The following is a 115343-nucleotide window of genomic DNA, read 5'->3' on the forward strand; positions in this document are numbered from 1 at the left end:
GCTGCGCCATCTCGAAGATGGCGTCGATCGACTCCTTCTTCGCGTCGCCGATGAAGCCGCATGTGTTGACGACGATCACCTCGGCCTCGGCGGCGTCATCGACGTGCGCGTAGCCGGCCGCGCGGGCGACGCCGAGCATCACCTCGGAGTCGACGCGGTTCTTGGGGCACCCGAGGCTGACGAAATGGACCTTGCGCGAGCTCATGTCGCCGCTCCTTCACCGTCGACGAAGACGACCCGCCCCGAGGCGAGCGTCATCTTGACGCGGCCCGTGAGCTGCCGGCCGAGGAACGGCGTGTTCTTGCTCTTCGAGCGGAGGCGCGCCGGGTCGAGCACGAAGCTCAGGTTCGGATCGACGAGGCAGAGCTCGGCGCGGGCGCCGGCCTTGATCGTGGGCGCCTCGAGCCGCGCGATGCGGGCGGGGGCGCGGGTGAGGGCGTCGACGAGCCGCCCGAGGGGGAGGGCACCCTGCCGGACGAGGTCGAGCAGGACCGGGACGACGAGCTCGAGGCCGATGAGGCCGGGCGACGCTTCGGCGAACTCGCAGTCCTTCTCGAGCGTGGAGTGGGGCGCGTGGTCGGTCGCGACGGCGTCGATGGTGCCGTCCGCGAGCGCCTCGCGGAGCGCGTCGACGTCCGCCTGCTCGCGCAGGGGCGGGTTGACCTTGCACGCCGTGTCGTAGCCGAGCACGGCGGCGTCGGTGAGCGTCAGGTGGTGCGGCGTCACCTCGGCGGTCACGGCGATGCCCCGGGCCTTCGCCTCGCGGAGGATGCGGACCGCCCCGAGCGACGAGATGTGCGCGACGTGGTAGCGCGCGCCGGTGGCCTCGGCGAGCAGCACGTCGCGCGCGACGATGATGTCCTCCGCCACGCGCGGCCAGCCCCGGAGGCCGAGCCGCGTCGAGATCGCCCCCTCGTGCATCTGCGCCCCGTCGGTGAGCGCGTGGTCCTCGGCGTGCTGGATGATCGTGAGATCGAAGGTCTTCGCGTACTCGAGCGCGCGGCGCATGACGGAGCTCGACGTCACGCAGCGGCCGTCGTCGGAGACCGCCACGGCGCCGGCGTCCTTGAGATCAGCCATCTCGGTGAGGTCCGTGCCCTTCTGGCCCATCGTGATCGCGCCGATGGGGTGGAGCGCGGGCCCCCCGATCGCGCGGGCTCGCGCGATCATGGCCTCGGTGATGGAGCGGGTGTCGTTGACCGGCCGCGTGTTCGGCATCGCGCACACGTGGGCGAAGCCGCCGGCCGCCGCGGCGGCCAGCCCGGACGCGATGTCTTCCTTGTACTCCTGCCCGGGCTCGCGGAGGTGGGCGTGGAGATCGACGAACGCGGGGAGGAGCAGGAGCCCGTCGCCCTGGATGATCTCGGCCCGGTCGGCGCGGCGCAGCTCGTCGGTCGCTGCGCCGCGTCCCGCCCGGGTGATGACGCCGTCTTCCACGACGACGTCGATCACGTCGTCGAGCTGTTGGGTCGGGTCGACGGCGCGCACGCCGACGAAGAGAAGGAGGGGAGGAGGTGAGCCGATGGCCGCCATGGGAGCGCGCTCCCCTAGCACAGGCGCTCCTCGCTGTGCACCGGTGCGGCGTCGGCGGGGGAACCAACGCGGCGGTCCTGGGGTGCTTTGGCCGAAGGTGGAGCCTTTTGAACCGCCAAGGGCGCCAAGGACGCCAAGAAAAAATACAAAATCTTGGCGTCTTATGGCGCCTTGGCGGCTCCATCGTTCCGGCAGGGGGGGAAGTACCCACCACAACGCGGCAAGGAGACCGCGCCAGGGTCAGCTGGGAAGAGCCGGGCATAGCGAACACAACAGACGCAACAGACGCAACAGACGCAACAGACACAACGGACGGAACCGCAGGCGGAAGAAAAACGCTCGGGGCGTGACAGAGCGCTTGACGGAACGCGAGGGGGTGAGGTAGTGATGCCGTCCCGCTCGCGAAGCTGGCGGAATTGGCAGACGCGCTGGATTCAGGTTCCAGTGGGGTAACTCCCGTGGAGGTTCAAGTCCTCTGCTTCGCACCAAGCGCTCTTCTTATCCTGCTTCTTTAGTCACGACTCTTGCCAACGTCGTGGCTCTGTCCCTGCTCGCCGCCTCCAGCAGCTCCTGTGATCGCCGCTCCTCCCCCTCGGCGGGAGGAGCCGCGAGCGCTGCCCCTGCTCCCAGCGCCTCGGAGGCGCTCCTCGCAGCCGCGGCTGCGTCGAGCGCCCCGACCGAGCCCGCCGTGGCCACTGCGCCGGCCGAGCCCGAGCAGCCGCGCGGGGCCGGCGTCCAGGAGTTCGTGCCCATCGGCTCCCTGGAAGGGTGCAAGGCGAAGTCGGGTGATATCGCGACCTACATCCTGCGCGAGGGGATGGGGATCGCCGGGCGCGCCGACGGCTCGTTCGGGGCCGTATGGCTCGTGGACCTCAAGGGAGGGGACGCGCAGATCGCGTTCGCCGGCTTCGATAGCGAGGCCCGGCAGGTCGCTCGCGCGAGGGCGATCTCGAGCACGCGAGACGCAGGGCTCCGGATCTTCTCCTCGGGCGACGAATGGGCGGTCGCGTGGTTCGACGCGGAGGGGCTCGCGTACGCGCGGCCCCGCTGGGAGACGAACCCGCCGGTGCAGATCCAGCGCGTCGGCGCGATCGGGAGGGAGGTCAGCGACCATGTGGCCCTCGCGCCCGCTCCAGGTGGCGCCCTGGTCGCAGCGGCGCCCTTCGGGCCGGACCGCCAGCGCCTGGGGGTGTTCCAGTTCGCGCCGGTGGATCCTGCGCAGCCGCAGCTCAAGGCGGTCGGGGTCACGCGAAGCGCCAAGAAGCCGCGCTGGCCGACGGTCGCCGCCGACGCGTCCGGTGGCTACCTCGTCGCCTGGCAGGACGAGGAGGACGGGAGCATCCGGGCCTCGCGGTTCGACGCCGCGGGCAGGGAAGGGAATGCCCACGTCGTCGCGACGCGACAGGGCGGCGACCGACCGGCAGGCGCCGCTCAGGAGACGCCGGACAGGGATCAGCGGCTCGGCCTTGTGGCCACGGGCAACGCCGGCGCGCTGCTGGTCTGGAGCGAGGGAGCCACCTTGATCGCCCGCGCGCTGGACGCCGAGGCGCGGCCGCGCGGGGCGCCCTGGGTCGTTGGCAAGGGCAAGTGGCGCGCGCTCGCGCCGAGCGGCGACGGGGCCCTCGTGGCCTGGGTCGGCCACGATGGCAAGGTGGAGGGGCAAGCCCTCCTCGTGAAGCTGGCCGCCGACGGCGCGCCCTCTGCTCGAGGGATCCGGGTGTCGGATGGGGTGTTTCCCGTAAAGGATTCTCCCAGCGTCGCGCTCGCCGGTGAGCGGGTGGGCGTCGCATGGACGGAGCCCATGAGCACCGGTGTGAGCACGAAGCGCGCAGTCTTGCGTGTGCTCGAGCGCACCTGCATCCCCTGAGCGCTCACGCGACGAGAGGGCCCGTGCGGCGGGCGTAGCGCGGCCTCCGGCGCTAGGATGAAGAGCGTGAGCCACGCATTCGGCCCGACTCAGCCACCGCCGAACCGCGATGCGAACGAGCCGCCTGCTGCGCTCAGGGACGTGCAGACAGGCGCCCTGCCCTGCGAAAGCGAGCCGCCTGGAGCGCCGCCCTGCGACCCGGTCGCGGCCCGCGGGCGCGTCGCGCTCGCGCCGGCTGCAGCGCAGCTGAGCCGCGCGCAGACGACGCGGCTGATCATCGAGGATCCCTACCTCACGCCGCCGCCCCCGCCGGAGCGACGGCAGCTCTCCACGCTGGCCGTGAGCTCGCTCGTCGCGGCGCTGTTCGGGCCCCTCGGGGCGATCGCCGCGATCGCCTTCGGCTGGGCGGCTCGTCGCGAGATCGAGCAGGCCCCGGCCGTGCGCAGGGGGTATGCGCTCGCCAGCGTCGGGCTCGCGCTCGGCGTCCTGCTCACCCTCTGCTGGAGCTCTGCGATCGGCTTCGGCGTGTGGATGTGGAGCACCCATCGCGGCGCAGAGACGGCCTCTGCCCTCCCGGAGGGGGAGGCCTCGCCGGAGCCGGCGAGCACGGCGTCGCCGTCGATGCCGCTGCCGGAGGCGCCTCCTCCGGCGGTGCAGCCGAGCGGCAGCGTCCCTCAGCACACGACCCACCGGCGCATCGGCGGGGTCTCCATCGTCGATATCGGCGTCGACGTGTCCGTGCTCAGCGAGGAGCTCGCCAAGCAGCGCGCGGAGGCATACGCCCAGGGCGAGAAGGTCCTCGTGATGACGACGAGCGATCCCTGCGAGCCGTGCCGCGGGGTCGACCGCGCGCTCGGCGATCCGCTGATGCAGACGGCCCTCCGGAGCGTGCGGCTCGTGCGCGTGGACATCGATCTCTTCAAGGAAGATCTCGATCAGATCAAGGTGCCGCGGCGGCTCTATCCGGGCTTCTTCCTGCTCTCGCCGGATCTTTCCCCGCAGGACGGGATCAACGGCGGCGAGTGGGACGACGACATCGCGCGCAACATCGCGCCCGTGCTGGGGGCGTTCGTGCGGGGCCAGTACACCACCCGCCGGCAGCCGTGGAACCCGCTGCCCGGCTCGGGCATGCGGCTCTGAGCCGGGTCGCGCGCGGCGACGAGCCCCTCGCGCGCCGGACGGGGTAAGCTCCGGCTGTGAAGCGCTTCGGCCAGCTCGTCCTCTTCGCCCTCTGCGTCGCTTTCAGCGTCTCGGCTGTCTACAACGTCGTCTCCGACAACGCCGACGTCGAACGGAGGGCGGCGCTCGTCGCGTGCGGCGAGGACGGCGCCGCGAGCGCGCCGGGGCCGCGCCGCGCGAGCGAGGGGTGCAGAGCGCAGATGACGCGGCTGGAACGGACGCCGTTCGGCCAGACCTTCGAGTTCACCACGGCGAAGCGCGTCGTGGACGTCAGGTGCGAGCGGGCGCTCGTGTTCGCCGGCGAGTACAGCTGCAAGCTCAGGTGATCGCCGCGGCGGCGGCTTTCACCCCGCCCGCCTCAAGACGCCGTTATCCGCGCGGAAGTTACGCTATGGTGGGCGGCCGTGACGAGCCCCACAGCGCGCTTGCCTCGCTGGATCGGCCCCGAGGCCGGGCGCATCGTCGTGTGCTTCGCGTCCGCGGTCGCGGCCGCCGCGGCGGTCGCCCACGGCGCGCCGCCGGCGCTGGCGGCACAGGCGCTCCCGCCGGAGCCGCTCCGCGCGCCTGTTGTCGCGCCCGCCTCCCCGCCGACGCAGCCGCCGCAGGGCGGCGGGCCGAGCCCTCCCGCCCCGCCGCCGCTCTCGCGGGACGAGGAGGAGAAGCGGCTCCGCATCGAGCGAGCGACCGCGCTGCACGACGAGGCGCAGCGGCGCTACCAGCACGGCGAGTACCGCGCGGCCATCGCGAAGCTGGAGGCCGCCGTGGCGCTGGATCCCGAGGGCAAAGAGCTCATCTACAACCTGGCGATGATCCACGAGCGGCTGGGCGAGATCGACGAGGCCGAGCGCTACTACCGCCGCTACCTCGACATGGAGGCGCTCCCGAAGGCGCGTGAGGAGGTGCACGCGGTCCTCAAGCGGCTCGAGGGCGCGAAGCGAGAGCTCTCCGGCGCGAAGCCGCCGCCGTCCGCGCCCGCGAAGGCCGCCTCGGTCTCCACGGCGCTGCCGTATTTGCCGCGCTTGCCGCGCCATCCCGTGGCCGTCGGCAGCGCGATGCCGCGCGCGACCTGGCTCGGCGTCAGCGGGGGCATCGCCGCGGGGTCGCTCGTGGTCGGCGGCGTCTTCGCCGCGCTCGCCGTGGCGCGGGATCCCGGCGCCGGCGAGCGCACCGGGGCCGGCGTCTCCATCGCCGACCTGCAGGCCGACGCGAGCGCCGCCCACCGGTGCGCCGTCGCCGCGGATATCGCCTTCCTGGTCGCCGGGCTCTCCGGGGCAGCGGCGCTCTACCTGTACCTGTCTCCCGGGGCCCCCGCGGCGAGCCCAGCCGCTCGCGCGGCCTCGGCCGCCGGCTCGCGCGCGCTGACGCCGGGGCAGGCTCGCCGTCTCCCGCGCGGCGCCGGTGCGGGGGCGCAGGGGATCCGCCTGTCGCTGGGCGCCGAGGGAGCCCGGCTCCGGGTGCAGTTCTGATGCGCCCCAGCGCCGCGCGGCGCAGGCTGCTCCGCGGGCTCGCCGCGCTCGTGTCGCTCGGCGCCGGGTGCGAGGTCCTCGTCGACGGCACGCTGGGCCCGGTGCGCTGCACGGACGAGGGCGCGCTCGGGCCGCCGGCGTGCCCCGAGGGCGCCGTCTGCAGGGACGGCGCCTGCGCCGAACAGCAGCTGGGGCGCGCGCTGGGCGCGCGCTGCGCGCGGCACGAGGACTGCGGAGCGCTCGATTTCTGCCTCGATCCCGCGCTGTTCGACGTCGAGGGGCCGCGCGTCTGCGCGCGCGCCTGCTGCAGCTCGAGCGACTGCGATCCTGTCCGGGATGCGGTCTGCTGGATCCCCGACGGCGGAGGGAGCGGCCTCTGTCGCATCGGCCGGGAGGTCGGCCGGCCCGACGTGGGCACGGGGCTCTCCGGCGCGCGATGCGCCGCGCCCGGCGACTGCCGATCGGGCATCTGCAACGACGGCGCCTGCGTCGACGCTTGCTGCTCCGACACCAGCTGCGCCGCGAACGGCGCGGCGTGCCGGCTCACGACGGGCCTCGTCTCGTCCGGTCCGGCCTGGGCGTGCCAGGCCGCCGCCTTGGGTGATGGAGGCTACTTCGACCCGTGCGATCGGGACGAGGACTGCGCGTCCGGGCTCTGCGCCAAGCCGGAAGGGAGCGGCCGGAGCGGCCGCTGCACCATCCCGTGCTGTGGCTCGGAGATGTGCCCGGACGCGCCCGGCGAGGTGAGGCAGCGCGTCGGCTGTGCTGAGCTCGCGATCAACGAACGCTCGACCGTCCGTGCGTGCATCACGCTGCTGTCCGGGGACAGCCTCGCGGCCATCGGCGTTCCGTGCTCCACGTCCGAGGACTGTCGGAGTGGTATGTGCATCAAGGATCCTGAACAAACGCAGCCATTCTGTAGCGACGTCTGCTGCAGCGATGCGTCCTGCGGCGACGCCGCGTTCTTCGGCTGCCACCCGCGAGCGACAGGCGAGTCGTGGGCCTTGCGATGCGAGCCCAAGTAACGGACGATCCCCCCATCGCGGTGGTAGTTCGTGCAAGCTGACGGCCAGTTCCCAGCCAGCGCCCCCGGGTCGCCCGGCGAGCCCAGCGGGGCCATGGCGCTGATTTGCCCGCGCTGTCACCACCTCGGGGCCGTCGCGCTGGAGGGGAGGAGCTCGTCCAGCCAGCTTCCGTCTCCCGCCGGCGAGCGCGGTTCCCAGGGCGGCCAGAGCGCGAGGCTACCTCGTTGCCCCCGCGACGGGCTGGCCCTCGTGAGCCGCGAGGTGCTCGGGGAGGCCGACGGAGATCCGTTCCTGGGGATCACGATCGCGGATCGGTTCGTGATCGTGGGCAAGCTCGGCGCCGGCTCGATGGGCACGGTGTACCGCGCGCGCCAGGAGGCGATGGGCCGCGACGTGGCCATCAAGATATTGCGGTCGGACAGGGCCTTCGACGCGCAGGCGAAGGCGCGCTTCACCCGCGAAGCGCGCGCGATGAGCCTCCTCCGGTCGCCGCACACGGTCACCGTGTTCGATTTCGGCGAGATCGTGGACGACGCGACGGACGCGGCCTTCGGCCGCGGTCGCTCCGCAGAGCAGAGCGCACCCGTGGAGGGGACGACGGCGAGCAGCGGCTCCCTCTACCTCGCGATGGAGCTGCTCGAGGGCGAGTCGCTCGGTCAGCGGCTCAAGCGCCTGCGGCGGCTGCGCGTGGGCGACGCCGCCCGCTTCGCGCGGCACGCGCTCCTGTCGCTGGCCGAGGCGCACGACAAGGGGATCATCCACAGGGACCTCAAGCCGGACAACCTGTTCCTGGCGAGGCCCCCCGCGGGCGAGCACGAGGAGATCTGCAAGGTGCTCGATTTCGGCATCGCGAAGGTGATGACCGGGACGGAGCGGCCGGTCGACGCCCTCGAGACGCAGGCAGGCACCGTCTTCGGGACGCCGCGGTACATGTCGCCGGAACAGGCGCAGGGCAGGCCGCTCGACGCGCGGAGCGACCTCTACTCGCTCGGCGTCCTGCTCTATCAGATGCTGGTCGGGAGGCCGCCGTTCATCGACGACGATGCGGTCGTCGTGATGGCGAGGCACATCAAGTCGTCGCCCGTGCCGGCGAGCGAGGCCGCGCCGGACGCCAGGATCCCGCCGTCGCTCTCGCAGCTCCTGCAGCGCGCCCTGGCCAAGCGGCCCGAGGCTCGGCCGCGGAGCGCCCAGGAGTTCATCGCCGAGCTCGATCGCGCGATGGGCGAGGCCAGGCCGAGCCTCGACCGCGAGCGCCTCGGCCCGGCTCAGCCCGCCGAGGCCGGCGCCACGAGCGAGCTGCTCGCGGTCGTGGGCGACGGCGAAGGCGCCGCGCAGGCGCCGAGCTCGCTGCGTCCCGCGCCGCGGAGGCGCACCTCGCGCGTGGCCGTCGGCGCCGGCGCCCTGTCCCTGATCGTGATGGCGCTCGCCGTGCGCGAGCTCCGCCGGCCTGCGGACGGCAGCGCGCACAGCCTTCAGAAAGGGGTAGCGCTGGAAGCGAGGGCACTCGCGAGCGCGATCTCGCGCGCCGACCCGCCGCCCGCCGCCGCGCCGACCGCGCCGCCGACCGCGCCGGCGCCCGCCACGCCGAGCGCGCCGGTGGCGCCGCCGCCGTCCGGTGCGCCGACCGCGCCGCCGCCGCCGTCCGGCGCGCCGACCGCGGGGGTCGCCAGCGCGGCGCCCGCGCCCGCGGGCGTACCCTCGGCGTCGACACCGAGGCGAAAGCCAGCGCAGCCGCGCAAGCCATATGTGAAATTCGACTGATGACGGCACGCGCGCGGCACCGCTGCGCAAGGCCGACGTGGGCCCCCGAAGGCCCGCGCTTCCATGGAGTCCCGTCGCGCGAGAGACAGCGGCGTCCGATCGCGAATGGCGCCGAGAGTCGCTGTACGAGCCGGAGGCTAACGTGTAACTTCGCCGCGCACCGATGGATCCCCGGGAGATGGAAACGCTCGTTCAGCGGCTCGTCACGAATCCGCATGACGGGGAAGCCCTGGCGTATGCTCACCGAGCCGGGGAGCAGGACCCACGCTCGTACGCCATGCTGCTCGAGCGCGTCGGCAGCTCCACCGCAGATCCGTCGTACGCGGCGCACTGGCTGAGCGAGGCCGCGAACGTGTGGTCGACCACCATCGGCGACGCGCACCACGCCGCGCGGACGCTCATGATCGCCATCGACAAGGATCCGACGCAGCGGACCGCGGCGGAGCGGCTGGCGCAGCTCTACCGCGACAAGGGCGATCAGAAGGCGCTCGTCGCGCTCCTGGAGCGGCTGGTCAAGGCGCTCACGCCGCTGCTCTTCGAGCGGCCCGAGGTGCGCGCGCAGGTCTCGACCCTGCACGAGGAGCTCGGCCGGCTGTGGAGCGAGCCGCCGCTCTCGCGGCCGGAGCGCGCCCTCGAGAACTGGCGCCGCCTGGCGGAGCTCGATCCGCACAACGTCTACGCCATCTACGCCGCCCGCGAGATGCTGAAGGCTCAGCAGCAGTACGCCGAGGCGATCCCGTATTTCGCGATGGAGCAGGCGCTCGTCGACGACCCGGATCGGCGGCTCGCCCTGCTGCGCGACGAGGCCGACATCCGGCGCCGCGCCGGCGATCTCGCGGGCTCCACCGTGGCGCTGCGGAACGCGCGCGCGTTCGTGCCGCACGACATGGGGCTCATCCAGGCGCTCGGCGTCGCCATCGTCGACCGCATCGAGGCGGGCGAGCCGGTGCCGCAGCCAGAGCGCGACGAGGCCGCGGAGCTCTTCGTGGCGCTCGCGGAGACGTACGACGGGGAGTACGGCTACTCGTACTCGGTCTACGCCCTCCGCGCGGCGCCGGGGCACGATCGCGCGATGCAGCTCGCCGACCATTACGGGAAGCAGCTGGGCCGCATCGGGGAGCTCCGCCCGCGCTACCTCGCCTATCTCCAGGTCAACCCGAACGGGTTCATGGCCCCCGAGGCGCGCAAGCGGGCGTCCGTGCCGCCCCCCCCGCGGCTGCCGTCGGTGCCGCCGCCGCCCCTGGGCGTGGCTGCCGCGCCTGCGCACCGGTCGTCGGTGCCGCCCAGCGCGGGAGCCGTCCATGCGCACGCGTCCGTGCCCCCCTCGGGCGTCCTCTCGTCGCCGGCCGCCGCTGGCCTGGTCGAGCCGGGGGTGGCCGCGTTCGCGCCGGCGTCTTCGTTCGCTCCCGCGCCGGGGTTGCCGGCGCCGGAAACGCTGGCTTCGCCTGCGGACGCCGAGGCGCCGGCCTCGGCGGGGGCGTACGGCCTGGCCGGCGCCGCGCCGGCGCCTCTCGCCTTCGGCGGCTCGGCCCCCTCGGAGGCGCCGCAGCCGCCGAGGGAGGAGCCGGAGGAGCTTCGCAAGCCGCTGACGCTCGCCAAGCTCCGCGAGGTGCTCAAGGGCGAGCCGGCCAACCCGGACGTGCTCGCGCAGGTCGAGGAGCAGCTGCGCCAGAAGCGGATGTTCGTCGAGCTGCGGGACGTCCTGCTCGCGGCGGCGCGCGTCCCCGAGGCGCCCATCGAGCGCAGGAAGGCGCAGCTGCGCGACGTCGCCGAGCTGTGCGAAGCGCAGCTGCGCGACGTCGACTCGGCGGTCCAGGCCTGGAAGCTGCTCTCCGAGCTCGATCCCGGCGACGCGCAGGCGCAGGCCGAGCTGAGGCGGCTGCTCGAGCGGAGCTCGCGGTGGGACGATCTCGCCGCGCTGCTCGAGCACGACGCCGCGGCGACGCCCGACGTCGCGCAGCGGGTCGAGATCGAGATGGCGCTCGTCGCGCTCCATGAGCAAAAGCGCCGCGACCCCATCGCGGCCGCGGAGGCGTGGGTGCGGATCGCGGGACTCGCGCCGGACGACGGCGCGGCGCTCCTGTCCGCCGTCAAGCTCTTCGAGCGCGGCGAGCGCTTCGATCTCGCGGCGCGGGTCCTCGCCGACGCGACCTCCTGGTTCCAGGGGAAGCTGAACCACGGGCCGCTCCTTCAGAAGCTCGGCGAGCTCCGGATGCGGCTCGATGAGCCGGGCGCCGCGGGCGACGCCTACGGCCAGGCCGCCGAGCTGCTGCGCCAACCGAGGCTGTGGGAGCTCGCGCAGAAGGCCTACATCGCGGCGGGGCGGCTCGCCGAGGCGGCGAGGGCGCTCTGCGAGCGCGCGCTGCTCGCGGACCGCAAGGCGCGCCCTGCGCTCCTCGTCCAGGCCGCCGAGCTGCTCTTCAGCGCCGGGGACGTCGATGGCGCGCTCGACCGCGTCGAGCGCGCCGTCGAGATCGATCCGGCGACCGACGCCGCCCCCGCGATCGAGGATCTCTACCGGCGCGCCCATCGGTGGCCCGAGCTCGTGCGGTTCCTCCTGAGCCGGGCCGAGGTGCTCGGCGACAGGGCGGAGCGCGTCGCGGCGCGGCGGGCCGCGGCGGCCCTGCAGCGCGAGCTCGGCGATCGCGACGGGGAGCGCGCGACGCTCACGCTCCTGCTCGCCGACGGCGATGACGCCGAGGCCATCGAGCGGCTGGCCCAGGACGCGGGCGAGCGCGGCGATCACCAGCAGGGCGCGGAGCTCCTCCGCAAGCTCGGCGATCTGACGGACAGCGAGCCCGGCAAGATCTCGCTCGCCCTGCGCGAGGCGCGCATGCTCGCGGAGGGCCCCGGCGACCTCGAGGCCGCGATCGCGCGCTACGAGGCGGTCGTGGCGACGCTCGATCCGCAGAACCGGATCGCGCTGCAGGGGATCGCCGATCTGGAGGAGCGGCGCGGCAACCCGAGGGGGGTCGCGGGCGCGCTCGAGCGTGAGCTCGTGCTCGTGTACGGCCACGACCAGGTCGACATCGCGCAGCGCCTCGCGGCGCTGTACGAGGGCCCGCTCGACGATCCGCGCGGCGCCGTCAGGGCGCTCGAGATCGTCCACGCCGTCGAGCCGGACGACCTCGACGCGGTCGCCCGGCTCCTGCGGCTCGCCGAGCGGCTGAACGACTGGCCGAAGGTCGCGCGCCTGATGGCGATCCTGATCGAGGTGGAGGGCGACGACGACGAGGCGTCGCAGATGACCCGGCGCCTCGCCGAGATCCTCGACCAGCAGCTGGGCAAGAGCGACGAGGCGCTGGCGCTCCTGGAGCGGCTCGCCGATCAGGGCGACGAGCCGTGCCGAGATGCGTACGTCGCGCTCGGCGATCGGAACGGGTGGAAGGGGATCGTCGCGACCAAGCTGGTCGCCTGGAACGAGTCGATCGCGCGCGCGGGGCGCGAGGTCGCCCTGCGCGGGGCCTTCGAGCGCTTCGTGGAGGTCGGTCGCCAGAAGGACGCCGCGCGCGTGGCGATGGAGCTCGCGCGCTCCCGCACCGCCGACGCCGGCCTCGCGGAGAAGCTCGAGGCGATCGCGGTGGAGCTCCAGGATCGCGAGGCCCTCACCGCCGCGCACGAGCTCCTCGCGAGGGATCTCGCGGGCACGGCCCGGGCGGCCGAGCTCGTGCGGCAGGCCGAGGTCCGGGTCTCCGTGGGCGCCGATCCGCTGGAGTCGATCCACCACGGCGAGGGCGCGCTCGCGAGCGTGCCGACCGCCGAGGTCGAGCCGCTGCTCCAGCGGCTCGCGGCGCTGGCCGAGGCCCCGGGCCTCATCATCGATCTCTTCGAGCGCCAGGTCGGCCGGTGCCGCACGCCGGCCGATCGCCTCGCGGCGCTCGTCCGCGCCGCCCAGATCGCCTGCGAGCGCGGCGCCATCGACCGGGCGAGGAGCTTCTTCGAGCTGGCCCTCGGCGGCGGCGTCCAGGAGGAGACGATCGCCACGCTCGAGCAGGTGGCGCGGGACGACGACGAGCGGTCGCGGTCGACGGCGCTGCGCACGGTCCTCGCCGAGGCGCTCGCGGCCGGCGGCCAGGGCTCGCGCGACGGCGGCCGCACCCGGACGGCGCTCCTGCGGCGCGCGGCAACGATCGCCTACCAGGATCTCGGCGACGTCGACCGCGCCTTCGGCTGGCTGGGCGGCGCCGTGCTCACGCAGGTCGACGACGCTTCGCTCGACGCGCTCGAGGCCCTCGGGCGCGAGGTGGGCGACCTGCCCCGCGTCGGCGCGACGCTGGACCGCGCGCTGGACGAGGTCTTTGACGGCCCGCTCGTGCGCAAGCTCCTGCAGCGTCGCGCCAGGCTGCGGCGCGACGTGCTCGGCGACCGGCAGGGCGCCGCGGCGGACCTGAAGAAGCTTCACGACCTGTCGCCCTCGGATCAGGACGTGATGAACGACCTGTCGGGTCTCCTGCTGGAGCTCGGCGATCACCGCGGCATGATCCAGCTGTACGAGGACCAGATCCTCCGCGGCCGCGATCCGGCGCAGCGGGCGGAGCTCGCGCGCAAGGTGGCGCGCCTCTGGGAGGAGGAGCTCGGCGAAGCGCGCGAGGCGGCGGACGCCTGGCGCCGCGTCCTCCGCATGAAGGCGGGCGATCCGGACGCGACCGCGGGCCTCGAGCGGGCCAAGACCGGCAAGCTCAAGCGCACCCCGCCGCCTCCTTCGCTGCCGACGCGCGCGCCGGGCCCGCCGCTGACCGAGCCGCCGCTCGCGCCCCGGGCTCCGGCGCTAGAGACGCTCGGCCTCGAGGCCGGCGCGGTGGCGGCGGTGAGCAACGGCTACGCGGGCTCCGAGACGCACGAGGGCGTCGAGGCGCAGCCGGTTGCGGAGGCGCAGCCGGTTGCGGAGGCGTACCCCGCGGCGGAGGCGTATCCGGCGGCGGAGGCGTATCCGGCGGCGGAGGCGTATCCGGCGGCGGAGGCGTATCCGGCGGCGGAGGCGTATCCGGCGGCGGAGGCGTACCCCGCGGCGGAGGCGTATCCGGCGGCGGAGGCGTATCCGGCGGCGGAGGCGTATCCGGCGGCGGAGGCGCTCTCGGCTCCCGAGGCGCAGCCTGCGGACGCCGCCGCCTCGCAAGCGCTGCCGGTCGAGCCGGAGCAGCAGGTCTGGGCCTACGGCGTCGCCGCGCACGCCGACGCGGCGGACGCGGGCAGCGGCGCTGCTCATGTCGATGTGGTTCTGCGCGAGGGGCAGAGGCTCCCTCTGGATAGCGCCACCCAGGTCCTCCACGTTGCTCCGGCTGCGTATTCCGATGCGCCAGCCGCTCCCGCGCAGTGGTCGGAGTTCGACGCTCACGCAGGGCCGCAGACGCTCGGCGACGTCGACAGCGGCGAGGCCCATCGAGCGCACGATGAGGCGCCCCTCTCGGCCCCTGCGCTGCCCGTCGCGCCCGCTGCCCCCGTGGCGCCTGTCGTGCCGCACTTGCTCGGCTCCGACGCGATCGACGTCGACACGGACGCGGAAGACGTGGAGTTGATCGACGACGAACCTGGTGCTCGCTAGCTCTCCCCCACCGATCCTGCCCCCGGCGCTCCGGCCGGGCGATACCGTCGCGGTGATCGCCCCTTCCAGCCCGTTCGAGCACGTCCTCGCGCGGGTCGGCATCGGCTGGCTCGCCCAGCGCTACCGCGTCCTCTTCGACGCGGGCGAGGGGCCTCCGCTCGACGGCGACGGCCGGCGGGGCGGGCCGCCATCGCTGTCGGCGCCCTCCCATCACGGGCTGTTCGCGCGAGCCGGGTACCTGGCCGGCAGCGACGCCCGGCGCAGCGACGAGCTCGCCCGCGCGCTCTCGCACCCCGACGTCAGGGCCATCTTCGCGGCCCGCGGCGGCTATGGCGCGAACCGGTTCGTCCACCGGCTCGACTGGAGCGCCCTCGCAGCGCACCCCCGCTGGATCGTCGGCTTCTCCGACGTCACGGCCCTCCACGTCGAGGCAGCGCGCGCGGGCGTGGCGTCGCTCCATGGCGTCCATGTCACCGCGCTCGGGCGCGGCGACGCCCGCGCCCGCGCCGCGCTGATCCGCGCCCTCGAAGATCCGCTGGGTGAGCGCCGCTTCGACGGCCTCACCACGCTGCGCGCCGGGGTGGCCGAGGGGCCGCTCTTCGGCGGCAACCTGGCCCTGCTCCACGCCTGCGCCGCCGCGGGGCGGCTCCGGGTGCCGGAGGGGGCCATCCTCCTGCTCGAGGACGTCACCGAGCGGCCCTACCGCATCGATCGCATGCTCGCGACGCTCGAGGTCGGCGGCCACCTCGCCCCGGCCGCGGCGGTGGTCCTCGGCGACTTCGATCAGTGCGCGCCAGGCCCCGACGGCATCACGGTGGACGAGGTCCTCCGCGACAGGCTGCTCCCGCTGGGAATCCCCGTCGTCGCCGGGCTGCCGATTGGCCACGGCCACCGCAACGAGCCCGCCATCCTCGGCGGCCACGCGCGCGTCCTCGCTCACGGCCCCGACGCCGCGGTCACGCTGGCGGGCGCCTGAGCGCCCGCGCGGTCACGCGATCACGCGGTCACGCAGTCACGTGATTACGCGATCACCAGAAGATGCTCTTCCGCTCCTTCAGGCCGCGGTTCAGCATCGACTGGATCCGACCCTTCACGAGCGCCACCTTCTCCTGGATCACCGCGTCGTCGTCGTCGGGGTCGCCGTTGAACGTCATCGGCTCGCCGAAGTAGATGCGGTACCGGGTCGGCAGCGGCATCTGGCCGCCGGGGAGCAGGAGCTGCGGGATGATCGGGAACGTCGGCATGCCGAGCGCCTTCGAGACCGACTCGAGGTTGCCGAGCGAGATGTACTGTTCCTCGCCCCCGATGACCGCGATGGGCACGATCGGCGTGTCGGTCTCGAGCGCGAGCCGCATGAACCCGAGCCCGAAGTCGAGCAGCTGATAGCGGCTGGAGAACCCCTTCGAGATCCCCTTCGTCCCCTCCGGGAACACCAGGATCGCCGCGCCCATGTCGAGCAGCCGGCGCGCGTTCTCGGGGACGCCGACCACCTGGCCCACGCGCGAGAAGAAGGTCGCCACGAACGGCAGCGTCTGCGTCCACTTCTCGACCATGCTCCGCATCACGCGCGGCGGCTCCGCGTCCAGGAACATCGAGGCCGCGATGAGCATGCCGTCGAACGGGAGCTGGCCCGAGTGGTTCGCGATGAGGAGCACACGGCCGGCCGGGACGCGCTCGATGCCGAACACCTCGGTCCGGAAATAGAAGCGATGAAAGAACGCGGCGACCCCGACCGCGTACTTCGCCCACTCCCGGTCGAGCCCGAACGGGTCCACCCCGTCCGCCGCGTGCGGCAGCGCGACCCGGCGCAGACGGTCCTCGAAGTCCTGACCGAGCAGCCGGATGGTCGCGTCGTCGATCGTGCCGCGCAAGCTGTCGACCCCGACGCGCGCCAGCGGCAGCGCGCTGTGGGTGACGAAGTGGCTCAGCCTGGCGAGCGTCGTTCTGCTGGCCATGGGCGGCGGACGATAGCAAAACTCGCGTGGGCCTGCACCGGCACGAAGGGCTTGACCATCGGCCTCCTCGAAGCGACCGTCGCTCCGATGAGCGAACGAATGCTCGGTCGAGGCCGCCGTCCCGCCGCGGACACCGATCCGTCCCTCCGGTCCGTCCTCATCACCGGCATCTGTGGTCGCCTCGGGCGGCGCCTGGCGCGGCGCCTCCACCGCGAGCGGCGCGTGATCGGCGTCGACCGGCGCAGCTTCGAGGGGCGCCCCAAGGACATCGAGCATCACCAGATCGACATCCGCCGCAAGAAGACCCAGGACATCTTCCGCCAGGAGCAGCTCGCCGCGGTGGTCCACCTCGGGGTCATGCACGATCCGCGGGTGAGCCAGATGGAGCACCACAGCTGGAACCTCGCCGGGTTCCAGCGGCTGCTCGAGTTCGTCGCGCAGTACGACGTGCCCAAGCTCATCGTGCTGTCGAGCGCGAACGCCTACGGGCCGCGCCCCGACAACCCGCAGTTCATCACCGAGGACGCCCCGCTGCTCGGCGGCGCGTCGTTCAGCGAGATCCGCGACCTCATCGAGGTCGACATGCTGGCGCAGTCGTTCTTCTGGAAGCACCCCCAGACCGAGACGGTCATCCTCAGGCCGGTCCACATCCTCGGCTCCGTGCGGAACGCGCCGTCGAACTACCTCCGGCTCAACGTGATCCCGACCCTCCTCGGCTTCGACCCGATGGTGCAGGTCATTCACCAGGACGACGTGGTCTCCGCGATCCTCGCGGCGCTCCGCCCCGGCGTGCGCGGGATCTTCAACCTCGCCGGGCCCGCCCCGCTGCCGCTCTCGCGCGTCATCGAGATGACCGGCCGGGCCCGCGCGGCGATTCCCCACTTCGTCATGCAGACGATCATCCCGCGGCTCTGGCGGTTCAGGGCGACCTCGTTCCCGGCCCCCGAGCTCGATCACATCCGCTACGTGTGCATGGTCGACGATCGGCGGGCGCGCGACATCCTCGGCTACACGCACGAGCACGACATCCAGGACACCGTCCAGGCGGTCGACGACATCACCTGAAAGGCGTCATGAAGCGAGCGACCCGGATCGAGCGGCTCGTCGACTACTACGAGGACTTCGCGCCCGACTACGTCTCCACCTGGAAAGACATCCAGCACTACGAGAAGCCCGTGCGCGCGTTCCTGCGCGAGGCGGTCGCCGACGGCGCCCGCGTGCTCGACGCGGGCTGCGGTCCGGGCCACCTCACGCGCGATCTCCCGCCGTCCGTCGAGGTCGTGGGCTTCGACATCGCCGAGGGGATGCTCGAGATCGCGCGCAAGAAGCGGCCCCACGGCGCCTATCACCGGCACGACTACCACCTCCCGATCCCACGCTCCTGGGGGCGGTTCGACGTCGCCCTCGCGCTCGGCACCCTCGAGTTCTGCGACGATCTCTCGCTCGTGCTCAAGAACCTGGCCGGCGCGATGCGCCCCGGCGGCCGCCTGCTGGTGAGCATCGTCGAGCGGAGGCCGAACGTCCGGCTCCACGAGCGCCACGCGCGCCCGCTCTCCGACGCCGAGCTGAGCGGCGTGAAGATGTATCTTTACACCTTCGCCGAGCAGACGGACGCCATCCTGGGTTCTGGCCTGCTCCCGCGCAGCTACCGGCTCCACCCCGGCTGGCGACACACCGAGTACGAGGTCGACGTGCTCTACGCGCTCTGGGACCTCGAGGTCTCACGCGGCAGCCGGTGATCACCCTGGACAGCGCGGCGAGCCTTTCCGCGCCGCGCTGTCCGGGGTATCTCGTGGAGAGGAGAGCCACGGTTCGATGGAAGTGAAGCTCGGCGGCACCTTCCTGACCTGCGCGATGGGGCCGCTGCACCACGCCGGCGCGTGCATGCAGGCGAGGCGGGTTCCGGAGGGGCTCCGCGAGCTGGCGCCGGCGGGGCTCCTCGGAGGCTTCCAGCGCGGCGTCGATCAGGCCGCGAAGCTCGCGGGCGTGCGCCGGGAGGACGTCGAGCGCCTGCTCCCGATGGCCGACGTGCGCGAGGCCATGGAGCGGCTCGGCGACAGCCAGTCCGAGGCGCTCCTCGCCTGGGACGTCTACGCCGGGCGCATCGGCGGGCTGCTCGAGGGCGTCGCCGAGGTGACCGACCACGGTCGGGCCCCCGACGCCGGTATGTGGCTCGAGCGGCTGGCGAACAAGGTCCGGCGTGATCGCCCGTTCGCGGAGCCGCTCCAGGTGCTCGCCGAGGACATCGCGCAATGGCAGGCGATGATCGGCCGCTGCCGCAAGCTGCTCGACGAGAGCGGCGGCGGCGCGCTCGCCAAGGCGTATCGCCGGCGGAGGCTCCGCAGGATCGCGTCGATCGTGGTGTCGGCGCTCGTGATCGTCGCGGCGCTGTCGGTGATCGTGCGGCTCCGCGCCGCCCGCGCGCGCGTCGATGCGGTCCTGGAGCGCCCGGAGGTGTGCGCGGTCCGCGACATCGCGGAGGACGATCTCGGCCGCGCGGCGAGCGAGCAGCAGCGGCGCGTGGCCGCGCGGCTCGAGCAGTGCGCCGCGGTGGAGGCCCGCGAGGCGCGCGAGCGCGAGGAGCGGCTGCGCGCCGAGGAGCGGGCCCGCGAGGAGCAGCGGCTGCGCGCGGAGCGCGACGAGAAGTGCGCCGCGCTCGCCGTGCGGTTCAAGGCGGGGGCGTTCTCGGACGACGACGGCAAGATCGCCGGCGTGGAGAAGGATCTGCTCCGGCGGATCGCGGGGCGGAGGCTCCTCGCCACCGACGTCGGACCGGCCGGCCCCGCGCTGCCGTGCGAGGGCGCGCGCGGCGGCGACGAGCTGCGCGCGGCCTTCGCGGACGCCCTTGTCGCGTCGGTCTGGACGTGGGCGCCGGCCGCCGATCCGGGTCCGAAGCTCGGCGATCTGCTCGTGGCGCGGCGCGCGGAGCTGCCCCCCCGCGCGCAGACGATGCTCGCGGTCCGGACCGGATACGAGTCCAAGCGGGCCATCGTATCGGGCGATCCGGGGGCGCTCGAGCGGGCGTCGCGCCTGTGCGCGCTCACGGCGAAGCTCGAGATCGCGAGCGGGGCCGGCTGCGCGGCGCTGGCGAGGCTGGCCGTCAAACCCGCGCCGTGAGCCGGCGACGGCGATCCTCGCCCGCCGTCTGCGCACGACCAGGGATGCGCCTGGGCGATGATGCTCTGGGGAATTTGAGGGGAGAGGGGCCGGAGCAGCGCAGGCGGGGCGATGGCGCCCCGCCCGCCGGGCTGCCTATCTGAAGGCGGGAATGCTGTCCGCGTCGAGCACGCACAGGCCCACGGTGGTGTCGCACTTCACCTTGAGATCCGGGGAGATACCAGAGTTAGGATTCGTGCACTTGTCATTGTCGAACTTGCCTGTGGGGATCGGATCGCCCTCGGGGTCGGGGTTCGGGGTGTAGATCTGGCAGTCCCTCATCGGCCAGAGCCCGACGACCTTGTACGTCGTCGAGCAGCTCTCTTCCGAGTACGTGACTTCAGCCTCGAATTGATTCGCGAGGTTGGCGGGCGTCACGTACACGCGCAGGTTGCGCCACTCGAGCTTGTGCGACCCCAGCGCCGGCGCCGGTGCGCCACCTTCGCCAGCCCCACCCTCGCCAGCGCCACCGGCACCACCCTCGCCGCCAGCACCTCCAGCGCCGCCGGCACCGCCCTCGCCAGCGCCGCCGGCACCGCCCTCGCCAGCGCCGCCGGCACCGCCCTCGCCGGCGCCGCCGGCACCGCCCTCGCCGGCGCCGCCGGCACCGCCCTCGCCGGCGCCGCCGGCACCGCCCTCGCCAGCGCCGCCGGCACCGCCCTCGCCGGCGCCGCCCTCGCCAGCGCCGCCGGGCATCAACACCACCTCGGCCGGATCGAGCGTTGGAACCGTGCAGATATCGTTGGCATCCGGTCCGATCGACGCGAAGGCACCGATCGCGAACGCGTTCAGGTCAGGGTTCGGGTCGATCGTTGCCCCGCCGCGATACCAGTCGCCGAACTCCGCCGTCTGGATCGCGACGAGCTTCGTCTCCACGTCGGGGAGCTGGTCGCCGTTCTCGTCCGGATTGTACATCTGCATCCCGACCAGCTCGACAGTCCCCTCCTTTCGAGCACAGGGGCCCTCGGCATCCCCGCCGACCCGGGTGAACTTCGTCACGTACGGGGATACGATTGCGGTGCCGACCGTGCACTCGGGCTTGGGCTGCGAGCAGCCCGGAGACATCGCCGCGAGCGGTGAGAGCGCCGCGAGCCCTGCCATCCAAACAAGCCATCGCCTCTTCATCGCTTGCATCCTTTCCCGCGCGCGCCGCGCCTAGAACGTCACCCGCGCGCCGAACCGGAACTGCCGCGGCGTCTGGAACTGCGTCGGCTCGCCGTAGTTCGGGTTCACGGCCTTGGGATCGAGCGGCTCGCCGGTGTTGTGGTCCTTCACGCACGTCGGGCCGCTGCTCGGATTCAGATCTTCCTTCGTTCCACCGACGCAGGGGTCGACGAACGCGGTCGTGTAACGCTGGTCCACCTGGACGGTCTCCTGGAAGTTGAAGATGTTGAAGACATCCATGGTGACGGTGAGCTCGCTGTCCTTCGCGAGCTTGACCGAATAGCCGATGTGGCCGTCGATGTTGTGGACCCAGGGGAGGCGGCCGCCGGCGCCCCGGGGCAGGATGAACGTCTCGTCGGAGCCGTACAGGTAGTGCGCTCCCCAGTAGTCGATGGGGGCGCCGGAGCGGGACCTGTACGTGAGGCCGAGGTCGAGGACCATGCCCTTCGGGAGCTCGATCGCCTTCGCGCCGTAGACCTTGATCTCGTGCGTGTTGTCGCCGGGCAGCGCCCCGTCGCGGTTGACGAGGAGCGACTCGAGATCGAACTCCGTATTGATGTTCGGATCGAGCTGGTCGGTCTCGGGCTTGAAGAGGCCCGGATAGTTGCCTCGCAGGTACGACAGCGTATAGCTCACCTGGGCGAGCCACAGGTCGGAGAAGGCCTTCTGGAAATAGAGGGTCAGCGCATCGTAATCGCGCGTCGCCTCGGGGAAGTCCTTGGCGATCCCCTTCCCGGGGTTGCCGATGAAGTAGGTGTTCGCCTCGTCCCGGCTCATGTCCTCGATGACGTTGTTCATCCAGCGCTTCGTGTACGTCGCGCCGACCCGCGCGTTCGGGAGCACCTCGTACTCGCCGCCGATCACGATCTCGTCCGACGACTGCGGCTCGAGATCCGGATCCACCGGGGACTTGCCGCCGCCGAGCGTGAACCAGTTCTTGTTCGGATCGTACGGCCCGGTGACCGGGACGCGGCTGTCGTCGTTCCGGCACTGCCCTTCGCCATAACCCGTCGCGTCCACGGGATCCCCAGGGTTACAGCCGTCGGCGCCCCCCAGGTGGTAGGAGCGGATGTTCCGCTCGTCGCCGAACGCGCGATCCAGCATGTCGAGGGGGACGCTCTCGTAATACCGCGCGTAGTTCGCGAACACCTTCGACCGGCCCTCCTGCGTGACGTCGTAGACGACGCCCACGCGCGGAGACCACTGGTTCGCGAGCGCCAGCCCGAGCTTGCCGTCGCTCGCGTAGAGGTACTGCGCGTCGTAGCGCACGCCGATGTTCAACGTCACACGGTCGAGGATGCTCCAGCTGTCCTGCGCGAAGGCGCCGATCGTCGCTCCGAGCGACGACACCGTGAGCTTGTCCTGGATGACGTAGTCCCTGGCGCCCGGGCCGGTCGCCAGGCCGTCCGGGCCGGTCAGGAAGCCGAGCTGTCGCTCGTCATGGGAGGCATCCCAGTCTCCCTCCTCCGAGTAGGTGGTGCCGCCCGCGTACGCCTTGATGTGCTTGTACGTCGTGATCTCGCCGTCGATGCCGGCCTTGACCACGTGGTGCCCGAGCCCCTGGAAGATGCTCGTCACCTTCGCGTTCAGCTGGAAGCGGTTGAGCGAGGCGTCGTCGATGTAGTCGGGCCCGCCTTGCCAGTACTGGCGCACCGCGCAGGGTAGCGCGGCGATCTCGCCGTTCTCCGCCCGCAGCGGCTTGCACATGGCCCGGGCCTCGGGCGAGAGCTTCTCGAAATCGTCGATCGAATACCGGTTCGGGGAGTACCGCTGCCAGACCATGAGGGGCACACCCGCCAGGCCCTCGCGCGTCCCGAGCTCCGAGCCGTCCGGGGGCAGCCGCGCGCTCCGCTGGTTGTGCCAGCCGAGGGTCGCGTCGAGGAGCAGGGTCTTGTTCTTGAACGCCGACGACCACTTCAGCGCGACGTCGTTCGACGACGCCACGTACTCGTGCGCCAGCGCGCCGTACTCGCCGACGATGTTCGAGAGCTCGGTCAGGCCCTGCTGCGGGTCGAACCCGAACGTGCCGTTGCCGCCCGAGGTGGAGGGCGAGCCGTAGACGGAGAGCGCGACGCTGTGGTCCGGATCGATCTGGTAGGTCAGCTTCCCGAGGTACTGCAGCGTCTGCTCCTCGGCGCGGTAGAAGCGCTGCGTCCCCGGCAGCCGGTCGACGACGTTGAGCCCGGTCGCGCGATCCGTCACCGGCTCGAACGTGGTGGGGTCGTAGCGCGTGGCGAACAGGTTGCGCTCCATCGAGCTGCTCTTGAACGCGAGATCCGCGCCCGCGAAGAACCAGAGCTTGTCCTTCAGGATGGGGCCGCCGACCTCGAACCCGTAGTCGCGGATCGACGACAGGGTCTCGTCGGTCTGGATGGTCTCGCCCTGGCGACGGACCGCCTTGGGCGCGCCCTCGAGGACGCCGGGCGTGATGTTGAAGAAGACCGAGCCCTGGAACGCGTTGCCGCCGCTCTTCGTGACGACATCGAGGACACCCCCGGTCGCGCGGCCGTACTCGGGCATGTACCCGCCGGCCACCACGTTGACCTCCTTGATGAACTCCATCGTGAGCGGCGTGCCGACGATCCCGTAGGCCGGGTCGTTCACCGACAGGCCGTCGATCACGTACTGGTTCTCGGGGGAGGAGGTGCCGGCGATGGACGTGCCGAACTCGTCGGCCTGCGCCCCGGGCGTGGTCGCGGCGACCGACTCGAAGGAGCGCGTCGTCGCGCCCTTCCCCGTGGGGGGCGAGATCGCGATGCGCCGTGTGAAGTCCTGGGTGATGCTCTGGCTCACGCTGCTCGAGCCGACGTCGACCGTCGGCGCGCGGCCGACGACGACGATCTCCGCCGCCTTGAGCGCCTCCGGCAGCAGCTCGACGTTGACGCGGATGGTCGTCGCGGCGCGGACCGCGATCCCGCCGCGCGCGTACGGCTTGAACGCGTCCTTTTCGAAGCGCAGTGTGTAGTCGCCCGGCGGCAGGTTCGGGATACGGTACTGGCCAGTGCCGTCCGTGACGACCAGCTGCTCCCCTTGCAGCGCCGGCGATGTCGCCGTCACGACCACATCGGCCGCCGGCGCGCTGTTCGACGCGTCGACGACCCGCCCGAGGAGCACGCCGCTGCCCGTCTGCGCGAACGCAGGGTACGCGGTCAACAAAGTCATCGCGAGCAGCAGCAACGCCGCCCACGGCCCCAACGGCGCACGTGAGCGCCCTCCGTGTTCCAGCCTCTTTTCGAGAAACTTCACGGAATTCCCTCCAGAAGTGTATGCCCTCGAGTCCCTCCTTACCCTAGACAGGAATCGCGCCAGACAATAGACTTTTTTGTAGGACTCGCTCGCTTATACACTCCGGGTAGGCGCCGCACGCTTCCATACGTCGCGGCTTCTCTACCTCGATCGGCTCGAGTCCTAGGAGTTACGACCCCTCATGTTTGACTCGGTACTCGGTCGCGCTACCGCCACCCAGGGGCGGCTAGGGACGGGGACAGCGCTCTCCATCGTCGCCCACGTGGCGATCGCGGGCGCCATCCTCTGGCAGGCCACGCGCCCTCGAACCGAGAAGCCGAAGGACGTCGAGGTCACATTTTTCGCTCCGGCGCCGCCGCCGCCTCCTCCTCCTCCGCCGCCGCCTCCGGGCGGCGGCGCGAAGCGCCCGCCCAAGGTGGAGCGCGTTGAGCAGCCGAAGCCCGTCAAGACGCCTGACACCATCTACGACATGCCGGAGAAGCCCAAGGCCAAGGCGCCAGTGCCAGAGCCAAAGCCGGAGCCGGAGCCGGTCAGGGAGGATGCGCCGGAGCAGCCGGGCGGCGTCGAGGGGGGAGTCCAGGGCGGCGTTCAGGGGGGCACCGTCGGCGGCGAGCTCGGCGGGCAGATGGGCGGTCAGCTGGGCGGCAAAGTCGGCGGCCAGGTGGGCAGCACGCCGCCGCCGCAGAGCGTGGTGCTGGCGTTCGGCGCCGGAATGACCCGGCCTTCGAAGATCGCCGGGCGCGACCCGCAGTACACGCGCGAGGCGCTCGCCGCGCGCGTCGAGGGGCTCGCGATTGTCAAGTGCGTCATCAAGCTGGACGGCTCGCTGACCGGCTGCCGGATGGCCAAGTCGCTTCCTCACATGGATCGAGCGATCCTCGATGCGCTCGCGACGCATCGCTACACCCCCGTCATGTATCAGGGGCGCCCGGTCTCGGTGGACTACGTGTTCCCCATCCGGCTCAAGCTCCCTTGACGTCCGGGCGCGCAGGGGTGTTATTGAACCGCTGGAGCACGTAGTAGAGAAGGGTACTGGCAGGTCCGCGCTGCGGTGCTGCCGAGTCCGCTCGGTATCCACGGAGGTGCTGCTCCAGCAGCACCAGCGGTGTTGCTCCAGCAGCACCAAGACCATCACGCGACATGGGGCGCCAGGAGGCGCGAGACGATGCAATTCACGTTGATCGAGCTGTGGGGCCACATGGGGCTCTTCGCGAAGCTGATCGTCTTCGCGCTGGCCATCATGTCCGTTGCGTCGCTGATCGTCCTGGGCGAGCGCCTCGTCGTGTCGTTCCTGTCGCGCGCCGCCTCCCGCGCGTTCGCGGCGCGGGTCGGGCCGATGCTCGCCCGGGGCGAGCTCGAGGGGGCCTGGACCGCCGCCAGGCCGGGCGGCGAGAGCGGCTATCTCGGGCGCGTCATCGGCGCCGGGCTCGCCGCTTATGCCTCGAGCGCGCCCTCGCGGCTGCCGGCGCAGGGGCACGAGCGCGACGGCGTGTTCGAGTCGGTCTCGCGGGCGCTCGAGCGGCAGGCGCAGCGCGAGGTGCTCAGCCTGAAGCGAGGTTATGGCCTGCTCGCCACGGTCGGTTCCACCGCGCCGTTCGTCGGGCTGCTCGGGACGGTCATGGGCATCGTGACGGCGTTCCAGCAGATGGCGGCGGCCGGCTCCGGCGGCCTCGGCACCGTCTCGGCGGGTATCGCGGAGGCGCTCATCACGACCGCCTTCGGGCTGATCGTCGCGATCCCGGCCGTCATGGGCTACAATTATCTCCAGGGCTGGGTCGAAGCCCGGGCGATCGACATCTCGGAGTCGTCGAACGAGCTCCTCGACGTCGTGGCGAAGCGGCTCGACGGGCGCCTCGCGCCGGCCGCCGAAGAGGCTGCTTGACACCGGACCCGCGCGACACCCCGCGCGCCTCTCCGCGGAGCGCGGCGCCCGGCGCCTCGCGCCCGCGGCGCGGCGCGGGGTGACGCGCCCAGCAGGGAAGCGAGCGTTCCAATGGGGATGGGTGTCGGCCCGCAGAGGGGCCCCAAGAGCGAGATCAACGTCACGCCGCTCGTCGACGTGGTCCTCGTCCTGCTCATCATCTTCATGGTCGTCACGCCGATGCTCCAGCGCGGCAAGGACGTGAAGCTGCCGCAGGCCGCGGAGGTGGACGAGGAGAGGAAGGAGGTGGACCCGCTGATCCTCTCCGTGACGCTGGAGAAGACGGTGTGGGTCGAGAACGACAGATACGATGACGCCGGGCTCGCAGAGCGGCTCTCGCGCGAGTTCGCGGCGCAGCCGGGGCGCAAGGTGCTGGTCAAGGGGGACCAGCGCCTCTCGTTCGGCGACGTCCGCAGGGTGATGGAGACGGCGCGCAAGTCGGGCGCGAAGAGCGTCTCGCTGGCGGTCGAGGAGCTGAAGGGGAGATAGCGGCGATGAGCGCGAAGAAGAAGTTCGTCATCAAGCCGGCGGTGCCCCTGAACTCCGACATCAACGTGACGCCGCTCGTCGACGTCGTGCTGGTGCTGCTCATCATCTTCATGGTCGTGACGCCGCTGCTCGAGAAGGACATCGGCGTGCGCGTGCCGGACACCGAGCAGGTCAAGCAGGACACCCCGCCGCCGCCCGACCAGCTCGTCGTCCGGGTGAGCGCGCAAGGCGAGCTGCGGGTGAACGACGAGCCGGTCGAGCGCGCCGAGCTCGTGGGCACGCTCAGGCCGCTGCTCGAGCGCTACAGCAGGCCTCAGGACAGGATCGTCTTCGTCGTCGCCGACGACGGCGCCGTCTACGGCACCGTCGTGGCGGTGCTCGACGGCGCGAAGGCCGCCGGCGCCCAGACGCTCGGCATGATGACCGAGCTCCCCGAGGCGCCGCCTCCCTGACAGCGGCGCGCTCGCGGCGCGCGCCGGTGAAGGCGCGCTTTCTCGCCGGCTCGAGGTCGGGCGGCCAGGCGCGACGCGGCGCTTGCGTCGCGCGCGGTCGCGACCTAAACCGCCCACCTCGAAAGCGAGGTCGTCGATGTTGCGGTCCGAATGGGTGAGCAAGCGCGCCGGGAGCCCGAACCAGAGCCAGATGCACTTCGCGAGGAAGGGCGTCGTCACGGAGGAGATGGAGTACGTCGCCCGCCGTGAGAAGCTCGCGCCCGAGCTCATCCGCAGCGAGGTCGCGCGCGGCCGGATGATCATCCCCGCGAACAAGAACCACCTGAACCTCGAGCCGATGTGCATCGGCATCGCGTCGCTCTGCAAGGTGAACGCGAACATCGGCAACAGCCAGACCACGAGCGACGTGAGCGGCGAGCTCGAGAAGCTGCGCTACTCCATCAAGTACGGCGCGGACACCGTGATGGACCTGTCGACCGGGGGCGACATCGACGGCATCCGCCGCGCGATCATCGCGGACTCCCCTGTGCCGATCGGGACGGTGCCGATCTACCAGGCGCTCGAGGCGTGCAAGGGCACCGCCAAGATGACGGCCGCGGACCTCATCGACATGCTCGAGCACCAGGCGAAGCAGGGGGTCGATTACTTCACGATCCACGCGGGCGTGCTGCTCGAGCACCTGCCGCTCGTGAAGGGCCGGATCACCGGCATCGTCTCGCGCGGCGGCTCGATCATGGCGCAGTGGATGATCGAGCACCACAAGCAGAACCCGTTCTACACCCACTGGGACAAGGTGCTCGAGGTCTGCGCCAAGTACGACGTCACGATCTCGGCGGGCGACGGCCTCCGCCCCGGCTGCCTCCACGACGCCAGCGACGCGGCCCAGTTCGCCGAGCTGAAGACGCTCGGCGAGCTCACGAAGCGCGCCTGGGAGAAGGACGTGCAGGTGATGATCGAGGGCCCCGGGCACGTGCCGTTCGATCAGATCGCGATGAACGTGCAGAAGGAGATGGAGCTCTGTCACGAGGCGCCGTTCTACGTGCTCGGCCCGCTCGTCACCGACTTCGCGCCTGGCTACGACCACATCACGAGCTGCATCGGCGCCACGATGGCCGGCTTCGCGGGCGCCGCGATGCTCTGCTACGTGACGCCGAAGGAGCACCTCGGCCTGCCGAACCCCGAGGACGTCAAGCAGGGCCTCATCGCCTACAAGATCGCGGCCCACGCCGCGGACGTGGCGCGGAAGCGCCCGGGCGCGCGGGATCGCGACGACGCGCTGAGCCGCGCCCGCTACGCCTTCGACTGGAAGCAGCAGTTCGCGCTCTCGCTCGATCCGGAGACGGCCCAGGCGATGCACGACGAGACGCTCCCCCAGGAGTACTTCAAGACCTCGGAGTTCTGCTCGATGTGCGGGCCGAAGTTCTGCTCGATGCACATCAACCGGGTGGTCGACGAGTACAACGCGCGGCAAGAGCCCGAGAACGCGCCCGCGAAGCGGTCGCTCTCGATCCTCGAGCAGCCGTGAAGCAGGGGAGGGGCCGCGAGGGCGTCCGCCGCGCGCGGCGGAGGAGGCCTGTCGCGGCGCGCCTCGCCCTCGTCGCGCTCGTCCTGCTCGCGCCCCTCGGCTGTCGCCGCGAGCAGGGGAGCGCCCCCCGCGACGCTGCGTCGCCCGCCTCGGCCGCCGCCTCGCCCTCCGTGGCGCCGCGCCCGCCGAGCCCTCGCCTCACCGATCCCCGCTGGCGCCTCGCCGCGGAGGACGACCCGCTGGAGCGCGCCCGGCTGGCCGAGGCCGAGGGCGCGTCCGGCCTCCTCGCCGCGCTCGACGACGGCGGCGACATCGCGCTCACGGCCCTGCGCGCGCTGCCGTACGCCGATGACGCCGATCTGGCGCTCGGGCCGCTCGCCGAGCGCGCCCGCGCGGTGTCCGGGCCGTCGCTTCCGCCCCTGCTCGAGGCGCTCCTCGGGATCGCCGGTCGGCCACCGCGCCCGCGCGAGCCGCTCGACCCGGACGGGGCGCGCGGCGCTGCCGCGGCCCTGGTCGATCTGGCGGGCCGGCGCGACCTCCCCTCGGATCAGCGCGCGCTCGCCATCTCGGCGGCGCGCGCGCTCGCGGAGCGGGGGCTCGTCGATCCTCTCCGTATTCCGGCAGATCTGGATCCCGAGGGCTCCGTCGCGGGCGCCGCGGGAGGCCCGGCGGCGCCGCGTCCCTGACGTCCCGCGCGGCGGCGCGGGCGCGCGGCCGTCCCGCGCGGCGGCGCGGCGCCCTGTGGGCTTTCGGTTCGTGCAGCCGCGCTTTGGGCCGGTCGGGTTCCAATTTGGTACCTTGCCCCCCGTGACGACGCCGTACACCTCCGAGGCCTTCCTCCATCAGCTCCTCGGCAAGGCGCTTGCCGCCCACGCCAGCGACATCCACCTCAAGGTCGGTCAGCCGCCGGGCGCGCGGGTGCGCGGCGACATGGTCTACTTCCGCGTCGACAGGATCCGGCCCGAGGACAGCGAGGCCGCCGCGCGGGTGCTGCTCGCCGGGCGCCCTTCGCGCGAGCTCCTCGCCTCGCTCCAGGAGCTCGACGCCGCGTACGTCGTCCCGGGCCTCGGCCGGTTTCGCGTGAACATCTATCGCCAGCGCGGCTCGCTCGCGATCATCCTGCGGAGCATCCCGCTCAAGATCCCGACGTTCGAGGAGCTGGGCGTGCCCTCGGCGGTCCGGGCCATGGTGGAGCACGATCACGGCCTCGTCCTCGTCGCGGGCACGGCCGGCAGCGGCAAGAGCACGACCCTCGCCGCGTTCGTCGGGCACATCAACGCGACCGTGCCGCGCCACATCGTCACCCTGGAGGATCCGATCGAGCACGTGCACGAGGACAACCGCTCCAGCGTGAGCCAGCGCGAGATCGGCGTCGACACCGCGGATTTCCCGACCGCGCTGCGCGCCGCGCTGCGGCAGGACCCGGACGTCGTGCTCATCAGCGCGCTCCGCGACGGCGAGTCGCTCGATCTCGCGCTCCACGCCGCGGAGACCGGGCACCTCGTGCTCGCGGCGGTCAGCTCGGCGGACGTCACGCGCGCGCTCGGGCGGCTGATCGCGCTCGGCAAGAGCCCGAGCGAGGCGCGCGACCGGCTGGCCGACTGTCTCCACGGCGTCGTCGCGCAGCGCCTGCTCCCTCGCCGCGACGGCGCGGGGGAGGTCCTCGCCGCCGAGGTGCTCGTCGGGACGGCCGCGGTGCGCGAGGCGATCCGCCGGCCGGAGGGGAGCCCTTCGCTGCGCGAGCTGATGGAGAAGGGGGTCACGCCGTACGGTATGCAGACCTTCGACGCGCACCTCAGGCAGCTCGTCGCCCAGGGGACGATCGCCAAGGAGACGGCGAAGGCGGTGACGGCGCTCTAGAGGCGGCAATCGGGGCAAAACCGCCGGAAAAGAGCAGAATTTCGAACCGCCAAGCACGCCAAGACGCCAAGACGCCAAGATATTTTCTGTTCTTGGCGCCCTTGGCGCCTTGGCGGCTCATTTCATGCTCGATCGCGCCTCGCTTGCGGCGGCGCCTCAAGCCCGGCTATGAGCGAGCCCATGCTCGAAGGGATCGAACGAGAGGCGGCGGAGCACAGGAATGGATGCAGCGGCCCGGCCGGGCACGCCCCGTCGGCGGGCGCGCCCCGCCACGACTGGACCGTCGCGCAGGCGGTCGCCCTTCACGATCTCCCGCTCTTCGAGCTGATCGACCGCGCCCGCGCGGTCCACCGCGCGTTCCACGGCGAGCACGAGGTCCAGCTCTGCACCCTGCTCAGCGTCAAGACGGGCGGCTGCCCCGAGGACTGCGCCTACTGCCCGCAGTCGAGCCACTACGAGACCGAGGTCGGGCCGGAGCGCATGCTCGACGTCGGCGCGGTCCTCGCCGCCGCGGAGCGCGCCCGCGACGGGGGCTCGACGCGGTTCTGCATGGGCGCCGCGTGGCGCGAGGTGAAGGACGGACCCGCCTTCGAGCGCGTCCTCGACATGGTGCGCGGCGTGAAAGCCCTCGGCCTCGAGGCGTGCTGCACGCTCGGCATGCTCACCGATGACCAGGCGCGCCGCCTGAAGGAGGCCGGCCTCGACGCCTACAACCACAACCTCGACACCTCGCGCAAGGCCTACAAATCCATCATCTCGACGCGCACGTACGACGAGCGGCTCGTCACCCTGCGCAACGTGCGGCGGGCGGGCATCACCGTCTGCTCGGGCGGCATCATCGGCATGGGCGAGTCGATCGCCGACCGCTGCGAGATGCTCGTCGAGCTCGCGCGCCTCGACCCCCACCCGGAGAGCGTGCCCATCAACGCCCTCGTGCGCTCGCCCGGGACGCCCCTCGAGAGCCTCCCCCCGGTCGATCCGATCGAGTTCGTCCGGATGATCGCGGTCGCGCGGGTCATGATGCCGCGCGCGATGGTGCGCCTGTCCGCGGGGCGGACGGAGCTCTCGCGCGAGACGCAGCTGCTCTGCATGTACGCGGGGGCGAACTCGATCTTCTACGGAGACAGGCTGCTCACCACGCCGAACCCCGGCCAGGACGAGGACCGCGCGCTCATCGAGAAGGCGGGGCTTCAGCCGATGGCGCCCGCCGCGGCGCGCGCTTCCCGTTAGCCGAGCCGCCCGCCGCGGCCGCCTCCGGCTGCGGGTGATCCTCTCCGCGCGGCGCGACGTGCAGCGTCTGCGTCGGGTACGCGAGCCGCGATCCGGCCATGTCGATGATCTGCAGGAACGTGATCAACATCGCCTGCCGGAGCGCCCGGAACTCCCCGAAGTCGGTCGTCTGGAACCAGGCCATCACCTCGACGTCGAGCGACGAGGGCCCGACGCCGATGAAGCGCACGACGATGTCGTCGGGCCAGATCTTCGGGTGCTCCCGCAGCGCCCGCTCGCACTCTTCCACGATGGCGTGGAGCTGCTCGGGCGACGTGTCGCGCTCGAGCCCCAGCACGCAGGAGAGGCGAATCCTGTCGCGCGCCGTGTACGACTCGATCTGGAGATCGGCCAGCTTGCCGTTCGGGATCGTGACGATGGTCCGATCGAGCGTCCGGATCCGGGTCGAGCGGAGCCCGATGCTCTCGACCGTCCCGAGGAGCGCGTCGACCTTCACGAAGTCGCCGACCCGGAACGGCCGGTCGATGCCGATCGCGACCGAGCCGAAGAGGTTCTCCACCGTCTTCTGGGCGGCGAGGGCCAGCGCGACGCCGCCGATGCCGAGGCCGGCGATGAGGCTCGCCACCGGGTAGCCGAGCTCCGAGAGCACGGCGATCACGCCGATGATCACGATCGAGACCTTCGCGATCCGCCCCATGAGCGGCACGAGCGAGCGCGCCGCGGGGTTGTCGCGCGTCGCGGGGTCGGCGAGCAGGCGGCCGCCGACGGCGTCGATCGTGCGCAGGGCGAACCAGAACACGGCGACGAAGACGCCGGCGCGCAGCACCTTGTCGAGGAACTCGTCGGCCGGCAGGTAGAGCCCGAGCCACGGGAGCGCGGTCGTGATCACGAGGAGCGCCGCCGCGAACGTGAACGGACCGCGCGCCCCCCCGATGAGCACGTCGTCGAGCGTGGAATCCGTCCGCGCGACGACGCGGCGGAGCAGGGCGCGGACGAGGTAGCTCAGCACCGCGCCGACGAGCCAGCCGGCCAGCGCGAGGACCGGCAGCGCGAGCCACTGCCACCAGAGCAGCTCGCGCGGGCCGGGGCGCAGGAGCGCAGGCGGCAGGTGATCGCGGAGCCAGCGATCTTCGAGCTGCGCGTACCACTCGTCGACGCGCTCCACCGTGGCGCGCGAGAAGATCCAGCGCACGCCGTCGGCCGTCGTGCGCCGAACGAGGCGCACCGGCTGGGCCCCCGTCCGCGTCGGGATCTTGCCGAGCTGCTCCACCCCGGCCCCGAGGTTGTCCTGCGTGTCCCCCTGCGGGCTCGGCGAGAGCGTCTCCACCTCCAGCCAGAGGTGCCGATCGAGCACCGCCTTGAGCTTCTGCGCGAGCTCCGCGCCGTTCGCCCTCGGCGGCACGTCCAGGTAGCGCGCGGCCTCGGCGTAGTTGCCCGCGCGGCACAGCTCGACGAAGCTGCGCATGGCGGCCCGAGGCGAGTCGGGCGCGACCGGGGTCGCCTCCGGCTCCGGGCCGACCTCGGCGTTCGCCGGGGGCGGCGGCGGGGGCGGCGGAGCGGCCAGCTCTCCGGCGCTCGCTCCCAGAAGGGCGCACCCGAACACGAGCGCGAAGGCGAACGCAGCGCGGAGCCACGCCGCCGGCGGCCAGAGGCGGAGCCGCCTCGGCGCCTTGGGATGATCGGTCGAGGGCATGGGCCCTGCTATTCCATCGCCCGGCGGCTCTGTCGACCGGGCGGCGCGCGCGCCACGTGCGCTCGCTCGCAGCGGGCTCCACGTGTCGGAGATCCCGCAGGGGATCGCGGACGCGCGGAACCGACATGCGGAACCGACATGCGGAACCGACATGCGGAACCGGCGCGCGGCGCTACCTCTCGGCGGCAGGCGGCTCGCCCGGCTGCGCCGCGGCCACGAGCGCCGCGAGCGCGCGGCCGTAACGCGCGAACCGTCCCGCGCCGAGCCCCGGGATGCGCGCGATCGCGGCGGCGATCGCCTCGTCCCCGGCGTGGCCCTCCGCCAGCGCGATCTCCGCGAGATCCTGCGCGCAGTGGCCGGGCAGCACGACCTGCTCGTCCACCTTCCGCGCCTTCGCCTCGGCCCTGCGCCACGCCGCGATCCGGGTCTCCACCGCGCGCCGCGCGGCGAGCTCCTTCCTGGGCGGGCGGGCTTGCTGGAAGAGGACGCGCTCGTGCTCGGGCACGTCGCCGTCGCTGCGCCCCTGCTCGACCGCGCGGAGCCACGCCGCGACGCACCCGGCCGCGCGGCCCGCCGCGGCCCCGCGGATCGCGCGCACGTCGTCTGCGCTGGCAGGCCTCCGCTGCGCGAGCTCGAGCAGCACGTCGCTGGCGACGACCTTGAAAGAGGGCACGTCGGCCCCCTCGGCGGCCGCCTCGCGCGCCGCCACGAGCCGCCGCAGGATCGCCCGGCCCTGCGGATCGAGCGCCTGGGCCCCCTTGATGCGCGCGTAGGCGGGCCGCGGATCGCGCGGCGGCCCGAGGGCGGTCGCGAGCTTGTAGCCGCACTCCTCCTCGATCTCCTCGTCGATCCCGAGGGCGCGGCTGCGCTCCGCGAGCCGCGCGCGGAGCGGGAGCAGGTGGCGCACGTCGTCGGCCAGGTAGCGCAGCTCGGCGTCCTCGATCGGCCTGCGCCCCCAGTCGTGCTGCTGGAGCTGCTTGTCGACCTTCACGTCGAGCTCCGACAGGAGCAGCGCGGCGAGCCCCGTCGCCGCGCACCCCAGCATGCGCGCGGCGACCGAGGTGTCGTGCGCGCCAGCGAGCGGCGCGCCCGCCTCGGCGAGCATGCGCGCGTCGAAGGTGAGGTCGTGCAGCACCTTGGGCGGGCCCGCGGCCCCGAGGAGCCGCGCGAGCGGCGCGACAGGCACGCGGAGCGCGTCGACGACCCCGATCGCGATGTCGTCCCCCTCGCGAAAGGCGAGCTGGACGGTGCAGAGCCGCGGCCTGTACGCGAACAGCCCGTTGGCCTCCACGTCGACCGCGAGCGCGTCGGCGCGGGCGGCGCGCTCGACCAGCCGGGCGAGCTCGCCTTCGCGCTCGACCAGGACGGGAGGGCGCTGGCTCAGCAGGCTGCCTCCCGGCCCGCCCGCGCGGCCGCGCCGCGCCGCGCCCGCGCGGCCGCGCCGCGCCGCGCCCGCGCGGCCGCGCCGACCAGCGCGAGCGCGGCGAGGACGAGCCCTCCGCCGCGCCCGCCTTGGCCAGCGTTGCCGCGCGGGGCCGCGGCGCAGCCGTCCGACTCCTTCACATCGGGCTGATCCGCGGCGCACAAGGCAGAGAAGCCGTGGCGCGGCGTGGGGTCGCAGCCCCTGATGGGCTCCCCGGGCGGGTACACCGCGCAGATCCCGTCGAGGTCGTCCTGGGAGAGGTCGCGGAGCGAAGAGCGGTAGTTGGCGAACATGGTCGCGTCGTGCTCGATCGAGTGCGAGAGCCCGAGGAAATGGCCGGCCTCGTGGGTGGCGATGCTCAGGAGGTCGAACGAGACGCCGCCGGTTCCCTGGGAGAGCGTCAGCGAGTTGATCTCCATGTCCGCGTCGTAGATCTCGCCGGTCTTGAGGTGGTAGGTGACGGTCGTGAGCGCGAGGGTGTTGCCGCTGTCGACGTACGGCCACCCGTCGTCCCGGAACATGATGATGTTCGCGTTCGCCTTGCGCTTGTTGTACTCGTGCGCGTCGCACGCGACCGGGCCCAGGTAGGTGACCTCCATGCGCGGGGTCTGCCCGTCGCCGCAGTCGGCCTCCGTCCACGCGGCGAACGCCTGCTCGAAGATCTCCTCCGCCTCCTGGAGCGACACCTGGACGGAGGCGTCCTCCTGGAGGGAGTAGCTCACGCACGGCGAAGGCCAGGCGAGCGGGGTGCCGCAGTCGTTGCCCTGCGGCGGCGTGCAGACCGCCGCGGTCTCTGCCTCCCCCGACGCCGTCTTCTCCGGCGGACAGACGCTCGTGCGGCAGAACGCCAGGGCGTCCCCGGGGTAGGCGAGCGCCGCGGCGACGAGCGCGCTGCAGGCTGCGGCGATGGCGCCGGCGCGCGCGGGGTGGCGCGCGCCGGCGGGGCGCGGCGCGAGGTCACTTCTGCGCATGCTTCGCCTTCCACGCCTGGTTCACCGCGTCGATCGCCGCGTCGAGCGCCGCGCCGACGAGCTGCTCGCGGGCCGAGATCGCGGGGCCCGGCCGCGGCAGGACGGTCCCGCTGTCGGGGCTCGCGGCCAGCCGCCGCACGGCGATGCGCCGCGCGCCGGCCCCGCCGGCGAGGCTCGGCTTCTCCTCGCCGTCGACGACGGGGTAGTGGCCCTGGGCCATCCCGGAGACGACCAGGGCCGACCCCACCTTGGAGACGAAGACCATCGCCTGCGCGCCGATCGCGATCTGCGCGTCGCCCGACACGTGCTGTCCGACGTCCCCGACCACGCCCCCGAGCGTCCTGACCCAGACCTCGCCGTCGGGCTGTCCGGCCACGGTCCGGTCGATCGCCAGGCGGGTATAGGTGACGATCCTCCTGGCCCCGCCGAGCTCTTCCCACTGGCTGCGCTGCTCGATTGCGGTCGCGACCACGACGTACGAGGCCGCGGCGACGAGCTCGTCCAGCGAGAGCTGAAGGGCCACGGCCGCCTGCGCCGCGCGCGGACCGGACAGGAGCGCGCCGCCGCTCGCCCCGGCGCGCTCCTGGCCGGCCGGCGCGCGGCTGTCGGCTGTCGGGAGGGGCGTGAGCGTGAGCGCCGGGGGCAACGCGACGAGGAGGGCTATGCCAAGAGCTCTGGGAGACATAGGCGCAAAGATACCATGCTGCCGAGCGGGGCGCGCCGGAAGCGCCGGGTTTCGTCGACGCGCTGGACCCTGTGTCCCGGTCCGACTAGCAGATCGTCTGGGTCGAGACCCGAGGAGCCTGCGATGACGAGCGACGCGTTGACGATCGGCAGATACACGTTCACTTCCCGCCTCTTCGTGGGGACGGGCAAGTACAAGGACCTGGATGAGACCCGTCGCGCGCTCGAAGCGTCCGGCGCGGAGGTCGTCACGGTGGCCCTCCGCCGCGTCAATCTGAAGGAGCGGGGCGAGGGGTCGATGATGTCGCTGCTCCAGCAGGGGCGCGTCACCATCCTGCCGAACACGGCCGGCTGCGCCACCGTCGAGGACGCGGTCCGCACCTGCCGGCTCGCGCGCGAGCTCGGCCTATCCGATCTCGTGAAGCTCGAGGTCATCGGCGACGAACGGACGCTGTTCCCGGACAACGAGGCGACGCTGGAGGCGGCGCGGATCCTGGTGAAGGAGGGCTTTACGGTGCTGCCCTACTGCATGGACGACCCGATCGTCTGTCGTAAGCTGGAAGACATCGGGTGCGCGGCCGTGATGCCCCTGGCGGCGCCGATCGGCAGCGGGCTCGGCATCCGCAACCCGTACAACCTGATGATCATCCGAGAGACAGCGAAGGTACCGGTGATCGTGGACGCGGGAGTCGGGACAGCGAGCGACGCCGCGGTGGCGATGGAGCTCGGGTGTGATGGGGTATTGATGAACACGGCCATCGCGGGCGCGCGGGACCCGATCTTGATGGCGCAGGCGATGAAGGACGCGGTGAGGGCCGGTCGGATGGCGTATCTCGCGGGGCGGATGCCGAAGAAGCTCTATGCGACGGCGTCATCGCCGGAGCAGGGCAAGATCGCCGCGCTGTAGCGCGGCGCCGCGGGTGTGGCCCCGCACATCGATCCCCGCGCGCTCGCGTTCCCGGCGTATTCCACCGATGCAGAGGCGCTCGCGCTCGCGGGCGCGATGAGGGATGATGGACGAGCAACTCCGACGTCCGGCTCGGCGCCGCTGCGACGCCGCCAAGTCAAGCGAACAGCATCCGCATGTCATGATACGCTCACCTACCTGAGCCCAAATGACACGGAACGCTCATCGCACGGTCGACACGCTGCCGTGGCGCGTCACGGCGCTCTGACGACGACCGCGGCGACCTGACGGTCCGCTCAGGAGAATATGAGCAAGCCCAACGTCTGCATGGTCGTGAACAACCTCGAGGTCGGCGGGCTCGAGAAGGTCGTGCTGAGCCTCCTCGATCGCCTCGGCGATCACGGCTTCGACCTCTCGCTGATCTGCCTCGACGGCGAGGGACGGCTGTTCTCGGAGGTCAAGCTCCCCCGCTCGAAGTGCCTCGTGATCACGAAGGACCTCCGGCCGGTGCTGCCGGGCCTGAAGAGCGATCCAGAAGCGCTGCTCTGGATCCGGCGCTTCTTTCACCAGCGCTCGGTCGATATCGTCCACGTCCACAACCGTGCTCCGCTCATCTTCGCTGGCTTCGCGGCGCGCCTGCTCCGGAATCGGCCGCAGATCGTCTACTCGGAGCACAACCAGATCAACCGGGCGAAGGGCTTCGATCGGCGCAAGTTCGGCTACTACGCCTACCTCGCCGACGAGATGGTCGCCGTGTCGCACGACCTCAGGCGCATCCTTGTCGACGACGTGAAGGTCCGCGCGCCGGTCCGCGTCATCCACAACGGCATCGACGGGACGCGCTTCGCCCGCGCCCGCGAGAGCGGCGCGGGCGCGCGCGTCCGCGCGGAGCTCGGCATCGGCGAGCGGGAGTTCGTGTTCGGGTGCGCCGTGGTGCACATCGAGCAGAAGGGGCTCCGTTACCTCCTCGAGGCGGCGCCCGAGGTGCTGCGGCGCGCGCCCGAGGCGCGCTTCGTCATCGCCGGCGACGGCCCGCTCCGGCCGGGGCTGGAGCAGCAAGCCAGGGACGCGGGGCTCGGCGACCGGGTGATCTTCCCCGGGTATCGCTCGGACGTGCCGGAGCTCATCTCCGCGTTCGACGCCTACGTGCTCCCGTCGCTCTGGGAGGGGCTGCCGCTCGCGCTGCTCGAGGCGCTCGCGCTCGGCAAGCCGATCGTGGCGAGCCGCGTCGGCGGCGTCCCCGAGATCGTCGAGCACGGCGTCGACGGGTTCCTCGTCCCGTCGAAGGACCCTGGCGCGCTGGTCGAGCACCTCTCGCGGGTCGCCCGCGACGGGGAGCTCCGCGAGCGAGCGCGCGCGCGTGGCCCCGCGAAGTTCACCGAGCAGTTCAGCCTGGAAGCGATGGTCGACGCGCACGTGCGCCTGTTCGACGAGCTCATCGCCAGGCGGCGCGGGGGCGACGTCCCGTCTCGGGCGCGCGCGTGGTCGACCCCCGCGGGGGCCTCCGGGCCGGCCGCTGGACGGGCCGACGGCAACGAGCGGGTCGGTCTGGACATGTAACGACATACGATACCAGGTGAGACCGAATCGAACCTGACCAGGGCGAATACGATGTTGAGCGAGGCAAAATGGGACATCGAACGATGCTGAGCGAGGCAAAATGGGACGCTGAGCGAGACCGAGCGTAGATTGACGAGACGGAGCGAGACTGGCGAGACTGGCTAGACCGAATACGAGACCGAGCGCGAACGACGTCCTCTTTCGAGGCGCTCGCCGACTCGGTTCGCTCGGAGAGGAGGAGCTCTTGCGGCGGATGCGCGTTTTGCTGATCACGAAGATCTTTCCGAACGCGGTTCACCCGGACGAGGCGCCGTACAATCGGCGGCAGTTCGCCGCGCTGTCGCGCTACTGCGACGTCCAGGTGCTCGCGACGATCCCGTGGTTCCCGGGCGTGAAGCGCCTCTCGAAGTGGCCTATCGGCGCCACCGCGCCGCGCGAGGAGGTCATCGACGGGCTGCCGGTCAGGCACCCGCGGTACCTGTACGTGCCGAGGATCGCGCCCGCCCTGAACGGCCCGCTCTACGCGGCGTCGATGCTCCCGGAGCTCATCGGGCGCGGTCCGTTGCCCGACGTCATCGTCGGGGCCTTCGCCTACCCGGACGGCTTTGCCGCGGTCTGTCTGGGGCGGTTGCTCGGGGTGCCGGCCGTGATCAAGACGCACGGCTCGGACATCGACGTGATCCCGCGCGACCGGCGGATGCGGCGGCCGCTCGGCTGGGGGCTCACGCGCGCCGCCCGGGTGGTCACGGTCAGCCGCAAGCTCGCGGACGGGGTCGCGGCGCTCGGCGTGCCGCGCGATCGCATCGACATCGTCATGAACGGCGTCGACGTGAAGACGTTCCAGCCTCGCGACCGCGCCGAGGCGCGCGCCGCGCTCGGCAAGTCGCCGAGCTCGCGGCTGATCGTCTTCGTCGGCCACCTGAGCCGCGACAAGGGCGTGCTCGATCTGATCGAGGCGTTCGAGCGGCTCGCGCCGGTCCACCCGGACATCGAGCTGGCGCTCGTGGGCAGCGGCGCCGAGGAGCAGGCGTGCAGGGAAGCCGCCGCCCGTCTGGGCGGCCGGCTGACGGTGACCGGCTACTTGCCGCACGATCAGGTGTCGCTGTGGCTCGGCGCGTGCGACGCCCTCGCCCTCCCGAGCAAGCACGAGGGGACGCCAAACGTCCTGCTCGAGGCGCTCGCCTCGGGGCGCCGCGTGGTCGCCACGAGCGTGGGGGGCATCCCCGACGTCCTGCGCAGCGCCGAGCTCGGCGAGCTCATCCCGCCGGGGAACCAGGGCGTGCTGATGGAGGCGCTGCTCCGGGCCGCCCGGGCCGATTACGACCCGGCGCGGATCGCGGAGCTCGCCGGCAGGCGCGACTGGGATGACAGCGCGCGCGCCCTCCACGAGTCGCTCCTGCGCGCCCGCGGCGAGCCCCTGTCGAGCTCCGGCGGTCAGGACGCGGGCGACGCGCCCTTCGGCGCCCCGGCCTCGAAGGGCGGGTTCGAGAACGGCGCCGCCCGGACGGGCGCCTCCCTGAACTAGCCCCGTCGCCGGCCGTCCGGCCGAGCGGGCCCGCGCGGCTCGGCCGGAGGAGCGCCGTCGCCGCGGCGTCCTCTTGACGCTCGCGCTCGTTCATCGGCGAATGCCGCCCGTGTTCACCGGCTTCCGCGCGGCCTTCGGCTCCATCGCGATCTTCGCCGCCGTCGCGCAGGCGCCTTACCAGTGCGCGAGCGAGGTCGACCCGGATCGCCGCGTGTACGAGGACCCGAGCGAGGCCCTGTACGCGCTGGCCGAGCGCTTCAAGGCGAGCGGCGATCGCCGCGCCCAGGCCGACTCCTTGCGTTTCCTGGTCGAGCGGTATCCTTCCAGCCGGTTCGCCCGGATGGCCCGGCAGGATCTCGAGGCGCTCGGCGAGGCGGGCGCCCCGGCGGAGCGCCCCCCGGGCGACGGAGCGCGATGACGCGCCGCCGCCGGCGCGCTGGAGGACGGCCATGCTCACCCCGAGGTTGACCCTCATCACCCAGGCGGCGGGCGTCCCGGAGCCGGTCTTGCTCGCGCGGCTCTCTGCGTTCGGCGCCCTGCCCCCCGAGGCCCGCGCCCGCGTGGCGGTGCAGCTCCGCGATCCCGAGCTCTCCGGCGCGGCGCTCCACGCGCTCGGCAGGCGCCTGCGCGACGCCACCGCCGCGCTCGGCGCCTCGTTCCTCGTCAACGATCGCCTGGATCTCGCGCTCCTCCTCGGTGCGGACGGCGTCCACCTCGGCCGCCGCTCGGTCGCGGTGGCCGACGCGCGCGCCCTGCTCGGGGCGGGCGCCTTCGTCTCCGTCGCGTGCCACGGCGTCGATGACGTGCTCCGGGCGGCCGAGGCCGGCGCGGACGCCGCCGTGCTCTCGCCGATCTTCGCGACGCCCGGCAAGGGCCCGCCGCTCGGCCTCGAGGCCCTGCGCGAGGCGCGGGCCCGCCTGGCCGCGGCCGCGCGCGGCGTCGCGCTCCTCGCCCTCGGCGGCATCGACGCGGCCTCGGCGCCGGCCTGCCTCGCGGCGGGCGCGGACGGGGTGGCCGCCATCCGCGCCGACTTCTGCGGCGTGCTGCCGGCGCCGCGCGCTGGGTGAGCTGCGGCTCCGCGCCGCCCGGCCCGGCCGGCGGCCGGTAGATCCGCATCTTCTTGCCGCGGTCGACGCGCTCGGTGCGCGGGGAGATCACCTCGCAGACCCAGTCGGGCGCGATGTCGTAGTGCGCAGGCGCGTCCTCCGGGCCGAGCGGGTCGGGCATGCGCTCCCGACGCCAGCCGGCGAGATCGGGGACGACCTTGTCGGGCCGCGGTCCGAGGTGGAGCTCGGGCTCGTCGAGGATGACCCGGCCGCCAGGTCCGCCTCTACCGCGATCGAAGGGGCCCGTGAGACTTGAGCCCAGGAGCGACGCCGTCCGCGTGTGTGGCCGCGCCGGCCGCGGGAACGTGTACAGCTCCCCGTCGAGGATCTCGGCGACCATCTCGTCCGGCACGGCCTGGAACGCGGCCTCGACCTCGGGCGCGTTGCCTGGAAATGGCGGGCGCCGCGCGCTCATCGGCAGATCCTAGCACCCCTGCCGTTCGTCGCGCGCGCTCCGCGCCGGCCAGCGCTTCCCTCGACGCTGGCAATGGGCCTTGCTACTAGGCCGGGCCATGTCCGAAGCGTCCTCGAAGAAACCGACCGACGGCCCGCACGAGCCCCTGTTCGACAGGGTGGCGACCGAGCTGAACTTCCCCGCCGACGAGGCGAAGATCCTCGCCTTCTGGAAGCAGCGCCGCATCTTCGAGAAGACGCTCCGCGCCGAGACCCGCGCCACCGGCCCCTCGCGGGGCACGTTCGTCTTCTACGAGGGCCCGCCGACCGCCAACGGCATGCCGCACAACGGCCACGTGCTCACGCGCGCCGTGAAGGACGTCTTCCCCCGGTACAAGACCATGCGCGGCTACGACGTGCCGCGGAAGGCCGGCTGGGACACGCACGGGCTGCCGGTCGAGGTCGAGGTCGAGAAGGAGCTGCGCATCCACGGCAAGGCCGACATCGAGCGGTACGGCGTCGAGCCGTTCATCTCGCGCTGCGTCGACTCCGTCTTCCGGTACACCGAGGCGTGGGAGAACCTGACCGACAAGATCGGCTTCTGGGTCGACCTCGACAGCGCCTACGTGACCTACCACCGGAGCTACGTCGAGAGCGTCTGGTGGGCGCTCTCCCAGCTGCACAGGAAGGGGCTGCTCTACCGCGGCCACCGCGTCTGCTGGTGGTGGCCCCAGGGCGGGACAGCGCTCAGCGCGGCCGAGGTCGGCTCGAACTACAAGACGGTGGACGACCCCAGCGTGTTCGTCGCGTTCCCGCTCGTCGACGAGCCGGACACCGCGCTCTGCGCCTGGACGACGACCCCGTGGACCTTGCCCTCGAACGGCTACGCCGCGGTCCGGCCCGAGTTCGATTACGTCGTCGTCGACGCGGGCGCGGCGCCCGTGGCCGGCAAGCTCATCGTGGCCGCGGCGCTGCGCGAGGAGCTCGCCAAGAAGTTCAAGCGGGACCTGCCCGTCCTCCGCGAGCTCAAGGGGAGCGAGCTCGTCGGCAAGCGCTACCGCCCGCCGTTCGACGCCTTCGCGAGGTCGCTCGAGGGCGCCTCCCTGCGCAGGAAGGACGGCAAGGCGGAGCCGCTCTACTGGGTCGTCCTCGGCGCGGATTTCGTCACGCTCGACTCCGGCACCGGCATCGTCCACGTCGCGCCCGCGTTCGGCGAGGACGACTTCAACGCGCACCGGCGGCGGATCGCGGAGCTCGCCGAGCCGGGCGCCGACGTCCCGATGCTCTGCGCGGTGCGGCCGGACGGCACGTTCGAGCCGGGGCTCACGGCGTTCTCGGGCCTCTGGGTGAAGGACGCCGACCCGCTGATCATCAAGGATCTCGCGGCCCGCGGGCTGCTCGTCCACGAGGAGAAGTACCGCCACGACTACCCGTTCTGCTGGCGCGCGGACGACGATCCGCTGATCCAGCTCGCGCGGCCGGCCTGGTACATCAGGACCCGGGACAACATCGACAAGGCGATCGCCAACAACCGCGCGGTCCACTGGCACCCGTCGCACATCCAGGAGGGCCGCTTCGGCGACTTCCTCGCCAACAACGTGGACTGGGCGCTCTCGCGCGAGCGGTACTGGGGGACGCCGCTCAACGTCTGGGTCTGCGCGAACGACGAGGAGCACCAGCTCGCCCCGGCCTCGGTCGCCGAGATCGAGGCGCTGAACCCGCGCGCCTTCGACCACTTCCGCGCGGCCAAGAAGGCCGACCCCGGCCTGAACGATCACCTCATCGTCCACAAGCCGTGGATCGACAAGGTGACGTTCCCGTGTCCGACCTGCGGCGGCGAGATGCGCCGCGTGACCGAGGTCATCGACGCCTGGTTCGACAGCGGGAGCATGCCGTTCGCGCAGTGGGGCTACCCGCACGCCGAGGGCTCGAAGGAGCTGTTCGACCGCGCGTTCCCGGCGGACTTCATCAGCGAGGCGATCGATCAGACGCGAGGCTGGTTCTACTCGCTGCTGATGGTCTCGACGCTGGTCTTCGACGAGGCGACGCAGGAGAAGCTCGGGCTGTCGCGGGTCCGGAGCTACCCGCACCCGTACGAGACGTGCGTCGTGCTCGGGCACGTCTGCGACCGCGAGGGCAAGAAGGAGAGCAAGTCGAAGGGCAACTACACGCCGCCGGAGGTCATCCTCGAGCGCGTCCGGATGGAGTTCGCGGCGGCCGACGGCGCCGATGCCGGGCTCGGCGCGGCGAAGGACGGCGTCGCGATCATCGCGCGCGAGGACTACGAGGGGCTCGATCTCACGGGCGACTCGGCGAAGGTGCGGGTCTACCGCGCCGACCGCGAGGGCGCGGCGGTGACGCTGGAGCTCAGGCCGGCGACGGGCAACAAGCGGCTCCCACGCCGCATCGTCGCGCTCTCCCGCGGGGACCTCGATCGGCTGGGCCTCTCGCCGGCCGACAAGGCGCTCTCGGTGATGCCCAACGACGTGCCCAGGCTGCCGCAGGACCAGCGCGTCGTCATCGAGGACCCGGCGACGCCCGCGCCCGGGGCCGACGCGTTCCGCTGGTTCTTCTACGCGTCCTCCCCGCCGTGGACGAACACGCGCCACTCGCTCACGAACGTGCGCGCGTACCAGAAGGAGTTCGCGGTCAAGCTCCGGAACGTCTACTCGTTCTTCACCATCTACGCGAACATCGACGGCTTCTCGCCCGCGGAGGGGAACCCGGGCGCGACGGACACGTCGCCCGCGGCGCTCGCGGCGAGCGCCGGTTACCGGCCGGCGCGGGAGCGATCGCTCCTCGACCGGTGGATCCTGTCGGAGCTCGCGCTCTCGACGCGGGAGGTGACGGCGCACCTCGACGAGTACCGGCTGTACGAGGCGGCGCAGCGGCTCGTCGATCTCGTGGACGCGCTCTCGAACTGGTACGTCCGCCGGAGCCGCGCGCGCTTCTGGGCGCCTTCTCCGACGTGGGTCGAGGATCGGCGTTCGCCGTCCTTTCCCGGAGACGCCCTGGAGATCGCCCCGGGCGCGGTGCGGGCGGCCCAGGACAAGCGCGACGCGTACTTCACGCTGTACGAGGTGCTCGTCGCGCTCGCCAAGCTGAGCGCGCCGTTCACGCCGTTCTTCGCGGAGGCCATGTACCAGAACCTGGTGCGGCGGCCGTGGCCCGCGTCGCAGCCGGAGAGCGTCCACCTCGTGGCGTTCCCCGAGGCGGACGCCGCCGCGGTCGACGAGCCGCTCGCGATCGAGATGCGCGCGGTGCGCGAGCTCGTCTCGCTCGGCCTGCAGGTGCGCACGGCGAACAAGCTCAAGGTGCGGCAGCCGCTCTCGCGGGCCGACGTCGTCCTGTCGCAGCAGGGGCTCGCGGCGGCGCTCGCCGAGCATGTGCCGCTCATCGCCGAGGAGCTCAACGTCCACGAGGTGCGCTTCCTGAAGCCCGGCGAGGAGGGGAGCGCGGTCCGCTACGTGCTCAAGCCGAACTTCCGCGCGCTCGGGCCGAAGCTCGGCAAGAAGGTGCAGCTCGCGAAGCAGGTCCTGGCGAAGGCCGACGCGGCGGCGCTCCGCGCGGCGCTCGCGACCGAGGGCAAGATCGCGATCGCGCTCGACGGCGAGCAGGTCGAGCTCGGCCCCGAGGAAATCGACGTCGCGGTCGAGGCGGGCGAGGGGTTCGCAGCGGCCGGCGGCCGCGCGGGGGTCGTCGTGCTGCACACGGCGCTCACGGACGCGCTCCGCGACGAGGGGCTCGGCCGGGAGATCCTCTCGCGGGTGCAAGGGCTGCGCAAGGAGCTCGACCTCGGCTTCACCGAGCGGATCCGGCTCGCGGTCGACGGCGGCGAGCGGGCCCGCAGGGTCGCCGAGGCGGCGCGCGAGATGCTCATGCAGGAGGCGCTCGCCGCCGAGCTCGTGCTGGGCTCGGCGCCCGCGGCGTGGGGGCAGGCCGAGCGGCGCGAGGTCAACGTCGACGGCGAGGCGCTCGCGATCGCGCTCGCGCGCACGGCGTGAGGGCGCCGGGGGGGATGGTGAGCTGCGATGATCACAAAGATCTGTGCCCGTAACTTTCGCAGCATTGGGGAGCGGATCGAGCTCGAGCTCGGGGCGATGACGGTCCTCGTGGGGCCGAACGCCTCGGGCAAGAGCAACGTCGCGGACGTCCTGCGGTTCCTGGCCGAGTGCGCGAGCGGAGGGATCGACAGACCGGTTGCTGTTCGGCACGGACTCGATGCGCTGCGCCACGGAAATGCCCGTGAGTCCACCGATGTGCTCCTTGAAGTGCACATCGAGCGCGAGCAGGGGGCCGGCATCTGGGGCTTCACGCTCACGTCGGCCGATGAGTACGGCGCGCTGTGCGTGAAGCGCGAGCGCGCGGTGTGGTTTCCGGGGAACGCGCCCGATCCCAGGACCCGGACCCGCTTCTTTGAGCTCCTCGAGAGGCCCGAGGACATGTGGACCGAGGAGGAGCGGAGAACGCTCCTCGGCGGCCACACGCGCGGCACCACGCCGAACGGCGACGCCGAGTTGTCGGCGCCGCAGCACTTCGTCACGCACAAGGGACATCACTACCTGCAAGTTCCATCGTCCTTTCGCCGCGACGCCGCGCAATTCCCTCTGCTCGCGCCGCTGGGCCACCCTGATTTCGCTCCGCTCATGGAGGAGTTGCGCAGCGTCGCGATCTACTCGTTGTTCCCGGACGTACTGCGCGCTCCACAGCACCCGGATCCATCCAAACCGATGAGTACGAAGGGCAGCAACTGGGCCTCGACGTTGAGGGCGATCGAGCGATCCACCTGGGGGTCAGAGCTCGTCGCTGCCCTGGGGCGCATCGCCTCGGACATCGACGATTACCGCGTCACGGAGGCGGGCGGGTTCCTGATACCGGAGTTCCGTCACGGTCTCGACGCGCAGGGGCGAGAGCGCTGGCACGGCGCCGCACAGGAGTCGGACGGCACGCTGCGCGCCGCGGCCCTTCTCACCGCGCTGTTCCAGGAGCCCGCGCCGACGCTCCTGGGCTTCGAGGAGCCGGAGCTCGGCGTCCATCCCGGGGCGATCCCGGTACTCGTCGACTTTCTGCAAGAAGCGTCGACGCGCAGCCAGGTCCTGCTGACGACGCACAGCCCCGATCTCCTGGACATGGTGCCCATCGACGCCATTCGCGTCGTGGAGCGGCACAATGGCGCGACGACGCTGGCGCGCGTCGAGGAGCGGCAACGAGAGCTCGTTCGCAAGCGCCTGATGTCGACGAGCGACCTCCTCCACGCCGAAGGCCTCCGCCCCGAAGGCTCCACGAGCGATGGCTAAGGCCTACCTGGTCGTCGAGGGCCACGGCGAGGTCGAGGCGGCGAGGAACCTGGTCATCCGGTTGTGGGCCGACCTCGGGCGTGCCACACGCGGTGTGGGGAGCTCCCAAGCGCGGCAAGGCGCTCAACACCCGCGCCGGCGTGCTGCAGGCCTGCGAGCTCCTGCGCAGCGAGCGCGACTGCGCGTTCGCGCTGCTGCTCCGTGACGAGGACGACGGATGCCCAGCCTCGGCCGGCCCCGAGACCGCGGCATGGATGGCGGCAGCGAGCCTTCCGTTCCCGGTCGCCGTGGTGCTGGCGCACCGGGAGTTCGCGGCGTGGTTCCTGCCGTGCATCCACCTCATGGCGGGGCGGGAGATCCGGCCTGGCGTGCGCATCGCTGAGGGCACGACGTGCCCGGAAGATCCCGAGGGCATCCGCGACGTGAAGGGGTGGCTCTCGAAGCATTTCCCGAGAGGCAAGGCGTACAAGCCCACGCTCGATCAGCTCAAGCTCACCCAGTGGATCGATTTCGGCGTGCTCCGCACCTCCGGGGCAAGGTCGTTTCGCACGCTCGAGAACGCGCTGCGGTTCCTCGCCGCGCCCGCCGCGCTCAATGTCTACCCGCCTCCGCGGTCCTAGCACCCAAGCACGAGCGCCCCCACGCGGGCGCTCGGCGCGTGCTCAGTACCGCTCGCCGTCGTTCTTCGGCGCCATCGGCCACGCCGGCGCGCTCTCGCCGTTGATCGTCGTGCCGCCGTTCGTGAACGCGCCGGCCATGCGCAGGAAGCCGGCGGGGAAGTCGAGCGTCGGCGCCGAGACCGCGTCGAGCGCGTCCACCTGATCGGGCGCGAGCTCGACCTCCAGGGAGGCGAGGTTGTCGTCGAGCTGCGCCAGCGTGCGCGCGCCGATGATGGTGGAGGTGACGCCCGGCCGGGCCACCACCCAGGCGAGCGCCACGCGCGCCGGCGTGGTGTCGAGAGCCCCGGCGATCTCGACGAGCTTGTCGACGACGGCGTACGCCTTGTCGGTGAGCGCGGAGAGCACGAACGGGCCGCGATCGGCCTTGTGCTTGCCGGCGTTCTCCCGCGTGTACTTTCCGGTGAGCACGCCGCTCTTGAGGGGCGACCAGGGCGTGACGCCGAGGCCCAGCTCGCGCGCCATGGGGATGAGCTCCCCCTCCACCGTGCGCTCGAGGAGCGAGTGCTCGATCTGCAGCGCGATGAACTGCGCCCACCCGCGGAACCCTGCAAGGCCGTGCGCCTGCGCCACCTTCCACGCCGGCGTGTCGGAGACGCCGACGTAGCGGACCTTGCCGGCCGCCACCAGATCGTCGAGGGCTCGCACGGTCTCCTCGATGGGCGTGTGCTTGTCCCAGACGTGCATCCAGTAGAGGTCGATGTAGTCGGTCTGCAAGCGGCGCAGCGACTGCTCGCACTGCGCGAAGATGGCCTTCCTCCCGGCGCCGCCGCCGTTGGGGTCGCCGAGGTAGAGGTTCGCGGTGAACTTGGTTGCGATCACCGCCCGGTCGCGCTTGCTCGGGTGGCGGCCGAGGTGGTCGCCGATGATCTTCTCGGAGTGGCCCCTGGTGTAGGCGTTGGCGGTGTCGATGAAGTTGCCGCCGCGCTCGATGAAGCGATCGAGGATCGCCTCGGACTCCTTGACGCTGGATCCGAAGCCGTGGTCTTCGCCGAAGGTCATGGCGCCGAGGCACAGGGGGCTGACGCGCAGCCCAGAGCGGCCGAGGGTGACGTAGTGGTCGAGGTTCATCGTGGTCCTCCTGGGGGTTCGGGCTGAAGAGCCCTCGCTGGACCGCACCGTGCGCCCGTGCCGGCGTGCAATCTTGGAGGAAACGGCCGGGACGGGGCCGGGTGGGTTGATGGCGGCCCGAGGCGAGCGCACGATCGCGCCGTGCTGGGATCGATCGAACAGGCCGTCGCGCCCCGCGCCCCGCGCCCGGAGGCCGGCGCGCCGGCATCGCGCGCGCTTCGCAATTTCGTCGCCGCCGTCCGCGCCAGCGCGCCGCCGATCACGAACCTCGACCTGCTGCCCGACGGCACGACATCGCTGGTCTTTCGCCTGCTCGACGCGGACCGCGCCGACCTCGTCGTCCTCGGGCCCAAGACGCGCGCCGTGTACAAGCGCGTGCCGCGCTTCCTGCTCGCGGTGCAGGTGGTCTTTCGACCCGGCGGCGCGTACCCCTTCTTCGGCGTGCCGATGGACGAGCTCGCCGATCGCATCGTCCCGGCGCGCGATCTCTGGGGCCGGCGCGCCGACGCCCTGCTCGAGCAGCTGGTGGCGGTCGGGGCCGGCGTCACGCGGGACCCAGCGCGAGCTCGCCTGGAGGCGATCGAACGCGCCCTCGAGGGACGCATGCTCGGTCCCGACGTGTTCGAGCCCGCGTCGGCGGCCGTCGCGCGCGCCGCGCTCCGGAAGCTCTCGCTCGGAGGGATCACCGTGGAAGAGACGGCGAGCGCGCTCCACGTCAGCCCGCGGAACCTGCGACGCGCCTTCGTTGCGACCGTCGGCGTCTCGCCGAAGCAGTACGCGCGCATCGCCCGCTTCCAGCGCGTCGTCTCGAACGCGCAGGTCGCCCGCGGGTCGTGGTCGGAGATCGCCCTCGCGAGCGGGTACTGCGATCAGCCGCACCTGGTCAGGGAGTTCCGTGAGCTCGCGGGGCTCTCGCCGGTGGCGTTCATGAAGCGACGCTCGACCGGCGAGATCAGCGGCTCGGGTGGAGGCCGTGGGTGAACGCTCCAAGGGGGCTCCAGGGCGTTCGATGCGACCGCGCGGATCGTGGAGCTCCGGCGCGATTACGTGCCGGGCCTTACGATCCTGCGGGTGTGATCGCCTCGCATCGCGGGGCGGCGCGGCTTCCGCAAGGATCTTGTTGCGGACATCGCTGGCGAGGCGTTCGATGATCTTCGTCGGGTGGGGCGCATCGGAGATTTTCAGGACGGTACCGGGACCGAGGGCCGCGCATCGCCGGCTCGTGACGGGCGACAGCCTTCCCGGTGGACGTCCTCGAAGCGAGGCTCCGCGCGGCGATGATCACCCACGTCTACGTCAGCAACTACGGCAGCGTCGGGGCTGGGCTCGAGCTCACGCTCGGGTCGCTGACCGCGCTCGTCGGTCCGCCGGGCTCGGGCAAGGGTTGCCTGCTCGACGCGGTGCGGTTCCTCGCCGAGTGCGCCAACGGGGCGTTCGATCTGGCGGCGGCGAACCGGCGCGGCGGCGGCGCGCTGGGGGGCGCGCGCGGCGACGGCGCGCTCACCACGCTCGGGGTCGCGGTCTCCAGGACCGAGGGCCACGGGTTCTGGCTCGTGCAGCTCGCGCCGGGAGAGCGGGAGGGCGAGGCGCGCGTCAAGAGCGAGACGGCCGCGTGGTGGCAGCGCAGCGCGCTCACGCGGCTCGTCAAGCCTGGCCTGCGCGAGGTCTTCGACGCCGGCAGCGACGCGCCCGAGGTCTCCTTCGACCGGCTGAAGGGCAGCCCGAAGGGGTTCTCGCGCAAGGACAAGGGGCGCAGCGGCACGCTCGCGTACCGCGGCGTCGCCCCCATCGCCGTGAGCGGCACGAAGCTCGTCCTGCCGCTGCTCTCCGATGGACCGCTCACGCCGATGCTCGACGAGCTGCGCCGGGCGGTCCTCTACTCCCTCGCGCCGCGCACGCTGCGCTCGCCCCAGAAGATCAGCGCTTCCCGGCGCCTCAAGGCGAGCGGCGACAACTGGGGCTCGGTCCTCCGCGCGCTCGCGAAGGAGCGATGGCAGGACCAGTTCCTCGCGGCGCTGTCCCAGGTGATCGGCGACGTCGACGGCGCCCGCGCGTCGTCGTCCGGCGGGTTCCTCGTCCCGGAGCTGCGCCACGGCGTCGACGGCGACGGGCGCGAGCGCTGGCGGGCCGCCGCGGACGAGCCGGACGCCACGCTGCGGCTCGCCGCCATGGTCACGGCGCTCTCGCAGGAGCCCCCGCTCGTGCTCGCCGGCTTCGAGCACCCCGACGCGGGCGTCGATCGCGCCGCGCTGCCTCCGCTGCTCGAGTACCTGCGCGGCGCGTCCGCCCAGCGCCAGCTCCTGCTCACGACCGAGAGCCCCGCGCTGCTCGACCTCCTGCCGCCCGACGCCGTCTACTCGGTGGAGCGCCGCGACGGCGCGACCGCCGCGTCGTCAATCGACGAGGCGCAGCGGAGGGCGCTCCGGGAGCGGCTCGGCGCCGCCTCAGGGTGAGCCCGCTCCGCCGTGCGGCGGGCGACGACGAGCCGGAGGGAGGCTGGCTCCCGCACCGGCGCTAGCGTGCTCATGTCGGAGTACTCCCCGCAGCCGCCACCCCTGGCGCGGCAGGCGATCGCCGTCGCGATTGTGGGTGCGCCGCCCGTCGCACGCGTTCAGGATCGGCCCGTCATGGCCGACCTGCGCGTTGCCTTCTGGAACGTCCAGAACCTCTACGAGCCGGGCACCCGGAAGAATGGCCCCACGGACGAACCAGAGCTGATTGCCAAGCTCGACGCCATCGCGCGGATCCTCGACGGTCTCTTCGCGGGCGCTGGGCCGGACCTCGTCGGGCTGGCCGAGGTCCACACCGAGCGGATCCTCGAGCTCCTGGAGCAACGGCTGCGTGACCGATAATGTTGCCGCAGAGGAGCGCCGCGAGACGGCTCGAGCGCTCGGAGACTGGCTCGCCCGAGCCAGCAACACGTGCGCGATCGTCCTTGGCGACTTCAACGCCGAGCCGTTCGAGGAGCCGTTCGGCGAAGGTGGCCTCCGCAGCGTACGGTATTTCCACCCGCGTCTGTGGAAAGCAGAAGCCCCTGCTTGTCTCTACAATACAGCGTGGCGCTTCCTCGCTGAGCCTGACTGGTGGGAGACCGTCGAGGCATGCGGCGAAGCGTACGAGGCACCGCGACCGAGGACGACGTTCAACGTATGGCCTCCCGTCCTCTTCGATCAGCTCCTCGTCTCCGGACGAGCCCTTCGCGGCGGCCCGATTACGCTCCGAGAGCGCAGCGTCGCGTACGCCGCCGATGACGAGACCACGAGCTTGACGCCGAGCGGCTACAGGAGACCGTTACCCTGGACATACAGTGCGGGAAGCGGCTCGGGCGCGTCGGATCACTTCCCTCTCGTCGCGATATTTCGAATGAATGGAGGAACAGGCGATGACTGACGACGAGTTGAAGACGAAGGTCGCGAGCGTCCTCAGCGACGAACGCGCGGCACCTTCGAAGGCATACTCCGACGTGTTGCACAAGCTCCGGGCCCTCGCGGCGGCGATCGAAGCTTCCTTGGCGCCGGAGATCATCGAGGTGCGGATAGAGCCTGGCTACCGGGTGAACGCCGGACAGCAATATACGTTCGTCGTCCGTGTTCCGAAAGCCGGCCTCCGTGACGTGTTGCTCCGGGCTTACGTTCCGGTCGACGGGTTCCCCGTCAGCCTCGACCTGTTCGATGGCGAGCAGCGCCGATGTACGAGCCTGGACGCGATCGAGACGGAGATCATCGGCTTCCTCCGTCATCCAGATGTGAAGCATCGCCTGCTCGCGCTGAAGGACATCGCAGCCTGAGACGCCGCGAACGCGCCGCCTCCCGCCGCTACGACGCGAGCCGCTCCCCCGGCGGCGCGAGCGGCGACGCGCCGTAGCGCGCGAGGAGATCCTCCGGATCGAGGTAGATCGCCGCGCACCCGGCCTCGAGGAGCTCCATTTCAGGGAAGCCTCCGCAGAGGAGCCCCACCGAGAGGAGGCCGAGCTTCGCCGCGGCCTCGGCGTCGGAGGGCGCGGCGCCGACGAGCACGACCTCGCGAGGATCGACGCTGCCGAGCCGGTCGAGCGCCGCCTCGAGGACGTCGGGGCGCGGCTTCGACCTGTCCGCGTCGTCGGCCGATACCGTCCACGAGACCAGATCGCCCACCTGGGCGAGCTCGACGCTGGCGTCGAGCTCGCCGCGCGGCGTCGGCGAGGCGAGCACGATCCGGCGCCCGTCGCGCGCGACACGCTGGAGCAGCTCGCGCACGCGGGGGAACGCCCGGGCGCCCGGGAGGAGCTCGCGCCCGTAGATCTGGTCGCGCAGCGAGGAGATCGCGGCGCCGATCCAGCCGAGCTCCTCGGGCGAGAGGAACGTCTGCAGCAGCTGGTCCGCGCCCTTGCCGACCTGGCTGCGCAGCTTCTCCCGCGGGACCTCGCGGCCGAACCGCCGGAAGGCCTGCTGCCAGGCGGCCGCGTGCAGATCGACGGTGTCGAGGATCGTGCCGTCGACACCGAAAATGACGGCGCTGACGCTGACCATGGCGCGACACGTGGCGCAGGGCGGGACGCACCGCCATCGGAGGGCTCCCGACGGCCCCTCCCGCGCCGCGCCGGCTGCGCTCGGCCGGAGTCGCGGTAGACTGGCCGGGGAGGGCGAGCGGGCAGGGCGATGACGACATGAACAGGCGGCTGTCTGCACTCGCGGTCCTCCTCGGCGGGCTGCTCGGCCCGGCCGGCGCCGCGGCGGCCGAGCCGGCGCTGCTCGCGGTCGATCTGGACGACGACGACGCCGACGGCGTGCCGGACGGCGAGCAGCCCCGCGCGCCGCCCGCCCCGGAGCTCCTGGCGCTGCGCGCGCCGCGCGGCGCGAGCCAGGCGCCCGCGGCGATCCCCGCCGGCCTGCGGCTCCTCGTCGACGGCAGCCCGGTCAAGCCCGGCGCGGCCATCCCCGCGGGCGCCCGCCGCGTCGAGATCCAGGCGATCCGCGCCGGGCGCAGCGAGATCGCGCTCTTCGGCGAGGCGCGGACGATCAGCGCGTTCGAGGTGCGCGCGATCGACGGCGCCGGGCGGCGCATCGACATGGCGCGCTCCCACGCCTCGCTGCAGCGCACGCCCCCGGACCGGCTCGGCGACGATCCGTTCGCGAACCTCGAGGATCCCGACGCGATCCGGCTGCTCGTCATCGGCGCGCCGGAGGATCTGCCGCTCACGCTCGACGTCCACTCCGCGGCGCCGTCCGGCGGGGCGATCGATCGCCTCCCCGACGTGCCGCTCGGCCACGTGCGGTGCCCGGAGGACGTGCCGCCGGGCCTCGTGTGCGGCTCGACGCGCCCCCTCCGGGTGGTCGCGGACGACATCGATCGCAACCACCCGATGATCGTCGATCGCTCCGTGAAGGGCGAGGTCGGCGGGGCGCTCGTCGTCGCCCTGCCCGGCGGGCCGAAGGTCCAGATGATCCGCGTCGCCGGCCCGCGCGCCTCGCCGCTCGGGCCGCTCGGGCGCACGCGCGCGCGCCTCCGGCTCGTCATGGTGCGCCCCCGCGCAGGCGGCCCGCCGCCGATGGGCGGCGACGACGCGGGCGCGCTCGCCATCGCGCGCGCGGAGGTCGAGCGGGCGAACGCCCTCTGGGGCGCGTGCGGCGTGAGCTTCGGCCCGCCCGAGGCGCTCGACGTCACCTTCGTCGATCCGCCGCGCCCGCACCTGCTCGCGATCGGCTGCGACCACGGCCTGCCGGCCAGCGGCGGCGCGATCCGGGTGCGCGTCGACGGCCACGAGGTCACGGCGGCGATCGCGCCCCGCGCGCGCCCCGACGCGGCGGCCCGGGCCGTCGCCGCGGCGATCGGCGCGGCGGGGTTCTCGGTGCGCCTCTCCGACAACCCGGCCATCGGCGCGGGCGCCTACGGGACCACCGACGTGCTCGTGCGGCGGCCGGGCGGCGCGCTCGCGACCCTCGAGCCGCCGGCGGCGGGCGCGCTGAGCACCGACGCGACACTCACGGCGTGCATCGGCGCCGTGGACCTCGACGACGGCCTCCAGCACTTCAGCGACACGGACGCGATCGCCGGCACGGTCGAGGAGCGGGCGCTGCTCAAGGCGTTCGACGACGGCGACCCCTCGACCGTCGACGTGGTGATGGTCCCGAGCTTCGCGGGCGGCGGGCGGATCGGCGAGTCGTTCATCTTCGCCGACGGCGGGGCGATCCGGAACACGATCATCGAGGATCGCGCCGGCCTACGCGCGGATCGCGCGTCGTTCGCGCTGTCGCACGAGCTCGGCCACGTGCTGCTCGACGAGCCGGGGCACCCGGACGATTTCGGGATCGACACGCCGACCCGGCTGATGGACGCCGACGCGGCCAACGCCTCCGCGTACGGGCCGCGCCGCCTGACCGTCGACGAGTGCGCGCGCGCGATCCGACAAAGCGGCGCGGCGGAGCCGCGTTTGGGCCGACAGAGCGCCCCGGTGCCGCTGCTCGCGCCGTGGCCGCTCGCCCCGCTCGGTCGAGAGAGGTGAAACGCCGCTTCGCGCTGTGGTAGGAGCGGGCCCATGCGGGTCCCCCAGCGGAGCGGCCTCTTCAGCGGCGTCGCAGCCCTCGCGTGCGCCTCGGTCCTGCTCGAGATCTCGCTCGCGCGGATCTACGCGGCGCTGTTCGGCGAGATCCACGCGTTCCTCGCGGTCTCGCTGTCGCTCGTCGGCGCGGGCGTGGGCGGCGCGCTGCTCTACGTCGTGCCGTCGCTCGCCCGCCCGCCGGCGCTCTTCGCCCGCATGGCGACCCTCGCCGCGCTCGCGTCGGGCGCGACCCTCGCCGCGGTCATCCTGCTCGCGCACCGCGAGCCCCTGTCCGTCCCCGCGCCTGGGTCGCTCCCGTGGCTCGCGCTGTGCTACGCGGCCTCCACGGTCCCGTTCGCGCTCGCGGGCCTCGCGCTCGCGGCCGCGATCCGGCACGCGGCGCCGGAGATGCCCCGGCTCTACCTGCTCGATCTCGTCGGCGGCGCGCTCGGCGGGCTCGCCGCGGCCGGCGCGCTCCGCGCGGGGGCGCCCCGCGCCGCGCTCGCGGCGGCGATCTTCTTCGCGGTGGCGGGCATCTTCTTCTACCTCGGGTCGCGCTGCTGCGAGGGCGAGGAGCGGGCGCCCGGCGGCCTCGTCGCCACGTTCGTGCTCGGCTCCTTCGTGCTGCTCGCCGGCGACGTCGGCGCCCCGTGGCTCCGGCTCGCCGGCATCCGCCGGGCGTCGCCCGACCGGACCGAGCACGAGGCCTGGACCGAGCGCTCTCTGATCTCCGTCGATCGACCGAAGGCCGGCGCGGCGCTGATGCGGCTCGGCGGCGCCGCGGCGAGCCCGATCCTCGACGCGAAGGCGACGCCCCCGCCGCAGCCCGAGGACATGGCGTACGCGCTGCACAAGGACCAGGGCCCCGCGCTCGTCGTCGGCGTCGGGGGCGGGCGCGACGTGCGCGCCGCGCTCAAGGCCGGGCAGAAGGACGTGGTCGCCGTCGAGGGCGACCGCGGCGTCCTCGAGGTGATGCGCGGGAGGTACGCCGCGTTCAGCGGCAACCTGTTCGACAAGCCCGAGGTCCACCTCGTGGTGGGCGACGGGCGGAGCTTCGCCAGGCGCACGCCGCTGCTCTTCAGGAACATCGTGATCCCGTCGGCCGACACGGTCGAAGCATCGACGACCGGCGCGCTCGCGCTCTCGGAGAGCCGGCTCCACACGCTGGAGGGCGTCGGGGACTTCCTTTCGCGCCTCCTGCCCGAAGGCACGCTCGTCCTTGCCCGCGCGGACGCGGACTTCGATCGGCTGCTCTCGCTCGTGACCGCGGCGCTGCGCCGCGCGGGCGTGGCCGCGCCGAAGGACCACCTCTTCGCGTGCAGCGCCGCGCAGAAGACCGCGCTGCTCGCCCGGCGCACGCCGCTCGCGCGCGAGGACGTCGACGCGCTCCGCCGCCACTGCCGCAAGCACAGGTTCTCGGAGGTCCTCGCCCCCGACCGCCCCGCGACCCCGGTCCGCAGCCTGCTCGTCGCGGCGGCCGCGCCCGCGGCGGCCGCGCGCGTCGCCGACGGCGCGGCCACGGAGGCCGATCTGACGCCGCCCACCGACGACAGGCCGTTCTTCGCGTACACCGTCCCGGCGCGCCGCCTGCCCGCGGTGCTCGGCGACGTCGGGGCCCTCCGCGCCGGGCACACCGCCCTCTTCGCGCTCGCGCTGCTGCTCGCCGTCGGCGCGGTCCTCTCCGCGCTCGGCGTGCTGCTCCCGGCGCTCGCCGCGCGCCGTCGGCGCGGGCACCTCGCGCCGCAGGACGCGCCCGCGTCGACCGCGTCGTCGGCGCCGCCCGCCCGAGCGCTCGCGTTCTTCGCCGCGATCGGCGCGGGGTTCGCGCTCGTCGAGCTCGCCGTGTTCCGGCACGGTCTCCTCCTGCTCGACCTGCCCGCGCACGAGCTCCCGGCCGTGCTCGTGATCCTCCTTGTCTCGGCCGGCGTGGGCGGCTACCTGACGGCCCGGGTGGCCCCGGGCGACGCGACGGCGGTCTCCGCGAGGGTGGCGGAGGCGCTCGCCGTGGCCGCGGCGCTCTCGGCGGTGGGCCTCGTGCCGCTCGCGCGGTGGGGCCTCGGGCTCGGGGCCTTCCCGCGCGCGATCCTCGCCATCGCGATCCTCGTGCCGTTCGGCGTGCTCGCGGGCTCGCTGGCGCCGCTCGGGGTCAAGATCGTGGACTCGGTCTCGTCGGCGCTGCTGCCGTGGTGCTGGGCGCTCTGCGCGTTCGCGGGCGCGACCGCGATGGCCCTCGGCGCCCTGTGCGCGCTGAACCTCGGCTACAGCGCCCTGCTGCTCGGCGCGGGCCTCGCTTACCTCCTCGCCGCGGCGACCGTGCCGCCCGCCGCGGCCGGGGCGACCGCCGCGGGAGACGACGCGCGAACGACGTCGTCCGGAGGCGCCGCCGCCGGCGAGCCACCGTCCCGGGACGCCGCAGGGGCGCAGCCCGTGGCCATCGAGGCGGCGCCGATCGCCTGAGCGCCCGGCGTCGCCGGCGCCGCCGGCGTCACCGCCGCGCGGCCAGCAGGAGGTGCGCGAGCAGGCCCGCGATGTTGTGGGCGTCGTCGATGCCCCGGTGGTGCGTGCCCGCGAGCGGCAGGCCGGCGCGCTCCAGGGCCTCGGCCATCCCCACCTCCCGCGACAGCGCGTGCGTCACCGCGAAGAGGCTCTTCACGTTGAGGTGGCTCGGCCCGAACGGGAGCGGCACGCCGCGCGACTGGCACTGCCGCTCGAACATGCGCCGGTCGTAGTCGCCGTAGCTCGCCCAGAGGCGATCCTGCGCCTTGAGCTCGCTCCGGAGCGTCGCGCACGCCTCCCTGAACGACACGCCCGCGTCGACATCCGCCTGCGTCAGCGTCGTGAGCGCCGTACAGAACGGGCTCACGCGCGAGCGCTCCGGGCGCACCAGGATCGAGCGCCGCTCCCGGCGCCGGCACGAGGCGACCTCCAGCGGGCACACGCCGATCTCGATGATCTCGTTCTCCTCGCCCGGCGGCGGGTCGCCGTCCCAGCAGGTCGCTTCCACGTCGATCACGAGAATGAGATCAAGACGCTTCGCCACGTCGTCGCCCCCGGCATGTAGTGAGGAGTGCGCCGCGAAGGTAACGGGGATCGGGACGCAATTTCTTTCAGGATTTTCCCGACCGTCCGGAAACGCCTTGGGCGGTTCGCTTCGTCCGGGCAAAAACTGAGTAGAAACGGGACATAAGCCGGAGGTGCACCCACACGTCGTTGGTCGTTTCGGCACCCAATCCGCTTGCTTGGCGGGCCTGGTCCATGGACACTCGTCAGGTAATTTCTGACGAGGTTCTCTACGTGGATCCTGGCTCCCAACTGCGTTGCTCCTCCGGTTTGGCCAGGGAGAGGTCCGTGATCGCTGAGGCGCTGCCTGACCCTGCCGACCCGGGCCGCGCTCCAGCCGAGGAGCGACGGCTGCCGCCTCGTTCCGGGATCGTCCGCCACGCGGGCCGCGAGCGGGGGGCGCCGAAGGGGCTCCCGCCGGGGCGTGGCGCCGGGGCGGTAGGCGGGATCACCACGGGGGCCCCGGCGTGTGGGCGGCTGGCCGTCGACCCGCTCGTCGGTCGTACAGAGCACGGACTGCACATCGAGCGGCTCATCGCCGAGGGGGGGATGGGCGCTGTGTACGCGGCCCGCCGCGCCGCGACGGGGGAGCCGGTCGCCCTCAAGGCGCTCCGGCGCGTGCACGCGGGGGACGCCGGGATCGAGAGCCGGTTCGCCCGCGAGGTGCGGCTCGCCCGCCGCATCGACCACCCGAACGTCTGCCCCGTGCTCGGCGAGGGGCGCCTCGAGGACGGGCGGCCGTTCTTCGTGATGCCGCTCTTCGACGGCGTGACGCTGAGCGAGGAGGTCCGGCAGCGCGGCCCCTTGCCGATCGGCCGCGCGCTCGCCCTCGCGGACCAGATCCTCGCCGGCCTCGCGGCGATGCACGCGGCGAAGGTCGTCCACCGCGACCTCCAGCCCGGCAACATCCTGCTCGTCCCCGGGGCGCGGGGCGCCGGGGCAGGGGAGGGCGCGACGACGGTCAAGCTCATCGATCTCGGCTTCGCGCACGAGCCCGGCGTCGACACGGGCGACGGCGTGACGCCGGACAGCCCCGGGTCGCTCGTCGGCACGCTGCTCTTCATGTCGCCGGAGCAGGCGATGCGGAGCCGCGCGATCACCGAGCGGAGCGACCTGTTCGCGGCCGCGCTGCTCATCTACTACGCCCTCTCGGGCAAGCTCCCCTTCCGGGGCCGGGGCGATCTCGACGTGCTCGTCGCGATCGTGCGGTCCGCGCCCGTGCCCCTCCGGCGGGAGCGCCGTGATGTCCCGCGCGTGCTCGACGAGGTGCTCTCGCGGGCCCTGTCCAAGCACCCCGACCGCCGCTTCCCCAGCGCCTCGGCGATGCGCGACGCCCTCTCCGGCGTGCCGGTGTAGCCAAGGCAGCGCTCCGCGCGCCCCGGCGCCGGCCCGCTCCTTGCCACGACGGTGCCGCCTGCACCGCGCCGCCCGGCACCGCGATCCGGGGCTGTGCACGCGCTGCTCAAGCGCGGCGGCGCGGGGCGGTGAGCTTCACGCGAGGGGAACCCCATGGACGCACTCGATCTCTTGGAGCAGCAGCATCTCGAAGTCAGCGCCCTGATGGCGCGCATCGCCGCCGAGCCCAGCCCGGGCCTCCGGACGGCGATGGTCGCGCAGCTCTCCCGGATGATCGACGCGCACGTACGCATCGAGGAGACGTACCTCTACCCGGTGTGTGCCGAGCGGATGGCCGGCGACAGGAAGCCGCTCCACGACGCGTACGAGAAGCACGGCCTCGCGCGCTTCGCGGCGGACAACCTGCTGCGCACGCGCGTGACCGATGTGCGCTTCGAGGCGCGCCTGCGGCTGCTGCGGGACATTTTCGCCCACCACGCCGACGAGGAGGAGGACATCCTGTTCCCCAAGGCGAAGCGGGGCCTGACGGACGAGCAGCTCGACGTGATCGGCAGCGATCTGGAGCGCGCTTACGAGGTGCTGCTGCGCGTCGGCGTGCCCGCGGGCGCCCCGCTCGCGCGCTCGGAGCGCGGCTGGCCCCGGCGCGGCGCCCACGCCGTGCGTGCCCTGCGCCCCGTGTCGCGGCGCCGCGGCGAAGCGCTCCGCGTCCGCGGCTGTTGATCCGCTTCGGATACGGGCCCATCTCGACGTTTTCGGTGCTCAGCGCACTGGAGTGCGCTTCCGCGCCGAAAACGCCGATCTGGACCCGTCTCCTGTGCGGGTGACCGTCGCTCTGTGCTGCAGGGGGCGACGCTCTAGACCGGGACGGGGCCGCCGAACGCGCCGAGGAAGCGCGCGATCCAGACGGCGAGCATCAGGACCGCCAGCGCGATGCCGAGCCGCGTGACCCACGCGCCCTGCACCCCCTCGGCGGCCGCGATGCGGCCGTCCTTCACGTAGATCGCCGCGTTGTACGCGAGCGCGGCGATCACGAGCGGCGCCATGACCGGGGAGAGCGGGTGGAGGCGCAGCGCGTCGGCCAGGTGGCCCTGCGCGAGGGCGAGCGTCGCGCGCGTGAGCCCGCAGCCGGGGCAGGGGTGGCGGGTGACGATCGCGAACGGGCAGAGCGGGGCGCCGCACGCGACGAGGAGCCCGAGCACCGCCGCCACGGTGCCGAGTCGCGCCGCGCGGCCGCGCACGTGCGCCGCGCTCCATCGGGACAGGGCCGACGGAGCGGGCGAACGGGCTTCGGTCGAGCTGGACGGCGACACGGCGGAGGACCGCGGCGCGGGTCAGGCGGCGTTCGGGTCCCAGACCTCGTTGAGGTCCTTCGCGAGGGCGTAGAGCGGGAGGAAGACGTAGAGCACGATGCCCTCGGCCTGCTGGTTGCGCGAGCCGGCCATCTGCTTGGCCCGGGTCACCTGCTCCGGCACCTTCACCCAGAGGAAGTAGTAGTTGAGGAACGGGACGAAGAGGTACCAGGGCTTGAACTCGGGGTCCTTCGTCGCCTGCTGGAGCTCGTTCAGCATCGCCCACATCTGCCAGAGGGCGTAGAGGAAGCAGACCATCCCGATCACGCACACCGTGACCGGATTGCGGATCTCACCCTTCGCGCCCGGGGCCATCGAGCCGCCGCCGCCGTACACGCCCAGGTTGCTGGCCGCCTGGCCGAACTGGCCGGGCGCCGACATCTGGGCGCCGCCGGGCGACCCGCCGTAGCCGGGATCGCTCACGCCCGGAGGGCTGCCGTAGCTGCCGCCGGGCGACCCGCCGTAGCCGCCGCCCGGAGGGCTGCCGTAGCTGCCGCCGGGCGACCCGCCGTAGCCGCCGCCCGGAGGGCTGCCGTAGCTGCCGCCCGGGGGGCTGCCGTAGCCGCCGCCCATCGGGTCCTGGCCCGGAGGCGGCCCGTACCCGCTGGCGCCGTGCTGCGGAGGCTGCCCGTAACCGGGAGACGCGCCGCCAGGAGGCTGCCCGTAGCCGGGCGGCTGCCCGTAACCAGGCGGCTGCCCGTAACCGGGCGGCTGCCCGTAGCCGGGAGGCGCGCCGCCGGGGCCGCCCATCGGGTCCTGACCCGGGGGCGGCCCGAAAGGATTCCCGCCCGGGCCGCCCTGAGGGGGCTGGCCGTAGCCGCCCTGAGGAGGCTGGCCGTAGCCGCCGGGCGGAGGAAACGCGCCGGGCGGCGCGCCCGCGGCCCCGCCCATGCCGCCGGGCGGCTGGCCCGGGGCGCCGTACCCGGGCATCTGGTCGATCGCCATGGTGCCGCCGAGCGGGTTCACGCCCTGGGGCTGCTGGCCGAACGGCGCATAGCCGCCGGACGGGCTCGCGGCCGCGCCGCCGAAGGCCGGGCCAGACGGCTGCTGCCCGCCGGGGGACGGCGAGCCGTAGCCCATCCCGGGAGGCGGCGGGGCAGGGGGAGGCCCCGCCGAAGCGCCGAGCCCCGCCGGCGGGACGCCGACCACCGTGCCGGCGAGGCCCTGCGGTGGGCTCGGGATCGCGGCCATGCCCGGCGGCGCTCCGGCAGGAGGCGCCGGAGGCGGAGGCGCCCCCGGCGCGCGCGGACCCGCCGCGCCCGCCCCGGAGGACGGCTGACTCATCAGCATGGTGCCTTTGAACTTCGGCGCGGCTGCGCTCTTCAGGTTGTAGCCGCACTTCGTGCACGTGGACGCCGTTTCCGAGTTTTGCGTCCCACAATTCGGACAGAACACGCACCACCTCCGGCGGGGGATTCGCTGCTACGGATGTCCGCGCCCCTGCGCGTCATAATCGGCGCCGAGGGTAGTTGAAGCGCGTTCCGGTTCTCAAGTGAAAGACGAAGAACGCTGCGGACTTCTCGGCAGGCTACGCGGTCTTCGTCAGAAAACCCAGGGAGTACCGCGTGGCCACGTGCTCCAGGCAGGGGCGGGGGCGGGTCGTGGCGGGGGGCCGCGTCTACGTCGACGTCTACGAGCACGGGCACCTCGCGGGGAGCCGTCCGGTTTCTGGGCAGCGGCAGGCTTTGTGTGGTCCGCTTTATGTTTCCCCCCGGCGCGCCTTGACAGTGACCACCGTCGCTCACTAGCGTGCCCGCGCCTCGGGACGGCTCCGTACGACGGACAACCGAATGCCCGGCCGCCGGTGCGCGGGGCTGTCCGCCTCCGGCAGGCGCCTCCAGATCGGAGGCGCACGAGGGTGCGCCCGGTCTGCCGGGCGGACCCTCGCTGACAGGGGCCCGCGTTGCGGGGTCCCGACTGCATGTGGAAGCGGGCACGCCGCGAGCGCGGCGCGCCCAGGGAGCCAGCGGACCGTGCCAACAGCCGACATGACCGAACAATTTGCTCTGACCGCCGAGCGGCGAACCGAGTTCGAGAAGATCCTCGCGCGCTACCCGAACCGCCAGGCCGCGTGCATCCCCGCGCTCCACCTCTGCCAGGAACAGGAGGGGTGGGTCTCCGAGCGGGTGCTCCGCTGGGTCGCCGAGCAGCTCGGCCTCTCGGCGGCGCACGTCCAGGGGGTCGCGACCTTCTACACGCTCTTCAACAAGGAGCCCGTCGGCAAGCACCAGGTCTGGGTCTGCCGGACGCTGAGCTGCGCGCTGAACGGCGCGGACCAGGTGCTCCACCACTGCGAGAAGCGGCTCGGGATCCACGCCGGCGAGACCACGAAGGACGGGAAGATCACGCTGCGCACAGCAGAGTGCCTCGCCTCGTGCGGCACCGCCCCGATGATGCAGGTCGATCGCGACTACCACGAGGGCCTCACGCTCGAGAAGGTGGACGCGATCCTCGATCGGTTGACGAGGTGACGAGATGCTCCGGCTGACGCGCTATCTGACCAAGAACTACGACACGCCCGACGGCCACAAGCTGTCCGTCTACGAGAAGGGCGGCGGCTACCAGCAGGCGAAGCGCGCCCTCGGGATGACGCGCGAGGCGCTCGTCGAGGAGATGAAGGCGGCGAACATCCGCGGCCGCGGCGGCGCCGGCTTCGCGATGGGCGTGAAGTGGAGCTTCATGCCGTGGCCCCCGAAGCCCGAGCGGCCGCACTACCTCGTCATCAACGCGGACGAGGGCGAGCCCGGCACCTTCAAGGACCGCACCCTGATGGAGAAGAACCCTCACGCCGTCGTCGAGGGGTGCATCATCGGGTGCTTCGGGATCGGCGCCCACGCCGCGTACATCTACGTGCGCGACGAGCTGCACCTCTCGAAGGCGCGGCTCTGGGGGGCCATCGAGGAGGCGCGCGCGAAGGGCTACCTCGGCAAGCGCCCGTTCGGGATCGACTACCCCGTCGAGGTCTACGTCCACACCGGCGCCGGCGCGTACATCTGCGGCGAGGAGACGTCGCTGCTCAACTCGCTCGAGGGCAAGCGCGGCGAGCCGCGGCTCAAGCCGCCGTTCCCCGCCCAGTTCGGCGCGTTCGGGATGCCGACGACCGTGAACAACCTGGAGACGATCGCGGCCGTGCCCACGGCGCTCGAGCTCGGGGGGGAGAACTTCTCGAAGCTCTCCTCGCTGCACCACCTGAAGGACGGCGGCTGCCGGCTCTTCGGCGTGAGCGGCCACGTGAACAACCCCGGGATCTTCGAGGCGGCCGTCGGGGTCACGCTCCGCGACCTCATCTACGAGTACGGCGGCGGCGTGAAGCACGGCAAGCTCCTCGGGGTCATCCCGGGCGGCTCGTCGTGCCCGATCCTGCGCGCCGACGAGGTCGTCAACGCGCCGAGCGACAAGTCGCCGCTCCACCCGTGGCACGGCCAGAGCGTGCTCGACGTGCCGCTCGGCGTGGACACGTTCCGCGCGCTCGGGACGATGCTCGGGACCTGCTGCGCCATCGTGCTCAGCGACAAGGCGTGCCCCGTCCTCGCGATGCACAACCTGATGCGCTTCTACCGCCACGAGTCGTGCGGCCAGTGCACGCCGTGCCGCGAGGGCAGCGCCTGGATCCACCGGATCCTCGATCGCATCGTGCACGGCGAGGGGACGATCGAGGAGCTCGATCGGCTGCACGAGATCGCCGACAACATCATGGGCAACACCATCTGCGCCTTCGGCGAGGGCACGGCGATGCCCGCGCTCGGCTTCCTCCGGAAGTTCCGCAAGGAGTTCGAGGCGTACATCCAGACCAAGGGCCGCTCGTCGACAGGGGTGCTCACGCCGTGAAAATCTTCGAGTTCGCCTTCTTCGGGCTGGCGTCGCTGCTCGTCCTGCTCGGCGGCCTGGCCACGGTCGCGGCCAGGAACCCGATCCGCGGCGCGATGGGCCTGCTCACGTCGATCGTCGGCATCGCGGGGCTCTACCTGATGCTCTCGGCGGAGTTCCTCGCCGCGATCCAGATCCTCGTGTACGCGGGCGCGGTCGTCATCCTCTTCCTCTTCGTGATCATGCTCCTCGGCCCGTCGGCGACGTCGCCGCGCGACGCCCGCACCGCGGTGCCGCGCTACGTGGGCGCCGGCGTCCTCGGGGCGAGCAGCATCGGCGCGCTCGCCCTGGTCGCGAGCGCGTCGAAGCCGGGGGTCGTGGCCGTCCCGGCCGCCCCCGAGTCGCTCGGGACCATCGAGGCGCTCGGGCACGAGCTGTTCACGAAGGGGATCGTGCCGTTCGAGCTCTCGGGCGCGCTGCTCCTCGTCGCCGTGATCGGCGCCGTCGCCGTCGCCCGCGGCAAGCAGGTCGACCCGACGCTGCTGCCCGCCGGCGAGGGCCCGGACACCGCGTCGCCCGAGCCGGGCGAGCAGGGGGCCGCGCAGCCGGGCGCCCTCGCGGGACACGCCACCCTGTCGGCGAAGGAGCCGCACTGATGATCTCCGTCCCCATCGAGTACTACCTCGTCGTCGCGGCGGTGCTGTTCCTGATCGGGTCGATGGGTTTCCTGCTGCGCAGGAACCTCATCGTCCTCCTGATGAGCATCGAGCTGATGCTCAACGCCGTGAACCTCACGCTCGTCGCGTACAACCGGGTGCACCCGCACGATCACGCCGGGCAGATCTTCACCTTCTTCGTCATCGCCATCGCGGCGGCGGAAGCCGCAGTCGGTCTCGCGATCGTGCTCGCGTTCTACCGCATCCGGAAGACGATGCGCTCGGACGACGCCGATCTCCTGAGGAGTTAGCGTGGAAGCCCTGAGAGTCTTATTCCCCGCGTCCGAGTTCGCGCTGCTCGCGGTCGTGCTCGGCCTGCCGGCGCTCGGCGCGTTCGTGAACGGCCTCTTCGGCAAGCGCCTCGGCAAGGACGCGGTCCGGCTGATGGCGCTCGCCGCGCTCGGCGGCGCCTTCCTGGCGGCCGTCACGACGTTCCTGATGCTGCCCCACGAGGGCGGCAAGCTCACCTGGACGGCCTGGCGCTGGTTCTCGATCACCGGCCGGATGGGCCAGTCGATCCCGATCGACGTCGCCTTCAGCGTCGACGGCCTGAGCGGGACGATGATCCTCGTCATCACCGGCGTCGGCTTCCTCATCCACCTCTACTCGTCCGCGTACATGCGCGAGGACCCGGGGTACTACCGGTTCTTCGCGTACCTGAACCTGTTCATCTTCTCGATGCTCGTGCTGATCATGGGCGACAACCTCGCCGTCCTCTTCGTGGGATGGGAGGGCGTCGGCATGTGCAGCTACCTGCTGATCGGGTTCTGGTTCAAGGACGACAAGAACGCGAGCGCAGGCAAGAAGGCGTTCGTCGTGAACCGCATCGGCGACTTCGGCCTCCTCGTGGCGATGGCGATGCTCGCCTACTACACGGGCACGCTGAACTTCGACGGCATCGCGGCGAACGCGGGCAACCTGCTCGCCGCGGTGAAGATCTGGCCGATCGGCAACATGTCGGCCGACACCGTGCCCGGCTTCCTGAGCTTCCTCATCCCGTCGCAGCCGGTGCTCGTGTACGCGGGGACGCTGACCGCGCTCGCGCTGTTCCTCGGCTGCGCCGGCAAGAGCGCGCAGATCCCGCTCTACGTCTGGCTGCCCGACGCGATGGCCGGCCCGACGCCGGTCTCCGCCCTGATCCACGCCGCGACGATGGTGACCGCGGGCGTCTACCTCGTGGCCCGGCTCTCGGCGGTGTTCGTGCTGTCGCCGTTCGCGATGGCGGTCGTCGCGGTGACCGGCGTGGCCACGGCGCTGTTCGCGGCCTCGATCGGGCTCTTCCAGAACGACCTGAAGAAGGTGCTCGCCTACTCCACGGTGAGCCAGCTCGGGTTCATGTTCATCGGCGTGGGCGTCGGCGCGTTCGCCGCCGGCTTCTTCCACGTGCTCACGCACGCCTTCTTCAAGGCCTGCCTCTTCCTCGGCGCCGGCTCGGTGATCCACGCGATGCACGCCCGCATCCACGACACCGACCAGTCCCAGGACATGCGCAACATGGGCGGCCTCAAGAACCACATGCCGCTGACGCGCTGGACCTTCCTCTTCGCGTGCCTCTCGATCGCGGGCTTCCCCGGGTTCGCCGGGTTCTGGTCGAAGGACGAGATCCTGTGGCGCGCCTTCTCCAGCCGGATCGAGTCGGTGTCGACGCGCGGGCAGCCGGTGTGGCAGTGGCCCGAGTGGCTCGGCCCGGCGATCTACTGGGTCGGCATCCTCGCCGCGACGATGACCGCGTTCTACATGTTCCGCGCGTACTTCCAGACGTTCCACGGAGAGTTCCGCGGCTGGACGATCGTGCGCGGCTGGAAGGACCCGCACCCGCACGGCCACCACGACGACCACCACGACCACGCGCACGGCGAGAAGCTCGAGGGCCCGGAGCCGCACGAGTCGCCGCTGCCGATGACGATCCCGCTGATCGTGCTCGGGGCGCTGTCGGTCTTCGCCGGCTTCCTCATGGCGGAGCCGCTCGTGCACCTCACCCACAACCACGCGTTCGCGCCGCTCGCGCACCTGCTCGAGCCGGTCTTCTCGCTGACGGAGCGGGCGGTGAAGGCGCGCGAGGGGGTGGAGGGGCTGCTCTTCCCGATGATGCTGCCCGGCGTCGCGGCGTGCTTCACCGGCATCTTCCTGGCGATGCTCGTGTACTGGAACAAGCGCGGCGAGCCCGAGCGGCGCTTCGCCGAGAGCTTCCCGGGGCTCTACCGGCTCATCTACGACAAGTGGCGGATCGACGAGCTCTACAACGCCACGGTGGTGGGCATGGTCGACGCGATCGCCGACATCTTCACGATGGCCGACAAGTGGATCATCGACGGCATCATCGCGAAGCTCTCCGCGGCGCTTGTCGGGTTCTTCGGCACGGTGCTGCGCGCGCTCCAGACGGGCCGCGTGCAGGTCTACGCCGCGTCGATGGTCGTCGGCCTCGCCGGCGTCGGCTGGTTCCTCGTCAAGCCGCACGCGGACGCGAACGTCGACGACGCGGAGCTGCGCCGGTCCGGCGAGGTGAGGCTCTCGGCGGCGCCGGGGCTCGGCTACCGGTACCGCTGGGAGGCGCCCGGCCTGCCGGCGCGCGACTTCTCCGAGGCGCCCGACGTCACGGTGAAGCTCGATCCCGGCGAGACCAAGGACGTCGTCCTCCGCGTGCGCAACGCGTTCGACCGCGAGGCGACCGAGACCTTCTCGTTCTCCAGGCCGGCGAGCCGCAAGACCCCCGCGGGCCCGACCACCATGCTGGGCTCGGACGTGCCCGCGCTGCCCCCGGGGGCGACCCCGGCGGAGCAGATCCATGACCTGATCCAGCCGAGAGGCCTGCAATGAGCGCGCTCGACCTCGTAACGCAGTACTGGCCGGCGCTCGCTGCCGGCGTCGTGGGAGCGATCCTCCCGCCGGGCGACGGGCAGGGCGCCGACGGCGCCCACGCCGGCGACGATCACCACGGCGACCACGGTGACGACCACCACGGCGACGGGCACGGCGAGGCCCACGCCGCCGCGGGGTACACCTCGTGGCAGCGGGCCGGCCTCGGGCTCATCGCCGCGCTCACGGTGCTCTTCGTGCAGTGGCTCTGGCCGTCCGGCGCCGCGGCGGAGGCGGCGGGAGCGGCGGGAGCGACAGACGAGTGGTCGTCGCTGCTCAACGTGCTCATCGGGCTGCCCTTCGTGGGCGCCGTCGCGGTGCTGTTCGTGCCGCGGCAGCTGCTCTCGCTGCTCCGGGGCTTCACGCTGGCCGTGCTCGGCGCGGGCTTCCTCGCGTCGCTGTGGCTGCTCACCGTGCCGATGACCGTGGGCTGGCACTTCCAGTCGATCAAGGAGTGGATCCCGTCGCTGGGCATCCGGTGGCACGTCGCGATCGACGGCATCAGCCTCTGGCTCGTCCTGCTGACGACGTTCATCGCGCCCATCGCGGCGTACGCGTCGTTCGGCTCGATCAAGAGCCGGATCAAGGAGCTCTGCTTCTGCCTCCTGTTCCTGCAGGGGGCGATGCTCGGCGCGTTCGTCGCGCTCGACCTGTTCCTGTTCTTCGTCTTCTGGGAGCTGATGCTGGTGCCGATGTTCGTGATGATCGGCATCTGGGGCGGCGTCGAGAAGATCAAGGCGGCGCTCAAGCTCTTCGTCTACACGATGGCGGGCTCGATGCTGATGCTCGCGGGCATCGTGTACCTCGTGTGGGCGAACCAGAAGCTCACGGGCGCCTACACGTTCGATTACCTCGCGCTGTCGCGCGTGGTGCTGCCCCGGGGCGCGCAGATGCTCTGCTTCTGGGCGTTCTCGATCGCGTTCTTCATCAAGGTGCCGATGTGGCCGGTGCACACGTGGCTGCCGGACGCCCACGTGCAGGCGCCGACCGGCGGCTCGGTGATCCTGGCCGCGGTGATGCTGAAGATCGGGACGTACGCGTACCTGCGCTTCTCGATGGGCCTCTTCCCCGGGCCGGCCTCCAGCCTCGCGGCCAACCTGGCCGGCATCGCGATCCTCGGCGGGGTGATCTACGGCGCGCTCGTCGCCTGGAAGCAGTCCGACGTGAAGCGCCTCGTGGCGTACTCGTCGGTCGCCCACCTGGGCTACGTGATGCTCGGGCTCTTCGGCGTCACGCCGAGCGGGATCCAGGGCGCGGTGATCCAGATGGTGAACCACGGCGTCTCCACCGGCGCGCTCTTCCTCCTCGTCGGCGTGATCTACGACCGCCGGCACACCCGTGAGGTCGCGGAGTTCGGCGGCCTGGCCAAGGTGATGCCGGTCTACGCGACGCTCTTCCTGATCGTGACGTTCGCCTCCGTCGGCGTGCCTGGCACGAACGGGTTCATCGGCGAGTTCATGATCATCATGGGGACCTACGCCTCCGAGCGCCTCGGGACGTTCAGCGGGATCCACACGATCGGCGCCGCGGCGGGCGTCATCCTCGCCGCCGTCTACATGCTGAGCGTGGTGCAGAAGATGTTCTTCGGGCCGCTCACGAACCCGAAGAACAAGCACCTGCCCGACGTGACGCCCCGCGAGGCCCTCGCGCTCGCGCCCCTGGTCCTCATGATCTTCGTGATCGGCCTGTTCCCTGCGATCTTCCTCGATCGGATGAAGGAGTCGGTCCTGTCCACTTACAACCAGTTCAAGGTCGTCTCCGGGCAGGCGATCCTCTTCGCGGACGAACGGAACGCGAAGCTGCTGCCCGAGGACACGTTCTCCCCCGCCTTCCTGAAGGGGGCGCCCTCGCCGGGATCCGGCGAGGGCGCGGCGGGGGCGGGTGAAGACGAGCAGGCTCGGCGCGATCGGGCGGCGGGCGGCGCGCTCGCGGCGCGCGCGGGGGAGGCGGCGCGATGATCCTCGGACCGTACATCGCGGTATCGCCGCTCATCGTCATCTCGCTCGGCGGCGCGCTGCTGATGCTCGCGGAGGCGTTCTCGCACCGCCGCGAGGAGTCGCACGAACGCCGCTCCGGCCCCTCGTCCGACATGGCGCTCGGGACCGCGATCACGCTCCTCGCCGGGGCGGTGTTCTCGGGCGCGGTCGGGTTCGTCGGCCCCGAGACGCTGGAGGGGTTCGACTCGCTCGCCCCGTACCTGGTCATGGACCGGTTCACGCTGTTCTTCTCCTTCGTGCTCTGCCTGGGCGGCGCGCTGGCGGCGCTGCTCGCCGGGGGGTACCTCCCGGAGCACCGGCTCGATCGCGGGGAGTTCTACCCGCTGCTGACCTTCTCGACGGTCGGGGCGATCATCCTCGCCGGCGCGGGGGATCTGCTGACGCTCTTCCTCGGCCTGGAGACGATGTCGCTCGGGGCGTACGCGCTGACCGGGTTCCGCCGGACGTCGCCGCGGAGCACCGAGGCGGCGATCAAGTACTTCCTGCTCGGCTCGTTCGCGGCGGCGCTGCTGCTGTACGGCGGCGCGCTGATCTACGGGGCGACGGGGCACACCGACCTCGCGGGGATCGGCGAGGTCATCGCGGGCGCGAAGGGGGCGGCGGCGCCGAACCCGGCGCTGCTGCTCATCGGTGCGGCTCTGGTGCTCGTCGGGCTCGCGTTCAAGGTGAGCGCGGTGCCGTTCCACATGTGGACGCCGGACGCGTACGAGGGCGCGCCGACGCCGGCCACGACGTTCATGGCGGTGGCGGTGAAGGGCGCGGCGTTCGCGACGCTCCTGCGGGTGCTGCTCGGGGCGTTCGGTGGCCCGGCGCTCTCGTCGTGGGCCGCGGGCTGGCCGCCGGCCGTGGCGGTGATGGCGCTGCTCACGATGACGGTCGCGAACCTCATCGCGGGCCGGCAGGAGTCGGTGAAGCGGATGCTCGCGTACTCGAGCATCGCGCACGCCGGGTACCTGCTCGTGGGCGTGGCGGCGACGGTGCGGGCGAGCGAGGACGCGCAGGCGAGCGTGATGTTCTACCTGCTCGTCTACACGGTCTCGACGGTCGGCGCCTTCGGCACGCTCATCCTCTGCGGCAGCCGTGGGGCCGAGGCGGTGAGCTACGAGGACCTCGCCGGCATCGGCAAGCGGCACCCGGTGGCGGCGCTCGCGTTCTCGCTCTTCCTGCTGTCGCTGGCCGGCGTGCCGCCGACCGCGGGCTTCTTCGGCAAGCTCTACATCGTCAAGGCGGCGATGGGCGCGGAGCTGTACACGCTGTCCGTGGCGCTGCTCCTCAACAGCGTGCTGTCGGCCTACTATTACCTGCGGGTGCTCGTGTACATGTACATGCGCGAGCCGGCCCCCGGCGCTCCGATCGCGCGGCCGATGCGCTCGGGCTACGTCAACGCGGCCCTGGTGGTGTCCGCGGTGCTCGTGATGGTCCTCGGCATCTGGCCGACGACCTCGCTCGGGATCGCCGTCCGCGCGGTCCTCGCCTCCCGCTAGAGCGGGGGCCCACCCGCTTCGGAGACGGGCCCACCTCGACGTTTTCGGTGCTCGGCGCACCGGAGTGCGCCTGTGCGCCGAAAACGCCGATCTGGGCCCGTCTCCTGTGCGGGTGAACCCCCGCTCGGCAACGCGGGTGCTGGCGCTGAGAAGAGCGCTGCCAACTCGTATGGCAACGGGGTACCGGCGGTCGTGGCGCTCGGGCTTCGTTCGGTAGCGAAACCACGGTGCTGCGCGGGGCGCGCGAGTTGCTAGAGTCGGCGCCGATGCGAACCGGCGAGAAGCTGCAGAGAAGTGCGGGGGATGGAAGGATGCGAGCGGCGTGCGTCGCGCTGCTCGGAGCGCTCGGGTGTCAGGGAGGGAACGCGAGCAGCGGCGCGACCGCGGGGAGCGCGACACCGGCGGGGAGCGCGGCGCCGGTGGCCGCAGGGGCCGCGGCGGGGAGCGCGAGCGCTGCGCCGGCGGCCGCGGGGAGCGCGAGCGCCGGCGCTGTGGGGAGCGCGCAGGCCGGGGCGGGTGAGGCGCACGAGATCTCGCTGACCTCCGAGGACGTCGCGAAGGTGATGAACCCGAAGCGACAGGCGCCGTACAGCGGGCCCACGGGGACGCTGCGAGGACGCGTCACCATCAAGGGCGACCCGCCGCCCGATACAGGGCTCAGCTTTCCGATCGGCAAGTGCGGCGAGGCCGCCGCGACCTACGGGCGGCTGTTCCGCGTGGGACAGCAGAACGGGGTCGCCGACGCGCTCGTCACCGTCGTCAACTACAGCGGCTACGTGCCGGAGCGCGAGGAGGCGGAGAAGGTGACCATCCACGGGTGCGCGTTCTCGAAGCGGACCGTGGTCATGTCCTATGGTCAGCGGCTCGAGGTCGCGAACCTCGATCCCCTGGAGCCGTACATGCCGAACCTCGAGGGCGCCCCGTTCATGGCGGTCCTCGTCGCCGTGCCCCAGGGCGACCCGGTGAAGTTCTACCCGCCGCAGCCAGGCTACTACCACCTCGTGGACAAGCTGCCGAAGCCGTTCCTCAAGGCCGAGGTCTTCGTGCTCAAGTTCGCGACGCACGACGTGACCGGGCTCGACGGCAAGTACGAGATCAAGGGCATCCCCGTGGGCAAGGTGCTCACCGCCGCCCTGCTGCCGGCGATCGATCAGGACGTGAAGCGGGAGATCGAGATCAAGGAGGGCGAGAACACGCTCGATTTCGAGCTCAACTTCGACCTCAAGAAGTACAGTGAGAAGCCGCACACCAAGCGCGCGCCTTGAGCTACACGGCGGGGGCTCGCGCTCCCCGTGTCGCTCAACGCGCGCCGCCCGCGAGCTCCCGGTGGACGCGCTGCTCGACCTCCTGGGACAGCGTATCCGGGGCGCCGAGCGCGGGCGGCAGCGACGGGCCGAGCCAGGTGAGCGCGGCGTCGCGGCCGACGCGACGGAAGAGCAGCTCGGCAAAGAGGAGGCGGGCGAGCCGCGAGGGGGCCACGGTGGGGCCGCCCGCCGCCGCGGACAGGTCGAGGGCGTCGCAGGCCCGGGTCAGCGCGTCGAGATCGCCGCTCAGATCGGCCGCCACCGCGAGCGCCACGAGCGCCGAGGCGCTCGCCGGATCGGCCGCCGAGACGAGCTCGGCCTGCTCGCGGGCCTCGCCGATGCGGCCCAGCGCGGCCGCGCGCACCGCGACCTCGGCGGGCGTCAGATCCGCGTCGCGCGCCAGGCGGCGGGCGCGGCGCAGCTGGCCCAGCACGAGCGCCTCGTCGACCTCGGCCAGCTGCCCCCGTGACGGCATCCGCCGCCCCGGGACGGCTGCCCCCGGCGCAGCCAGCTCCCTCAGGCGCCGCGCAGCCTGCTCGGCCACCGCGCGATCGCCCGCCTCGACGGCCGCCGCGCGCAGCGCGCGCCACGCCTCCGTCGACCAGGGGCGCCGCACGACGAGCGCCCGCAAGGCGAGGCGCGCGTCGTCCGTGCGGCCCAGCCGCCGCAGGATCTCGGCCCGGAGCAGGGCGCCGTCGTCACGATCCGGATCGAGCAGGATCGCCCGATCGATCCGCCCGAGCGCCGCCTCGAGCCGCCCCGCCGCGAGATCGCAGCGCGCCTGCTCGCGGTAGGCCGGCTCGTAGTCGGGCTCGATCGCGCGGGCGCGCTCGAAGGCGGCCCCCGCGGCCTCCCCGCGCCCGAGCCGGCAGCGCACGCTCCCGATACGCGTCCAGATGTCCGCGCTGTCGGGGTCTCCGTCCTCCGCCAGCTCGTACGCCTCCAGCGCCGTCGCGAGATCGCCGCGCGCCTCGGCCTCGGCGCCGATCGCATACAGCGCATAGGCGTGCGCCGCGATGGTACGACCCTCGATGATCTGGCCATCGATCGAGCGCGCGACCCGGGGCGCGGCGCAGCCGGCAATGGACGTCAACGCCGTCAACGCCGTCAACGCCGCGATCTCCGCGAACGTCGCGAGGACCACGCGCGGCGCGCGCCGCGCGGCGGAGGGCGGCACGGCTACGCGCACGCGGCGATCTCGGCGAGGAGGCGATCGTTCTCCTCCGGCAGGCCGACGGTGATGCGGAGCCGGTGCGCGAGGCGCCCGCCCGCCGCGTGGAAGCTGCGCACGAGGACGCCGCGCGCCGCGAGCGCCTCGAAGACCTCGCCGGCAGGGCGGCGCGTGCCGATCCAGAGGAAATTGGCGTGGCTCGGCGCGACCGAGAGGCCGAGCTCGGCGAGCCCGGCCGCGACGCGCCCGCGCTCGGCCGTCACGGCGGCGGCGGCGCGGCGGAGCTCGCCGCCGAGCTCCCGCAGGGCGAAGGCGGCCGCGCGCTGCGACGGAGTGGGCAGGTTGTAGGGCTGGCGGACCTTGTCGAGCTCGGCCACGAGCTCCCGGGCGCCGATGAGCCAGCCGATCCGCAGCGACGCGAGGCCGATCTTCGAGAGCGTCCGCAGCACGGCGACGTTCGGGTGCTTGCGCAGGAGGGCGAGCTGGTCGCGCGGGGCAAAGTCGATGTACGCCTCGTCGACGATCACGAGGGCGTCCCTCGCCGCGGCGACGACCGCCTCGAGGCGGTCCTCCGACATGAGCGCGCCCGTCGGGTTGTTCGGCGAGGCGATGAAGACGACGTTGGGGCGCGCGAAATCGACGGCGCGGGCGAGGCCCGCCACGTCGAGATCCCAGCCGGCGTCGAGCGGGACCTCGACGACGCGCATCCCGCGCGCGCGCGCGCTCAGCTTGTACATGACGAAGGTGGGGCTGACCGTGACGACGCTCGCCGCGTCCGCGCCCTGCCGCGGGCGGCTGAGCGCGGTGAGCACGATCGAGATCACCTCGTCGGAGCCGACGCCGGCCACGATCTCGTCGGGCTCGGCGCCGCAGTGGGCGGCGATGGCCTCGCGGAGATCGAGGGCGCGCGCGTCGGGATAGCGTCCCCAGTCCTCGGGCGCCGCGGCGCGCGCGAGGGCCGCCCGCGCCTCGGCCGAGAGCAGCGGCGGGCTCTCGTTGGCGTCGAGGCGCACAGGGAAGTGCCCCGCGACCGGGGTGTAGGCGTGGAGCTCGGCGAGCTCCGGACGAAGCAGCGCAGGGAGGAAATCGGGCAGCGGCATGGCTCGGTCCATGGTCGTCGCGGGCGCGGCGATGAGGGAGGAGGAGGGCGGTATACTATCCGCCTCCTTCCAGGACCAGAGGACCTCATGCCCACGATGAGCCGCGCGACCGTGCTCGTGCCGTCGCTATCGTCCCCCATCGTTCCAGACCTGAACCTGATCTTTTCGCCAGACTTTCCCCTCGAGGAGCGAGCGGGAGAGGTGTTCACCGTACCCCGCGCCACCGGGTCGCCGTGGTCGGTCGCGCGCGTCGGCCCCGCAGAAGAAGCGCTCCGGGACATCGAGCAGGAGATCGCGCGTCGGTTCGGCCCCGTCCCCGAGGGCACTCTGCCGGAGAGCGCGCCCGGGGACGCCCTCGGGGCGTACGCGTTCTCGTTCGTGCGCCCGTCGTTCGCAGCGCCCTTCGCCAGCCAGCTTGAGGCCATCCGCTTCGGCGAGCACGTCGTGCCTGTCTTCGGGCTCTGGAAGGATGTCGACGATGTGACGAGGTCGAGGGCCGCGGCGCAGCTCCTGGTGCATCGTCACCGCGGCCTCGATGACTTCGTGATCGAGCTCGACGCCAAGGACGATGAGCGGGTCGTTGTCGCGCGATGCCCGCGCCCTGAGACGCTCGGGGGCGCTGTCGCGGAGGTCGTCGCGTCGGTGCGGAGGTCGCGGAGCTGGCTCCGGAGATGGTTCGGACAGAAGCCTTTCGATTGGAACTGTGCGCTGAGGATCCCCCCGCTCGATCTGTGCGCGATCCGTGTCCAGGAGGAGCTTATCGGCAAGCCGCTCGCGGACGGGGATGGCCGCCGGATCGGCGACGCCCGCCATGCCGTCCGCTTTCGCCTCGGCTGGGACGCGCTCCCGCCGATCGAGCCCGGGCCGATCACCCTCGGGCGCGGCGATATGTACGAGCGTTACTTCGTGTGCGACGGCCCGTTCCTCGTCGTCGTCCTGGGCGCGCCGCCGCAGGACGAGGTGCGGCTCGCCGCCTGGATCGCGGCACCGGAGGCGCTGGAGGGCGCGACCGCCGGCGCGCCCTGAGCGGCGGGCCGCCCGTCACTGCCCGAACGTGTACCAGCGCGGTTTGATGTCCTTGATCAGGTGTCCGCCGCCGCTGACGTGCAGGTTGCCCGGGGCGTTGCCAGACCCGAGGCCGGTGGGCATCCCGCTGACCAGGCCGGAGGCGCCCGCGTTGCCCATCGCCCCGGCGGAGGCCACGCCGGGGACGCCCTTCGCTGTCGCGCCGGAGGTGGTCGCGCCGGTCCGGTCCGCGACCGCCTGGGCGACGCTGCGGCCCATGAAGTTCGGCTTCGTCCCGCCGTTGCACGTGACGACGTCCACGCGCGCTCCGGGCATTTTCCCGTTGAACCCGGCGGCGTTCAGCTTGTCCGCGAGCTGGGCCCCGGAGATGCTCTTCCCCGCCCACTCGACGCCGCCCGGCCAGCCGTGGGTGTCGACGACGACATCGGTCTCCCCCTTGAGGCTGCCAGGCACGACCTGGTTCGGCTTGAGGATCGTCGCGCCCGGGTACTTCGCCGCGTACTGCGAATAGTAGGCGTTGTGGAGCTTGGGATCGTTCGAGGCCGTGATGATCGTGAGCAGCCCGAGCGGGTCGATGAAGAGCGTCGGGTTCGGGACGAAGCCGATCTCCTGCAGCGAGCCCGAGAGGCCGATGGGATCCGGCGTGATGAACACGCGCAGGTCGGGCGCGTAGTAGCGGTACCGGTTGTAGTGGAGGCCGGTGAGCTCGTCGGCGCGCTGACCGGCGAAGCGGAGCGCGCCCGGCTCGCCGCGCTCGTGGGCGACCTCGCCCCAGGTGGTGAGATCGAGCTCGGTGATCTCGCCGGCCGCGTCGAGGGTGAGCCACGGCGTCCCCGCGGCGTCGGTCGCCACGAGGCGGAAGCCCGCGCCGCCCTGCGACTCGAGCAGCGGCATGTGGCCTGACGCGTCGAAGACACGGCGCGTGACCTGCCCGCCCGAGGCGCGCTCCTCGACGATGCTGTCGCCGTCCCAGCCGAACCACGTGCTCCCCTGACCGACGATCTCGGCCACGCGGCGGCCGAGCGCGTCGTAGATGTACTGGACCTTCAGCCCGTCGCCGCGCACGGCCTCGGTCAGCCGATCGCTCTCGTCGAAGGCGTACCGCCACGTGCGCCGCGGATCGGGCGCGTCCCGGCCCGAGAGCCGGCCGAGCCGGTCCCAGGTCAGGACCTGATCGCCCGCCGCGCGCGGCCGCCCGCCGGCGCCGACCGACGCTTCACCCCGCGCGATCGCCGTGCCGTGCGGCGAGTAGGAGAACGCCTCCGTCGCGCCGAGCCCGCGGACGTCCACGGGCCGCCCGTGCGCGTCGAGCTCGTAGCGGCGCTCGCCGCGCTCGCTGTCGATCACGGCGGCCAGCGCCCCGACCGGGTGCCAGCGGTAGGCGCGGGAGCGGACGACGTCGCCCGACGCGCCCTCCACCTGGATCTCCACCGGGAAGCCCTCGGCGTTGCGCCGGGTCAGGATGGCGCCGGCGCCGCCGTCGCGCCGGCGGGCGCGCTCGCCGTCCTGCTCGTCGCGCTCGAAGACGAAGCGCTCGGCGGCGTCCGGATGGCCGACGCCCATCGCGGCGACCCGCCCGTACGCGTCGTGCTCCAGCGCCACGCGCCAGCCGGACGAGTACCGGCGCGCCACGAGCTGGCCGCCCTCGTCGTAGTCGTAGCTCGTGACGAACGTGAAGCCGCCGCACGTCTGGGTGTCCCGCAGGATCGCGCCGCGCTCGTCGTACGCGAGCTCCGTCGTGCAGGCGCCGTTCGTCGCGCGCGCGACGCGCCCCAGGGCGTCGTACTCGAAGCGCTCGACGAGGCCCGACGAGTACTCTCGCGCGACGACGTTGCCCGCGCCGTCGCGCGAGAGCCGCACGATCGACTCGTCGGGGCGGAGGATCGACACGAGCCGGTCCGCGCCGTCGTACTCGTAGCGGTACTGGAGCCCGGTGAACGTCGTCTCGCGGACGAGGTTGCCGGACGCGTCGTACTCGAACGAGCGCCGCTCGCCCGCGGCGTTCTGCATCCAGCTCAGCCGGAGGAGCGCGTCGTAGCCCATGGTCCAGCGCGAGCCGTCCGGCAGCACCTGCTCGACGAGCGCGCTGGCCACGTAGCGGTAGTGCGCGCGGCCGCCGCCGGGGTACGAGGTCGCCGTGCGCAGCCCGAGCCCGTCGAAGGCGTGCTCGGTGCGCTGCCCGCTCGGCCCCACGGCGCTGACGATGTTGCCCGAGGAGTCGTATTCGAGCGACGTCACCGCGCCGCCGGGCGACTCGATGCGCACGGGCATGCCCAGGAGATCGTACACGTAGGTCCACACGCGCTCTCCCTGGGCGTAGCGGACGAGGTTGCCGTGCGCGTCGTACTCGAGCGTGTCGACGAGGCCGCTCGGGTACGTGATCTTCGTGTTCTTGCCGCGCGCGTCGTACTCGGCCGTCGTCTTGCCGCGCGCGTCCTCGATCTCGACGACGCGCCCCCGGCTGCGCCGCTCGGTGGAGCGGTGGCCGTTCGGGGCGATGGTGGTGACGCCCTGCTGCTCCTCGTCCGTCTGGTACCGGACCGTGCCGCCGCCGTCGCTGATGGAGATCAGCCGTCCGGCGAGATCGTGGCGGCGCCGCTGTGTGGTCCCGGCGCCGTCGGTGACGGCGATGAGGCGCCCGACCCCGTCGTACGTGAACAGCATGGCGTAGCCGCGCGGGTCGACGTAGCGCTCGACGAGGCCCAGCGCGTTGCCCTGGTAGCGATGCACGTGGCCGAGGGCGTCCGTCACCGTCGTCTGGTGAGGCTCGGGCCCGTACACGACGCGCGTGTGGAAGATGCCGCGGGGACCGCCGGCCACGTGCGCCTCGGGGGCGCCGAGCGCGGCGAGGAGGTCGCCGCCGGGCAGCTCGCCCCAGGTCTCCACGCAGCGCCGCTCGCCGCCCGCGTCCTGGTACACGAAATGGAAGACGACGCCGTCGGCCCGCGTCTCCGAGCGCAGGTAGTGCTCGTCGTCGTAGCTGAACCGGGTCTCCGCGCCGCCCACGTCGATGACCCGGACGAGGTCTCCGCGCCCGTCGAGCTCGTAGGTCACGAGGCGCCGGCGGTGCTCCTTGCCGCCCTCGTCCGCGACGGCGACGGACCAGATGCGCAGGTTCCCGTCGCGGGAGACCTCCGCGCGGCGGCCGACCGAGTCGGTGATCGCCACGACCTCGTCCTGCTCCCACGCGATCGTGGCCCTGTTGCCGAAGGCGTCGCGCAGCTCGGCGAGCGCGTACGCCCGCGGATCCGCGGTGGGCCGGAGGACCCGCACGAGGTCGTCGCCGAGGTCGACGACGATGGCGTCCCCGTCGAGGTGCACCTTCCGGCTGTGGGGGAGGAGCAGCGCTTCACCGGCCCCGGGCAGCCGCATCTCGGTGCGGCGCTGCTGGTCGTCGACGAGGACGAGGTGATCGCCGTTGCGCTCGGCGCGCCAGGCGAGGCTGTGCGACCAGCCCCACCCGAGGCCGCAGCGGTGGCGCACCGCCGAGGTGCTGTAGGTGCGGATCCACTGGACCCAGAGGAACCCGGTGAGCGTGAAGTCGGCCGCCGGGATCGTGAACAGCGTCCCGGTCACGACGTCGATGGGATGGCCCGCGGCCGCCTGGCCCTCGGCGCCCGGCGGCGCAGGCGGGCTCGGCGGCGCGGCGCCGCTGTTGCCCCCGCCGCCGCCTCCGCCGCCGTTGCCGCCGCCTTGAGGGCTGCCCCCGGGCGGACCCCCGGCGCCGCCGCCGCCGCCCCCTCCACCACCGCCGCCCCCGCCCGCGCCGCTCGCGCTGGCGCCGGCGCCGACGGTGATGCTCTTGTTCATCTGGCCCATGCTGCCGGTGATGCCGGCCATGCCGAGCTCGATGATGACGTTCGGCGCGCCGAGCCACGGGAAGCAAGGCCCGCCGGTGTTGAGGCTGACGACCTCCTTGAGCGTGCCAGGCTCGTTGCCGTGGCACGCCTTCATGCAGCCGCCGACGGTGAGGATCTTCGCGCCCTCGATCTTCGTGCGCATGCACGGGTCGATGATCCCCTCCGCGACGGTGCCCATGGTGGGGTAGGGGATGGGCAACGGGCTGGGCGCGGCCGGGGTCAGACACACGCTCACCGCCAACCCGGTCATCTGGTGACCGGATTTCTCGGTGATGGTGTCCATGTGGAGGGCGGTGACCTTACCCATGGTGACTGGATCGTCCCACGGTCCCGCGAGCGTGTGCAATCGCGGCAATCGCGAGCCCACCGTCCGGTAGCCCAGGAAAGCTACATGGCTCGAACGGCCTCGCCGGGGGGCGGCCGACGTGCGGGGGAGGGAGATGATCAGGCGGGAACGTCGGGCTCGTTCTTCTTCCTGGCGCTGGCGGCGTGGGCTCGCTCGGTGCGAGGCAGGCGTTCGCGATTAAACTCCCCTTGTCGCCATGCCGCCCACCGCCTTCACCGTCTGCCGCCACGACGCGCCGCACGCCCATGTGCGCGTCTGCCCTCACCTCGATGTCGAGCACCGGCCGGGCGTGAGCCTCGTGTGGACCGGCGTGAGCGCGATCGCGTGGCAGCGGCTCGCCTCGCTGGCAGGGGCTCCCCTCGAGATCGCGCCTGCCGGGACCGGTGAGCCGGCGGCGCCCCTCGCGCAGGCCATGCGCGAGAGCCTGATCGACGAGACCACCCTGGACCCGGCGTACTGGGCCGCCTGGGCTGGGCCGCTCGCCGAGAGCTCGGCCGAGGCGCTCCAGCGGGAGAGCTGCCGCCTCTTCGGCGTGGACTGGCCCCTGGGCGCGCCGTCCGGCGCGGACCCGGACAGGATCGCCCTGTGGAGCGGCTTCGCGATGCACCCGCGCTTCGATCCTCCGCTGGCCCGCGCTCCATTCCCTCGATCTCACCACGGCGTTCAGGTCCCCTGCTTCGGCGTGTGGTCGAGCCCGGACGAGCCCGAATCCGTCTGGCAGTCGCGGGCAACGCAGGCGCTCGTGCATTTCCCCCGCTATACGGACGCCGAGCTCGTGGGCCTCTCGGACGAGGAGATCGACGCCGCATACAACCAGTTCGTCGTCGAGCTCCGCGCCGCCGAGCCCGAGGTCAGGATCATTGTGGCCACGTTGCCCGCCGGATCGACGCTAGCGCGCACGATCAACCGCGCGCTCTCCCTTCTTCAGGAAGACGACGCGCATCCGCGCGCGCGCTTCTCTGCCGATGAGGGCCTGTTCATGCCGGTGATCGACATCGCGTGCGCCGCCCGCTCAAGCGAGCTCGCCGACTGCGTGTTCGAGAGTCCGTCCCTCGGGCGCGCTCGCCTGGGCCCTCTCGAGCAGGTCATCCGCTTTCGCCTCGACGATGGGGGCGCAAACGTACCGTCGCCGTCGCGTTCCTTCGGCCTGATGTCACCCCCGCGGCGCTTCAGCTGTGCCATGCCGTTCCTGGTCCTCGTCCTCGCCCGGCGCAGCAAGCTGCCTGTCTTCGCGGTGTGGGTCGAGAATGCCGAGGTCCTCGCGAGGGCGCCAGCGTCCCGGTGATCAGTCCTGGTGCGGCGGCGCGCCGGGGAAGCCGCCGCCGTGCGACCCGCGCCCGGTCGGCGCCGTGGGATCGCTCCACGAGCCTGCGTGCTGCGAGCTGGGCGTGCTGACCTGGCTCACCGTGGGCGTGCCACCGCGCGGACCTGTCGCGCGGTCCCAGTGCCCATCCGTGAGATCCACCGAGCCCGCAGCGCCCGGCGTCGGCGGGCAAACTCCGCAGTATTGCTGGTTGTAGGGGCGGACATAGGCGATCCCCGAGGGCCCCGAGGTCGGGCAGCCCGTAGCCTGGTTGACGCCCGCGATGACGCTCTGCCTCGGTCGCTCCGTGGGGGTCGTGGACGCGTTGCAGGCGACGACAACGACCTCCGAGCTTGGCTGTAGCCCTGCCTGGTTCAGCGCCTCGCCGAGCTGGCGGCCGGTCGACCAGTTGCGCTGCCCGTTCTGGAACGTGACCTGGCCGCCGCGGGTCGAGCCGTGCGTGACGACCTCCACGTGCGCCTCGCCTTCGAGCGAGATGCCGCCCGGGTTGTGCGGACCGCGCAGCTCGTCGGCGCGCACCACCCGCTGTCCGGTGGCCGCCCCGCGTTCCTGCGCGGCGCGGAGCGTCTCGCCACGCCCCTGCGCGTCGGGATGATCGTCGTTGGCCGTGTAGCCGATGATGACGATGAGCCCCAGCGGGTCGATGTACTCGGTCGCGTTGGGGACGAAGCCGATATCGTGCACCGAGCCGGCCTGTCCGAGCGGGTCCGGCGTAAGAAAGGTCCCGAGCTCCGGCGAGTAATACCGGTGCCGGTTGTACCGGAGGCCGGTGTCCACGTCGGCGCGCTGGCCCGCGAACCGGAGCAGCCCGATCCGCCCCTCGACCCTCACCTCGTTGCCCAGGGGGTCGAGATCGAGCGACGCGACGGCGCCGTCCGCGCTCAGGTAGAGCCAGGGCGTCGAGGCTGCGTCGGTCGCCACGAGCCGCCAGCCGGCCTCGTCCGCGAGCTCGGCGAGAGGTGTATATCCGTCCTCCCGGAAGACCCGGCGCACCGCATGCCCCGCGCTGGGCCGCTCCTCGACCATCGAGTCGCCATCCCATCCGAACCAGGTGCTCGTCCCGTCGCTGCGCAGGAGCGCAAGGCGCCGCCCGAAAGCATCATAAACGAAGCGGACCACGAAGCCGTCGTGCCGCTGCACCTCGATCAGCCGGTTCTCGCCGTCGTAGGCGTACGTCCACGAGCTCGCCGGCGAGTCGCCGAGGCGCTGCGCGAGCCGTCCGCTGGTGTCCCACAGGAAGCGCGCCGAGCCGGCCGCGCGCTTGCGGCCGCCGCGGCCGATGGAGGCCGTGCCCTCGTTGCCCGCGACCGGCGTCCCTTGGGCCGCATACTCGTATCTCTCCTCGACCCCGAGGCCGCTCGCGCGGCGGACACGACCGATCGCATCGAGCGTGTAGCTGCGGCGACCATGGGCGCTGTCCACGACGGTCGCGATGCCCGGCTGGGGCGCCCACTCGAACGCGCGCTCGCGAATCGACGTGCCGCCCTCGCCGAGCGCGCGGATGCGCACCGGCCTTCCGAGGCGGTCGCGGGTGGTCGCGACCCCGGTCCGCCGATCGAAGCGCCGCACGATCTCCTCGGGCCCATGCTCGAAGGTCAGCGCCTCCTCGATGGATCCGTCGACGCCGTGCACGGTGAGCTGCTCGATGACACCGCCTTTACCCCGGCGGCGCGAGACGTACCAACCGGTCGAGTAGCGGGTCCCGACCTCGTGGCCGAGAGAATCGAACTCGTGCTGCACCGAGAAGGACCACCCGCCGCACCGCTGCGTCTCGCGCACGACGCGACCGGTCTGGTCGCGGACGAGCTCGACGCTCGCGATCCCGTCGAGGGCGCGCGTGACGAAGCCGCGGACATCGCGCTCAAGGACGACGCTCGTCCCGTCGTGGTGCTCCCGCCGAACGACCTGCCCCGCGGCGTCGAGCACGAGGCGCAGCGCGCGCCCGTCTGCCCCCGTCCTTGCGGTGCACCGACCGAGGAGGTCGTATTCGTAGTGATGCTCATGTCCGGCGAAGGTCCGCTCGCGCACGAGCTGGCCCGCCACATCGTACTCGAACAGGTGGCGCTCTCCGGCGGCGTTCTCGATCCACACGGGGCGCAGCATCGCGTCGTAACCCCATCTGAGCCGGGATCCATCCGCGAAGGCGCGCTCCACGAGCGCATCTCCCACGAAGCGCGATCTCGTGATCCCGCCTCCCGGGTGCCGCTCGGCGACGACCCGCCGGCGCGCGTCAAACTGGCGCTCAGCACGGCGCCCGTGGGGCCCCGCGACCTCGACGATATCGCCCCGGGAGTCGTACGAGAGCTCATACACCGCGCCCGTAGGTGTCTCGAGGCGCACGGGGAGGCCGAGGAGATCCCACGTGTAGCGCCATGTCTCGCCGCGCACGCCGATCCGCTCGATCAGGTTCGCGTGGGCATCGTAGCGCGCCTCTTCCGTCCCTCCCGGCCCGGTGGTCCGTACGGCGCGCCCGCAGGCGTTGTACTCACACCGCGTTGCGGCGCCTGACGGATCGGTGCGCTGCACCAGCCGGCCAGCGCCGTCGTGCTCCATCTTCCAGACCGCGCCGGCCGGGTCGGTCAACTCGACCGCATTGCCCTGCGGGTCCCGGCGAAAGCGCAGCCTGCGACCGAGGACATCGGTCGCCGTGAGCGGTCTGCCCATGGCGTCGTGACGCGTGTGGTCGACGTAGCCCATGGCATCCTGCACAGTGGCGAGATGGCCGTTCGCGTCGTACGACAGGCGGGTCGCGCGGCCGAGCGGATCGACATACCGCTCGACCAGCCCGAGCGCGTTGCCGTGATAGCGGTGGACGCCGCCCGTAGCGTCGGTGACGGTCGACTCGAACGGGCTCGGTCCGTAGGCGATCTGCACGTGGAAGAGGCCCTTCGCCGCGGAGGCGCCGCGGTCGCCGAGCTCCGCGAGGATGTCGCGGCCGGGCAGCTCGCCCCACGTCTCGACGCAGCGGCGCTTGCGGTCGGGGCCGTCCTCGTAGCGGAAGTGGTAGACCATGCCGTCGGGCAGCCGCTCCTCGATGAGGAAATGCTCTTCGTCATAGCGGTACTCGACGGCAACGCCGCCTGAGTCCACGACCTTGACCAGGTCTCCTCGCGCGTCGATCTCGTACGCGACCCCGAGCCGGCGGTGCTGCGCGCCGTTCTCATCGGTCATCAGGATCCGCCACAGGATCACGTTGCCCGCCTGCTCGCGCTCGATCCGCCGCCCCACGGAGTCCGTGAGCGCGACGAGCTCGCCGCCCTCCCACGAGAGCTCGATCTCGTTGCCGGAGCGGTCACGGACGGCGTGCAGGCGGTACCGCCCCTGCGATTCACGCTGCAGCACGCGCTCCACCCCGTCCCGCGTCGCGAGCACGAGCTCTGCGCCCCTCCGCTCAAGGCTTCGGCCGAACGGCGCATAGGCGATCTCGCCGTCGTTGACGGGTGGAAAGTGGAGGGGACTCCCCTCGCTGTCGAAGACCGTGACGATGGACTCGCTGACCTCGGCGGTCCAGCCGAACGAATGGGTCCATCCCCAGCCGAGCCCCGAGCGGCGGCGAACAGCGGACGTGCGGTATTGGCGCACCCACTGCAGCGGGAGCGGCCCCCCGAGCTCGAAGTCGACGCAGGGCACCGTGAACATCGCGCCGGTGATCACGTCGACCGGGTGGCCAGCCTTTCCTTGTCCCTCGGCGCCCGGCGGCGCAGGCGGGCTCGGCGGCGCGGCGCCGCTGTTGCTCCCGCCGCCGCCCCCGCCGCCGTTGCCGCCGCCTTGCGGGCTGCCCCCGGGCGGGCCCCCGGCGCCGCCGCCGCCGCCCCCTCCACCACCGCCGCCCCCGCCCGCGCCGCTCGCGCTGGCGCCGGCGCCGACGGTGATGCTCTTGTTCATCTGGCCCATGCTGCCGGTGATGCCGGCCATGCCGAGCTCGATGATGACGTTCGGCGCGCCGAGCCACGGGAAGCAAGGCCCGCCGGTGTTGAGGCTGACGACCTCCTTGAGCGTGCCAGGCTCGTTGCCGTGGCACGCCTTCATGCAGCCGCCGACGGTGAGGATCTTCGCGCCCTCGATCTTCGTGCGCATGCACGGGTCGATGATCCCCTCCGCGACGGTGCCCATGGTGGGGTAGGGGATGGGCAACGGGCTGGGCGCGGCCGGGGTCAGACACACGCTCACCGCCAACCCGGTCATCTGGTGACCGGATTTCTCGGTGATGGTGTCCATGTGGAGGGCGGTGACCTTACCCATGGTGACTGGATCGTCCCACGGTCCCGCGAGCGTGTGCAATCGCGGCAATCGCGAGCCCACCGTCCGGTAGCCCGCGAAAGCTACATGGCTCGGACGGCGTCGCCGGGAGCGCGGCTGACGTGCGGGGGAGGGAGATGATCAGGCGGGAACGTCGGGCTCGTGCTTCTTCCTGGCGCTCGCGGCGCGGGCTCGCTCGGCGCGCCGCTCCTCTTCCGCCGCGTCCTCGTAAGGCGACAGGAGGCGGTCGCGGAGGAGCGCGTGCGCCTCATCCTTGTCGTCGTCGTACTCGGCGTGGACCTGGACCAGGAGCGTGCCGTAGGCCTCGTGCCACGCCTCCACCGCCTTGATCGCCGGGTCCGCGCTCTTCGCCTCGGTGACGCCGAGCTTCTGGCCGTAGAGCGCGGTCCAGCGCCGGAGGCGATCGACCTCGGCCGCGAGCCCGAGGCGCTCCACCGCCGCCTTCACGTCCTTGCCGTCGAGCGCCTTGATCATCGCGCTCATGCGCACCCACTGCTGGGAGTACACGAGCTTGACGAAGCCCGTACCCGACGACAGCACCTCCGACCGCACCAGCGCGGCGTCGGCACGGCGCGCAGCCTCGTCATTGCTCAGTGGCACGATGTCGTCGTGGTCGAACGAGCGCTCGATGCCGTCGAGCTGGGCGCCGAAGGCGGAGATGCACCGGTCGGCGCCGCGATCGATCTCCGTCATGGTGGCGTCGGAGCTCCCGAGCGCCTCGACGGCCTCGGTGCGCGCGATGACGGACTGGACCGCAGCGTCGACCTTGGGAGTGAGCTTGATCTTCTTCGATTTCAGCGCCTCTCGGTGAGAAGCGAGCCTTGTACCTGCGACGATGCACCCGCTCGGCGTGAGCCGGCGGGCGAGAAACGCGGCTTTTCCCATGATGGCGGGGGTATCACGGTCGCGCGGGCGCGGAAGAGGCGAGCAGAATTTCGGCGATGGGAGGCAGCTTTGCGACGTGGGCGTCGGCGACGCGGCGGCGGCGATCGGGAGCGCGTCGGCGACGCGGCGGCGGTGACCCGGCGGGCGTCGGCGACGCGGCGCGGGTCTCCCGGCGGGCGTCGGCGACGCGGCGCGGGTCTCCCGGCGGGCGTCGGCGACGCGGCGCGGGTCCCCGGCGGGCGCGTCGCCGACGCGGGCATCACACGGGGCCTGGTCCCGAGGCGCCGCTACGGCAACCAGCGGCCCACCTCTGCGATCGCGGAGGCAGCGCCGACGATCGCCGCCGAGCCGCCCAGCCTGCGCAGCAGCGGCGCGAAATCCGTGAGCCCGCCCCAGCCGATCAAGAGGTTCTCGAAATCTTTCTGCCACCGGTTCCCCAGCACATCGCAGAGCACGCATGAGGCGTCGTCCAGCGCCATCCACGGCGCACATGCGAGCACGGATCGCAGCGTGTCGTCGTCCCCATGCTGCCAGTAGGCGTCCATGACCTCGGCCACGGCTCGTTCGCGGAGCGCTTCGGGCAGGTGCGGCACGATCGCCGCGAAGGCGGTCACGCGGAGGACACCGTCCGTGCTGCCAGCCAGACGCAACGCTTCTTCCGGCTCAAGCCCCGCGCACGCGGCGGCAGCCTCATGATAAGGGCCGGAGAGAAGAGACCCGAACTTGTCGGGAGCGGCGTCGCGCAGTTGGCGCGTGAGCGCCGGATCGGTCGCTGTCGGGATACCGGAGAACGAGGGGATTGGACACGGCACGAGCTCGCCGGCCTCGCCGAGCGCAGCCCGCGCCTCGTCCGCCCACGCCTCCACCGCCTCACGTTCGGCCCCGGCCAGGGTACCTGCCAGCGTGACGAGCGCCACCGCCCGCGCGCGCGCCGCGGCGGTCGGCTTCGCGAGATCCACGCTCGGCTCCTTGTAGGGGTGGGCGCGATCGTCACGCGGCCCGTGCCGGCTTCCCTCCTTGGCGAACAGCGCACCCTCGACGACGGCGCACCGGGTGATGGCGTTCAACGCCGCCGCTCGCTCCGGCTCGGTGGACGCGTTGAACAGCACCTCTTCTGCCGTCGCGCGCGCGCGGCGCGCGTCCGTGACGAACCCCACGAGCCCTCCCGGTCTGTCCATCCACGCGGCGAGCCACGCCGGTGAGACCAGCTCCATGAAGGCGGACAGCGCAGGCGCTCGCCGCGTCATGTGGGCTCCCAGATATTCGACGAGGTAAGCTGGCCAGGCGAGAGGAGCACGCTCGGCAGTGCCGGCAGCGCGCAGGCTGGCCAGACCCCGAGCGACGATGCCGTCTTCGAGCGACGCGATGTCTGCCGATGCAGACCAGCGCGCGCGCGTCGCGTCGTCGCGGAAGCGGTAGGTCCCGTCGTCCGCATGGACCACGAGAGCACGCGCCGGACGCGGCGCGCGGTGGAGCGCCTCGAGCGACGCGCTGGAAAGCCCGAACGCCGCGATCAAGGCATCCTTCGATATCGGCGCCAGCGCCGTCGCCAGGGCGTCGAGGCATCGTTCCGCCGCGCGCCCTTCGTCCCCGCTCCCGGCCAGGGTGTCTCGCGCCTGCTGCACCACCTCTTCTGCGGCGGTGGCCTCCCCTGGTAGGTGCAGCACCGCGGAGGTCTCCTCCGTCCATTCGAGATGCTGACGCCAGTCCGAGCTCCGCGCCGAAGGACCTTCCACGCCCACGGACACGAGGAACCGCACCCTGAAACCGGCTTCGTCCAGAAACGGTACCCCCTTCTCAGGCTCCCAGTCCGCCGCGCGCTCGAGGCCGTCGACGATTACGAGCAACACAGGATCTTCCATCTCCAGATCCCACCGCAATGCTCCGGCGATCGACCACCGGAGCTCATTAGGGCTGCGTGGTCGAGAGAATGCCGCTGACCACGAGCTTCGAAATAAACCGAGCAGCACCTTGAGAGCCTCGCGTTCCACCGCGGTTCCGAAGCACGAGCTCACCGGGAGAAAGATCACCTCTGCTCTATCGCGTGCCGCCATAGAGAGGGCCCAGCGCGCGAGCACCTCGGTGCGCCTCTTCTGATCTGCGCCGACGACGAGTGCACAGCTCGGCCCTTCCGCGAACCACCCGTCGAGCGCCGTGAGGAGATCGGCATCTTGCTCGGAAGCGGACCGGGCCAGGACATCTTCATGGAGGCATCGCCAGAACTCGGCCAGGCCAGCGTGCGACCGCGCGTACCCACCGTCCGGGCCACGCAGTCGATCCACAGCACCTCTAGGAGGCTTTGGGCCGTCAATCATTCGATCGCTCATCGTCGTCTCTTTCGTGCCTGCTGCAGTACCCCCTTGGAGACAGGGGTGTAGGTCGTTTCGCCGTCCCAAGGTTTGATTTTCTCGGACTTCCTCGGCGCATGTCCTATGATACCCTTCTCGATCCCCATGTCGTTGAACATCTGCTTGCACGCTGGACAGGGATTGGCGCCGTAGCGGATGCCCTGCCTGTAGTCGTCCCTGGTCCCTTCATAGGTCTCGATGGTGTACCCCTCCTCGTTGAACAGCTTCGCGATGTCCTCCTTCTTCGTTTCGGGCCCCATCTTGTGAGCGAGGCTCGTGAGCGCCGTAATTTCTGCGCATGAAGTCCGTTCGCTCGTCGCCCCACGGTGGGGTGTAACACCGCTGCCGCCGACGCCGCCGCCCGGAATCTCCTGGTTGTGCCCTTCGGCAACGACGTTGCCCCGCGCGTCCTTGATGACGGAGTACATCAGCCCGTCGGGGTCGACGGCGGACGTGGGGCAGTTGGCGGCGTAGGCGAACGGGTTGAGGCCGCCCTCGATGCCGATGGGGTCGGGGCTGATGTACCGGCCCAGCTTGGGGTCGTAGTAGCGATGGCGGTTGTAGAACAACCCGGTCTCCTCGTCGGCAGCCTGGCCGCGGAAGCGGATGGGCGTGCTCGTCGAGGCACCGTCGGCCACGGCGGCCGCGCCCCACGGGGAACGCAGGAGCTCGCAGCCGATCCGGCCGTCCGGCCCCACGAGCGCCTCCGGGGTGCCGGCGTCGTCGTTCACGTAGTGCCACCACGGCGACACCGTGCGTACGCCGCCCTCCGTGCGCGCGTCGCGGTGCGCGAAGGGGATCGTCGAGCCTTGCTCGAAGACGTAGGTGCGCTCCTCGACGACGGGCGCGCCGCCGGCCGCTGCGCTGTGCTTGATCTCGTGGACCAGCGCGCCGCCGTCCCACACGAAGCGCGTCGCCTCGAGGAGCGTGCGCCTGCCGTCCGCCTCGCGCCGCCACAGCCGCTTCGCCACCCGGCGAGCGAAGGGGTCGTACTCGAACGAGACCACCGTCCCATCCGGCCGCTCCACGGCGTCGAGCCGGCCGGCGGCAGACCAGCGGTAGCGCGTCACCGCCTCTTCCCCTGAGGAGCGGCGCTCGCGTTGCGCGACGAGGCGCCCTTCCGCGTCCCAGACGTAGCGCTCGGCGCCGCAGCGCTCGATCCGGTCTCCCGGCCCGTACAGGCGCCCCGGCGCGCCGGACGTGACGTCGTGTACGTTGCCTGTCTCGTCGTACCTGAACGAGGCCTCCTCTCGGCCCTCCCGCAAGACACGCGCGAGCTGGCCGATCGGATCGTACGAGAACTGCGTGGTGCCACGCCGCTGGTCCCAGCGCATCGCGAGGAGCCCGTCGCTCGTGTAACGGAACGTCTCCGCGCGGACGGTGGCGGGCGGCACCGGGCCGACCCAGGCGGGCTGTCCTGGTCCGACCGCGGGCGCCGCCGCGCGCGCGATCACCCTGCGCTCCGACAATCGCCCCAGCGCGTCGTACGCGGCCTCGATCCTCGCCCCGCCCGGGAGCACACGCGTGACCTCGCGGCCGAGGACGTCGTTCTGGGACACCGAGGCGACCTCGCCGTCGAGCGCGAGCTGCACCTGTCCGCGCGCGAAATCGTGGGTCCAGTGCGCCGCGTGCCCGAGCGACGTGCGGCGTCCGGCGACCTCGCCCGTGAGGCGGTAGTCGATCCGCGCGTCGGCGCGCTCGCCCGCGACGTGCTGCTCTTCACGCACGATCCAGCCGTTCGGGTTGCGCTGGAACACGAACAGCCCGGCAGGGCACGCCGCGGCCACGATGTCTCCGTTTTCGTCGTGCTCGAACGACTCCTCCGTCCCGTCGGCGAACACCCGCCGCACGAGCCGCCCGGCGGCGTCGCGCTCGTACTCCGTGCGCTCGCCCAGGCCGTTCCTCGACCACACGACGCGGCCCATCGCGTCGTGACCGTAGCGTGTGACGCGCCCGTCGAACGTGTGCTCCTCCACGACGAGCCCCGCCGGATTTCGCGTGAAGCGGTAGATCTCGCCGCGGGCGTTCTTGACGTAGGAGAGCCACCCTTCGCGGTTGTAGCGGACCTCCACGATCTCGCCGTTCGGCTTCTCGATGCGCGAGAGCTTGTGGAAGCCGCCATAGAACAGGCGCGTGGTGCGACCCTCGGCATCCGTGATCGCGACGAGGTTGCCGGCGCCGTCATGGGCATACCGCTGGATCGTTCCGTCGGGCGAGAGCACGGAGAGCAGGCGGCCGGCGTTCGAGTACGTGAACGCCGTCCTCCCCCCGCGCGCGTCGAGGATCTCGACGCACCGGCCCCACGCGTCGTACCTGGCCTGCGTGCGTGCCCCGAGCTCGTCGACGCGCTCGATCACGTTGCCGTGCGCGTCCCGCGCGAAGACGATGGTCCTGCCGTCGGGCCACTCCGCCCGGACAGGCTGCCCTCGCGCGTCGAAGCGCACGATGCACGTTGCGCCGAGCGGGTCGGTCCAGCTCAGCTCGTCGCCCGCGCGGCGCACGCGCGTCGAGGCGCCGTCCGGCCCGATCACCTCGAGGATCTCACCCGCCAGATCGCGGCGGATCGTCGTCACGCGCCCGAGCGGATCGACCACCCTCGTCTCACGCCCGAACAGGTCGCGCTCCCAGGTGGTGGTTGCGCCGAGCGCGTCCGTGAACGAGGTGAGCGCAGCGCGCGCGCTCCCCCGTGTCGCCGAGCGATCGCGCCCGCCAGCGCCGCCGAGCCGCGCCCCTCAACGCGCGACGAGGCGCATCGGAGGGCGGCTGTGCTGGATGTGCTCGGTCTCGAGCTCCTCGAGCTCGAACGCCCTGTCCATGTCCATGTCGAGCTCAGCGAGCTCGCGCTGCGTGCTCTCGCCGTTGTCGAGATCGTCGAGCTCGCGCATGAACCGGTCGATCTCCACGCACGTCGCCGGCGAATCCACGGGCGTCATCGACTGCTCGTGCATGAGCTGGATGAGCTCCAGGATGGTGGCGAGCTTCTGCGACACGACCTCCAGCCCGTCGCGGGTCTGGCTCCAGCACTCGGCGCGCCGGTAGGCGATCGAGAGGCGCCGCTCGGACAGCCCGCGGGTCCGCCCCGCGGACGTGCTCCGGACCGCCTCGAGCGAGCGGATCGTGTCCATGAGCTCGCCGTGGTTCGTCATCGCGAGCGACTCCTGGCCGGCCTTGTGCGCGATCGCGAGGCGGATGTAGCTCATGATGAGGCGGCTCAGGCCGAAGCCGTCGTCGAGCAGGGGCGGGATCGATCCGCCGCGGCGCCGGATGTTCTCGCGGGTGCGATCGATCAGCCGGTCGAGCCGCGCGAGCTCCTGCTGGTGCCGGATGTCCATCTGCCGGATCAACGTCTCGCGCGCCCTCGACCAGGCCGCCCGATCCACCTCGTCGAGCTGCGCGTCGATGCTGCGCCGGAAGACGCCGCGCCAGGGGACGACGCACAGGATCACGAGCTCCGCGCCGAGCCCGAGCAGCAGGAGCAGCGGGCTCCAGCCGATGAAGCTCAGGAGGAGCGCGCTCCCCACGACGAGCAGGTTGTACGGGTGGACCAGCACCCGCCCCAGGTACGTGCTCGCGGTGCGCCTCCGCAGCGGTGCGACCTGGACGCCGAACGCTGCCAGCATCGCCCTCGACTCGGCCATGCTGGCGCCAAGCACATCCTCCAATCGGCAAAGCTCTCGATCGCACGTCGTCATGGAGCCCCCCTCCTCACCTGGTCCTCTGGTCCTCGTGCCACCTCACCCCGTTCACCACCCCCCGCGGCCGAGCCGCGACCGACGGCCGGCGGTCCGGCGCGCCTGCGCGCGCCCCCGCGCCGATCCGTCAGCGCGCTGTGAACGCAGGTCACGCCCGCCGAGCCCGCGCCGGCAGCCTCCTGCCCGCGGAGCCCGCCTCGGAGGACCGGGCGCCCACCGCGCTCATCGGCCGTCCAGGCGGTATCACCATGAAAACTCAAGCTTTCACGGCGGCGTTGCAGCATCGCCGGCTCCACGAAGTCCATGCTTTCCCTGCTGTTCGCGTCCCGAAGGCCTCATGAAGGACCGCGGTGCGTCGCCCGAGCGCAGCGCCGCGGTCGATCCGGGAGCGAGCAGAGCGGGCTCCGTGCCAAGCGCTCCGGCACCGCGCGGCGCACGATCGGCGAGGGGACGCGCTCAGGCGGGGAGCGGAGAGGCTGCGTCCAGCACGTGGACGCCGGGGGCGCCGAGCGACATCGGCACGCGCTCGAGGCCGGCTTCACGCGCCGCGGCAAGCCATGCCGTCGAGGGCGGCGCGCCGCCGACGAAGAGGGAGACGTCGCCTCCGCCCGCGCCGCTCGGCGCGATCGCTGCGCCTTCAGCGGCCGCGGCGGGGCGGAGGCGCCTGAGCGCGGGGGTGACGATCGGCGCGCCCGAACGGTCGCCGAGCTCGGCGAGCGCGTCGACCTGGCGATCCAGCGCGGCCACGAGCGCGCGGGCGTCCGCGGCACAGGCCGCGGCGCGCGCCCCCTCGGCGGCCGCGCCGAGCAGCGCGCGGTGCGCCTCCGGCTCGCGGGCCGCGAGCGCGCGCACGCGCTCGAGCATGGCGCTCGTGCGCGCCGAGGCGTCGCTGGCGAAGACCTCGATCACGAGCCCGCCCGGCAGGGCGTGCGGCGCCACGTCGAGCTCGCCGCCCGGCCCGAGCCGGCAGCAGAGCACGCCGCCGTAGACGCTCGCCGCGACGTCCACGCCGCTGCCGCCGCCCTGCGCGCGCCGGTGCGCCGCGAGCGCGTCGAGGAAGAGCGCGCGGGGGTCCCACGCGGGCGCGCGCCGGACGCGCTGGACGCCGCGCGCCGCCCGCGCCTCCGAGGCCGCCGCGGCGCGCGCGGCGAGCGTCGCGACGAGGATGGCGGCGCTCGATCCGAGGCCCAGCTTGCGGCTCGCCTCGCGGGGCGGCGCGCCCGGCGAGGCCGGAGGCGGCTCCGGCGCCGCCGAGCGGAGCGCGGACGCGTCGAACCACGCCGCCGCGTCGAGCGCGCCCGCGTCGAGCGCGGCCTGGACCTCCTCGGTGACGAGCGCGGCGGGCCGCGCCGGGTCGGCGAGGACGTACCGATCGACGGCGGCCACCAGCGCGGGCGCGCCCTCGAGCACGGCGTACGCGCCCGAGAGGACCAGCTTGCCAGGCGCCCGGACGATCACGCGCCCCCGGACGAGGGCGCGAGGCGGGCGCCGCCGCCGGGGACGGCCGTGATGGTGCGGAGGACGCCGGGGACGGCGAGCAGCGCCGCGCCCACGGCGGCCTGCGCCTCGGGCGTCGTGAAGACCTTCACGTGCGGGCCGGCGTCGATGGTGAAGAACGCCGGCGTCCCCTGGGCGCGGAGCCTGCGCACCGCGGCGATCACCTCGACGGTGGCGCCGGTCCAGTAGAGCAGGCCCGGCGAGGCGGCGATGCTCGAGGCGTGCATGCAGAGGGCGCTCGCCTCGGCCGCGGCGCCGAGCGCGGCGAGGTCGCGGGCGAGGACCGCGGCGCGGACCGCGTCGAAGAGCGCCGGCGCGGCGCCCACCCACGCGGGGAAGTACGGGCTCGTCATCGCGGTGTGCCGCATGCCGTCGCTGGAGCCCACGTCCTTCGGGCCCTCGCGCGTCACCGCGATCACGACCGCGAGCGGCCAGTGCTCCTCGGGCGCGAGCGGCGTCGCGGCGAGCGCGTCGTCCCCGGGGCGGCCGGCGCGGAGCTCGACGAAGCCGCCGAACGCGGAGCGCGCGGCCGAGACCGAGGTCTTCCTCGCGAGATCGCTCACCAGCGCGGGCGCGGTGGGTAGGCCCGCGGCGGCGCTCGCGGCGAGCGCGAGCGCGGCGAACGCCGACGCGCTCGAGGCGAGGCCCGCCGCGGTGGGGAAGTCGTTCCGGCTGACCACGCGGGCGCGCTCGCGCAGCCCCGAGGCGGCGCGGACCCGGTCGAGGAGGCCGGCGACCCGGCGCGTCGCCTCCGCGTCCGGCGGCAAGGCCGCGCCGCCGAGGTGGAGCTCGTCGCGGTCGAGCGACGCGTCGAAGGCGACCTCGGTCGTCGTCGCCATCCCGGCGAGCGTCACCGAGAGGCTCGGGACGGCGGGCAGGTTGTGGCCATCGGCCCGCTTGCCCCAGTACTTCGCGAGGGCGATGTTCGGATGGGCGATCGCGGTCGCCCGGCTCACGACGCTCATGCTTGCTCCTGTGACTCCGTCCTCGTCACGCCCGCTTTTACCCGGGTGACGAAGCCGCTGTACCCCGCGTCGCGCCAGGCGGCGAGCACGCGGTCCGCGGCGCCGTTCGACGCCGCCGCCCCGCCGTCGCCCGGCGGAGGCGGCGGGAGCAGCGCGATGACCGAGCCGCCGCCGCCGGCGCCGGTGAGCTTGGCGCCGAGCGCGCCGGCCTCGCGCGCGAGCTTGCACAGGGCCTCGATCGCCTCGGTCGAGACGAACATGCCGGCGAGGAGCATCTGGTTCAGGTCCATCAGCCGGCCGAGCGCGACCGCGTCGCCCGCCTCGATCGCGAGGGCGGCGTTCTCGACGAGCGCGGTGATGCCCGCGATGGACGTCGCGGCCAGCGTGGGCTTGCGCTCGAAGAGCCTCGCCACGAGCTCGACCATGCTGCGCGTGGACGACGACACCCCGGTCGAGCCCACGCAGAGCCACAGGTCGTCGCGCGGGGCGACGGAGGTCGCCCCGCGCTCCCGGGTGAACCGGAAGCAGCCGCCGCGGACCGCGGCCGTCGTGTCGATGCCCGACGGGTTGCCGTGGAACACGCGCTCCCAGGCGGCGGCGGCGTCGGTCACGGCGGCGGCGTCGGCCGCGGTGTGCACGGCGGCCGCGCTTTCGGACGCGGTCCGCGCGGCGGCCGCGGGCGCGCGCGCGCGCGCGAGCGCGGCCACCGACCGGGCGATCGCGACCCCGAGCGCCGCCGAGCTGCCCAGGCCGCCGCCGGGCGGCAGATCGCTCTCCGCCTCGACGCGCACCGGGCCGACGTCGGGCAGCGCCCCGAGGAGCGCCGCGAACGCCCGCGCGACGTCCTCCTCGGCCGGCGCGGCGCGGAGCTCGCGCCCGCCGAGGAGGAGGGCGCTCGCGCCGGCGCAGCGGATCGCCCGCGCGCGGGCGCCGCGCTCGATGCCGGCGGCGAGCGCGGGCGCCCCGTACACGACGGCGTGCTCGCCGAGCAGGATGACCTTGCCGGACGCCTCGCCGAGCGCCTCGGTCACGCGCCGGTCCACCGGAGCACGCTCGCGGCCCCGCCCAGGATCTGCCGCGCCGGCGCGCTCACAGGCAGCGAGCCCGCCAGGACCTCGGCCTCGCCGCACAGGGCGGAGAGCCGCTCCTCGACCGCGCGCCGCGCGCCGCACGCCTCGAGCGCGAGCGTCGCGGCCGCCACGGCGTCGTCGCTCGCTTCCTTGTGGCCGAGCGCGCGCTCGACGGCGCTCCGGCCCGCGGCGTCGAGGCGCCCCTCGGCCGCGGCCAGCACGGCGGTGCGCTTGCCGGCGCGCAGGTCGTTGCCGACCGGCTTGCCGGTCGCGGCGGCGCTCCCGAAGGTGCCGAGGAGGTCGTCGCGCAGCTGGAAGGCGACGCCCACGGGCGCCGCGAACCGCTCGAGCGCCGCCACGGTCTCGGCCGGCGCGCCGGCCAGCGTGGCGCCGAGCGCGAGCGGGCCGCGCACCGTGTAGCTGCCGGTCTTGAGCGCGTGCATCTGCTCGACGTCCTCGGCCCGGCCGACCACGTCGAGGTGCTGCCCGATCACGACGTCCTCGTGCATCGCGCAGAACAGCCGGACGGCCGCGAGCGTCGTCGCCGGCGGCGCGTCCGCGCCCGCGAGCGCGCTCAGCGCGAAGCTCCAGGTGAGGTCGCCCGCGAGGATCGCGGACGACGCCCCGAGGTGCGGATCGCCGAGCGTCTCGGTCAGCGCGATGTGGACGGTGCGGTCTCCGCGCCGGACGGTGTCGCCGTCGATCCAGTCGTCCTGGATGAGCAGGTACGTCTGGAGCAGCTCGAGCGCGACGCCGGCGTCGATCGCGGGGTCGAGCGGCGCGTCCGGCGCGACGCCCTGGTAGGCGGCGACGAGCAGCCCCGCGCGGAACCGCTTGCCGCCGCGCAGGGTGAGGCTCCGCGCCTCGGAGACCATGGCCTCGACCTCGCGGCCGTAGCGCTGCACGCAGGCCGCCTTGTCGCGCCAGCGCCGATCGAGCGCGGCGTCGACGCGGGGGCGGATCGAGGAGAGAAAGTCGAGGAACAGCCGCGCGCCGGGATCCGCCGTCCCTTCGAGCGTCCGATCGCCGGCGCCGGGCGCGCTCTCTCCGTCCTTCGTGTGCGCTGTCATGGAATGCGCGGCAGCCTAGGAGCCGGACGCGAGGCGGTCAATCTCGGCCGAGAGCGCGGGGAGCCTCGCCGCGGAGCGGCGCGGCCGAGGTGGCTTGGGTCGTGCAATGCGTGGCGTTCGCGTCGCGGGCCGCGAGCGCCGCGCGGAGGCTCCCTGCGCGATCGCTCGTGCGGAGTTGCGCGCCGAGCCTCGCCGTGGCCGCAGGGAAAGGGGGACTTTGATGAAGAGATCACCGGATGGGGTGTTGGGCGTCTTTCTCCTCGTGACCCTCGGCGTCGCCGGGTGCGGCGGCCGCGACGCCCGCGAGGATCTCCCGGAGAGCGCCGATCGCGGCGTGCTCCGCGCGGGGTCGCCTGCCGCGGGGTCGCCTGGCAGGGAGACGCGCTTCCTGCCCGCGTACCGCGTGATCGGCGGCGGCGCCGACGTCGCGCGGGCGTCGGCGCTCGCCGGCGCGCTCGGGCTCGCGGGGGATCCCGCGCGGGGAGGCGCCGGCGCGCTCGTGGCCGACGGCGCGATTCGCTACGTCGACAGCGCGCGATTCCAGCGCTTGCCCACGAGGAAGGCCGACGCGCCGCCCGCGCCTGGGTTCCGCGACGAGCGTGGCTTCGAGACGTCGGCGGGCGATGACGCCCTGGATTTCGAGGCGCTCGCGGCGCTGCGCGTCCTGCCGGAGGCCGACGCGGCGGCGCGGGCGTGGGCCGCGCTGGACGCCGCGGGCCTGCCGGTCGGGAGCGACATCGCCGTCGGCCACTCGCTGCTCGAGGCGGTCGACGCGGAGGGGCGAACCGTGGCGCGGGCCGAGCTCGACACGCAGGTGAGCTTTCGCGACGCGCTCGAGGGGATCCGGCTGATCGGCCCCGGGGCCAAGGTCCGGGTGACGTTCGACGGCGAGGGCGCCGTGACGCACCTGATCTACGCGCGGCGCGAGCTCGCGCGAGGGGAGGACGTCGCGATCGTCCCGGCCTCCGAGGCCCCCGCGCTGTGCGCCGCCGCGCTGGGCGGCGGCGCGGTGATCGCGGCCGAGCCGGAGCTCGTCTATTACGCCCCGCCGCTCTCCCGCGAGGTACGGCGGATCCTGCCCCATTATGTGTGCAGCGCACGACGGACGGTCGGCGGGGAGGTGGTGGACGTCCGCAAGCGGATCGTGCCGGCCGTCATAGACGCTCCGAGGGCCGAGATCTCGGTGCGTATGGACGGCGAGACCGCGCTCGCGGAGGCGAGCGTCACCGGCGGTGCTGCGCCATACACGTACAGGTGGGTATCGTCGGCGCGCTCGCTCGACGCGCTCGACGCGGTCAGCGAAGGGGGCGCAGGCGGCGCGCGGGTGAAGGTGTCTGGCGTCTCTGGCCTTCGCGGGGAGACGGAGACGCTCTCGCTCTATGTCACGGACGCCGACGGTCTGGTCGCGACGGCGGCGCAGCGGCTCTCGTTCGGCCGCGCGCCGGCGGGGCTCGGCGCGGCGCGCCCGCCGCTCCCGCCGCCGGTCGACGACGGGCGCGCGGTGGTCGGCGCCGAGTGGGTAGGGCTCTGCGGCGGCCTGGATCACTCGGCGGCGAACGTCGATGGGCTGCTGAGGAGCTTCCGGGAAGGGGGAATCGAGTCGCGCTTCAACTGGGGCGACCAGCGCGCGTGGGAGGTCGATTTCAAGGATCCGGCCTTCGGCGGCCAGGACGCGTCGTTCGCGGATTCGGTGGATCTCACGTTCTACACGGGGCACGCGAACGGCGTCGGGTTCATGTTCTGCAGCGCGATGAACGACCGGGTCCTCCATTTCAGCGACGCCCGCTGGGGCAACGCCAACCTGGAGTGGATGGTGGTGGCCGCCTGCGGCCCGCTCCAGGACGACGGCGGCGCGTGGCGCTACCGGTGGGCGGGCGCGTTCGATGGGCTGCACCTCTTGCTCGGCTATGCGACGGAGTCGTTCGACGACACGACCGAAGGATCGATGTTCGCGCGCGCCCTGCTCGACGACGCGAGCCCGGCGCCGGTGCGGCAGGCGTGGGTGACGACGGCGATCGAGGTCCAGCCGGACGACGAGGTGATCTACGCGGTGATGGGGGCGTACGGGCAGGGGTGGACGGTGCCCAACTACGATGACTATTTCTGGGGGAAGGGGCCGGTCGGGCCGGATCTGACGGGGGCCGCGAGGATCGGGTTCTGGCGGATCTCTGGGCCGACCTAGCATGATTGCGGGAGGTCCGTAGCGGAAAGAGAGGAACCGCCAAGACGCCACGAGACGCCAAGAAACACAGAAAAATCTTGGCGTCTTGTGGCGTCTTGGCGGTTCCATTCTCTCGGGCCTCTCTGCCACCCCCGGCAGCGGGGCGCGGGCTCAGCTCAGTACCCGAGCCACTTCGCGTCGAGCTCGATCGAGCAGTGATCGACGAACCGAAACCCGACCCCGCCCCCGTCCGCGCCCCAGATCGTGTACACCGACTCGTTCGCCTGCGGCCGATGGTCTGTCGCGCTGAACGAGATCGGCCCCGCCGTCATCCCGTCGAGCACCACGTTCTGGAAGCCCTCGAGCGCCGCCTTCAGGTCCGCTCCGGTCGGGTGCGTGCGGCCGGCGTCGACGGCCCGCTCGACGGCCTTGCGCCACATGAGCGCCGCGGCGTGGCCCTGGACGTAGGGCTGGTCCTGGTACAGCTCTGGCGGGTGGCCGTCCTTCTCGCGGTAGGCCCTGTGGATCCGCAGCATCTCCGCCATCCCGCTCGAGTGCTGGGTGTCGCCGTAGACGGGCACGGGGAACAGCCCATAAAAGATGCCCGCGCAGTCGGCCCCGCAGATCGCCAGGGTCCTCTCGCCGATGCCCCAGTTGTTCGCCATCACGCGCAGCTGCCAGCGGTTCTTCTCCGGCCCCGGGAACGCCTGCTGGATGAGCTTCTGCGCCGCGGCCGCGCCCTTCCCGACGAAGGACGAGGAGAGGACGCTGTTGCCGGCCCAGAACCAGCTCGCCGGCACATACGACGGGTCCGCCCGCTTCTTCTCGATCTCCCGCTTCACGTAGCCGATCACCGCGTCGACGATGCGCCCCTCGTCCTCGAGGGACGACGTCTGCGGGACGATGAGATCCTGGCCGAGCAGCATCCCGGGAAGCTCCTCCACGTAGGCCTTGCCCGCTGCGAGCGGATCGACGCAGTAAAGACACTTGTCTATCGTGTCGTGCACCATCGCGATGCGCCCGGGCGCGATCTTCCAGGCGGCCTTGATGCCGATGCGGATGGCGGTCGAGTAGTCCGTGGCCGGAAAGAAGATGTAGGGATATCCAGGGCTCGTCTTGTGCTCTGTCGCGGAGGCGCTCTGGCCCAGGGCGTTGAACTCGGCGTGGGACACGTCCGCCGAGATCGGCACCGGCGTGGCGAGCGAGCCGGCGTACGAGCCGGGAATGATGAGCTTCCTCTCCTCCGTGAGCCTCGGGGCCACACGGGTCGTCGGCCCGGTGCCGAACACGAACAGCGTGGAGACCTCGCTCCACCCGGGCTGCCGCCGCCACGCCTCGATGACCTCCTCCGTCCTGGCGGGGTCGTACTGCGCGTCCTTCATGTCGACGTCGATAGGACAGCCCCGGAGCCCTCCCTGGCTGTCGTTGAGGTGACGCAGGTAGTCGTAGACCCCGTAGTTGTAGGGCGGCGAGATGTCGGTGGCCGTCCCCGTGTCGTCCGTCGTGATCCGGACGCGGAGCACCCCGGTGCAGCGAGCGCCGGCGTCCGGCTCGACGAGCACGGCCGCGGCGGAGCCGGCAGCGGGCGCCTGCCCACCAGGGCGGCGCGTCGAGAACGCCGCCGCCGCGACCAGCACGGCCGCGCCGAGCGCCCCGATCCAGTAGCTGCGCTGCTGAGGCCCGGCGTCCGTGCGGAGGTTCGACTTCAGGCCCGTCGAGTCCGAGGCGGAGCGCCCGGGGCCCGGCGTCCCCGAGCTCCGGTGCCCGAGCTCCTCGTCGAGGGCGATCACGGGCTGGATGCGCCTTCCTTCTGCGCCCTCGAAATGGCTCACGCGAGAGGGGCGGGGCTCGACGGGCACGCTCGGGCGGTCCACGCCCTGCGCGCTCTGCTCGAGGTACGCCTTGACCTGCCGCTGCATGCTCGCCCGGCGCTCCGCGAACAGCCCCAGCATGCTCGCGCCGATCTCGTCGGACCCGACGTCCTCGCCCGACGCGCGCAGGTAGTCCTCGAGCGCCGCGCGCATCTCCTGCGCGGTCGCGAACCGCTTCGCCGGATCGCGGTCGAGCGCCCGCGCCACGATGGCGTCGAGGGCCGGGGGGACGTCCGGCCGGAGGAGCGAGGGCCGCGGGATCTCGTCCACGGCCGCCAGCTTCCAGAGCGCGCTCACGGCGTCGCCCCCGAAGAGCCGCTCCCGCGCGAGGAGCTCCCAGAGCACGATCCCCGCGACGAAGATGTCGGCCCGCCGATCGGTCGACCCGCTGCCGACGGCCTGCTCCGGCGCCATGTACGAGGTCTTGCCCTTCAGCTTCCCGGCCTCGGTGAGGTCGGTGTTGATGGACGCCTTGGCGATGCCGAAATCGAGCAGCTTCACCGCGCCGTCGTACGTGACGAAGATGTTGTGCGGGGAGACGTCGCGGTGGACGATGCCGAGCGGCGCGCCGTCGTAATCGCGGAGCTCGTGCGCGTAGTGGAGGCCGCTCAGGAGGTCGGCCACGATCCTGACCCAGACGCCGCGCGTGAAGCCCCCGGCGCCCGGCGCCCCCTCGGCCACCGCCCGCACGAGCGCGCTGAGCGGCTGGCCCTCCAGGTACTCCATCACGGTGAAGTAGCCGTCGTCGTCGTGATCGACCTCGTAGGTCTGGACGATGTTGGGATGGTTGAGGCGGGCGGATAGCTTCGCCTCGTCCAGGAACATGGCGACGACCTTCTCGCCGCCTCCGCCCGCTCCGCCCACGTCGCGATGGCGCTTGACAACGACGAGCTTGTTGAAGGACCCCGGCCCCCGCGCGATCGCCAGGAACACGTCCCCCATCCCGCCCCGGCCGAGCTTCGCGATCAGCCGGTACTTGCCCAGGATCGCCGCCTGGGTCGGCTCCGCGTCCGAGGTGTCTTGACCCGTGCCCACCATGTTCCCGGCCGTCCCCAGGGACGCGCGATGCTCCGAGCGGACTGGGTATATGAGCAAGGCCGGTTATCCTTGTCAACGCCTCCGTGGGCTGGGCCACGGCAGGTCGTTGGCGTCTCCACCCGCGTCCAAGCACACGTATCCGCCAGCGAGGCAGCCCTCGGAGCCACCCTCGGACGGATGTCGGGAGGATTTCGGGCGGCTCGACGACCCAGCGCTCGGCGCAGGGCTCGCTCCCAGGCGCACCTGATGCGCGCGACCCTGCTGCAGCGATCGGGCTCAGGAAGAATCAGGGCAGCCTCGCGGCCGCATTTCGGCCAGAATTGCCGTCGAGGGCGGGCAGGGCCTGCGCTTTGCAGAGCGCGTTCGACCCAGAGAGCCAGGAGGGTACGCAAGTGTCCGTAGCAGCCAGCCAGAACAGCCAGAGCTCGTTCCACTCGGAGCCGCCGCCGCCGGTGTCGATCCCCGGCCTGCGGGCGAAGATCGCGAACGAGAAGCTCAGGCAATGGATCGCCGAGGTCGTCGCGCTGTGCCAGCCGGACAACGTGCACGTGTGCGACGGCTCGAAGGAGGAGTACGACGCGCTGTGCGACCAGATGGTCAAGGCGGGCACGCTCATCCGTTTGAACCCGGAGAAGCGCCCGGACAGCTACCTCGCGCGCTCGGACCCGAGCGACGTCGCGCGGGTCGAAGACCGCACGTTCATCTGTAGCCGGCGAAAGCAGGACGCCGGCCCCACCAACAACTGGGCCGAGCCGCAGGAGATGAAGGCCACGCTTCGCCGGCTCTTCGCCGGGTCGATGCGGGGCCGCACGCTCTACGTCATCCCGTTCAGCATGGGCCCGATCGGCTCGCCTTACGCGCACATCGGCGTGGAGCTCAGCGACTCGCCGTACGTCGCCGCGAGCATGCGCATCATGACGCGCATGGGGCGCAAGGTGCTCGAGGCGCTCGGAGACGGCGATTTCGTCCCCTGCCTGCACTCGGTCGGTATGCCCCTCGCCCCGGGACAGGCCGACGTGCCGTGGCCGTGCAACGCGGAGCACAAGTACATCGTCCACTTCCCGGGAGAGCGGCTGATCTGGTCCTACGGGAGCGGCTATGGCGGCAATGCGCTGCTCGGCAAGAAGTGCTTTGCGCTGCGCATCGCCTCGGTCCTCGGCAGGGAGCAGGGGTGGCTCGCGGAGCACATGCTGATCCTGGGGGTCGAGTCGCCGAAGGGCGAGAAGACGTATGTGGCCGCGGCCTTCCCGAGCGCGTGCGGCAAGACGAACTTCGCCATGCTCATCCCGCCGAAGGCGTTCGCGGGCTGGAAGGTCACGACGGTGGGCGACGACATCGCCTGGATGAAGCCGGGGCGGGACGGGCAGCTCTATGCGATCAACCCCGAGGCGGGCTATTTCGGCGTGGCCCCCGGGACGTCGGTGAAGTCGAACGCGAACGCGATGGCGACCATCCGGAAGGGGACGATCTTCACCAACGTGGGTCTCACGCCCGACGGCGACGTCTGGTGGGAAGGGATGACCGACGAGCCGCCGCCGGAGCTCGTCGACTGGCAGGGGAAGCACTGGACCCCGGACTGCGGCCGCAAGGCGGCCCACCCGAACGCGCGCTTCACGACGCCTGCGTCGCAGTGTCCGTCGATCGATGCGCGCTGGGACGATCCGAACGGGGTGCCCATCAGCGCGATCGTCTTCGGCGGGCGGCGGGCGACGACGGTGCCGCTCGTTGTCCAGTCGTTCAACTGGAGCTTCGGCGTCTACACGGCAGCGACGATCGGCTCGGAGATGACGGCGGCGGCCGCCGGCACCATCGGCCAGGTGCGCCGCGACCCCATGGCGATGCTGCCCTTCTGCGGCTACCACATGGGCGATTACTTCAATCACTGGCTGCAGATGGGGCGCCAGATCGTCAATCCGCCCCGCATCTTCGCGGTGAACTGGTTCCGCAAGGACGACCAGGGCAACTTCCTGTGGCCGGGCTTCGGGGAGAACATGCGCGTCCTCAAGTGGATCGTCGACCGCGTGCACGGCCGCGGCTTCGCGGAGGAGAGCCCGCTCGGCTGGATGCCGCGCTACGAAGACATCGAGTGGCGGGGCATGGACCGCTTCTCGAAGGAGCAATTCTACCAGCTGATGGCCGTCGACCGCGAGGCGTGGAAGGTCGAGTTCGGCTCGCACGGGGAGCTCTTCGAGCGGCTCTACGACCGGCTGCCCAAGGAGATCCTGCTGATGCGCGAGCTGCTCCTGTCGCAGCTCTGGCGCTCGCCGGAGCGGTGGGAGCTCGCGCCGGAGCGCTACCTCGAGGAGCACGAAGACGACGCCGCCGCCGACGAGCCCGGCGCGTAGAGGCCTCCCCGGGTGAGGGCGCCCGCGCGGTACATGGCGCGGGCGCTCTCCCGTGTCGGCGCCGAGCGAGCGCCCAGCCGGACTGAGCGGCGCTGCCGGGGCCCTCACGCCGGCTCGTCGCGCTCGGGGTCGATGTGCACGAGCACCTCTGCGTCGGGCTCGATGGCGAGGATGGCGTCGCGCGCGAGGTCGCCGGTCGCGTGCGCGCGCGCGAGGGGGAGGTCGCCCGAGAGCTCGATGTGCACCTCCACGAACAGCGTGCGCCCGGCGATCCGCGTGCGCAGCCTGTGGTGGCCGAGGAGCTCGCCGCGCGCGCGCATGGCGTCGAGCGCGTCCGCGATGGCGCCGACGCGCTCCTCCGGGGCGCTCGTGTCGATGAGGTCGCGCACGCCGAGCCGGAGGAGGGTCCCCGCGGACGTGAGGACGTAGACGGCGACCGCGACCGAGAGGACGCCGTCGATGCGGGAGAAGCCCGTCGCGTACGTGAGGGCGACGCCGAGGAGGACCGCGAGGTTCGCGGCGATGTCGGTGCGGTAGTGGACGGCGTCGGCCTGGATGGCGCTCGAGCCGGTGCGTGCGGCGACGCGGCCGAGGTAGGCCACGAGCGCCGCGGTGATGAGCGCGGCGGCGGCCATCGCGCCGAGCGTGACGGCGGCGAGGCGGAGCGGCGCGGGCGAGAGCAGCCGCCGGATGCCCTCGATGAGCAGGTAGACCCCCGAGCCGCCGATGAGCAGGCCCTGACCGGCGGTCGCGAGGGTCTCGATCTTCGCGTGGCCGAACGGGTGCGAGCGGTCGGGCGCGGCGTGGGCCAGCTGGATGGCGAGGGCGTTCGCCGAGGAGGCGAAGAGGTCCGTGAGCGAGTCGACGGCGCTCGCGGTCACGGCCATCGACTGGCCGAGCTGGCCGGCGACGAGCTTGCCGAGGGCGAGGCCGCCGGCGGTCAGCGCCGCGATGCGCCCGGCGCGCAGCGCGGCGCGGGCGCGGTCGGCAGGGTCGAGGCGGCGGACTTCGGGGGGAGGTGCGCCGGGGTCGACGGCGCGGGCGGCGGGCGCAGCGCCGGGGTCCGGGCGGTCGGCGGGGTCGGGGAGAGCGCCGCGGCGGGCGGCAGGGTGCAGTCCGCTCATGGCCGGCAGGCTACCTGCGGCGCCCGCGCCCGTCATGCTCGGGGAGATCTTGGGCGGGCACGCGTCCGCCGCAGGATCGCGGAGGCGTACGGCGGCTCGATCCGCGTCCGGAGCGCGTCCGGCGCCGGGCTACGCGACGGCGCGGTCCAGGTGGGCAGGCGCCCCCGCCCGTGACGGGCGGAGCTCGACCTTCACCCACCCGGCGTCCCGCCGATCGAAGGCCTTGTAGGCGTCGATCGCCGATTCCAGGGGCGCTCTCTTGGTGAGGATCGCGGTGGGATCCACCTGCCCCGTCTGCACGAGGTCCACGAGCTTCGGGATGTACTTCCTGTGATTGCAGTTGCCCATCTGGAGGGTGAGGTTCTTGTTCATGGCCTCTCCGATGGGGAACGTGCGCGACGTCTGCGGATAGACGCCGATGACCGCGATGGTCCCCGCCTTGGCCACGCACCGGACGGCCCACTGCAGCACCTGCGACGGCCCGTCGCCGGCGCGGAAGGCGTCGCCCGTGGTCCGCGCGTCGGGGGCGATCTGCTTGACCTCGAGGTCGAACGCCTTGGCCTGCTGCTTCGCCTCCTTGTAGGCGGGGCCTTCGTGCGGGCGCTCGGCGTCGACGCCCACGGCGTCGATCGCCCGGTCCACGCCGATGCCGCCGGTGAGGCGCACGATGGCCTCGATCGGGTCCTCGGCGGAGAAGTCGACGGTCTCGGCGCCCAGCTCGCGCGCCATCCCGAGGCGGTCGGGCACGCGATCGACGGCGATGATGCGCCCCGCGCCCATGAGCTTGGCGCTCGCGATCGTGAACAGGCCGACGGGGCCGCAGCCGAAGATCGCGACCGTGTCGCCGGGCTTGATCTCGGCGAGCTCGGCGCCGAAGTACGCCGTCGGGAAGATGTCGGAGAGCAGGATGGCCTGGTCGTCGCTGACGCCGTTCGGCAGCTTGACGAGGCCGACGCCCGCGAAGGGGATGCGCGCGAGCTCGGCCTGCAGCCCGTCGAACGGGCCCGACATGGCGGGGCCGCCGAAGAACGCCGTGCCCGCGTGCTTGCCGTTCGGGTTCGCGTTGTCGCACTGCGCGTAGTACGCGGCGCGACAGTACGAGCAGTAGCCGCACGCGATCGTCGAGGGCACGACGACGCGATCGCCCTTCTTCAGGTTCCGCACGTCGGCGCCGAGCTCCTCGACGACGCCGACCGCCTCGTGGCCGAGGACCGTGCCCGGCACCATCCCCGGCATCGTGCCGCGGACGAAGTGGAGATCGGTCCCGCAGATGGCGCTCGCCGTGATCCGGAGGATCGCGTCGGTCGGCTCCTTGATCTTCGGCTCCTTGACGTCGTCCATCCGGATGTCGCCGATGCCGTGAAACACTACCGCCTTCATGGGTTCTCGCTTTCTCCCTCGGGGGGCGGCGCGCCGGCCGGCCGAGCGGCACAGGCCGCCGCGCTCTGCAGAGATGGCCGAGGTTCTGGACGCCGCGTGTCCGTGCCGATCCCGTGCCAGCCTGCGCGTGCAACCGCGGCGCGGAGGGCGCAGCAACCGAGGTGCCAGCGGGACATCGCCGGGAGATCCAGCGCCGGCGCGCTGCTCGCATTCGCGGCGCGCTGCTCATCCTGCTGTGAGGCGAGCGTGACAATATGCCCCGTCCGGGGCCGCCCGCCGCGGGCGAGCCCGGTTATCCGGGCTCGCCGGACCGGACGCGGACGACCTTACCGTCGAACGCGACGGCCAGCGCGTAAATGGGCGCGGCGCCGCTCGCGCGGAGCTCGGCGGCGTAGTCGCGCGCCCGGATCTGCGCCAGCGCCTCGTCGAGCGCCTGCTCAAGGCTGACCCGCGGCGCCCGGGCGACCTTGAGCTCGAGCACAACGCCGGGCCGGCCCGGCTGCGCCGGCCGGATCATCACGTCGGGCCGCCCTTGCCCGGATTCGCGGTTGGAGCGCACCTGATGGCCCGGCTCGAGCGCCGCGAGCAGGCCGGCGACGAAGCCGTGATAGACCGCCTCCGGATCGACCCTCGTCGCGTCGTGGTACGAGAGCACGCCGGCGACGAAAGCCTGGAGCTCCGCTTCGAACCCCGCCGCGTCGCCCGAGAGGAGCGCGGCGAGGAGCCGTTGCATGCTGCTGCCCTGCCGCCTGAGCCGCGCCTCCGCCCAGCGGCGGAACGTGCCCGTGTAGAGCAGCCGCACCTCGCGGTTCGGGATCTTCAGGGCGTGCGCGGGCTGCTCCCCGTGGCCGCGCGAGCGCTTCTCGGCGCGCAGGTATCCCGAGAAGACCAGCAGCCCGAACAGCGCATCTTCGTTCTGCGCGAGGTCGCCGATGGCGACGTTCTCCTCGAGCACGCGCTCGAGCTCGCCTCCCTCCATCAAGACCTCCAGCGCAGGCTGCAGCGTCACGGCGTGCTCCTCGATCACCTTCTGGATGAGATCGTTGGAGCTCGTGCCGAGCCAGAAGGGGAGCGGATCCTGGTCTTGTCCTTCGAGGAAGCTGAGGATCGACCAGGGGTTGTAGATGACCGCGCCGCCGAAGTCGTACCCATTGTACCAGGCGCGGATCACCTCCAGCAGGCCGCGCCGCCCCGCCTTCTCGAGCAGCGCCTCCACCTCGGCCTCCGTGAACCCGAAGCAGGTGTTGAAGTCCGAGCGGAGGAGCGAGTAGGCGACCACGTTGTTGAGCCCGGAGAAGATGCTCTCGCGCGCTACCCGGAGGATGCCGGTGAGGACGGCCCTGTGGAGGTGCGGATTGCCCTTCAGCCCCTCGGTGAGGAACGTGCGCACGAAGTCGAGGATCCGCGGCGCATAACCGTGCAGATAGCCGGCGTGGATGGGCTCGTCGTACTCGTCGATGAGCATCACGACGCGCTCGCCATGGAGGCGGTGGAGATGGCTCGACAGATCCAGGAGCGCCCGACCATACACGGCCTCGGACGCCGTGCCGTCCAGCACTTCCTTGTAGCGGCGCTGCTCCACCTCACCGAGCTGGCCGCTGTCGAGCACGTGGCGGTGCTGGTTGTAGAGCTCGACGATCTTCTCGCGCAGGGCAGCCCAGCAGCGCTCGAACGTCTCCTGCTTCGCTCCCTTCAGCGTCAGGTAGATGACGGGATACCGCTGGAAGTGCTCGCGATAGCGCTCTCCGGCCCGCCATACCGAGAGGTCTTCGAACAGGTGGGACAAGTCCTCCTGCCGCTTCTCGAAGAACCAGCGCAGCATCGACAGGTTCAGCGTCTTGCCGAACCGCCGAGGGCGGGGGAGGAGGACGACCTCGACGCCCCCCTTGTCGACGAGCTCCTGGATGAGGTGGGACTTGTCGACGTACTCCAGCCCGGACTCGCGGAGCTTTCGGAAGTCGTCGATGCCGAGCGCGACGCGGAGGGACATGAGATTCCAGCCGTATGCGGCCCGTCCGGCAGGAGGTCAAGCGAGCCGCTCTCCGTGCCCGATACGGCCGCCGGGCCGGCGTCGTGGCGTCACCGCCCTTCGCGCCGCCGATCCGGCGCGCTCCCCCGCGCCGGCGCCGCGGCGTACCGCGCGAGCGCGCGCCGGACCGGGCCGCGATCGGCGCCGCCGGCGCGCACGGGATCGGCCTCGCCGACCAGCACCGACAGCGCGCGCGCCTGCGTCGCCGCCGCGGCCGCGAGGGCGCGATCGCCGTTCCGCGCGGCGAGCGCCGAGCGCCGCCGCGCGACGCCGAGCGCCGCCGGCAGCGCGCCCGCCGCCACGTAGGCGGCCGCGAGCTCCTGGAGCAGCTCGCCGTCGTCGCCGCGGAGCGCCGCCGCCGCTTCCAGGTCCGCGATCGCCTCCTCGCGCCGCCCCTCGCGCGACCGCAGCGCCGCCCTGGCGCGGTGGCCCTCGACGAAGCCGCTCATGTGGTCCAGCCCCACGGTGTACGCGCGCTCCGCCTCGCGCGGATCGCCCGCCCGCTCGTACAGGGCGCCCAGCCCGAGGTACGCCGGGCCGTAGGTCGCGTCGAAGCGGACCGCCTCCAGGTACCGCTGCAGCGCCACGTCGGCCTCGCCGGCCGCGGCGCGGGCCTCGGCCTGGCGCGTCAGCTCGGCGGCCTGGGCCGTCGCCCAGCCTACCCCGTCCGCCCGGGCCGGCGCGGCCCCGTGCAGCAGCGCCGCGGCGAGCGAGGCGGCAGCGAGGGCGCGCGCTCGCCGCCGCGCGCCCCCCGCATCTACGCACCGCGCCGCGCACACCGGGCCGAGCGTACCGGCGCCCGGCCCGTCGAGCAAACGGACGGCTGCTCCGGAAGGCAGCCGCCCGGCGCGAGTTCGCGTAGGATGCGCGCTCATGGGTGAGGATCTGCGCTTCCCGGACGGGTTCCTGTTCGGCACTGCCGCCTCCGCCACACAGGTCGAGGGGCACTGCGCGCAGAGCGACTGGGCCGCGTTCGCGCGCGAGCCGGGGCGCGTCCGCGGCGGCGATACGCCGGACGACGCGTGCGACCAGCTGCACCGCTTCCGCGAGGACGTCGCGCTCCAGGCGCGGCTCTGTATGGGGGCGCACCGGCTCTCCATCGAGTGGGCCCGCATCGAGCGGGAGCCGGGCGAGTTCGATCCGGCCACGTGGGACCACTACCGGGACGTGCTCGGCGCGCACCGGGACGCCGGGATCACCCCGATGATCACCGTCCATCACGTCACGCTGCCGCGCTGGGTCGCGCAGCGGGGCGGCCTGCTCTCGCAGGAGCTGCCGGCGCTCCTCTCGCGCTTCGCCGAGCGTGCCGTCGAGGCGCTCGGCGACCTGTGCCAGCTCTGGGTCACCATCAACGAGCCCAACATGCTCGCCTTGCAGGCCCACCTGCTCGGCGTCTGGCCGCCGGCGCGGAGCTCGCCCGTCGAGGCGGTGCGCGCCCACCAGAACCTCTTCCGCGCCCACGCCGCCATGTACCGCGCCATGCACGAGGCCGCGGGCCGGCGCGGGCATTCCATCTCGGTCGGCGTCGCGCACCACCTGCGCGTCATCGAGCCGGAGCGGTTCGGGCGGCTCGCCGACCGCATGTGGGCGGCCCTCTTCGAGCGGCTGTTCAACGACGCGTTCGCGCGCGCCGTCTGCGACAGCGGCCTGCACGACTTCTTCGGCGTGAACTACTACAGCCGCGACCTCGTCCGCTTCTCGGCGGCGCACGCGCGCGCGGGGTTCCTCCGGCGGCTCGTCCCCGAGGGGGCGGAGGTCAGCGATCTCGGCTGGGAGATCTACCCGGAGGGGCTCGGCTACGTGCTCGACGCCTGGTGGCCCCGCGCCCGGGTCCCGATCTACATCACGGAGAACGGCATCGCCGACGCCGACGACGACCAGCGCCCGCGGTTCCTCGTGCGGCACCTCGCGGAGGTCGCGCGGGCCATCGCGCGCGGCGTCGACGTGCGCGGGTACATGCACTGGTCGCTGCTCGACGGCTTCGAGTGGGCCGAGGGCTACGCCCCGCGCTTCGGGCTGGTCGAGGTCGACCGCGTGACCCAGGAGCGCAGCCCGCGGCCCAGCGCCGAGCTCTACGCCCGGATCGCGCGCGCGCGCCTCATCGAGGCAGACGGCCCGGGCGGCGCACAGCGCGAGCGCGGCGCCGCGCCCGCGTGACGGACGGCACCGGAAAGGCAGGATCGATGCGCATCGCGCTGCTCTACCCACCGCCCTGGAAGATCCCCGCGCCCGGGGAGGCGCCCGACACGAGCGGCGACGGCCCGCCGGCCGAGTACCGCGAGGGCGACCTCGACCCGGACTTCCACCAGACCCCGTACGGGCTCTTCTCGCTGGGCGCGCAGGCCCTCCGCGCGGGCCACCAGGTGAAGGTGCTGAACCTCTCGTCGTACCCGTTCTCGCAGGTCGAGCGGGTCGTGCGCGAGCTCGGCGCGGACGTGTTCGGCCTGTCGTGCTGGACCGCCAACCGGCGCGGCGTGGCGCTCACCGCCCGGAGCATCCGGCGGCTCCACCCCGGGGCGCACATCGTCGTCGGCGGGCCGCACGCGACCCCGCTCGCGGCCGAGATGCTGCGGCACCACCCCGAGATCGACACGGTGACGCTCGGCGAGAGCGAGCACTCGTTCCTCGAGCTCCTCGAGCGCCTCGAGGCCGGCCGGCCCGCGCTCGGCGTCCCCGGCACGGCGTACCGCGTCGATGGCCGGGTCGAGCTCGGGCCGCCCCGGCCCGCGATCGAGGAGCTCGACGCGCTCGCGTCGCCGCACGACCACTTCGCTACGCACATCGTGATGACCTCGCGCGGCTGCGCCTGGGCGTGCACGTTCTGCGGGGCCGAGGCGACCTGGGGCCGCGGCTTCCGTGGCCAGTCGGTGCCCTACGTGCTCGACTCCATCGAGGCCGCCGTGGCGAAGCTGCCGGTGAAGATGGTCCAGATCAAGGACGACACCTTCACGACGAACAGGAAGCGCGTCATCGAGATCTGCCGCGGCATCCGCGATCGTAAGATCTCTTTCCTGTGGAGCTGCGACACGCGCGTCGACGTCCTCGGCGAGGAGCTGCTCCGCGAGATGCGCCTCGCCGGCTGCCAGCGCCTGAGCCTCGGCGTCGAGTCGGGCTCGCCGTCCATCCTGAAGAACATCGACAAGAAGATCACGGTCAAGAAGATCATCGAGTCGACGGAGCTCGCGAAGAAGTACGGGATCCAGGTCCGCTACTACATGATGCTGGGCAACCGCGGCGAGACGGCGGAGACGTTCCGGGAGACGCTCGCGTTCCTGGAGGCGGCGAGGCCGCACCAGTACATCTTCTCGTGCCTGTCCATCTACCCGGGCACGCGCGACTTCGACGACGCCGAGGCGGCCGGCTGGCTGGAGCGCGACGTCTACTTCCGCGGCGACTTCCAGGAGCTCAAGACGCCGTTCGACGCCTCGGAGGAGGACACGGCGCTGATGAGCGCCTGGTTCGAGAAGAACAAGGGGCTGCGCGAGCTCTACCGCGAGGGGGTGGAGGAGCGCAGGGCGATCCTCGATCTTCTCGGCGATCACCACGCGGCGCACCTGGAGCTCGGCGTCGCCTACCTCGACGCGGGGCAGCTCGACCTCGCGGAGCGGCACGCCGCGCGCGCGCTGGAGCTCGGCCATCCGCTGCCGGGGCTCGCGCTCAACGCGCTCGCGTGCGTCGCGGCGGGCCGGCGCGACTGGCAGGCGATGCAGGACCACTTCACGGCGGCCGCGAAGCGCGACCCGCAGCACGCGGTGCTCATCCGCAACGTGCAGGCGGCGCGCGCGTGGTTCGCGAAGGGCGGGCCGGGCAAGGGGCTCCCGCTCGATCTCGTCGCGCGCTGCGACTTCCAGCTCCTGGAGCGGACGGCGCAGCCGGCGCTCCCGGGGCCGCTCCCGGAGGACTTCGCGGCGTGGCCGCAGGCCGTGGCGCGGCCCGCGCCTGCGCGTCCGGCCGAGGCGGGCGGACGCGAGGCGGCGGCGCAGCGCGGGCGGCTCCGGGTGCTGCCGTCGTAGCGCTGGGCGGTGCGGCGCCCCGGTTCCTCCGGCCCTCCCGGCGTGCTACCCGCCCTTCCATGTCGACGAGCACAGACCACGGCCGCCCCGGCGCCGGCCCGGAGCCGGCGGCGGATCCACATCTCCAGGGCGCGAAGGCGCCGAGCCACGCCGAGCGCTGCCGCACGCTGGCGCAGCGGGCCCGCGCCGCCACGCTGTGCACGCTCGCGCGGGATCCCGCCGGCTATCCGTACGGCTCGCTCGTCGCCGTCACCGTGGACGCGCATGGGCGCCCGCTGCTGCTGCTCTCGGCGCTCGCCGAGCACACGGGCAACCTCAAGGTCCGCGCCGAGGCGTCGCTGCTCCTCGCCGAGCCCGCCGAGGGCCTGGCCGACCCGCTCGCGCTCGGCCGGATGACCCTGATGGGCCCGTGCCGCCCCCTCGAGGGCGCCGAGGCGGCCGCCGCCCGGACGAGCTTCCTCGCGATGCACCCGCGCGCGTCGTACTACGTCGATTTTACTGACTTTTCTTTCTACCGGCTCGACCCGGTGTCGATCCGCTACGTCGGCGGCTTCGGCCGCATGTCCTGGGTCGAGGCCGACGCGTACGCGGCCGCCGAGCCCGATCCGCTCGCCGCCGACGCCGCGGGCATCCTCGAGCACATGAACACCGATCACGCCGACGCGGTCCTCGCGTACGCGAAGGTGCTCGCCGGCATCAAGGACGCCACCGGCGCCACGATGACCTCGGTCGATCGTTACGGCTTCGAGCTGGACGTCATCACGCCGGCGGGGCCGAAGGCGGCGCGCCTCCCGTTCGGCGCGCCGGTCTCGGCGACGGACGAGGTGCGGAAGGCGATGGTGGCGCTGGTGCGCGAGGCGCGCGGCCGCACCGCCTAGCGGCGCGCCGCGCGGGCGCTGTCCTGCCGCCGCCGGCGCGGGTGAGGCCGCCGTCCGCCATGGCGGCGCCAGCACCGAAGCGCGCTCCTCCCTGCCAACACGACGCTGATTCGGGCGCTCTGGCCCATGGCACGCGATCTGCCGAGATCGCGCCGCATGGGAGACGCCGACATCACCTTGCGCCACATCGCCCGACGGTTTCCTGACGACCTGGCGTGCGTCTTTGTCCCCGAGCACATGCCGGTCGAGGTCCTCGGCTGGATCGACACGCAGGTCACGAAGCTCGAGCGACGCCTCGACAAGGCGCTGCGCCTGCGCATCGGCGCCGAGCTTCGGGTGCTGCACGTCGAGTTCTGCTTCGCGTTGCGCGACGACGTGCCCGACCAGATGTTCGAGTACCTCGGGTTCCTCTTCGCCGCACTCCGGCGCGAGGCCCCTGGAGAGCCGGTGCCGCCGATCGAGAGCGTCGCCGTGGTCCTCTCGGGCCGCAGGCGGCGTCTGCCCGAGACAGGGGAGCGCCGTACCTCCTGGCGGGGGCGGCGGTTTAGCGGCACGCACTTTCGTGTCGACGCGGTCTACCAGCGCACGATGGCCGAGCTCCGGGCGCGAGGCAGCGTCTTCTGGCTCGTGTTCGCCCCGCTGACCAGGGACGCCACCGCTGCGGCGATGCGTGAGGTCGTCGCGGAGATCTCCGCGCGGGCGGCGACCGTCGAGGAACGGATCGAGCTATATACAGCGCTCCTGGTCATGGCTGCCATCGACCCCT

At 72.5% G+C, this 115343-nt stretch carries 82 protein-coding genes, 1 tRNA gene and 1 pseudogene (2 of these 84 only partly in view); 52 read left to right on the forward strand and 32 right to left on the reverse strand.

What is annotated here, in order from left to right; translation table 11 throughout:
• Both rimO and ACSRUE_RS26800 read right to left on the reverse strand, forming a co-directional pair.
• Window positions 1–205, reverse strand: the start of a protein-coding gene (gene rimO, locus ACSRUE_RS26795; protein ID WP_437767029.1) for a 30S ribosomal protein S12 methylthiotransferase RimO. The gene continues 1262 nt to the left of window position 1, outside the view; only the first 205 of its 1467 coding nucleotides appear in the window; the start codon lies at window positions 203–205; its stop codon lies beyond the left edge, outside the window.
• Window positions 202–1533 carry a dihydroorotase gene (locus tag ACSRUE_RS26800; protein ID WP_437767030.1) on the reverse strand — a complete coding sequence of 444 codons (1332 nt, stop codon included), beginning with the start codon at window positions 1531–1533 and terminating at the stop codon, window positions 202–204. Before ACSRUE_RS26800 ends, rimO begins: the two co-directional genes overlap by 4 nt.
• A 401-nt stretch (window positions 1534–1934) precedes the next feature.
• On the opposite strand from ACSRUE_RS26800, the gene ACSRUE_RS26805 reads away from it, so the two are divergent.
• The 9 genes from ACSRUE_RS26805 to ACSRUE_RS26845 all read left to right on the forward strand — a co-directional run bounded on the left by ACSRUE_RS26805 (window position 1935) and on the right by ACSRUE_RS26845 (window position 15349).
• Window positions 1935–2021 (forward strand) — tRNA-Leu (locus ACSRUE_RS26805).
• Window positions 2022–2221: 200 nt separating this feature from the next.
• Window positions 2222–3400 (forward strand): hypothetical protein, encoded by a 1179-nt coding sequence (locus tag ACSRUE_RS26810; protein WP_441286066.1) that lies wholly within the window; start codon window positions 2222–2224, stop codon window positions 3398–3400.
• A 66-nt stretch (window positions 3401–3466) separates the two neighbouring features.
• Entirely contained in the window at window positions 3467–4540 is a 1074-nt protein-coding gene (locus ACSRUE_RS26815; RefSeq protein WP_441286067.1) for a DUF4190 domain-containing protein, read from the forward strand.
• Window positions 4541–4596: 56 nt separating this feature from the next.
• A complete protein-coding gene (locus ACSRUE_RS26820; protein WP_437767033.1) occupies window positions 4597–4905 on the forward strand; it encodes a hypothetical protein in 309 nt (102 codons plus the stop codon).
• 78 nt (window positions 4906–4983) lie between these two features.
• Window positions 4984–6045: a tetratricopeptide repeat protein gene (locus ACSRUE_RS26825; RefSeq protein WP_441286068.1), complete on the forward strand. Its 1062-nt coding sequence runs from the start codon at window positions 4984–4986 to the stop codon at window positions 6043–6045.
• The gene (locus ACSRUE_RS26830; protein WP_441286069.1) at window positions 6045–7070 is read left to right on the forward strand and encodes a hypothetical protein; all 1026 of its coding nucleotides are present in this window, start codon (window positions 6045–6047) and stop codon (window positions 7068–7070) included. The genes ACSRUE_RS26825 and ACSRUE_RS26830 overlap by 1 nt, the downstream gene beginning before the upstream one ends.
• A 249-nt stretch (window positions 7071–7319) precedes the next feature.
• Window positions 7320–8831, forward strand: coding sequence for a protein kinase domain-containing protein (locus tag ACSRUE_RS26835; protein ID WP_441286070.1), 1512 nt, complete (start codon window positions 7320–7322; stop codon window positions 8829–8831).
• Between the two features lie 178 nt (window positions 8832–9009).
• Entirely contained in the window at window positions 9010–14373 is a 5364-nt protein-coding gene (locus ACSRUE_RS26840; protein WP_441286071.1) for a hypothetical protein, read from the forward strand.
• Window positions 14363–15349, forward strand: coding sequence for a S66 peptidase family protein (locus tag ACSRUE_RS26845; RefSeq protein WP_441286072.1), 987 nt, complete (start codon window positions 14363–14365; stop codon window positions 15347–15349). The genes ACSRUE_RS26840 and ACSRUE_RS26845 overlap by 11 nt, the downstream gene beginning before the upstream one ends.
• A gap of 52 nt (window positions 15350–15401) precedes the next feature.
• Here the strand turns inward: ACSRUE_RS26845 and ACSRUE_RS26850 are convergent, their stop codons facing one another.
• The gene (locus tag ACSRUE_RS26850; RefSeq protein WP_441286073.1) at window positions 15402–16328 is read right to left on the reverse strand and encodes a lysophospholipid acyltransferase family protein; all 927 of its coding nucleotides are present in this window, start codon (window positions 16326–16328) and stop codon (window positions 15402–15404) included.
• Between the two features lie 99 nt (window positions 16329–16427).
• On the opposite strand from ACSRUE_RS26850, the gene ACSRUE_RS26855 reads away from it, so the two are divergent.
• The 3 genes from ACSRUE_RS26855 (at window position 16428) to ACSRUE_RS26865 (ending at window position 19445) form a co-directional block, all read left to right on the forward strand.
• Window positions 16428–17393, forward strand: coding sequence for an NAD-dependent epimerase/dehydratase family protein (locus ACSRUE_RS26855; protein ID WP_437769824.1), 966 nt, complete (start codon window positions 16428–16430; stop codon window positions 17391–17393).
• Between the two features lie 8 nt (window positions 17394–17401).
• The gene (locus ACSRUE_RS26860; protein WP_441286074.1) at window positions 17402–18067 is read left to right on the forward strand and encodes a class I SAM-dependent DNA methyltransferase; all 666 of its coding nucleotides are present in this window, start codon (window positions 17402–17404) and stop codon (window positions 18065–18067) included.
• Between the two features lie 76 nt (window positions 18068–18143).
• Complete coding sequence (locus ACSRUE_RS26865) at window positions 18144–19445, forward strand: hypothetical protein (protein WP_441286075.1); 1302 nt, start codon at window positions 18144–18146, stop codon at window positions 19443–19445.
• Between the two features lie 135 nt (window positions 19446–19580).
• On the opposite strand, the gene ACSRUE_RS26870 is transcribed toward ACSRUE_RS26865, so the two are convergent.
• Both ACSRUE_RS26870 and ACSRUE_RS26875 read right to left on the reverse strand, forming a co-directional pair.
• Window positions 19581–20609, reverse strand: coding sequence for a hypothetical protein (locus tag ACSRUE_RS26870; protein WP_441286076.1), 1029 nt, complete (start codon window positions 20607–20609; stop codon window positions 19581–19583).
• A gap of 30 nt (window positions 20610–20639) precedes the next feature.
• The gene (locus tag ACSRUE_RS26875; RefSeq protein WP_441286077.1) at window positions 20640–23810 is read right to left on the reverse strand and encodes a TonB-dependent receptor; all 3171 of its coding nucleotides are present in this window, start codon (window positions 23808–23810) and stop codon (window positions 20640–20642) included.
• 265 nt (window positions 23811–24075) lie between these two features.
• Between ACSRUE_RS26875 and ACSRUE_RS26880 the strand changes: the two genes are divergently transcribed.
• The 8 genes from ACSRUE_RS26880 to bioB all read left to right on the forward strand — a co-directional run bounded on the left by ACSRUE_RS26880 (window position 24076) and on the right by bioB (window position 31371).
• A complete protein-coding gene (locus ACSRUE_RS26880) occupies window positions 24076–24870 on the forward strand; it encodes an energy transducer TonB (RefSeq protein ID WP_441286078.1) in 795 nt (264 codons plus the stop codon).
• 189 nt (window positions 24871–25059) lie between these two features.
• Complete coding sequence (locus tag ACSRUE_RS26885) at window positions 25060–25776, forward strand: MotA/TolQ/ExbB proton channel family protein (protein WP_437767045.1); 717 nt, start codon at window positions 25060–25062, stop codon at window positions 25774–25776.
• Window positions 25777–25887: 111 nt separating this feature from the next.
• Window positions 25888–26304, forward strand: a complete 417-nt coding sequence (locus ACSRUE_RS26890) for an ExbD/TolR family protein (protein ID WP_441286079.1) — start codon at window positions 25888–25890, stop codon at window positions 26302–26304.
• A gap of 5 nt (window positions 26305–26309) precedes the next feature.
• Entirely contained in the window at window positions 26310–26756 is a 447-nt protein-coding gene (locus ACSRUE_RS26895) for an ExbD/TolR family protein (protein ID WP_441286080.1), read from the forward strand.
• 139 nt (window positions 26757–26895) lie between these two features.
• Window positions 26896–28281, forward strand: a complete 1386-nt coding sequence (thiC, locus tag ACSRUE_RS26900; RefSeq protein ID WP_437769825.1) for a phosphomethylpyrimidine synthase ThiC — start codon at window positions 26896–26898, stop codon at window positions 28279–28281.
• On the forward strand, window positions 28278–28967 hold the full coding sequence (locus tag ACSRUE_RS26905) for a thiamine biosynthesis protein (RefSeq protein WP_441286081.1): 690 nt from the start codon (window positions 28278–28280) through the stop codon (window positions 28965–28967). The genes thiC and ACSRUE_RS26905 overlap by 4 nt, the downstream gene beginning before the upstream one ends.
• A gap of 121 nt (window positions 28968–29088) precedes the next feature.
• Entirely contained in the window at window positions 29089–30141 is a 1053-nt protein-coding gene (locus ACSRUE_RS26910; protein ID WP_437767049.1) for a type IV pilus twitching motility protein PilT, read from the forward strand.
• Window positions 30142–30321: 180 nt separating this feature from the next.
• Window positions 30322–31371 carry a biotin synthase BioB gene (gene bioB / locus ACSRUE_RS26915; protein ID WP_437767050.1) on the forward strand — a complete coding sequence of 350 codons (1050 nt, stop codon included), beginning with the start codon at window positions 30322–30324 and terminating at the stop codon, window positions 31369–31371.
• Here bioB and ACSRUE_RS26920 read toward each other — a convergent pair.
• From ACSRUE_RS26920 to ACSRUE_RS26935, 4 genes are all read right to left on the reverse strand, one after another.
• Entirely contained in the window at window positions 31313–33064 is a 1752-nt protein-coding gene (locus ACSRUE_RS26920) for a mechanosensitive ion channel domain-containing protein (protein ID WP_441286082.1), read from the reverse strand. The genes bioB and ACSRUE_RS26920 overlap by 59 nt on opposite strands.
• 172 nt (window positions 33065–33236) lie before the next feature.
• Window positions 33237–34451: an HRDC domain-containing protein gene (locus ACSRUE_RS26925; RefSeq protein WP_441293135.1), complete on the reverse strand. Its 1215-nt coding sequence runs from the start codon at window positions 34449–34451 to the stop codon at window positions 33237–33239.
• Window positions 34445–35458, reverse strand: a complete 1014-nt coding sequence (locus ACSRUE_RS26930; protein WP_441286083.1) for a matrixin family metalloprotease — start codon at window positions 35456–35458, stop codon at window positions 34445–34447. Before ACSRUE_RS26930 ends, ACSRUE_RS26925 begins: the two co-directional genes overlap by 7 nt.
• Window positions 35445–36143: a hypothetical protein gene (locus ACSRUE_RS26935; protein WP_441286084.1), complete on the reverse strand. Its 699-nt coding sequence runs from the start codon at window positions 36141–36143 to the stop codon at window positions 35445–35447. Before ACSRUE_RS26935 ends, ACSRUE_RS26930 begins: the two co-directional genes overlap by 14 nt.
• Window positions 36144–36266: 123 nt before the next feature.
• On the opposite strand from ACSRUE_RS26935, the gene ACSRUE_RS26940 reads away from it, so the two are divergent.
• The 5 genes from ACSRUE_RS26940 (at window position 36267) to ACSRUE_RS26960 (ending at window position 41201) form a co-directional block, all read left to right on the forward strand.
• Window positions 36267–37049, forward strand: coding sequence for a thiazole synthase (locus ACSRUE_RS26940; protein ID WP_437747667.1), 783 nt, complete (start codon window positions 36267–36269; stop codon window positions 37047–37049).
• A 306-nt stretch (window positions 37050–37355) separates the two neighbouring features.
• A complete protein-coding gene (locus ACSRUE_RS26945) occupies window positions 37356–38609 on the forward strand; it encodes a glycosyltransferase (RefSeq protein WP_441286085.1) in 1254 nt (417 codons plus the stop codon).
• Between the two features lie 253 nt (window positions 38610–38862).
• Window positions 38863–40134, forward strand: a complete 1272-nt coding sequence (locus ACSRUE_RS26950; RefSeq protein WP_441286086.1) for a glycosyltransferase family 4 protein — start codon at window positions 38863–38865, stop codon at window positions 40132–40134.
• A 100-nt stretch (window positions 40135–40234) separates the two neighbouring features.
• On the forward strand, window positions 40235–40552 hold the full coding sequence (locus ACSRUE_RS26955; protein WP_437944470.1) for a tetratricopeptide repeat protein: 318 nt from the start codon (window positions 40235–40237) through the stop codon (window positions 40550–40552).
• A gap of 31 nt (window positions 40553–40583) precedes the next feature.
• Complete coding sequence (locus tag ACSRUE_RS26960) at window positions 40584–41201, forward strand: thiamine phosphate synthase (protein ID WP_441286087.1); 618 nt, start codon at window positions 40584–40586, stop codon at window positions 41199–41201.
• 82 nt (window positions 41202–41283) lie between these two features.
• On the opposite strand, the pseudogene ACSRUE_RS26965 reads toward ACSRUE_RS26960, so the two are convergent.
• A pseudogene (locus ACSRUE_RS26965) lies at window positions 41284–41655 on the reverse strand (Uma2 family endonuclease); the annotation flags it as partial.
• 97 nt (window positions 41656–41752) lie between these two features.
• On the opposite strand from ACSRUE_RS26965, the gene ileS reads away from it, so the two are divergent.
• The 3 genes from ileS to ACSRUE_RS26980 all read left to right on the forward strand — a co-directional run bounded on the left by ileS (window position 41753) and on the right by ACSRUE_RS26980 (window position 47550).
• Window positions 41753–45637, forward strand: coding sequence for an isoleucine--tRNA ligase (ileS, locus tag ACSRUE_RS26970; RefSeq protein ID WP_441286088.1), 3885 nt, complete (start codon window positions 41753–41755; stop codon window positions 45635–45637).
• Window positions 45638–45664: 27 nt separating this feature from the next.
• The gene (locus ACSRUE_RS26975; protein ID WP_441286089.1) at window positions 45665–46930 is read left to right on the forward strand and encodes an AAA family ATPase; all 1266 of its coding nucleotides are present in this window, start codon (window positions 45665–45667) and stop codon (window positions 46928–46930) included.
• A gap of 92 nt (window positions 46931–47022) precedes the next feature.
• Window positions 47023–47550, forward strand: coding sequence for a hypothetical protein (locus ACSRUE_RS26980; RefSeq protein ID WP_441286090.1), 528 nt, complete (start codon window positions 47023–47025; stop codon window positions 47548–47550).
• 42 nt (window positions 47551–47592) lie between these two features.
• Here the strand turns inward: ACSRUE_RS26980 and ACSRUE_RS26985 are convergent, their stop codons facing one another.
• Entirely contained in the window at window positions 47593–48678 is a 1086-nt protein-coding gene (locus ACSRUE_RS26985; protein ID WP_441286091.1) for an aldo/keto reductase, read from the reverse strand.
• A 141-nt stretch (window positions 48679–48819) separates the two neighbouring features.
• Between ACSRUE_RS26985 and ACSRUE_RS26990 the strand changes: the two genes are divergently transcribed.
• The 4 genes from ACSRUE_RS26990 to ACSRUE_RS27005 all read left to right on the forward strand — a co-directional run bounded on the left by ACSRUE_RS26990 (window position 48820) and on the right by ACSRUE_RS27005 (window position 52465).
• A complete protein-coding gene (locus ACSRUE_RS26990; RefSeq protein WP_441286092.1) occupies window positions 48820–49659 on the forward strand; it encodes a helix-turn-helix domain-containing protein in 840 nt (279 codons plus the stop codon).
• A gap of 263 nt (window positions 49660–49922) precedes the next feature.
• On the forward strand, window positions 49923–51131 hold the full coding sequence (locus ACSRUE_RS26995) for an AAA family ATPase (protein WP_441286093.1): 1209 nt from the start codon (window positions 49923–49925) through the stop codon (window positions 51129–51131).
• Window positions 51132–51203: 72 nt separating this feature from the next.
• On the forward strand, window positions 51204–51530 hold the full coding sequence (locus ACSRUE_RS27000; protein WP_441286094.1) for a hypothetical protein: 327 nt from the start codon (window positions 51204–51206) through the stop codon (window positions 51528–51530).
• A gap of 530 nt (window positions 51531–52060) precedes the next feature.
• Complete coding sequence (locus ACSRUE_RS27005; protein WP_441286095.1) at window positions 52061–52465, forward strand: hypothetical protein; 405 nt, start codon at window positions 52061–52063, stop codon at window positions 52463–52465.
• Between the two features lie 28 nt (window positions 52466–52493).
• Here the strand turns inward: ACSRUE_RS27005 and ACSRUE_RS27010 are convergent, their stop codons facing one another.
• Window positions 52494–53186, reverse strand: a complete 693-nt coding sequence (locus ACSRUE_RS27010) for an HAD family hydrolase (protein WP_441286096.1) — start codon at window positions 53184–53186, stop codon at window positions 52494–52496.
• Window positions 53187–53323: 137 nt separating this feature from the next.
• Here ACSRUE_RS27010 and ACSRUE_RS27015 point away from each other — a divergent pair, with 137 nt between their 5' ends.
• Both ACSRUE_RS27015 and ACSRUE_RS27020 read left to right on the forward strand, forming a co-directional pair.
• Window positions 53324–55159 carry a hypothetical protein gene (locus tag ACSRUE_RS27015; RefSeq protein WP_441286097.1) on the forward strand — a complete coding sequence of 612 codons (1836 nt, stop codon included), beginning with the start codon at window positions 53324–53326 and terminating at the stop codon, window positions 55157–55159.
• Between the two features lie 33 nt (window positions 55160–55192).
• Entirely contained in the window at window positions 55193–57652 is a 2460-nt protein-coding gene (locus tag ACSRUE_RS27020) for a hypothetical protein (RefSeq protein WP_441286098.1), read from the forward strand.
• A gap of 28 nt (window positions 57653–57680) precedes the next feature.
• Here the strand turns inward: ACSRUE_RS27020 and ACSRUE_RS27025 are convergent, their stop codons facing one another.
• Window positions 57681–58235, reverse strand: coding sequence for an exonuclease domain-containing protein (locus ACSRUE_RS27025; RefSeq protein ID WP_437767066.1), 555 nt, complete (start codon window positions 58233–58235; stop codon window positions 57681–57683).
• A gap of 308 nt (window positions 58236–58543) precedes the next feature.
• Here ACSRUE_RS27025 and ACSRUE_RS27030 point away from each other — a divergent pair, with 308 nt between their 5' ends.
• Window positions 58544–59611, forward strand: a complete 1068-nt coding sequence (locus tag ACSRUE_RS27030; protein ID WP_441286099.1) for a serine/threonine-protein kinase — start codon at window positions 58544–58546, stop codon at window positions 59609–59611.
• 153 nt (window positions 59612–59764) lie between these two features.
• Window positions 59765–60331 carry a hemerythrin domain-containing protein gene (locus ACSRUE_RS27035; protein ID WP_437767068.1) on the forward strand — a complete coding sequence of 189 codons (567 nt, stop codon included), beginning with the start codon at window positions 59765–59767 and terminating at the stop codon, window positions 60329–60331.
• Window positions 60332–60465: 134 nt separating this feature from the next.
• Here ACSRUE_RS27035 and ACSRUE_RS27040 read toward each other — a convergent pair whose 3' ends face one another.
• Both ACSRUE_RS27040 and ACSRUE_RS27045 read right to left on the reverse strand, forming a co-directional pair.
• A complete protein-coding gene (locus ACSRUE_RS27040; protein ID WP_441286100.1) occupies window positions 60466–60849 on the reverse strand; it encodes a DUF2752 domain-containing protein in 384 nt (127 codons plus the stop codon).
• A 93-nt stretch (window positions 60850–60942) separates the two neighbouring features.
• The gene (locus tag ACSRUE_RS27045) at window positions 60943–62244 is read right to left on the reverse strand and encodes a hypothetical protein (RefSeq protein ID WP_441293202.1); all 1302 of its coding nucleotides are present in this window, start codon (window positions 62242–62244) and stop codon (window positions 60943–60945) included.
• A gap of 704 nt (window positions 62245–62948) precedes the next feature.
• On the opposite strand from ACSRUE_RS27045, the gene nuoE reads away from it, so the two are divergent.
• The 8 genes from nuoE (at window position 62949) to ACSRUE_RS27085 (ending at window position 73085) form a co-directional block, all read left to right on the forward strand.
• Window positions 62949–63431, forward strand: a complete 483-nt coding sequence (gene nuoE, locus ACSRUE_RS27050) for an NADH-quinone oxidoreductase subunit NuoE (protein ID WP_441286101.1) — start codon at window positions 62949–62951, stop codon at window positions 63429–63431.
• A 4-nt stretch (window positions 63432–63435) separates the two neighbouring features.
• The gene (gene nuoF / locus ACSRUE_RS27055; RefSeq protein ID WP_441286102.1) at window positions 63436–64788 is read left to right on the forward strand and encodes an NADH-quinone oxidoreductase subunit NuoF; all 1353 of its coding nucleotides are present in this window, start codon (window positions 63436–63438) and stop codon (window positions 64786–64788) included.
• Window positions 64785–65423 (forward strand): NADH-quinone oxidoreductase subunit J family protein, encoded by a 639-nt coding sequence (locus ACSRUE_RS27060; protein ID WP_441286103.1) that lies wholly within the window; start codon window positions 64785–64787, stop codon window positions 65421–65423. Before nuoF ends, ACSRUE_RS27060 begins: the two co-directional genes overlap by 4 nt.
• Entirely contained in the window at window positions 65423–65734 is a 312-nt protein-coding gene (nuoK, locus tag ACSRUE_RS27065; protein WP_441286104.1) for an NADH-quinone oxidoreductase subunit NuoK, read from the forward strand. Before ACSRUE_RS27060 ends, nuoK begins: the two co-directional genes overlap by 1 nt.
• Before the next feature lies 1 nt (window position 65735).
• A complete protein-coding gene (gene nuoL / locus ACSRUE_RS27070; protein ID WP_441286105.1) occupies window positions 65736–68300 on the forward strand; it encodes an NADH-quinone oxidoreductase subunit L in 2565 nt (854 codons plus the stop codon).
• Window positions 68297–70297, forward strand: a complete 2001-nt coding sequence (locus ACSRUE_RS27075) for a complex I subunit 4 family protein (RefSeq protein WP_441286106.1) — start codon at window positions 68297–68299, stop codon at window positions 70295–70297. The genes nuoL and ACSRUE_RS27075 overlap by 4 nt, the downstream gene beginning before the upstream one ends.
• Window positions 70294–71820: an NADH-quinone oxidoreductase subunit N gene (locus ACSRUE_RS27080; protein WP_441286107.1), complete on the forward strand. Its 1527-nt coding sequence runs from the start codon at window positions 70294–70296 to the stop codon at window positions 71818–71820. The genes ACSRUE_RS27075 and ACSRUE_RS27080 overlap by 4 nt, the downstream gene beginning before the upstream one ends.
• Window positions 71821–72131: 311 nt before the next feature.
• Window positions 72132–73085: a hypothetical protein gene (locus ACSRUE_RS27085; protein ID WP_441286108.1), complete on the forward strand. Its 954-nt coding sequence runs from the start codon at window positions 72132–72134 to the stop codon at window positions 73083–73085.
• A gap of 34 nt (window positions 73086–73119) precedes the next feature.
• Here the strand turns inward: ACSRUE_RS27085 and ACSRUE_RS27090 are convergent, their stop codons facing one another.
• Window positions 73120–74313, reverse strand: a complete 1194-nt coding sequence (locus tag ACSRUE_RS27090; RefSeq protein WP_441286109.1) for a tetratricopeptide repeat protein — start codon at window positions 74311–74313, stop codon at window positions 73120–73122.
• Window positions 74304–75395 carry a histidinol-phosphate transaminase gene (gene hisC / locus ACSRUE_RS27095; RefSeq protein WP_441286110.1) on the reverse strand — a complete coding sequence of 364 codons (1092 nt, stop codon included), beginning with the start codon at window positions 75393–75395 and terminating at the stop codon, window positions 74304–74306. The genes ACSRUE_RS27090 and hisC overlap by 10 nt, the downstream gene beginning before the upstream one ends.
• A gap of 96 nt (window positions 75396–75491) precedes the next feature.
• Here hisC and ACSRUE_RS27100 point away from each other — a divergent pair, with 96 nt between their 5' ends.
• Window positions 75492–76421, forward strand: coding sequence for a hypothetical protein (locus ACSRUE_RS27100; RefSeq protein WP_441286111.1), 930 nt, complete (start codon window positions 75492–75494; stop codon window positions 76419–76421).
• A 15-nt stretch (window positions 76422–76436) separates the two neighbouring features.
• Here the strand turns inward: ACSRUE_RS27100 and ACSRUE_RS27105 are convergent, their stop codons facing one another.
• Window positions 76437–80588 carry a PAAR-like domain-containing protein gene (locus ACSRUE_RS27105; protein WP_441286112.1) on the reverse strand — a complete coding sequence of 1384 codons (4152 nt, stop codon included), beginning with the start codon at window positions 80586–80588 and terminating at the stop codon, window positions 76437–76439.
• A 235-nt stretch (window positions 80589–80823) separates the two neighbouring features.
• On the opposite strand from ACSRUE_RS27105, the gene ACSRUE_RS27110 reads away from it, so the two are divergent.
• Window positions 80824–81912: a hypothetical protein gene (locus ACSRUE_RS27110; RefSeq protein WP_441286113.1), complete on the forward strand. Its 1089-nt coding sequence runs from the start codon at window positions 80824–80826 to the stop codon at window positions 81910–81912.
• Here the strand turns inward: ACSRUE_RS27110 and ACSRUE_RS27115 are convergent, their stop codons facing one another.
• The 9 genes from ACSRUE_RS27115 to ACSRUE_RS27155 form a co-directional block, all read right to left on the reverse strand.
• A complete protein-coding gene (locus ACSRUE_RS27115; protein ID WP_441286114.1) occupies window positions 81913–86193 on the reverse strand; it encodes a PAAR-like domain-containing protein in 4281 nt (1426 codons plus the stop codon).
• Between the two features lie 138 nt (window positions 86194–86331).
• Window positions 86332–87096 (reverse strand): phosphoenolpyruvate--protein phosphotransferase, encoded by a 765-nt coding sequence (locus tag ACSRUE_RS27120; RefSeq protein WP_441286115.1) that lies wholly within the window; start codon window positions 87094–87096, stop codon window positions 86332–86334.
• Window positions 87097–87383: 287 nt separating this feature from the next.
• The gene (locus ACSRUE_RS27125; protein WP_441286116.1) at window positions 87384–89423 is read right to left on the reverse strand and encodes a hypothetical protein; all 2040 of its coding nucleotides are present in this window, start codon (window positions 89421–89423) and stop codon (window positions 87384–87386) included.
• Window positions 89420–92038, reverse strand: coding sequence for an RHS repeat-associated core domain-containing protein (locus tag ACSRUE_RS27130; RefSeq protein WP_441286117.1), 2619 nt, complete (start codon window positions 92036–92038; stop codon window positions 89420–89422). The genes ACSRUE_RS27125 and ACSRUE_RS27130 overlap by 4 nt, the downstream gene beginning before the upstream one ends.
• A 138-nt stretch (window positions 92039–92176) precedes the next feature.
• Window positions 92177–93097: a hypothetical protein gene (locus tag ACSRUE_RS27135; RefSeq protein WP_441293136.1), complete on the reverse strand. Its 921-nt coding sequence runs from the start codon at window positions 93095–93097 to the stop codon at window positions 92177–92179.
• Window positions 93098–93592: 495 nt separating this feature from the next.
• The gene (locus ACSRUE_RS27140) at window positions 93593–94594 is read right to left on the reverse strand and encodes a hypothetical protein (RefSeq protein ID WP_441286118.1); all 1002 of its coding nucleotides are present in this window, start codon (window positions 94592–94594) and stop codon (window positions 93593–93595) included.
• Window positions 94591–95598: a diphosphomevalonate decarboxylase gene (mvaD, locus tag ACSRUE_RS27145; protein ID WP_441286119.1), complete on the reverse strand. Its 1008-nt coding sequence runs from the start codon at window positions 95596–95598 to the stop codon at window positions 94591–94593. Before mvaD ends, ACSRUE_RS27140 begins: the two co-directional genes overlap by 4 nt.
• Window positions 95595–96629, reverse strand: coding sequence for a mevalonate kinase (gene mvk / locus ACSRUE_RS27150; RefSeq protein WP_441286120.1), 1035 nt, complete (start codon window positions 96627–96629; stop codon window positions 95595–95597). Before mvk ends, mvaD begins: the two co-directional genes overlap by 4 nt.
• Window positions 96626–97738: a polyprenyl synthetase family protein gene (locus tag ACSRUE_RS27155; RefSeq protein ID WP_441286121.1), complete on the reverse strand. Its 1113-nt coding sequence runs from the start codon at window positions 97736–97738 to the stop codon at window positions 96626–96628. The genes mvk and ACSRUE_RS27155 overlap by 4 nt, the downstream gene beginning before the upstream one ends.
• A gap of 220 nt (window positions 97739–97958) precedes the next feature.
• On the opposite strand from ACSRUE_RS27155, the gene ACSRUE_RS27160 reads away from it, so the two are divergent.
• Entirely contained in the window at window positions 97959–99920 is a 1962-nt protein-coding gene (locus tag ACSRUE_RS27160) for a DUF6345 domain-containing protein (protein WP_441286122.1), read from the forward strand.
• Between the two features lie 155 nt (window positions 99921–100075).
• On the opposite strand, the gene ACSRUE_RS27165 is transcribed toward ACSRUE_RS27160, so the two are convergent.
• A complete protein-coding gene (locus tag ACSRUE_RS27165) occupies window positions 100076–102865 on the reverse strand; it encodes a protein kinase domain-containing protein (protein WP_441286123.1) in 2790 nt (929 codons plus the stop codon).
• A gap of 395 nt (window positions 102866–103260) precedes the next feature.
• On the opposite strand from ACSRUE_RS27165, the gene ACSRUE_RS27170 reads away from it, so the two are divergent.
• Window positions 103261–105153, forward strand: a complete 1893-nt coding sequence (locus tag ACSRUE_RS27170; protein ID WP_437769827.1) for a phosphoenolpyruvate carboxykinase (GTP) — start codon at window positions 103261–103263, stop codon at window positions 105151–105153.
• Window positions 105154–105257: 104 nt separating this feature from the next.
• Here the strand turns inward: ACSRUE_RS27170 and ACSRUE_RS27175 are convergent, their stop codons facing one another.
• The 4 genes from ACSRUE_RS27175 to ACSRUE_RS27190 all read right to left on the reverse strand — a co-directional run bounded on the left by ACSRUE_RS27175 (window position 105258) and on the right by ACSRUE_RS27190 (window position 110501).
• On the reverse strand, window positions 105258–106277 hold the full coding sequence (locus tag ACSRUE_RS27175; RefSeq protein ID WP_437767094.1) for a cation diffusion facilitator family transporter: 1020 nt from the start codon (window positions 106275–106277) through the stop codon (window positions 105258–105260).
• Between the two features lie 129 nt (window positions 106278–106406).
• On the reverse strand, window positions 106407–107657 hold the full coding sequence (locus ACSRUE_RS27180) for a zinc-dependent alcohol dehydrogenase (protein WP_441286124.1): 1251 nt from the start codon (window positions 107655–107657) through the stop codon (window positions 106407–106409).
• A gap of 292 nt (window positions 107658–107949) precedes the next feature.
• On the reverse strand, window positions 107950–109647 hold the full coding sequence (locus ACSRUE_RS27185) for an AAA family ATPase (protein ID WP_441286125.1): 1698 nt from the start codon (window positions 109645–109647) through the stop codon (window positions 107950–107952).
• Window positions 109648–109736: 89 nt separating this feature from the next.
• Window positions 109737–110501, reverse strand: coding sequence for a tetratricopeptide repeat protein (locus tag ACSRUE_RS27190; RefSeq protein ID WP_441286126.1), 765 nt, complete (start codon window positions 110499–110501; stop codon window positions 109737–109739).
• A gap of 58 nt (window positions 110502–110559) precedes the next feature.
• Here ACSRUE_RS27190 and ACSRUE_RS27195 point away from each other — a divergent pair, with 58 nt between their 5' ends.
• From ACSRUE_RS27195 to ACSRUE_RS27210, 4 genes are all read left to right on the forward strand, one after another.
• Entirely contained in the window at window positions 110560–111843 is a 1284-nt protein-coding gene (locus tag ACSRUE_RS27195) for a glycoside hydrolase family 1 protein (RefSeq protein WP_441286127.1), read from the forward strand.
• A gap of 26 nt (window positions 111844–111869) precedes the next feature.
• Window positions 111870–113699, forward strand: coding sequence for a radical SAM protein (locus ACSRUE_RS27200; protein WP_441286128.1), 1830 nt, complete (start codon window positions 111870–111872; stop codon window positions 113697–113699).
• A gap of 59 nt (window positions 113700–113758) precedes the next feature.
• Window positions 113759–114577 carry a HugZ family protein gene (locus ACSRUE_RS27205; protein WP_441286129.1) on the forward strand — a complete coding sequence of 273 codons (819 nt, stop codon included), beginning with the start codon at window positions 113759–113761 and terminating at the stop codon, window positions 114575–114577.
• A gap of 156 nt (window positions 114578–114733) precedes the next feature.
• Window positions 114734–115343 carry the 5' portion of a hypothetical protein gene (locus tag ACSRUE_RS27210; protein WP_441286130.1) on the forward strand. 347 nt of this gene lie beyond the right edge of the window, so 610 of the gene's 957 nt are visible here — the first part of the coding sequence; its start codon is at window positions 114734–114736; the stop codon falls past the right edge of the window.

The sequence above is a fragment of the Sorangium sp. KYC3313 genome (genome assembly GCF_052075895.1).
GTDB classification, from domain to species: domain Bacteria; phylum Myxococcota_A; class Polyangia; order Polyangiales; family Polyangiaceae; genus Sorangium; species Sorangium cellulosum_B.

Coding starts and splice junctions, on each gene's coding strand:
- ACSRUE_RS26800 (WP_437767030.1), bottom strand. CDS start 1,533: ATGGCGGCCATCGGCTCACCTCCTCCCCTCCTTCTCTTCGTCGGCGTG.
- ACSRUE_RS26830 (WP_441286069.1), top strand. CDS start 6,045: ATGCGCCCCAGCGCCGCGCGGCGCAGGCTGCTCCGCGGGCTCGCCGCG.
- ACSRUE_RS26840 (WP_441286071.1), top strand. CDS start 9,010: ATGGAAACGCTCGTTCAGCGGCTCGTCACGAATCCGCATGACGGGGAA.
- ACSRUE_RS26850 (WP_441286073.1), bottom strand. CDS start 16,328: ATGGCCAGCAGAACGACGCTCGCCAGGCTGAGCCACTTCGTCACCCAC.
- ACSRUE_RS26855 (WP_437769824.1), top strand. CDS start 16,428: ATGCTCGGTCGAGGCCGCCGTCCCGCCGCGGACACCGATCCGTCCCTC.
- ACSRUE_RS26860 (WP_441286074.1), top strand. CDS start 17,402: ATGAAGCGAGCGACCCGGATCGAGCGGCTCGTCGACTACTACGAGGAC.
- ACSRUE_RS26865 (WP_441286075.1), top strand. CDS start 18,144: ATGGAAGTGAAGCTCGGCGGCACCTTCCTGACCTGCGCGATGGGGCCG.
- ACSRUE_RS26870 (WP_441286076.1), bottom strand. CDS start 20,609: ATGAAGAGGCGATGGCTTGTTTGGATGGCAGGGCTCGCGGCGCTCTCA.
- ACSRUE_RS26875 (WP_441286077.1), bottom strand. CDS start 23,810: ATGACTTTGTTGACCGCGTACCCTGCGTTCGCGCAGACGGGCAGCGGC.
- ACSRUE_RS26880 (WP_441286078.1), top strand. CDS start 24,076: ATGTTTGACTCGGTACTCGGTCGCGCTACCGCCACCCAGGGGCGGCTA.
- ACSRUE_RS26885 (WP_437767045.1), top strand. CDS start 25,060: ATGCAATTCACGTTGATCGAGCTGTGGGGCCACATGGGGCTCTTCGCG.
- ACSRUE_RS26890 (WP_441286079.1), top strand. CDS start 25,888: ATGGGGATGGGTGTCGGCCCGCAGAGGGGCCCCAAGAGCGAGATCAAC.
- ACSRUE_RS26895 (WP_441286080.1), top strand. CDS start 26,310: ATGAGCGCGAAGAAGAAGTTCGTCATCAAGCCGGCGGTGCCCCTGAAC.
- bioB (WP_437767050.1), top strand. CDS start 30,322: ATGCTCGAAGGGATCGAACGAGAGGCGGCGGAGCACAGGAATGGATGC.
- ACSRUE_RS26920 (WP_441286082.1), bottom strand. CDS start 33,064: ATGCCCTCGACCGATCATCCCAAGGCGCCGAGGCGGCTCCGCCTCTGG.
- ACSRUE_RS26930 (WP_441286083.1), bottom strand. CDS start 35,458: ATGCGCAGAAGTGACCTCGCGCCGCGCCCCGCCGGCGCGCGCCACCCC.
- ACSRUE_RS26935 (WP_441286084.1), bottom strand. CDS start 36,143: ATGTCTCCCAGAGCTCTTGGCATAGCCCTCCTCGTCGCGTTGCCCCCG.
- ACSRUE_RS26940 (WP_437747667.1), top strand. CDS start 36,267: ATGACGAGCGACGCGTTGACGATCGGCAGATACACGTTCACTTCCCGC.
- ACSRUE_RS26945 (WP_441286085.1), top strand. CDS start 37,356: ATGAGCAAGCCCAACGTCTGCATGGTCGTGAACAACCTCGAGGTCGGC.
- ACSRUE_RS26950 (WP_441286086.1), top strand. CDS start 38,863: ATGCGCGTTTTGCTGATCACGAAGATCTTTCCGAACGCGGTTCACCCG.
- ACSRUE_RS26955 (WP_437944470.1), top strand. CDS start 40,235: ATGCCGCCCGTGTTCACCGGCTTCCGCGCGGCCTTCGGCTCCATCGCG.
- ACSRUE_RS26960 (WP_441286087.1), top strand. CDS start 40,584: ATGCTCACCCCGAGGTTGACCCTCATCACCCAGGCGGCGGGCGTCCCG.
- ileS (WP_441286088.1), top strand. CDS start 41,753: ATGTCCGAAGCGTCCTCGAAGAAACCGACCGACGGCCCGCACGAGCCC.
- ACSRUE_RS26975 (WP_441286089.1), top strand. CDS start 45,665: ATGATCACAAAGATCTGTGCCCGTAACTTTCGCAGCATTGGGGAGCGG.
- ACSRUE_RS26985 (WP_441286091.1), bottom strand. CDS start 48,678: ATGAACCTCGACCACTACGTCACCCTCGGCCGCTCTGGGCTGCGCGTC.
- ACSRUE_RS27000 (WP_441286094.1), top strand. CDS start 51,204: ATGTCGGAGTACTCCCCGCAGCCGCCACCCCTGGCGCGGCAGGCGATC.
- ACSRUE_RS27005 (WP_441286095.1), top strand. CDS start 52,061: ATGACTGACGACGAGTTGAAGACGAAGGTCGCGAGCGTCCTCAGCGAC.
- ACSRUE_RS27010 (WP_441286096.1), bottom strand. CDS start 53,186: ATGGTCAGCGTCAGCGCCGTCATTTTCGGTGTCGACGGCACGATCCTC.
- ACSRUE_RS27015 (WP_441286097.1), top strand. CDS start 53,324: ATGAACAGGCGGCTGTCTGCACTCGCGGTCCTCCTCGGCGGGCTGCTC.
- ACSRUE_RS27020 (WP_441286098.1), top strand. CDS start 55,193: ATGCGGGTCCCCCAGCGGAGCGGCCTCTTCAGCGGCGTCGCAGCCCTC.
- ACSRUE_RS27035 (WP_437767068.1), top strand. CDS start 59,765: ATGGACGCACTCGATCTCTTGGAGCAGCAGCATCTCGAAGTCAGCGCC.
- ACSRUE_RS27045 (WP_441293202.1), bottom strand. CDS start 62,244: ATGAGTCAGCCGTCCTCCGGGGCGGGCGCGGCGGGTCCGCGCGCGCCG.
- nuoE (WP_441286101.1), top strand. CDS start 62,949: ATGACCGAACAATTTGCTCTGACCGCCGAGCGGCGAACCGAGTTCGAG.
- nuoF (WP_441286102.1), top strand. CDS start 63,436: ATGCTCCGGCTGACGCGCTATCTGACCAAGAACTACGACACGCCCGAC.
- nuoK (WP_441286104.1), top strand. CDS start 65,423: ATGATCTCCGTCCCCATCGAGTACTACCTCGTCGTCGCGGCGGTGCTG.
- ACSRUE_RS27075 (WP_441286106.1), top strand. CDS start 68,297: ATGAGCGCGCTCGACCTCGTAACGCAGTACTGGCCGGCGCTCGCTGCC.
- ACSRUE_RS27080 (WP_441286107.1), top strand. CDS start 70,294: ATGATCCTCGGACCGTACATCGCGGTATCGCCGCTCATCGTCATCTCG.
- ACSRUE_RS27085 (WP_441286108.1), top strand. CDS start 72,132: ATGCGAGCGGCGTGCGTCGCGCTGCTCGGAGCGCTCGGGTGTCAGGGA.
- hisC (WP_441286110.1), bottom strand. CDS start 75,395: ATGCCGCTGCCCGATTTCCTCCCTGCGCTGCTTCGTCCGGAGCTCGCC.
- ACSRUE_RS27100 (WP_441286111.1), top strand. CDS start 75,492: ATGAGCCGCGCGACCGTGCTCGTGCCGTCGCTATCGTCCCCCATCGTT.
- ACSRUE_RS27105 (WP_441286112.1), bottom strand. CDS start 80,588: ATGGGTAAGGTCACCGCCCTCCACATGGACACCATCACCGAGAAATCC.
- ACSRUE_RS27110 (WP_441286113.1), top strand. CDS start 80,824: ATGCCGCCCACCGCCTTCACCGTCTGCCGCCACGACGCGCCGCACGCC.
- ACSRUE_RS27115 (WP_441286114.1), bottom strand. CDS start 86,193: ATGGGTAAGGTCACCGCCCTCCACATGGACACCATCACCGAGAAATCC.
- ACSRUE_RS27120 (WP_441286115.1), bottom strand. CDS start 87,096: ATGGGAAAAGCCGCGTTTCTCGCCCGCCGGCTCACGCCGAGCGGGTGC.
- ACSRUE_RS27125 (WP_441286116.1), bottom strand. CDS start 89,423: ATGAGCGATCGAATGATTGACGGCCCAAAGCCTCCTAGAGGTGCTGTG.
- mvaD (WP_441286119.1), bottom strand. CDS start 95,598: ATGAGCGTCGTGAGCCGGGCGACCGCGATCGCCCATCCGAACATCGCC.
- ACSRUE_RS27155 (WP_441286121.1), bottom strand. CDS start 97,738: ATGACAGCGCACACGAAGGACGGAGAGAGCGCGCCCGGCGCCGGCGAT.
- ACSRUE_RS27160 (WP_441286122.1), top strand. CDS start 97,959: ATGAAGAGATCACCGGATGGGGTGTTGGGCGTCTTTCTCCTCGTGACC.
- ACSRUE_RS27175 (WP_437767094.1), bottom strand. CDS start 106,277: ATGAGCGGACTGCACCCTGCCGCCCGCCGCGGCGCTCTCCCCGACCCC.
- ACSRUE_RS27180 (WP_441286124.1), bottom strand. CDS start 107,657: ATGAAGGCGGTAGTGTTTCACGGCATCGGCGACATCCGGATGGACGAC.
- ACSRUE_RS27185 (WP_441286125.1), bottom strand. CDS start 109,647: ATGTCCCTCCGCGTCGCGCTCGGCATCGACGACTTCCGAAAGCTCCGC.
- ACSRUE_RS27195 (WP_441286127.1), top strand. CDS start 110,560: ATGGGTGAGGATCTGCGCTTCCCGGACGGGTTCCTGTTCGGCACTGCC.
- ACSRUE_RS27200 (WP_441286128.1), top strand. CDS start 111,870: ATGCGCATCGCGCTGCTCTACCCACCGCCCTGGAAGATCCCCGCGCCC.
- ACSRUE_RS27205 (WP_441286129.1), top strand. CDS start 113,759: ATGTCGACGAGCACAGACCACGGCCGCCCCGGCGCCGGCCCGGAGCCG.